This window comes from Streptomyces sp. NPDC041713 (assembly GCF_055591085.1).
In genome coordinates, this window is sequence record NZ_JBVIZY010000017.1 from 1 (window position 1) to 113,683 (window position 113,683).

The following is a 113,683-nucleotide window of genomic DNA, read 5'->3' on the forward strand; positions in this document are numbered from 1 at the left end:
GACGGCCACCGCCCAATGAGCAGGCGCCGGGGGGGGAGTTCAATTTAGGCGACGATACAATGCAGCGGCCGCAAGTTTTGTTTACATGCACCGCCGCCCCCCCCTCATACCCCGACCCCAACCCCACACCACCCCTCCCCCCCCCCCCCCCCTCCCCCCCCCCCCCCCCCCTCCCCCCTCCCCCCCCCCCCCCTCCCCCCCCCCCCCTCCCCCCCACCCCCCCCCCCCCCCCCCCCCCGGCGCCGTTTCGTTGACGGGACACCGGCCGCGTACCGCGCGCACCGCGAAGACCATCGGACCCCGGTGTTCCACCGCACTGTGACGTATGGCACGATGCTGGCCACCTCCCCACCGGCACGCCCTCACAGGAGACACTTCCTCGTGCAGCACCCCGCGGTCCCGGAACTGGCACACACCCTCACCCGCCCCATCCACTGGCTGGCCACCGCGGCCGCGCTCGCCGCCGTCGTCGCGGGCTCCGCCTTCCTGCAGCCCGACGCCGCGACCGCCGCCCAGACAGGCCCGAAGACAGACACCAGAGCCGCCGCGGGCGGAGCGGCCCCGGCCCCCGCGCCCGACGCCGCCGCCGTCGACTTCCCGCTCGACTGCGGCCCCGTGGAGCCCGTGGTGAAGAAGAAGGCCACCGGCGACCTCGACGGCGACGGCAGGCCGGAGACCGTGGCCGTCGTGCACTGCCGGGCCGGCTCCGGCACCCCGCCCGACGGGATCTATGTGATCACCGGAGCGGGCGCGGGCAAGCCGCGCGTGGTCGCCACCCTCCTCGACCCGAAGGACCGGCAGAACGTCAGCGCCTTCGCCGTGCGTGACGGCGCGGTCACCGCGACCCTGCTCGGCTACTCCTCGCCCGACGTGCCCCGCTGCTGCCCCGACGAGCAGCACAAGGCCAAGTGGCAGTGGAAGGACGGCGCGTTCGAGCGGCTGACCCCCGCCGGGGCCCGTAGCGTCTGATGCCCCGAGGGGCGCACGGTCATGCCGCGTCGGGACCGTAGACCTCGACCCTGTCCGAAACCCGACGTACGTGAATGCAGTCGCCCGGACACTCCTTGGCGGAGTCCACCACATCGGTGAGGAGCGGCAGCGGCACGGGCGTTGTGGCCCCCGGGGCCTGCAGCAGCTCGTCGTCGCCGCTCTTCACATAGGCCAGGCCGTCGATGTCCAGCTCGAACACCTCGGGCGCGTACTGCGCACAGATGCCGTCCCCGGTACAGAGGTCCTGGTCGATCCAGACCTCCAGATCGTGGCCCTCACTGCCGGTCTCGGCCTCGTGCCGCACGGTCATCTCTCCTGCCGGTCGCTGCGCCGGGAGGCCCGCTCCTGCAGCAAGTCGGGCCAGCCCTGACGGGTGTTGAACGGTTCGACGATACAACCGCCCGCTTTCCGATGTTGTTGGGTGGGTATTCCCCTGGCGTGAGGGAGAGCGCAAGGGTGAAGATCGGACACACCCCCATCGTCTTTGTGATCTAGGGGTTTCAATCGACACCCACCCAGGTAGGGTCTGGAAGCGTCCAGCTCCCCTTGGAGGAGGTGAGGACCGTGGCAGCCCACGACGACGACATCAACCGCGGCATCCGGCCGGGACGAGGGTCCGAGGACCCCGCCGGTCAGGTTGCCTATCTCGAGCAGGAAATCGCCGTCCTGCGACGCAAGCTCGCCGACTCTCCGCGTCATACGAGGATTCTCGAAGAGCGGATCGTCGAGCTGCAGACCAACCTGGCCGGCGTGTCCGCGCAGAACGAGCGGCTCGCCAACACGCTCCGTGAGGCCCGCGACCAGATCGTGGCCCTCAAGGAGGAAGTCGACCGGCTCGCGCAGCCGCCGGCCGGCTTCGGAGTCTTCCTCGTGGCGAACGAGGACGGCACGGCGGACATCTTCACCGGGGGCCGCAAGCTCCGGGTGAACGTCAGCCCGAGCGTGGAGCTCGAAGAGCTCAGGCGCGGCCAGGAAGTAATGCTCAACGAAGCGCTCAACGTGGTCGAGGCCATGGAGTACGAGAGCGTGGGGGACATCGTCACCCTCAAGGAGATCCTCGAGGACGGCGAGCGCGCCCTGGTGGTCGGGCACACCGACGAGGAACGGGTGGTGCGGCTCGCCGAGCCGCTGCTGGACGTCACCATCCGCCCCGGCGACGCCCTGCTGCTCGAACCCCGCTCCGGGTACGTCTACGAGGTCGTCCCCAAGAGCGAGGTCGAGGAGCTCGTCCTCGAAGAAGTCCCCGACATCAGCTACGAGAAGATCGGCGGTCTCGGCGGCCAGATCGAGATGATCCGGGACGCCGTCGAGCTTCCGTACCTCTACCCCGACCTCTTCAAGGAGCACGAACTGCGGCCGCCCAAGGGCGTGCTGCTGTACGGGCCCCCCGGCTGCGGCAAGACGCTGATCGCGAAGGCCGTCGCCAACTCGCTCGCCAAGAAGGTCGCCGAGGTCACCGGCCAGCCCGCGGGGAAGAGCTACTTCCTCAACATCAAGGGCCCCGAACTCCTCAACAAGTACGTGGGCGAGACCGAGCGTCACATCCGCCTGGTCTTCCAGCGTGCGAGGGAGAAGGCGAGCGAGGGCACCCCCGTCATCGTCTTCTTCGACGAGATGGAGTCCCTCTTCCGCACCCGCGGATCCGGTGTCAGCTCGGACGTGGAGAACACCATCGTCCCGCAGCTGCTCGCCGAGATCGACGGCGTGGAAGGCCTGGAGAACGTCATCGTGATCGGCGCCTCCAACCGCGAGGACATGATCGACCCGGCGATCCTGCGGCCCGGCCGGCTCGACGTGAAGATCAAGATCGAGCGTCCGGACGCCGAGGCGGCGAAGGACATCTTCGCCAAGTACCTCACCGAGCGGCTCCCGCTGCACGCGGACGATCTCGCCGAGCACAGCGCCGACCGGCACGCCACGGTGCACGGCATGATCCAGTCCGTCGTCGAGCAGATGTACGCGGAGTCCGAGGAGAACCGCTTCCTCGAGGTGACGTACGCCAACGGCGACAAGGAAGTCCTGTACTTCAAGGACTTCAATTCCGGCGCCATGATCGAGAACATCGTGGGCCGTGCCAAGAAGATGGCCATCAAGGCCTTCCTCGAGGCGAACCAGAAGGGCCTTCGGGTCGCTCACCTCCTCCAGGCTTGCATCGACGAGTTCAAGGAGAACGAGGACCTGCCGAACACCACCAACCCGGACGACTGGGCCAGGATCTCCGGAAAGAAGGGCGAGCGGATCGTGTACATCCGCACCCTTGTCACCGGAAAGCAGGGCGCGGACACCGGACGCTCCATCGACACGGTGGCCAACACCGGTCAGTACCTGTAGAACACAGGGCGGCTGCGGGTGTCCTTCAGGGGTACCCGCAGCCGTCTGTTTTTCAATGAAGGCAATGATCTCCCCACCAGCGCAAAGGCGTTCTAGGCTCTTCGGTACCGCCGAGTCGCGCAGTGCGGGGACGGGCACCGCACACGCACCGGAGAACCAGCGGTACTTGAGCGCCGTTCCCGAACGGGAGCGCCGCCGGGCAAGGAGGGCCGCATGACCGTACGGCGAGTAATGGGCATCGAGACGGAGTACGGCATCTCCGTCCCCGGCCATCCCAACGCCAATGCCATGCTCACCTCGTCCCAGATCGTCAACGCCTATGCCGCGGCGATGCACCGGGCGCGACGCGCCCGCTGGGACTTCGAGGAGGAGAACCCGCTGCGGGACGCGCGGGGTTTCGACCTCGCCCGCGAGGCCGCCGACTCCAGCCAGCTGACCGACGAGGACATTGGCCTGGCCAACGTCATCCTCACCAACGGCGCACGCCTGTACGTCGACCACGCACACCCCGAGTACAGCTCGCCGGAGATCACCAACCCGCTGGACGCCGTCCTGTGGGACAAGGCCGGCGAACGCATCATGGCCGAGGCCGCCGACCGCGCGGCCCAGCTCCCCGGCGCCCAGCCGATCCACCTGTACAAGAACAACACCGACAACAAGGGCGCCTCGTACGGCACGCACGAGAACTACCTGATGAAGCGGGAGACCCCCTTCTCGGACATCGTGCGGCACCTGACGCCGTTCTTCGTCTCCCGCCAGGTCGTCACCGGCGCGGGACGCGTCGGCATCGGCCAGGACGGCCACGAGCACGGCTTCCAGCTCAGCCAGCGCGCGGACTACTTCGAGGTCGAGGTCGGCCTGGAGACGACCCTCAAGCGGCCCATCATCAACACCAGGGACGAGCCGCACTCCGACGCCGAGAAGTACCGCAGGCTGCACGTCATCATCGGCGACGCGAACCTCTCCGAGATCTCGACCTATCTGAAGCTGGGCACCACCTCGCTCGTCCTCGCGATGATCGAGGAGGGCTTCATCGCGGTCGACCTCGCCGTGGACCAGCCGGTGCGCACCCTGCACCAGGTCTCGCACGACCCGACCCTCAAGCACCTCGTCACGCTCCGCAGCGGCCGCTCACTCACCGCGGTGCAGCTCCAGATGGAGTACTTCGAGCTGGCCCGCAAGTTCGTCGAGGAGCGGTACGGCTCGGACGCGGACGCGCAGACCAAGGACGTGCTGGCCCGCTGGGAGGACGTCCTCGGCCGTCTGGAGAGCGATCCGATGAGCCTCTCCGGAGAGCTCGACTGGGTCGCCAAGCGGGAGCTCATGGAGGGCTACCGCCGCCGTGACAGCCTCGACTGGGACGCCGCGCGGCTCCACCTGGTCGACCTCCAGTACGCGGACGTACGGGCCGAGAAGGGCCTGTACAACCGTCTGGTGGCCCGGGGCAAGATGAAGCGGCTCCTCGACGAGTCGGACGTCGAGCGGGCCATCACCAAGCCGCCCGAGGACACGCGCGCGTACTTCCGCGGCCGCTGCCTCGAGCAGTACGCGGACGACGTGGCCGCCGCGTCCTGGGACTCGGTCATCTTCGACCTCCCGGGCCGTGACTCTCTGCAACGGGTGCCCACGCTGGAGCCCCTGCGCGGCACGCGCAACCACGTCAAGGAACTCCTGGACCGTTGCCGCACGGCAGAGGATCTGGTTCGGGTGCTCTCCGGCGGCTGAAAGGTCAACGCCCGGGGAATCACAGAGGTGGGTCCCGCACGTTGCACCAACTGCGGGGCCGATGTCGGACCCGGAGCGTAGGGTCTGATCAAGAACGTCTAACCGAGCGAGCGGGGTGAGGTAGATGGCGACCAAGGACACCGGCGGCGGACAGCAGAAGGCGACGCGTCCCACCGAGGAGACCGAGGAGCAGACGCAGGACGCGCAGGCTTCGGAGGACCTCAAGGAGCGCCAGGAGAAGCTGAGCGACGACGTCGACTCGGTTCTGGACGAGATCGACGACGTCTTGGAAGAGAACGCTGAGGACTTCGTGCGTTCCTTCGTGCAAAAGGGTGGGCAGTAGGCCCTCTTCGCCTTCGAATCAAAGGTTCGCAAGGGGTGCTGAGTGTCGAGCCGCTGAGGGGCGTCCGAGCCTCCTCAGCACCCCCGCGATCCATGTGGATCACTGTCACGAGACGGGTAAAGTCCGTGGCGTACTGTGCTTCAACTGCAATTCGGCCATCGGCAAGTTGGGAGACGATCCCGACACTGTTCGTCGGGCTGCCGCCTACCTGGAGGGATCCTCGTGGAAGCCAACACTCGTGGCACAGGGCGTCTACCGGCTGCCTTCCTGACGCCCGGTTCGTCGTCCTTCATGGACTTCCTGTCCGAGCACCAGCCGGAGATCCTGCCCGGCAACCGTCAACTGCCGCCCACGCAGGGCGTGATCGAGGCGCCGCACGGCACGACCATCGTGGCCGTGACGTTCCCCGGCGGCGTGGTCCTCGCCGGTGACCGCCGGGCGACGATGGGCAATGTGATCGCCCAGCGCGACATCGAGAAGGTCTTCCCGGCCGACGAGTACTCGGCGGTGGGCATCGCCGGCACCGCGGGTCTGGCCGTGGAGATGGTGAAGCTCTTCCAGCTGGAGCTGGAGCACTTCGAGAAGGTGGAGGGCGCCACGCTCTCCCTGGAGGGCAAGGCGAACCGTCTCTCCACGATGATCCGCGGCAACCTCGGCATGGCCATGCAGGGCCTCGCGGTGGTGCCGCTCTTCGCGGGGTACGACGTGGACCGCGAGAAGGGCCGCATCTTCTCGTACGACGTCACGGGCGGCCGCTCCGAGGAGCACGGCTTCGCGGCGACCGGTTCCGGTTCGGTCTTCGCGCGCGGTGCGATGAAGAAGCTCTACCACGACGGTCTGACGGAGGAGCAGGCGACGACCCTCGTCATCCAGGCGCTCTACGACGCCGCCGACGACGACTCGGCGACCGGTGGTCCGGACATGGCGCGCCGGATCTTCCCCATCGTCACCGTCATCTCCGACGAGGGCTTCCGGCGGCTGACGGACGACGAGTCGTCCGCCATCGCGCGCGCGATCCTGGAGAAGCGGCTCGAGCAGCCGGACGGCCCGCGCGCCGCGCTGCTCTGATCGCTCCGAATTCGCCACTGACTGAAGTTTTTTGACAGAAAGGGACGGATCCGGTGTCGACGCCGTTCTATGTTTCACCCCAGCAGGCCATGGCGGACCGGGCGGAGTACGCCCGCAAGGGCATCGCCCGTGGTCGCAGTCTTGTCGTGATGCAGTATGCCGACGGCATCGTGTTCGTCGGCGAGAACCCGTCCCGTGCGCTGCACAAGTTCAGCGAGATCTACGACCGGATCGGCTTCGCGGCCGCCGGCAAGTACAACGAGTACGAGAACCTCCGCATCGGCGGCGTCCGCTACGCCGATCTGCGCGGATACACCTACGACCGGGACGACGTGACGGCCCGTGGCCTCGCCAACGTCTACGCGCAGACGCTCGGCACGATCTTCTCCAGCAACGCCGAGAAGCCGTACGAGGTCGAGCTGGTCGTCGCCGAGGTCGGCACCACGCCGGACGGCGACCAGATCTACCGCCTGCCGCACGACGGTTCGATCGTGGACGAGCACGGCTCGGTCGCGGTCGGCGGCAACGCCGAACAGATCAGCAGCTATCTGGACCAGCGCCACCAGGACGGGATGACGCTGGCCGAGGCGCTCAAGCTCGCGGTGCAGGCGCTGTCCCGCGACACCAACGGCAGCGAGCGGGAGATCCCCGCCGAGCGGCTCGAGGTGGCGGTCCTCGACCGTACGCGGCCGCAGCAGCGCAAGTTCAAGCGGATCGTGGGACGCCAGCTGTCCCGCCTCCTCGACGAGGGCGGCGCGACGGACGCGGCCTCGGACGAGGAGACCCCGCCCGCGGCGCCGACGTCCGGCGGCGACATCGAGTAGACCGGCGCGGCGGAGCGGTCCGCCACGCCAGTGAAGTGAGCGCCCCGTGTCCCGGCCCGACGGCCGGGGTACGGGGCGCCGCCGTGTGCGGGGTCAGCGTGCGGGACCGGAGTGCGCGGGGCCGGTGGAGCCGCGGACGACCAGCTGGACGGGGAGCGGCGCGGCGTCCGGGGTGCGGCCGTCCAGGACGGCGACGAGGGACTCCATGCCGCGCTCGCCGAAGCGTTCGGCGGGCAGCCGGACGGTGGTCAGCTCCGGCTCCACGGCGGTCGCCAGCGTCAGGTCGTCGAAGCCGGTGACCGAGACGTCCTCGGGGACGCGCAGGCCGAGCCGGCGCGCCGCCTTGCAGGCCCCGGCGGAGAGGAAGTCGTCGTCGCAGACGACCGCGGTGGGCCGGGGCCCCGGGCCGGACAGGGCGGCCTCCGCGACGACGCGGGCGCCCTCGACGTTCAGCGGGGCGGTGACGCGTCGTACGGCGGTGTCCGTGCCGCGCAGCGTCCGGGCGAGCGCTTCGGCGCGCACGTCGAAGGTCCAGGAGTCCACCTCCGCGGCCAGGTGCAGGAAGTCGCGGTGGCCGAGGGCGAGCAGATGCTCCGTCACCTGGCGCATGCCGTCGGCGAGGTCGAGGTTGACGGTGGCGGCGCCCAGGCTGCCGGCGGGGTCGCTGTCGAGCATCACCAGGGGCAGGTCGTCGCCGCGGATGGTGGCCAGCGCGTCGGAGGCCATGGAGGAGGCGAGCACGCCGTCCAGTGAGGCGCGGGCCGAGGCGAAGGGGTCGCGGGCGGGGCCGATGCCGTCGGGGGAGGGGTAGAGGACGACCCCGAAGCCGTGCCGGGCGGCGATGCGGGCGACTCCGGTGTAGACGTGGGCGAAGAACTCGTTGGTGAGTTCGGGGACGACGAGGAGCGCCGTCCGCGTCCTGCCCAGGCGGAGGTTGCGGGCGGCCAGATTGGGTCGGTAGCCGAGCTCCCGCGCGGCCGCGCGGACCCGTTCGGCGGTCGGCTCGGCGACCCGGCCGCGCCACTTGTCGCCGAGCACCAGGGAGACGGTGGCCTGGGAGACTCCGGCGGCGCGCGCGACGTCGCGGCTCGTGGGACGGGGCCCCAAGGATTCCTGCTGTGGCCCGGCCACGGTCACCTCCCGGTTCGGGTCCGCGGTGGAGGCACCGGGCAACTCGGTGGACCCGCGGACAGCGCTCATGGTACGTATGACGCTCGACGTTATACGTAAAACCTCGGGCGTGACGGCGCCGCGGGGGAGGGGCAGGCGGGCGTGGCCACCGGATACGCGGAGATCCTCCGAGCGAAGTACGCGATGCGACTCCTTGCCGGGACGCTGGTGGGCAGGCTCCCCAACGCCACGGCCGCGATCGCCATCGTGCTGTTCATCCGCGCGGAGGGCGGGACGTACAGCCTGGCCGGCGGGCTCGCCGCGGTGTACGGCGTCGCCAATGCCGTCGGGCAGCCGCTCCTCGGACGCCTCGTCGACCTGTACGGCCAGCCGCGCGTCCAGCTGCCCGCGGCCCTGCTGTCCGCCCTCGGGATGGCCGCCTTCGCCTTCACGGGCCCCGACCGGCTGGCCCTCGCCTATGTGGCGGTCGGCGCCGCGGGGCTCTTCACGCCACCCCTGGAGGGCGGTCTGCGGGCCCTGTGGCCCGGCGTCCTGGGCAAGGAGGAGCAGGTGCACACCGCGTACGCGATGGACGCCGTCGCCCAGGAAGTCATGTTCACCGTCGGCCCGTTGCTCGTCACGGGGTGCGTGGCCCTCTGGTCGGAGCAGGCGGCGCTGCTCGTGGTCAACGCCGTCGGGGTGCTGGGCGCCCTCTCCGTAGTGATGTCGCAGCCCTCGCGCGCGTGGCGCTCGGCTCCCCGGGAGGCGCACTGGCTCGGGGCCCTGCGCTCGCCGGGACTCCTCGCGCTCCTCGGCGCGTTCCTCTTCGTCGGCGTGGCGCTCGGCTCCATCACCGTCGCCGGGGTGTCGTACGCGGACGACCACGGCGGCGACGCGGTCTACGGCTGGCTGATGGCGGCCCTCGGCCTCGGCGCCCTCGTCGGCGGTGCGGTGTACGGGGCGCGGCAGTGGAGCGGCGTGCCGGAGCGTCGCCTGACGGTGCTCGTGGCGCTGCTCGCCGTCTGCTACCTGCCGTTGATGCTGACGCCCGGCGCGCTCGCCATGACGGGGCTCACCGCGCTCGCCGGCGTCTTCCTCGCCCCGGCGCTCGCGTGCGCCTTCATCATCGTCGACCGGCACGCCCCGCGCGGCACCGTCACGGAGGCCTTCTCCTGGCTCGTGACCACGTTCACGGTGGGCGCCTCGCTGGGGACGGCGGCGGCCGGTCCCGTCGTCGAGTGGGGCGGCACCGTGGGGGGTTTCGCGGTGCCCGGGCTCGCGGGCGTGGGCGCCTTGCTGGTTTTGCTGGCCACCGTGCGGGTACTGGTTGCGGTCGAGGATTCCGGGGTTGTTGCGGGTTCATCGGAAAATGATCGAAACGGTGCCGTCGAACCCGGTTTCAGTGCCGGGCATCAGGCGTAATGTTCAGTCATGGACCGCCGCATTTTCGGGCTGGAGAACGAGTACGGCGTCACGTGCACGTTCAGGGGACAGCGCCGCCTGTCGCCTGACGAGGTGGCGCGCTACCTCTTCCGCCGTGTCGTGTCATGGGGCCGCAGCAGCAACGTCTTTCTGCGGAACGGCGCCCGCCTCTATCTTGACGTGGGATCACATCCGGAATACGCGACACCCGAATGTGACAACGTGACCGAGCTGGTCACCCACGACAAAGCCGGCGAGCGCATTCTGGAAGGCCTGCTCGTCGACGCAGAACGCCGCCTGCACGAGGAGGGAATCGCGGGCGACGTCTATCTCTTCAAGAACAACACCGACTCGGCGGGAAACTCCTACGGTTGCCATGAGAACTATCTGGTGGCCCGTCATGGAGAGTTCTCCCGACTCGCGGACATTCTCATCCCGTTCCTCGTCACCCGTCAGCTGCTGTGCGGCGCGGGCAAGGTGCTGCAGACTCCGCGCGGCGCCGTGTACTGCGTCAGCCAGCGTGCCGAGCACATCTGGGAGGGCGTGTCCTCCGCGACGACGCGCTCCCGGCCGATCATCAACACCCGCGACGAACCGCACGCCGACGCCGAGCGCTACCGCAGGCTCCACGTCATCGTCGGCGACTCGAACATGTCCGAGACGACCATGCTCCTCAAGGTCGGCGCCACCGACCTCGTGCTGCGCATGATCGAGGCGGGCACCGTGATGCGTGACCTCACCCTGGAGAACCCCATTCGGGCCATCCGCGAGGTCAGCCACGACATCACGGGCCGCCGCAAGGTGCGCCTGGCCAGCGGCCGCGAGGCCTCGGCCCTGGAGGTGCAGCGCGAGTACTACGAGAAGGCCGTGGACTTCGTCGACCGCCGCGGCATCCGCACCGGCACCGTCGAACAGGTCCTCGAACTGTGGGGCCGCACGCTGGACGCGATCGAGACCGAGGACCTCGACCGCATCGGCACCGAGATCGACTGGGTCATGAAGTACAAGCTCATCGAGCGGTACCGCGCCAAGAACAACATGACCATGTCGCACCCCCGGGTCGCGCAGATAGACCTCGCCTACCACGACATCCACCGTCGGCGAGGGCTGTACTACCTCCTGGAGAAGAAGGGCCAAGCCGCCCGTATCTGCAACGACTTGAAGATCTTCGAGGGCAAGTCGGTGCCCCCGCAGACCACCAGGGCGCGGCTGCGCGGCGACTTCATCCGGCGGGCCCAGGAGCAGCGCCGTGACTTCACGGTCGACTGGGTCCACCTCAAGCTCAACGACCAGGCACAGCGCACCGTGTTGTGCAAGGACCCCTTCCGTTCGGTCGACGACCGGGTGGAGAAGCTCATCGCCGGCATGTGACCGAAGAGAAGCCGGTGGCGTTGTGGGAACGCAACGCGGGCGTCGCACGTTCCTCGTGCGGCGCCCTTCTCACGCCGTAGAGTTGCGCGCACGCCAACCCACAAGATCGACCGATACGAGGCCCCCACCGTGCGCCGACGCTCCCTCCTCCTTGCCGTCCCGGCCGGCCTGCTGACGCTGGCAGGCTGTGGTGACGACAAGGCCGACAAGGCCAAGTCCAAGCCCAGCGACAGCCCGACCAACTCCGCGTCGGCCCCGCCGACGGCGAAGATCGTGGACGGTCCGCTGCCCGAGATCACCAAGGGCACGAAGTTCGGCCAGAAGCCCACCGTCGCCAAGGGCAAGGGCAAGCCGTCCTCCGACCTCGCGGTCAAGACCCTCGTCGAGGGCAAGGGCAAGGAGGTCGTCAAGGGGGACTACCTGCAGGCCAATTACCTCGGCCAGATCTGGGCGACGGGCAAGGTCTTCGACAACTCCTACGACCGGGGCAACCCCACGGTCTTCCCGATCGGCGTCGGCCAGGTCATCCCCGGCTGGGACCAGGCCCTGGTCGGCAAGAAGCTCGACAGCCGCGTGGAGCTCGCCATCCCCCCGAAGATGGGGTACGGCGAGCAGGGCAACAAGCAGGCCGGCATCAAGGGCGACGACACCCTCGTCTTCGTCGTCGACCTCGTGGGCACCTTCAGCGCGAAGAGCTCGGCGAAGGGCAAGGAGGTGGCGCAGTCCAACAAGGACCTGCCCAAGGTCGGCACCAACACCGACGGCAAGGCCCCCTCCATCGACGTCCCGAAGACGAAGGCGCCCAAGGAGCTCGTCGCGTCGTACATCCTGGAGGGTGACGGCGACGAGGTGAAGGAGACCGACAGCCTCCTGTGCCAGTACGAGGGCGTGCTCTGGGCGGACGGCAAGGAGTTCGACTCCTCGTACAAGCGCAAGCAGCTCGCGTCGTTCCAGCTGGCGCAGGTCGTCAAGGGCTGGGCGCAGGGTCTGACCGGCAAGAAGGTCGGCAGCCGCGTCCTCGTCGTCATCCCGCCGGAGCTGGGGTACGGCGACAAGCCCCCGCAGGGCAGCTCCATCAAGAAGGACTCCACGCTGGTCTTCTCCGTGGACATCCTCGCGAAGATGTGACCCCCGCGGGGATGTAAGACTGTCCGAGCTGACCTTTCGTATCAAAGCAGGAGCATTTTCGTGAGCATTGACAAGCCCGAGGTCGACTTCCCCGTCGGCGAGCCGCCGGCCGACCTTCAGATCAAGGACATCTGGGAGGGTGACGGAGCCGTCGCCAAGGCGGGCGACTTCGTCAAGGTCCACTACGTGGGCGTCGCCTTCAGCACGGGCGAGGAGTTCGACGCGAGCTGGAACCGCGGCAACCCGCTGGAGTTCCAGCTCGGTGCCGGCCAGGTCATCTCCGGCTGGGACCAGGGCGTGCAGGGCATGAAGGTCGGTGGCCGGCGCGAGCTGACCATCCCCGCCCACCTCGCCTACGGCGACCGCGGCGCCGGTGGCGGCCGCATCGCGCCGGGCGAGACGCTGATCTTCGTCTGCGACCTGGTCTCCGTCTGAGGACGTACCTGACCTGATCTGTTCGTCGAGGGCTCATGCTTGTCCGGCATGGGCCCTCGGCTTTTACCCGCACACCCCGGGGCGGTACGGTCATCCGTCGGAAGCATTGTGTGTTGTAAGGCCGAGAAAGGGCGTCGATGGCCATTGCCAAGGCCGAGCGGCTGATGAATCTGGCGCTGTGTCTGCTCGGGACCCGGCGGCCGCTCAGCAAGCGTGAGCTGCGCGACTCGATCGAGGCTTACGTCGAGGCCTTCGGGCCGGGGGGAGGCGCGGCCGGAGCGCCGGGGGGCCGGGCGACGGGGTCCGACGACTCCTTCAACCGCATGTTCGAGCGCGACAAGGACGATCTGCGCGAGCTCGGCCTGGTCATCGAGACCGTGGAGAACCTCGACGGCGACGTCGGCTACCTCGCCCGCCGCGACAGCAACCGGCTGCCGCCCATCACCATCGACGCCGAGGAGGCCGCGGCCCTCGGCCTGGCCGCCAAGGTCTGGCAGCAGGCCAGGCTCGCCGGGGCCGCCAGCGGCGCCCTGCAGAAGCTGCGCGCCGCGGGACTGCCCGAGGACGCCGACCCGTACGGCGCCCACAGCGCCCTCGAGCCGCGGATCCCCGCGCACGAGGCGTCCTTCGAGCCGCTGATGCTGGCCTGCCGCGACCGCCGCCCCATCGTCTTCGAGTACCGCAAGGCCACCGCGGCCCGCCCCGAGCAGCGCCACGTCGAGCCGTGGGCCCTCGAATGCTGGCGCGGCCACTGGTACCTCGCGGGCTGGGACCGGGACCGGGGCGCCGAGCGCGTCTTCCGGCTCTCCCGGATCACCGGCAAGGTGCGCGCCCGCGCCGGGAAGTACACCGCCGAGGTGCCGGACGTCGTCACGGTCCGCGAGACCGTCGCGGGCTGGGCCGGCGAGATCGCCGACCGCACCGCCCTGATCCGGCTGCGCACGGGCGCCGGCTACCCGCTGCGGGCCAAGGCCGTCGCGATGCGGGAACGCGGCGACGGGTGGGACGAGTTGGAGATTCCGTACGGCCACGGGCTCGACGCCTGGCTGGTGGAGTTCGGGCCCGACGTGGTGGTCCTCGAGCCCGCCGAGCTGCGGGCCGACGTCATGGACCGGCTGCGCGCCGTGGCCAAGGGCTGAGGGGGAGCGGAAGAGCATGGCCTCGAACGCCATCGACCAGACGCGGCGGATGCTGTCGCTGGTGACGTATCTGCGGGAGCGCCCCGGCGCCCACGTCGAGGACGTCGCCCGCGCCTTCGGCATCACCCCCGACGAGCTGATCTCCGACCTGGACATCCTGCCGATGTGCGGCACCAGCTTCCGCGGCGGCGACCTCCTGGACATCGACACCGACGGCGACCGCATCTGGTGGCACAACCCCGACGACGTGGCGGCGCCGCTGCGGCTCGCCGCCGACGAGGCGACCGCGCTGCTCGTGGCCGCCCGCGCCGTGTCCACGCTGCCCGGCCTACGCGAGAGCGACCGGCTCGCGCTGCTGCGCGCCACCGCGAAGCTGGAGACCGCGGCCGGCGAGGCGGCGGGCGCCAGCTCCCGCCTCTCGGTGACCTTCGAGTCCGAGGGCGGCGTCTTCGCCGACGTCGACCGCGCGATCTCCGAGCGCCGAAGACTCTGGATCCGCTACTACTCGCCCGCGCGCGACGAGGTCACCGAGCGGGAGATCGACCCCATCCGCCTGGTGAGCGTCGGCCACACCTATGTGGAGGCGTGGTGCCGGCGCTCCGAGGCGCGGCGCACCTTCCGGCTCGACCGGGTCGCCGAGATCAAGATCCTGGACGAGCCGTCCGCGCCGCCCGAGGTCGAGCTGCGCGACCTCTCGGAAGGCCTCGTGCAGCCCGCGGCCGAGGATCCCGAGGTCGTCGTCGAGGTCGGCCCCGGCGGCCGCTGGGTCGCCGAGTACTACCCCCACGACAGCGCCGAGGAGCTGCCCGACGGCGGCCTTCGGATCACGCTGCGCACCCCGGATCCCGCCTCGCTGCGCCGGCTCGCGCTGCGGCTCGGCGGCGACGGGCGGATCGTCTCCCCGGTCCAGCTGGCCGACAGCGCGCGGCAGGCGGCGGCCGAGGCCCTGGAGGCGTACGAGAGGGACTTCGACCGTCAGGAGCAAGGGCGTTGACCACACCGACCACGGCCGGACTTCCCGGGGTGCCCGCGCAGACGCGGCGTACCCCGGTCCTCTTCACCGCCGCCTGCCCCGACTGCCGCGCCCGCTTCGAGCTCTCCGCGGGGGCGCTGCGGCTCGCGATCGGCGCAGGACCCCGCACCACCTTCTACTCCTTCACCTGCCCCGAGTGCGGGGCGGCGGTGCGCAAGCCCGCGGGCGAGCGCATCGTCGAACTCCTCACCGGCGGCGGGGTGCGGACGCTGCGTCTGCACTCGACCGTCTAGGCTCGGCGCATGTTCTGGGCGATGCTCGCGATCGCGGCGGGCTTCTTGGGCCTCGCCGTCCTCGGCGTACTGGCGATCAAGGTCTTCGTGGAGGCGCAGCGGCTCGCGCGTCAAGTGACCGAGACCACACGGCGGATCAACGGCGCCGCGGAGGACCTGGAGCGGGCCGCGGCCGGTGTGGCCCGTGCGGGGCGAGGGGCTCTTTAGCGTCCGCGACCTGTCAACTCCCCGAGGGGGGCGGGTACGCTGCGAAATGCGGCCCAGGATCGAGGCGGGGGCCGTACTCGGAGTATGCGCGGGGATTGCCGAGCGTTTACCCCGGGGGGTTACGATCGCTGCACGCGCGGGAGATCGGATGAATGTCCGGTCTGCCGAGCGAACCAGACTCCTGACGCCTCGGTGAAGAAGGTATACAGCTATGGGTAGGCTCGGCCCCACCGAGATCATTCTCATCCTCGTCGTGATCGTCCTGCTGTTCGGAGCCAAGAAGCTGCCGGACATGGCGCGCTCCCTCGGCAAGTCGGCCCGCATCCTCAAGAGCGAGGCCAAGGCCATGAAGTCCGACGGCAAGGACGACGCCGCCGCCCCGGCCGACCCGCCGAGCGACCCGGCCGTCCAGCAGCGCACGATCCAGGCCGCCCCCGGCGACGTGACCAGCTCGCGCCCGGTCACCGAGCCGACCGACCGTACGACGCAGCGCTGATCCAAGGCCGGCGCCGGCCGGCCTGCCGCACGAGATGAGGACGTGGGTTGCTCAAGTCTGCCCGCAAGAAGGAGAAGGACCCCGAGGGGCGGATGCCCCTCGCGGAGCACCTTCGCGAGCTCCGCAACCGGCTCGCCAAGGGGCTCCTCGCGATCACGATCGTCTCGATCGTGGCCGCGTTCTACAGCCAGCAGCTCATGGAGTTCCTGGCTGATCCCGTGCCGCGCTGCAAGCCCGGCATGGACGTGACCGGCGGGCACTGCGCGAAGGTGACGTTCAACGACCTCCTGTCGCCCTTCACCACCACGGTGAAGGTCAGCCTCATGGTCGGCATCATCGTCTCCAGCCCGGTCTGGCTGTACCAGCTGTGGGCCTTCGTCGCCCCCGGCCTGCACAAGCACGAGCGCAAGTACACGTACTGGTTCGTCGGAGCCGCGGTGCCGCTCTTCTTCGGGGGCGCCTGGCTGGCCTACACGATCCTCCCGGTCTCCATGCGCGTGCTGCTCGGCATCACGCCCAACGGGGCCGAGAACCTCCTTCCGATGGACACGATCCTCGACTTCACCGTCAGGATGGTCCTCGTCTTCGGCGCCTCGTTCGAGCTGCCCCTGCTCCTGGTCATGCTCAACATGACCGGCATGGTGACCGGCCGCAGGATGGCGACGTGGTGGCGCGGCGTGGTCATGGGCGTCTTCATCTTCGGCGCCGTCGCGACCCCGACCACCGACCCGGTCGGCATGATCGCCCTGGCGGGCCCGATCGTCGTCCTGTACTTCATGGCCGTCGGCTTCTCGCTCCTGAACGACAAGCGCCGCCGTCGCAACGACCCCGACGCCGAGCTCGACGACGACGAGGCCTCCGACCTCGACCTCACGCCCGACCCCGTCGACGGGGTCGAAGCGGTGCGGCCGCCCAGGGCGCTGCCCGAGCAGGCGGGCACCGGACGGGCCGATCATCGGGTGAACGGTTTCGACGACGTCACGTGAGCTTGTAGGGTCCTCCCGCACACATCTTCGGGGGGACCCCAGTGACCAGCGAGATCACCCTCTTCGTCAATCCCACCGCGGGCCGCGGCCGGGGCGCCCACGCGGCGCAGCCGGCCGCTTCCGCGTTGCGGGCGCGCGGCTTCTCGGTGCGGACGGTCATCGGCGAGGACGCCCCTGACGCGCTGCGGCGGGCCCGTGCGGCCGTCGAGGCTGGTACAGGGGCCCTGATCGCCGTCGGCGGCGACGGCATGGCGAGCCTCGCGCTGCAGGCCGTGGCCGGGACCCGTACCCCGCTCGGCGTGATCGCGGTGGGCACCGGCAACGACTTCGCGCGCGCCCTCGGCCTGCCGGTGCGGGAGCCGGCCGCCGCTGGGGAGATCGTGGCGGAGGCCCTCAAGGGCGCGCGCACGCGCGACGTCGACCTGGGCAGGGTCGGCGACACCTGGTTCGGGACCGTGCTCGCGTCCGGCTTCGACTCGCGGGTCAACGACCGGGGCAACCGGATGCGCTGGCCCACCGGCCGTTTCAGGTACGACCTGGCGATGGTTGCGGAGCTGGCGGCGTTCCGGCCCATCCCGTACCGCATCACGCTGGACGGCGGCGACGTCCACGAGGTCGAGGCGACGCTGGTGGCGGTGGGCAACGGCACCTCGTACGGCGGCGGGATGCGGATCTGCGCCGGGGCCGACCTGGGCGACGGGCTCTTCGACGTGACCGTGGTGGGGGACTGCAGCCGTACGACCCTGCTCAAGGTCTTCCCGCGGGTCTACAAAGGCACGCACCTCGACCATCCCAAGGTCACCGTGTACCGCGCCGCCGAGGTCGAGCTCGCCGCGCCCGGCATCACCGGGTACGCCGACGGGGAGCCGCTCGGCGCGCTGCCGCTGACCGCGCGGTGCGTGCCGGGGGCGGTGCGGGTGCTCGGACCCTGAGCCGGCGCCGCCGCGCGCACCCGTGAGCTGCCGCGTTCCGCCTCCGTTCGGATAATGATCGTCCGTTGTCAGTGGTGGCCGGTAGGCTCGAACGCACGATGACAGAGGACCTCTCACCGGCCGAGCGGTATGCGGCGGCGCGCCAGCGCGCTGCCGAGCAGGCCACCGCACTCGCGTCCTTCCGCGAGATGTACGAATTCGGCCTCGACCCCTTCCAGATCGAGGCCTGCCAGGCGCTGGAGGCGGGCAAGGGCGTGCTCGTCGCCGCCCCCACCGGCTCGGGCAAGACGATCGTCGGCGAGTTCGCCGTGCACCTCGCCCTGGAGCAGGGCAAGAAGTGCTTCTACACCACGCCCATCAAGGCGCTCTCCAACCAGAAGTACGCCGACCTCGCCAGGCGGTACGGCGCGGACAAGGTCGGCCTGCTCACCGGCGACAACAGCGTCAACAGCGAGGCTCCGGTGGTCGTCATGACCACCGAGGTGCTGCGGAACATGCTGTATTCGGGCTCCCAGTCGCTGCTGAACCTCGGCTATGTGGTCATGGACGAGGTGCACTACCTCTCCGACCGCTTCCGCGGCGCCGTCTGGGAAGAGGTGATCATCCACCTCCAGGAGTCGGTCACGCTGGTCTCCCTGTCGGCCACGGTGTCGAACGCCGAGGAGTTCGGCGACTGGCTCGACACCGTCCGCGGCGACACCGAGGTGATCGTCTCCGAGCACCGGCCCGTGCCGCTCTTCCAGCACGTGCTCGCCGGACGCCGGATGTACGACCTCTTCGAGGAGGGCGAGGGCCACAAGAAGGCGGTCAACCCCGACCTCACGCGCATGGCCCGGATGGAGGCCAGCCGCTCGTACAACCCACGGGACCGCCGCAGGGGCAAGATGATCCGGGAGGCCGACCGCGAGCGGGAGCGCCGCCAGCGGTCGCGGATCTGGACGCCGGGCCGCCCCGAGGTCATCGAGCGGCTCGACGCCGAGGGGCTGCTGCCCGCCATCACGTTCATCTTCAGCCGCGCGGGCTGCGAGTCCGCCGTGCAGCAGTGTCTGTACGCGGGACTGCGGCTGAACGACGACCAGGCGCGCATGACGGTCCGCCAGATCGTCGAGGAGCGCACCGCGTTGATCCCGAACGAGGACCTCCACGTCCTCGGCTACTACGAGTGGCTCGAAGGCCTTGAGCGCGGCATCGCGGCGCACCACGCGGGCATGCTGCCCACCTTCAAGGAGGTCGTCGAGGAGCTGTTCGTGCGCGGCCTCGTCAAGGCCGTCTTCGCCACCGAGACCCTCGCCCTCGGCATCAACATGCCCGCGCGCAGCGTGGTGTTGGAGAAGCTCGTCAAGTGGAACGGCGAGCAGCACGCCGACATCACCCCGGGCGAGTACACCCAGCTCACCGGCCGCGCCGGGCGCCGCGGCATCGACGTGGAGGGCCACGCGGTGGTGCTCTGGCAGCGCGCCATGAGCCCCGAGCACCTGGCCGGCCTCGCCGGTACGCGCACGTACCCGCTCCGCTCCAGCTTCAAGCCGTCGTACAACATGGCGGTGAACCTGGTCGACCAGTTCGGGCGGCACCGCTCGCGCGAGCTCCTGGAGACCTCCTTCGCGCAGTTCCAGGCCGACAAGTCGGTCGTCGGGATCTCCCGGCAGGTGCAGAAGAACGAGGAGGGCCTGGCCGGTTACCAGGCCTCCATGACCTGCCACCTGGGCGACTTCGAGGAGTACGCGCGGCTGCGCCGCGAGCTCAAGGACCGTGAGAACGAGCTGGCCAAGCAGGGCGCGGCCCAGCGCAGGGTCGCCGCAGCGGTCGCCCTGGAGAAGCTGAAGCCGGGCGACGTCATCCACGTCCCCACCGGGAAGTACGCGGGCCTGGCGCTCGTCCTCGACCCGGGGATCGCGGCCGGGCGGGCGGACGGGCACCGGGGCTACGACCACATGGAAGGCCCCCGTCCGCTCGTCCTCACCGCCGAGCGGCAGGTCAAGCGGCTCGCCTCGATGGACTTCCCGGTGCCCGTCGAGGCCGTGGAGCGGATGCGCATCCCGAAGTCGTTCAACGCCCGCTCGCCGCAGTCCCGCCGCGATCTGGCGTCCGCGCTGCGCACCAAGGCCGGGCACATCGTGCCCGACCGGCACCGCAAGGGGCGCGCGGAGGCGGCCGACGACCAGGAGATCGCCCGGCTGCGCGCGGAGCTGCGAGCGCACCCCTGTCACGGTTGCGACGAGCGCGAGGACCACGCGCGCTGGGCCGAGCGGTACCACCGCCTCAAGCGCGACACCTCACAGCTGGAGCGCCGGATCGAGGGGCGGACGAACACCATCGCCCGCACCTTCGACCGGATCGTCGCCCTCCTCACCGAGCTCGACTATCTGCGCGGCGACGAGGTCACCGAGCACGGCAAGCGGCTCGCCCGGCTCTACGGCGAGCTGGACCTGCTGGCCAGTGAATGCCTGCGTGCCCGCGTGTGGGAGGGGCTGAGCCCGGCCGAACTGGCCGCGTGCGTCTCGGCGTTGGTGTACGAGGCGCGGAGCAGCGACGACGCCATCGCGCCGAAGCTGCCGTCCGGGGCGGTGAAGGCGGCCCTCGGCGAGACGGTCCGGATCTGGGGCCGGCTCGACGGCCTGGAGGAAGAGTTCAAGATCAATCAGGCGGAGGGGGTCGGGCAGCGCGAACCCGACCTGGGCTTCGCCTGGGCGGCGTACATGTGGGCCTCCGACAAGGGGCTCGACGAGGTGCTGCGCGAGGTGGAGATGCCGGCCGGTGACTTCGTGCGCTGGTGCAAGCAGGTCATCGACGTCCTGGGCCAGATCTCCGCGGCGGCCCCGCGGGAGAACAGCACGGTGGCGAAGAACGCCCGCAAGGCCGTGGACCAGTTGCTCCGGGGCGTGGTGGCGTACAGCTCGGTGGGCTGACGCCCCCACACGCGGACACCGCCCCCGAGGACCGGAGAGCTTCCGGACCTCGGGGGCAGTGTCGTTGTCCGCGGAGGCGGTGTCGTTACCCCCATGGGTGGCGTCGTTCCCCCGGGGGCGGTGTCGTTCGAGGCGTTACTCCACGTGTTCGAATGATCGCCACGTGTGCAAAAGAGCAGAGTGTATGCCTCTCGGTGCGGCCTCTGCAGGGGGTTGGCGAATATGACACGGCGGTGATTTCGGCGGACTAAGCTCCCCCGGAGCGCGGCGAGTTGAACGAGTTGCGACAGATTCGCGCGCTTGTTCCCCAATGTTTCGATCGTTCGCTTTGTCGTCCCGGCAAGACCTTGCATAGGTACCTTCACCCCCCAAAGACGTCAATCCCCCCAAGACGAGTGTTCAGAGGGCATACATGGTGAGTGTTCAATCGCCTCCCGGTGGCCGAGAAGTCCCTTACGCGCGTGTGCTGTTGCTGCCCGCCCTGCTGATGGCCGCGGCCACCGGAGCCGCCGTCGCCTCGGTGACGGAATCGGCCCGCCCCGCCGTCGGCTGGTGCGGCGCCGTCGCGACCCTCATGGTCATCGCGGTCGGCGCCGAAGCCGTGCGGCGCGGCCGGACCATCCGGGGACAGCGCGCACAGTACGGACAGCGGCTGGCCTTCCTGGAGCGGCGCATCGCCTCCCACGACGACGAGACCGTACGCCTGGGCCGGGAGATCCTGCCCGAGGCGCTCTGGCGGCTGCGGCAGGGCGAACCGCCCGCCGACGTGGTCCGCAAGGTCGTGGACGCCGACGAGGCCTACCGTGAACTGCCCGACGCCCAGCGCGACTTGCTGCGCTCGGTCCTGGAGACCCTGGACCACGAGGAAGCGATGCGCGAGTCGGCGCAGCGCGCCTTCGTCAACATCGCCCGGCGCGTCCAGTCGATCGTGCACCAGCAGGCCGCGGAACTGCGCGACATGGAGGAGTTCCACGGGCGCAACCCCGAGGTCTTCGACGACCTGCTGCGCATCGACCACGGCACCGCGCTGATCGGCCGCCTCGCCGACTCCATCGCGGTGCTCGGCGGCGCCCGCCCCGGCCGCCAGTGGCCCAAGCCCGTACCGCTGTTCAGCGTGTTGCGCGGCGCGATGTCCCGGATCCTCGACTACCCGCGCGTCGAACTGCACTCGATCGCCAACGTCGCGATCCACGGCACCTCCGTCGAACCGCTCATCCACGCCTGCGCCGAACTCCTCGACAACGCCACCCGCTACTCCCCGCCGCAGACCAAGGTGCACGTCACCGCCGTCGAGGTGCAGACCGGCATCGCCGTCGAGATCGAGGACGGCGGCGTCAGCCTCAGCGAGGAGGCCCGCGCCCGCGCCGAGCGGATGCTGGAGCAGGCGCAGGCCGGCATCGACCTCAACGACCTCGGCGAGACGCCCCGCCTCGGCATGGCCGTGGTCGGCCGCCTCTCGCAGATGTACAACCTCCAGGTCTCGCTGCGGCAGTCCGCCTACGGCGGGGTCCGCGCGGTCCTCATCGTGCCCCGCGAGATGATCACCACGGGACCGGCGCCCGGCCTCGCGCACGGCATCGGCGCCTCCGCCGTACCCCGCGTGGACAACGCCGGACGGACCATCGAGGAGCCCGCCCGCAACATCCGCCGCAAGAAGCCCCGCGTCGTCACCGCGGGCCCGCCGCTGCGCTCCCCGCTCACCGCGACCATGGAGGACGACGTCCCCGAGGTCACCGAATGGACCCCGAACGGGCTGCCGCAGCGCCGCAGCCGCGTCAAGATCTCACTCAGCGAGCGGTACGCCCAGGAGGCCGAGGCCCAGCGGATCGCCGAGGCCCACGCCGCCGCGACCGCCCCGCCACCGGTCCCCGCGCCCAAGCGCGAGGAGCCCGAACCGGGCCTGTGGATCGAGGCGTTCATGAAGGGCGTCAAGGGCGAGGACCCGGGTGACCCCGATCCGGTGCCACCGCCCGGAACCGCCGCGGACGGGCCCGCGACCGAGGGATCCTTCCCTCCGCAGGGAACCGACCGCAACCACCACGGCAGCGCCGACGAGAGGGACTGGCAGTGATCCAGCAACGCGCCAATTTCGACTGGATGCTGAAGGAGCTCGCCGACGGGGTGCCACAGACCCGGCAGATCGTGGTGCTCTCGGCCGACGGCCTCCGCATCGCGCGCTACGGCGGCGACCCGGACGCCGCCGACCGCATCGCCGCGGCCTGCGCGGGACTGCAGAGCCTGGCCGCCGCCGTGGCCACCGAGATCCCGCACAGCGACGGCGGCATGAAGATGGTCATCATCGAGATCAACGGCGGCTACTTCTACCTGATGGCCGCGGGCGCCGGCGCCTACCTCGCCGTACTCGCGGACGAGACCGTCGACGCGGGCCTGATCGGCACCCGCATGCGCGACCTGGTGGTGCGCATCGGGGCCCATCTGACGAGCCCGCCCCGGCGTGACGGGCAGGTCGTATGACTCCTGTGCCGGACTCCGCCCGAGGTGCGGAGCGGGGCGACGGCCCGCCGCAGGCCGGCGCGCCTCCCCAACGGGAGCGCCGCAACCCCGAGAACCCGGAGCGGCTGTACATCCTCACGGGCGAAGGCTCCGAGCGGGCTCCGCTCGACCTCGTCACCCTGGTCGTCGCGCAGGGCGAGGCGTCGCCCACGGCCCAGCCCGAGCACTCCGCGGTGCTGCGGCTGTGCACGACGCCGCTCTCCGTCGCCGAGCTGTCGGCGTACATGGCGCTGCCGTTCAGCGTGGTGACGGTCGTGCTGACGGAGTTACTCGGATCCGAGCTCATCCAGGCGCGCGCCCCCATCGTCCGCTCCGCGCTCCCCGACCGATCCCTCCTCGAAGCGGTGATGCATGGACTTCAAAAGCTCTGACACGATCACCGGCCCCCGCAGCGAGGACGTCCTGCCGCACACGGCCACGGCCGCCGTGAAGGTCGTGATCGTGGGCGGGTTCGGGGTCGGCAAGACCACGATGGTCGGCTCGGTGAGCGAGATCCGCCCGCTGACGACCGAGGAGACCATGACCCAGGCGGGCATCGGGGTCGACGACAACTACGGCTCCGAGTCCAAGACCGCCACCACCGTGGCGATGGACTTCGGCCGGATCAGCATCTCCGACGAGCTCGTCCTCTACCTCTTCGGCACCCCCGGCCAGGAACGCTTCTGGTTCCTGTGGAACGGCCTCTTCGAGGGCGCGCTCGGCGCGGTCGTCCTGATCGACACCCGCCGCCTGGAGGTCAGCTTCGACGTGATCGGCCGCCTGGAGGAGCGCGGTGTGCCGTTCGTCGTCGCCGTCAACGACTTTCCCGACGCGCCCCACCACCCGATCGAGACCCTGCGCCGGGCCCTCGACCTGGAACCCGCGGTGCCGATCATGGCCTGCGACGCGCGCCGCCGGGAGTCCAGCCGGGACGTCCTGATGACCCTGATGCGCTATCTGCACTCCCTGACGGTGACGCGCGTCTGACCGCGCCGCGCCCGCACCGCCGCGCCCGCACCGCCATGCGCCGGGCCCGCGCGTCCCGGACCGCCGTGTCCCGGACCCCGTGCCGCCCGGCAACCAAGAAACCCGGAACCCCTCAGCGAATCCCGGAGCGACGACCGTGACGACCTCCTCTTCCTGGCCCGGAACCGACGGCCCCGCCGCCGCGCCGCCCGGCTGCCCCGCCCACGGCCTCGGCCCCGGCGGCCTGCGCCGCCTCTACGGCCCCGAGGCGGACGCCGACCTCGCGGGACTGTACGAGAAGCTGCGCGCCGAGCACGGCCCGGTCGCGCCCGTGCTGATCCACAACGACGTGCCGATCTGGGCGGTCCTCGGCCACAGCGAGAACCTCCACATGGTCCGCACTCCCTCGCAGTACACCCGCGACTCGCGCCGCTGGCGCGCGGTACAGGACGGCACCGCGGGACCCGACCACCCGCTCGCGCCCGTCTTCACCTGGCAGCCGATGTGCACGTTCGTCGAGGGCGACGAGCACCAGCGGCTGCGCGGCGCGGTCACCGGTGCCATGTCCGGCATCGACCACCGCGGCATCCGCCGCTACATCAACCGCTACACGAACCACCTGCTCAACGACTTCTGTCAGGACGGCCGCGCCGACCTGGTCAGCCAGTTCGCCGAGCACCTGCCGATGATGGTGATGTGCCACGTCCTCGGCATGCCGGAGGAGTACAACGAGCGCATGGTGCAGTCCGCCCGCGACATGATCAAGGGCACCGAGACCGCCATCGCCAGCAACGCGTACGTGATGGAAGTCCTGATGGGGCTGGTCGCGCGGCGCCGGGCCAACCCGGAGGAGGACTTCACCAGCAACCTCCTCGCCCACCCCGCGCGGCTCTCCGACGACGAGGTGGGCGCCCATCTACGGCTGGTCCTCATCGCCGCGTACGAGGCCACGGCCAACCTCATCGCCAACGTCCTGCGGATGGTCCTCACCGACCCGCGCTTCCGCGCCCAGCTCAGCGGCGGCCAGATGACGGTCCCCGAGGCGGTCGAGCAGTCCCTGTGGGACGAACCGCCGTTCAGCGCGATGGTCGGCTACTTCGCCAAGCAGGACACCCAGCTCGGCGGCCAGCAGATCCGGGCGGGCGACGGCCTGATCCTCGGCATCGCGCCGGGCAACGTCGACCCGGTGGTACGGCCCGACCTCGCCGCCAACATGCAGGGCAACCGCTCGCACCTCGCGTTCAGCGGCGGCCCGCACGAGTGTCCCGGCCAGGACATCGGCCGTGCCATCGCCGACACCGGTGTCGACGCGCTCCTGATGCGGCTTCCGGACGTCGAACTGTCCGTGGACGAGCGTGAGTTGCGCTGGACGTCGTCCATTCTGTCGCGGCATCTGGTGGAGCTGCCGGTCAAGTTCGCGCCGCGGCCGCCGCAGGATGTCATGGCGCGTCCTTCGGCTCAGTTGCCGACGCCGCGCAGGGACTGGCAGGTGTCCTCGCCGGCGCCGCGGCAGCCGGAACCGGTCGATACCGTCCCCGTCGCGCAGGCGCCGGCCGCGCCTGCGGTGGCGCCCGAGGCGGTGCGGCCCAAGGGGGCGTGGCAGCGGTTCCTCGTCTGGTGGCGCGGCTACTGATCGCCGACCGCTGACGGGCGGCCCGTCGCTAGCGCGCCCAGTCGTCGTACGCCGACCAGGCGTCCAGCGTCCGGCCGCTGACGAAGCGGTGGGCGACGCCCGTGACCGGGTCCGTGAACTCCAGGACTTTCGCCAGGAGTTGCAGGGGTCGGCGGAAGTCGTCCGCCGCGGTCGGTTCGGCCACGGTCGGGTAGACCGGGTCGCCGAGGATCGGCAGACCCAACGCGCTCATGTGGACGCGGAGTTGGTGGGTGCGGCCGGTGTGCGGGGTGAGGCGGTAGCGGCCGAGGCGGTGGTGGGTGGGGGCGGGTTTGTGCTCGACGAGTTCGATGCGGCTCTCGCTGTTGGGCTCCGCGCCCGCCACCTCGTACGCGGCGATGATCCCGCGCTCCTTCACGATGTGGCTGCGCACGGTGCGGGGGAGCGGTACGTCCGGGTCGTACGGTGCGATGGCCTCGTACTCCTTGTGCACGCGGCGGTCGCTGAACAGCGTCTGGTACGCGCCGCGTTCCTCGGGTCGTACGGTGCACAGGAGCAGGCCCGCGGTCAGCCGGTCGAGACGGTGGGCGACGCCCAGCGTCGGGATGCCGAGCTCCGTGCGGAGGCGGGCGAGGGCGGTCTGCGTGACGTGGCTGCCGCGTGGCATCGTCGCGAGGAAGTGCGGCTTGTCCACGACGACGATGTGCTCGTCGCGGTGGACGACGTCGAGGGGGAACGGGACGGGGGCCTCCGCGGGATGGTCCCGATGGAACCAGACGGAGGCGCCCGGCAGGTAGGGGGTGGCCGGGGTGACTTGTACCCCGTCCGCCCCGACGATCCGGCCGTCCCGCACCATCACGTCGACGACGCCGGCCCCGACGGGGAGCCGCTCCACCAGAAAGTCACGCACGGTAGACCACGTGCCGTCGGTGGGCAGGACAACCCGCATGGGATCGATGCCGTCGCGCTGGGGGAGCGGGGCGACCAGGGAGCGGCGCTTGCGTCTCATCAGGGGGTCAGCGTACGGGGGTGCGGGGGCCGGGGGGTGGGTGTGTGGGTGGGCGCGGCGTTGTTCATGGTTCTTCTGGGGTGAGCGGAGGTGTGCACCGGGAAAACCGCTGCCCTCGCCGGCGTCGCTGCTGGCACGATGCGCCCATGCCCTTCAAGATCTCCGACATCGTCGCGGCCGGTGCGCTCGCCCGCCGCGCGCAGCCGACGCTTCCCGTTCCCGGCGGCCTGGTCCTGCGCCCCTGGTCGTCCGCCGACGCGCCCGCCGTGTACGAGGCGTTCCAGGACCCCGTGATACAGCGCTGGCACGCGCGGGTTGCCGACTCGGAGAGTGAGGTGCGGGGCTGGATAGAGGGCTGGCGCGGGGCGTGGGAGGAGGAGCGCGACGCGTACTGGGCGGTCGCCGAGGGTGGATCGGACGTGGTGGTGGGGCGGGTCGCCCTGCGGGGCATCGTGCTGGCGGACGGGCAGGCGGAGGTGGCGTACTGGACGATGCCGGGGGCTCGGGGGCGGGGTGTGGCGCCGCGTGCGGTGGTTGCGCTCACGGAGTGGGCGTTCGGCGAAGTGGGCCTGCATCGCCTGGAGTTGACGCACTCGACGGCGAACGAGGCGTCGTGCCGGGTCGCTCTGAAGACGGGGTTCGCGGTGGAGGGGACGAAGCGGAGTGCGGTGCTGCATGAGGACGGGTGGCACGACATGCATTTGCATGCGCGGGTTGGGGGTGTGTGAGGGGCTGGGGTTCGGTGGTGGGTGCGGGGCGCCTCGGGCTGGCGTCTGCGCCTACTGCTCGTTTGTGGGTGCGGGGCCGCGGGGGTATGTGCGTACTCGCTATCCACTGTTCGCCACGCCTCACGAACAACATTGCTATTGCTGGCTCGGTGCTCCGTGCGCACATACCCCCACGTCCCCTCCCGAGCGTTTGCGCCTGCGGCCCGGCGGGTGACGCACCACCCAGAGCCCCCACCCCCACCGCACGACGCGGCGCAACCCCACCCATCCTCGCTGCCGGGGCGCGACGCGAGGCACACCCACCTGTCCCGGCTCCCACCGCATGACGCGGCGCATTCTCACTTGCCCCTGCTGCCGGGGCGCGTCGCGGGGCAAACGCACCCGCCCCGGTGCCCACGAGGCGTGGCGGGGCACGTCACCCACTCGCCCTTACTCCCGAGGCGCGTGGTGGAGCACACCCGCCCACCCGCCCCTGTTCCCGCCGCGCGTCAGGGGGTACGCGCCCGCCCACCCCTGCTCCCACGGCGTCGCGGGGGCGCCCGCCCACCCGCCCCTACTCCAACCCTGCGTCGCGGGATAAACGGGTGGGTGGGTGGGAGGTGTCCGCCGCGGAGCGGCGGGCTTTGGTTGGTGGGGTGCTGAGGGGGGCGGGGAGTTGACGCCCCGTACACCCGAGACGTCAAGGGCAGCGGGCTGCGTCTACGCAGGCGATTCCTGCTCCGCCTCCACCTCCGCGTTCCACTCCCGCTTCGACGCCTGCCAGCCGTCCTCGTTGTGGCCGAGGCGCCAGTAGCCGGAGATGGAGAGCTGTTCGCGGGGGATCTCGCGTTCCACGCGCAGGTAGCGGCGGAGTTCCTTCACGAAGCCCGCCTCGCCGTGGACGAAGGCGTGCACGGTGCCTTCGGGGAATTCCAGGGCGCGTACCGCCTCGACCAGGAGCTCGCCCACCGGGCGCTCGCCGCGGTGCAGCCAGACGATCTCCGCGTCGGTCGCGATCTTCTGCTCCTCCTGCGCGCCCTCGACCTCGATGAAGATGCGCGCCACCGCGCCCGCGGGGAGCGCCTCCGCGGCCGCCGCGATGGCCGGCAGGGCGCTCTCGTCGCCGGCCAGCAGGTGCCAGTCGGCGTCGGCCGACGGGGCGTACGCGCCGCCGGGGCCGAGGAAGCGCACCGTGGCGCCCGCCTCGACGGTCCGTGCCCAGGGGCCCGCGAGGCCCTCGTCGCCGTGGATCACGAAGTCGAGGGCCAGTTCGCGGGCCTCCGGGTCCCAGGAGCGGACCGTGTACGTCCGCGTCACCGGCCACTGCTCGCGCGGGGACTCCTCGCGGATCCGCTGGATGTCGAACGGCTCGGGATAGGTGACGCCCTCGGCGGCGAAGAGCAGCTTCACGTAGTGGTCGGTGAACTCGCCCGCGGTGAACTCCGCGAGGCCCGCGCCGCCGAGGACCACCCGCTGCATGTGCGGGGTCAGCCGCTCCGTGCGCACCACGCGCGCGGTCTGGGCCTTCGGTGCTTTTCGTGCCGGACGTTCTGCCATGGCGACGGCCTCCCCTGATCCACAACTACTTAGGTTTACCTAAGCTAACACCTCAGGGGTGCAGGACGGAGAGCAGTCGCTGCAGCGATCCGCCCAGGCCCCAGCGGGCCGCCAGCTCGTCGAGGGCCGCGGGGTCGCGCGGCTCGCGCGGCACCGCCGTGTCGACGTCCGGCAGCGGCACGTCCCCCGCCACCCGTACGACCTTCGGCGCCACCGCCACATACGCGCGCGACTCGTCGAGCCGCCTGCGCTGCGACGGCGTCAGCTTCGACCTCGGGTCGTCGACCGCGGCCATGATCCCGGCCAGGTCGCCGTAGGCGTCCAGGAGCTTGGCGGCCGTCTTCTCGCCGATGCCGGGCACGCCCGGCAGGCCGTCGCTCGGGTCGCCGCGCAGCAGGGCCAGGTCCACATAGCCGGGACCGTCCACGCCGTACTTCTCGCGCAGCCAGGCCTCGTCCGTCATCTGGAGCGTGCCGACGCCCTTGAGGGGATAGAGGACGCGGATGCCGCGCTCGTCGTCCACCAGCTGGTAGAGGTCGCGGTCGCCGGTGACGATGTCCACCGGGCCGGTGGCACGGGCCGCGTAGGTGCCGATCACGTCGTCCGCCTCGTACGCCTCGACGCCCACCCGTGCGATGCCGAGCGCGTCGAGGACGGCCTCGATGATCGGCACCTGCGGGGAGAGGGTGTCCGGGATCTCCTCGGCGTCCGGGCCCTTCGGCGTCTCCTCGGCGACGCGGTGCGCCTTGTACGAGGGGATGAGCTCGACGCGCCAGTGCGGGCGCCAGTCCGCGTCCATGCAGGCCACCAGGTCGTCCGGGCGGTGGTCCAGGACGAGGCGGGTGATGAAGTCGAGCAGTCCGCGCACCGCGTTGACCGGGGTGCCGTCCGGCGCCTTCATGGACTCCGGGACGCCGAAGTACGCCCGGAAGTAGAGGGACGCCGTGTCGAGAAGCATGAGCCGTCGTGTTCGCTGAGTCACATCGCGCATCATGCCGCACACCACCGACAGTGCGAACGCGCTGCGCACGAGGCCGTGTCCGTCGGGTCCCGGGCGGGGGTTCGTTGCGCATCGTGATCAGTGCGCGCCGAGCACGCAACGGATGTGACGTGGACCACTCCTTGGTTTGGTTCGGATAAGTGGGGGCAGGGGCGCACCCGGAGCCAACCCGGTCGAGGATTCAACATTTCGATTTGGTAAACGGGCAGATTCCGTGCCGCTCCACGGCCCGCCGGCGGGGGAGGCGGGCCGTCTTGGTTCAACCCGAGAGGTGTATGTGTCCAGGCTGCAGGCCGAGCACTTGTACAAAGTGTTCGGCAGACGACCCGATGACGCGGTGGAGAAACTCCGCCACGGAGCCGACCGAGAGGAGCTGCGCGACGAGGGCACCACCGCTGCCGTCATCGACGCCTCCTTCGAGGTCGAGCCGGGCCAGATCTTCGTCGTCATGGGTCTCTCCGGATCCGGCAAGTCCACGTTGCTGCGCATGCTCAACGGCTTGTCGGAGCCGACGGCCGGTCATGTGCTCTTCGACGGTCAGGACCTGACCGAGCTGAGCGCCAAGGAGATGCGGGCGGTGCGCTCCAAGAAGATCAGCATGGTCTTCCAGCACTTCGCGCTCTTCCCGCACCGCAGCGTCCTCGAGAACGCCGGCTACGGCCTCGAGGTGCAGGGCGTGCCGCGCGCCGAGCGCGAGAAGCGCGCCACCGAGGCGCTCGAACTCGCGGGCCTCAAGGGCTGGGAGAAGTCCTGGCCCGACGAGCTGTCCGGCGGCATGCAGCAGCGCGTGGGCCTGGCCCGCGCGCTGGCCACCGACGCCGACCTGCTCCTCATGGACGAGTCGTTCAGCGCCCTCGACCCGCTGATCCGCCGGGACATGCAGGACCAGCTCCTGGTGCTGCAGAAGCGGCTGAAGAAGACCATCGTCTTCATCACCCACGACCTGAACGAGGCCATGCGCCTGGGCGACCAGATCGCCGTCATGCGCGACGGCCGCATCGTCCAGATCGGCACCTCGCAGGACATCCTGGTGACCCCGGCCAACGACTACGTCGCCGCGTTCACGCAGGACGTCGACCGCTCCCGGGTGCTCACCGCGGGCGCGATCATGGCCGAGCCGGAGAAGGGCTTCGCGCAGGCCGACGCCGCCGCGACGGTCACCGAGGACACCCCGATCATCGAGCTGTTCACCCCCTGCTCCACGAGCGACGTGCCGGTCGCCGTGACCGACGACGCCGGCAAGCTCGTCGGTGTCGTACCGCGGGCCAGGCTGCTCGCCGTGCTCGGCGAGCCGATGCAGTCGGAGACGGCCGCGGAGCCGCAGGGCGCGCCGGCCGACTCCATACCCGTGCAGGACGACGGCGGCAAGAACGTGGGCAAGGTGAGCAGCGGTGCCTAGGATTCCCTTCGGCGACTGGGTCAACGACTCGGTCGAATGGCTCAGAACCCACATGGACTGGCTGTTCGACTTCATCAAGACGATCTTCCAGAACATGTGGGACGGCGTCTACGACGTCCTCTCCGCCCCCGAGCCGCTGCTGATGGCGGGCATCCTCGCCGTCATCGCCTTCTGGCTGCGCGGCTTGGTCGGCGGTGTCCTCGCCTTCGCGGGCTTCGCGTTCATCGTGTCCCTGGAGTTGTGGGACAACGCGATGATGACGCTGGCCCTGGTGCTCGTGTCGACCTTCGTCGCGCTGGTGATCGCGGTGCCCTTCGGCATCTGGGCGGCGCGCTCCAAGACGGTCAGCGGCATCGTGCGGCCGGTCCTGGACTTCATGCAGACGCTCCCGGCGATGATCTACCTCATCCCGGCCATCCTCTTCTTCCGGATGGGCGCCCCCGCGGGCATCGTCGCCACGATCGTCTTCGCGCTCGCCCCGGGCGTGCGCATGACCGAGCTCGGCATCCGGCAGGTCGACAAGGAGCTGGTCGAGGCGGCCGACGCGTTCGGCACCACGCCCCGCAACACCCTCTTCCGGGTCCAGCTGCCGCTCGCGCTGCCGACGATCATGGCCGGTGTCAACCAGGTCATCATGCTCGGCCTCTCCATGGCGGCGCTGACCGGCATGGTCGGCACCCCCGGCCTCGGCGCCGACGTCAACCAGGCCATCGGCCAGCTCGACGTGGGTCTCGGCGCCGAGGCGGGCGTCTCCATCGTCATCCTCGCCATCTACCTGGACCGCGTCACCAGCGGCCTGGGCAGCCAGGTCTCGCCGCTGGGCCGCCGCGCGCTCGCCAAGCTGCAGGCCGCGCAGGGCCTGAAGATCTGGAACTACCGCCCCAAGCCCGTCGTCGCCATGGTCGGCGTCGTCGTCCTCGCGCTCGTCGCGGGCGGCATGGGCATCTTCGGCGGCACCCAGTCGGAGTCCGTGGCCGACAGCAAGAACGTCGGCCAGGGCAAGCAGCTCAAGATGGGCTACATCCCCTGGGACGAGGGCGTCGCCTCCACCTTCCTGTGGAAGGAGGTCCTGGAGCAGCGCGGGTTCAAGGTCGAGACCAGCCAGCTGGACGCGGGCCCGCTCTACACCTCGCTCTCGCAGGGCGACGTCGACTTCCAGACCGACTCGTGGCTGCCGACGACGCACGCCACGTACTGGAAGAAGTACGGCAAGGACCTGGAGGACCTCGGTTCCTGGTACGGCCCGACGTCGCTGGAGCTGACCGTCCCCTCGTACATGAAGGGCATCGACTCGCTCGACGACCTCAAGGGCAAGGGCGGCAAGTTCCAGGGCAAGATCACCGGCATCGAGGCGAGCGCCGGTGAGATGCAGCTGCTCAAGAGCAAGGTGCTCAAGGCGTACGGCCTCGACAAGGAGTACAAGGTCGTCGACGGCTCGACGCCGGCGATGCTGGCCGAGCTGAAGGCCGCGTACGCCAAGAAGGAGCCGATCGTCGTCCCGCTGTGGTCGCCGCACTGGGCCTACAACGACTTCGACCTGAAGAAGCTCAAGGACCCGAAGGGCGCCTGGGGCAAGGGCGACGGCGTGCACACGCTGGCGCGCAAGGGCTTCTCCGAGGAGAACCCGCAGGTCGGCAAGTGGCTCAAGAACTTCAAGATGGACGAGAAGCAGCTCACCAGCCTTGAGGCCGAGATCAACAAGGCGGGCAAGGGCAAGCAGCAGGACGCCGTGCGCGCCTGGCTGAAGAAGAACCCGGGCGTCGTCGACAAGCTCGCCCCGCTGCCGAAGAACTCCGGCGGCGACGAGAAGAAGCGCGAGCTGAACGTCGCGTACTTCTCCTGGGACGAGAACATCGCCGTGACCAACCTCTGGAAGCGTGTCCTGGAGAAGCGCGGCTACAAGATGAAGCTGACGCCCTCCGACGTCGGCCCGGTCTACACCGGTCTGGCCCAGGGCGACCTCGACCTGGACCTGGACGCCTGGCTGCCCACCGCGCAGAAGGCGTACTGGGACAAGAACAAGGCGAACCTCAAGGACATCGGGTCCTGGTACAGCCCGACCTCGCTGGAGGTCTCCGTCCCGTCGTACGTCAAGGACGTCAAGTCCCTGGCGGACCTGAAGGGCAAGGGCGACAAGTTCAAGGGCAAGATCGTCGGCATCGAGCCGGGCACCGGTGTGATGACGGCGCTCAAGGACAAGGTGCTGCCGAAGTACGGCCTCGAGGGCGAGTACGACATCGTCTCCGGCTCCACCCCGGCGATGCTGGCCGAGCTGAAGGCCGCGTACGCCAAGAAGGAGCCGATCGCCGTCCTGCTCTGGTCGCCGCACTGGGCGTACAACGAGTACAAGCTCACCAAGCTGAAGGACCCCAAGGGCGGCTTCGGCAAGGGCGACACCATCCGCACCATCTCCAGCAAGGACTTCCCCGAGCAGTACCCGCAGCTCACCAAGTGGCTCAAGAAGTTCCACATGAGCGAGGCACAGCTGGCCGGTCTGGAGAACGAGATCAACAAGGCGGGCAAGGGCAATGAGCCCAAGGCCGTCGACGCCTGGCTGAAGAAGAACCCGGGCTTCGAGGAGAAGATGACGGCCGTGCAGTAGGCCGACACCTTTGCCGAGCACCGAGGGGTGGGCGTCGCCTTGTGGCGAAGCCCACCCCTCGGGGTGTTCCGGCGGGCCCGCCGGGTCTCTAACCTCGACGGGGCCCGCCCCTGTGGCCCCCGCCCCGTGGCCCCGCTCCTCGTGAACAGCCGAACGTGAGACCCCACCCGTGACCGCAAGGCAGCCAAGGACCGCGCTCCTCGCCGCCGCCCTCGCGCTCGCCCTGGCCGCCGCCCTGGTCGTCGCGCGGCTCGCACGGGCCGACGCCGCCCCCGCCTCCGCGGGCACCGCGCGCCTGGCCGCCCTCGCCGAGGACGTCACCGCCGCCGACGGGCACCGCTACGACGCCCGGGACCACACCGGCCGCACCATGGACGCCGCGCAGATCGAGCAGGCCCAGGACGGCACGTACCTCGCCGTCTACCACACGCTCCTGTCCGACGGCCGTTTCCACGCCGCCGCCGCCACCTCCGCCGACCTGCGCCACTGGCAGCGCCGCCACGACTTCGGGCCCGGCACCCACCAGGCCACGCTCGCCCACGACGGCCGCGGCGGCTACGTCCTCGCCTACGAGAAGGACCCCCGCAACCACATCGCGGTCCGCGCCTACCGGAGCCTGCCGGCGCTGCTCGACGGGCACGCCCACCGCTCCTTCGACGCCCCACTGACCCTCTCGCGCTGCGCCGAGGGAACCCCGAGCATCACCGCGGTGCGCGGCGCCACCATCCACCTCACCGGGCACTACCGGGCCGGCTGCGACACCGACCGCCAGCTGCGCGCCACCCTCACCGGCTTCCGCCACTGGCACGCCGAACCCGACCGGCGCCTCGACCGCGCCGTGCGGAGCCGGGGCAACGGCGGCAACATCGGCGACCGGGCGCCCGTGGAGCTCGGCGGGCGGCGCGTGGTGCTCGTCGAGGGACAGGGGCGGCCCGGCGACTTCGGCAGCTGGGGGACCTACGCGTACGACCCCGTCAGCGGCCGGGCGGACCGTCTCGCCATCCGGACGCACGGCGGCAGCCGCGCCTTCGCCAACCCCTCCGCGACGCTGCTCACCGACCCGCGGGGCCAACCGGCCCTGCTGGTCAGCCTGTTCGTGCCGGCCGAGGGTTCCGCCCCCGGTGAGGCGGGGCAACTGCTCTACTGGCGCGAGCTGTAGGGCCTCGGCCGCAGGGGTACGGGCGCGGGCTGGAGGGGCGCGAAAAACAGGCGCGCGGCGCACTTCCTTGCAAGGGTGGTGGTGCACGACGGGTGCGCGTCCGTGCAACGGGGCAAAACCGTTTGGCGAACATGCGTAGGGTGCAGGGAACCCCTCAGGGTGAGAGCGGGCCGATGCGCTGAAGGGAGCCGAGGCGATGGACGAGCACAAGGAGACCCTCCGGGTGGGCTCGGCCGTGCGGCGGCGCCGTCGCCAGCTCGAGCTCACCCTCGCCGTCGTCGCCGAGCGCAGTGGCCTCTCGGTGCCCTTCCTCAGCCAGATCGAGAACGAGCGCGCCCGCCCCAGCATGCGCTCCCTGCAGCGCGTCGCGGACGCGCTGTGCACCACCGATGTGGAGCTCCTCGCCGCCGCCGACCCGGCCCGCACCGTCGAGGTGGTGCGGGCCGACGACGACACGGACCTGGACGGCTCCACGCCCGAGGCGCGGGTGCGCGAGCTGGCCCGCGGGCACCATCAGCTGCACGCCCTGGAGTTCATCGGCGACCACGACGAGGGACGCGAATTCCAGCACCGCAACGACGAGTTGATGTACGTGGTGGAGGGCGCCGTGGAGATGGAGGCGGAGGGCAGGGCCTACCGTCTCGGCCGCGGCGACACCCTGTTCCTCACGGGCGGGGTGCGGCACCGCTGGCGGGCCACGGTGCCCGACACCCGGGTCCTGGTGGTCGCGGTCGGCGACCACATCGAAGCGGTGGACGACAAGGGGCGCTGAGGTGCCGCTCGCCCGCGGCCCCGTGCGGGTCGTCTCGCTGGTGCCCTCGCTGACCGAGGCGGTGGCCGTCACCGTGCCGGGCGCGCTGGTCGGGGCCACCGAGTGGTGCAGCCATCCGGCGGACCTGGACGTCACGCGGGTCGGCGGCACGAAGAACCCGGACGTGCCCCGCATCGTCGCCCTCGCGCCCGGTCTGGTGATCGCCAACGAGGAGGAGAACCGGGCGCCCGATCTGGCGGCGCTGCGCGCGGCGGGACTGGAGGTCCTGGTGACCGAGGTCAGGACGGTGGAGCAGGCCTTCCGTGAGCTGACCCGGGTGCTCGCGGCGTGCGGGGCGGGGCGGCCGGGGTGGCTGGCGGCGGCGGAGGCGGCGTGGCGGGAGCCGCAGGATCTGCTGGATGCGCGGGATCTGCGGGATCTGCAGGATCCGAGGGATCCGCAGGGTCTGCGGGATCTGCGCGGGCCGCACCCGGCGCCGGTCCGGCTGCGGGCCGCGGTGCCGATCTGGCGGCGGCCGTGGATGGTCCTCGGCCGGGACACCTTCGCGGGGGACGTCCTCGCGCGCCTCGGCGTGGACAACGCGTACGCGGGCCACGCCGAGCGGTATCCGCGCGTGCCCGTCGACGAGCTGCGCTCGGCGGACCTCGACCTGGTGGTGCTGCCCGACGAGCCGTACCGCTTCACGCGCGAGGACGGCCCCGAGGAGTTCGTCCCGCGCACCCCCGTCGCCCTGGTCAGCGGCCGCCACCTCACCTGGTACGGGCCGTCCCTGACGGAGGCGCCGGACGTGCTCAGCGCGGCGCTGCGAGCAGCCTTCCGCTGACGACGCCGCGCAGGGTGTGCGTCAGCGCCACCGCCACGGCGGTCACGAGCAGGGCGAAGAGGCCGGTCGCGAGCCAGTCGAAGACCGCGAGGCCGGTGTGGTGGCCCAGCCCCTCGGCGCCCGTCACACAGGTGCCCACCGGGAAGGTGAACGCCCACCAGGTCATCGCGAAGCCCATGCCGCGGCGCCGGGCGCGCACCACCAGGGCCGCGGCGAGCGCCAGCCACATCAGGGCGAAGCCCATCACGGGGACGCCGAAGAGTACGGCGAAGACGAGGAAGCCCCGGTCCAGCGGGGCGTGGACGACGCCCGGCGCGAAGTCGGCGAACTTGTTGGTGGCGGTCGTGGACTGGCCGAGCGGGCCGAGCACCAGGAACAGGGTGGGGGTGAGGGCGAGGGGCAGCGGGCCCGCGGTCACCAGGCGGGCGAAGATCACCGGCAGCATCACCAGGGTGGCGAGCAGGCTCAGGCCGAACATCGCGAAGCAGGCGTAGAGCATCGTCTGCTGGGCCTGGCCCGCGGGCAGGTGCGGGATGAGCAGCGGGCCGACGGCCGCCGACACCATGGGGGCCACGACGGGCAGCAGCCATACGGGGGAGGCCTGGTCGGCGGCGATGCGGTGCCGGACCACCATCAGATACGGGATCGCGACGGCCGCGGCGAGGCCGATGGCCGTGCCCAGGACGTACAGGACGGTGTCGAGCGCGACGGCGGCCTGCGTGCCGAGCCAGTCCCCGCCGACGATCAGGGTGCCGCCGCCGACCGCGAGCAGCGCCATCGACAGACAGCCGTAGAACGGGGCCACCGCCGGGTCGAGGAGGTGGGCGCGGGCCTGGTCGCGGTGGTGGACCCAGTGGGTGGCGCGGGCGGTGAGCAGGACGGCGAGCATCACGAGGGAGCAGGCCCACACGACGGTGCAGCCGGTGCGCAGCCCCGGGAACCCGTACGGCAGTGTCGCGCCCGCGTTGGCGACGATGGCGGTGCCCATGACGGCGGCGTACCAGTTCGGGCCGAGGTGGCGGACCGCGAGGAGGCGGGTGCCCACGGCGGGGACGGCGGGGTCCGCGGCGGCTGCAGGGTGTGCGGTGGTGACCATGGGTCCACGGTCTTACAGGGGAGGGGGCGCCACCAGAGAGTGCACTTCTATGGGGGCATAAGCTGGTTTTATGAGTTCGCCCCACGTGTCCGCTGAGCCCCCCGAGCCCCCTGCGTCCCCGGTATCTCCCGCGTCCCCTGCGCCCTACGCCTATCCGAGCGCCACGGAGGCGTCGCTCTCGCACCGCGTCCCCGACCTCGGCGCGCTGCAGCTGCTGCTTGCCGTGGCTCGGCTCGGGAGTCTGGGGCGGGCGGCGCGCGAGCTCGGCATCACCCAGCCCGCGGCGAGCAGCCGGGTCCGCGCGATGGAGCGGCAGCTCGGCGTCGCGCTCGTGGACCGCTCGCCCCGCGGCTCGCGCCTCACCGCGGCGGGCGCCCTGGTCACCGACTGGGCGGGCCGGATCGTCGAGGCGGCGGAGGCCTTCGACGCGGGGGCGCAGGCGCTGCGCGACCGGCGGGACTCGCGGCTGCGGGTCGCGGCGAGCATGACGATCGCCGAATATCTGCTGCCCGGCTGGCTGATCGCCCTGCGGACGCAGCGGCCGGACACGGCCGTGTCGCTGCTGGCCGGCAACTCCGCGGCGGTCGCGGCCCGGCTGCTCGCCGGCGAGGCGGACCTCGGCTTCGTCGAGGGGCTCACCGTGCCGGCCGGGCTCGACGAGGTGGTCGTCGCGCACGACCGGCTCGTCGTCGTGGCGGCGCCGGGGCACCCCTGGGCGCGGCGCAGGAAGCCGCTGGCCGCCGCGGAGTTGGCGGCGACGCCGCTGATCCTGCGCGAGGAGGGCTCGGGCACCCGGCAGGTCCTCGAAGCGGCACTCGGCGCGCTCGCGCGCCCTCTGATCGAGCTGTCGTCCACGACGGCGGTGAAGGCCTCGGCGGTCAGCGGGGCGGGCCCCTCGGTCCTGAGCGAACTCGCGGTGGGCGAGGAACTGGCGGCCCGGCGTCTGGTGGAGATCCCGCTGGCGGACGTACGGCTGCGCAGGGAGCTGCGGGCGGTCTGGCCGACGGGCCACCGCCCCGCGGGACCGGGACGGGACCTGCTCGCGCTGACGCGCCGGACGTGAGGCGGTCGGTCCGCCGGCTCGGCCCGCGTGCAGGGGTCGGGGCGTGACCTCACCGCGGTCACGGAAGGGTCGGCAGTGCCTCCCGGTGGTGCCCCCGGCGCTGGCCCCGCGCGTAAATGCGTGGCGGGTGACCGAGGTCGTCTCTCACCATGAGGAGCATGATCCCCACCGCGCCCCCGGCCACCGGCGTCCGCACCCCCTGGGAGCAGCTCCCCGCGCACGTACGGGAAGAGCTGGCCGCCGCCCTCGGCGCGCCCGTCGTGGGCGCCACGACGCAGCGCGGCGGCTTCTCGCCGGGTGTCGCCGCGCGGGTCCGGCTCGCCGACGGCCGGCGGGCGTTCGTCAAGGCCGTCAGCGCCGACGCCAACCCCGGCAGCCCGGACATGCACCGCGCCGAGGCCCGTCACTCCGCGGCCCTGCCGGCCTCCGTGCCCGCGCCGAGGCTCCTCGCCTCGTACGACGACGGGACCTGGGTCGCCCTGGCCTTCGAGGACGTCGAGGGGCGACAGCCCCACGTTCCTTGGCGCTCGCAGGAGTTCGGGCTCGTACTGGACGCGGTCGACGCTCTTGGACGCGCCCTGACGCCCGCGCCCCTCGGCGCCCCTTCCGTGGTCGACTCGAAGGCGGACGACTTCCGGGGGTGGGAGCAGCTGATCGCGGCGGAGGCCGGGAGGGAGACGGGCCGCAGCACCCCGGACGGCGGCCCTCGCCTCGACCCCTGGGCCCGGCGCCACCTCCACGCCCTCGCCGAACTCGCCGCCCCCTGGGCCGAGTACGCGACCGGGGACACGCTCGCCCACGGCGACCTGCGCGCCGACAACATGCTGCTCACCACCGACGGCGACCGCGTCGTCTTCGTCGACTGGCCGCACGCCACGCGCGCCGCGCCCTGGTTCGACCTGCTCCTCATGCTGCCGTGCGTATGGGCCCAGGGCGGCCCCGACCCGGAGGGCGTGTTCACCGCCCATCGGGTGGGCCGGGACGCGGACCCGAAGGGCGTGACGGCGACGCTCGCGGCCCTCGCCGGCTACTTCCTGCACCACTCCCTGCTGCCCGACCCGCCGGGGCTGCCCACCCTGCGCACCTTTCAGGCGGCGCAGGGGGCGGCTGCTCTGGGCTGGCTCAGGACGCGGCTCGGACCAGCGCTGCCATGACGCGTGTGTCCTCGCCCATCTCCGGGTGCCACTGCACCCCCAACGCCCAGGCGGGGGAGGGGAGTTCGAGGGCCTCAGGTGTGCCGTCCTCCGCGTACGCGGACACCACGAGGTCCCGGCCGACGCGGTCCACCGCCTGGTGGTGATAGGTGGGCACGTCCGTGGACGCGTCCGGCACGATCGACTCGTACAGCGTGCCGGGGACCGGCTTCACCGTGTGGGTGCCGAAGACGCCCACCTGTTCCCGGTGCCCGTCCAGGTGCTGGATCAGCGTCCCGCCGAGCGCCACGTTGAGCAGTTGCATGCCCCGGCAGATGCCGAGCAGGGGCGTGCCGGATGTCAACGCGGCCTCGATCAGGGCGAGTTCCCAGGCATCCCGCTCCCGTGCGGGCGGGCCCGTACGTTCTTCGGGCCGTGCTCCGTACCGCGCGGGCTCGACGTCCGGGCCGCCGGCGATGACCACACCGTCAAGCCGGGCGACGACGGCCGCCGCACGCCCTGGGTCGTCCGGCGGCACCATCGCCGCGAGGCCGCCCGCCGCCTGGACGAGGCGCGGGTATCCGGCGGGCAGCAGGGCCGCGGGCAGCCGCCACGCGCCCCAGCTCACCTCGGGCTCCAGATAGGTGCTGACGCCGATCAGCGGCCTGGCGCCCCTTGCGTTCTCCCTCACCGTGCTCCGTTCTTCCTCACTGTGGTGATCCGTCCGCGATGATCCGCCGGTGTGATCAGTCGCGTTCCAACTCTGCCTCGGCGGCGGCCAGCGCCGCGAACTCCTCCTCCGGTGCGCGCGCCACCAGGTGCTTGCGGCTGTACATTCCGAAGTAGGCGATGGCGACCACGTACACCGCGAGCGCGATGAGCGCCGCCATCACGTCCACCAGGAACGTCGCGACCAGCGCCGCGCAGGCGAGGACCAGCGCGACGGAGGAGGTCAGGACGCCGCCGGGCGTACGGTAGGGCCGTTCGAGGCCCGGCTCGCGGCGGCGCAGCACGATGTGCGAGAGCGACATCAGGGCGTACGAGATGGTCGCGCCGAACACCGCGACGTTCAGCATGCGCGCGCCGTCCCCGGTCGCCGCCGCCAGGCCGAAGCCGATCGCGCCCGGCACGAGCAGGCCCAGGTAGGGCGCCTTGCGGCTGCTGGTGAGGGAGAGGAAGCGCGGCAGATAGCCGGCCCGGGAGAGCGCGAAGAGCTGGCGCGAGCCCGCGTAGATGAGGGAGAAGAAGGAGGCCACCAGGCCCGCCAGGCCCGCGTAGTTGATGACGCGGCTCAGCCCCGTCGCATCGCCGTCCGGCTGCAGTGCCTCGACGAGCGGGTTGCCCGCGTCCTGCAGCGCGTTCGCGCCGCGCGCGCCCGACGAGGCGAAGAAGGTGAGCAGCGCGAGGCCCACCAGGATCGCCATCGACCAGCGGATGGCGCGCGGCAGCGTGCGCGCCGGGTCCTTGGTCTCCTCGGCGGCCAGCGGTACGCCTTCCACGCCGAGGAAGAACCACATGCCGAAGGGGAACGCCGCCCAGATGCCCAACAGGCCCATCGGCAGCCATGAGTTGGCGCCGAACGCGTCCGCCTCCACGGGGATGTCGTTGAGCTTCGACGCGTCGAGGTCCAGGAAGGCGCCGACCGCGAAGACGAGCAGCGCCGCCACCGCGACACCGGTCACCACGAAGCTGAAGCGCAGCGCCTCGCCCACGCCCCAGAGGTGGATGCCGATGAAGACGGCGAAGCAGGCCAGATAGACCGGCCAGCCCGAGGTGAGGCCGAAGAGGCCGAGCGACTCCACGTAGTCGCCGATGAAGATGGAGATGGCGGCCGGGGCGAGGATGTACTCGATGAGGATCGCCGTGCCGGTGAGGAAGCCGCCCCACGGTCCGAGCGCCCGGCGCGCGAAGCCGTAGCCGCCGCCCGCCGTGGGCAGCACGGACGAGAGCTCGGCCAGCGAGAAGACCATGCACGCGTACATCACGCCCATGAGCCCCATGGCGATCGCGAGCCCGCCGAAGCCGCCCTCCGCGAGGCCGAAGTTCCAGCCCGAGTAGTCGCCCGACACCACATAGGCGACGCCGAGACCGGTGAGCAGCAGCCAGCCCGCGCTGCCCCGGCGGAGCGTGCGGCGCTCCAGATAGTCGTCCGCCGGTTCGGCGGAACCTGGCTCGGTGGCACTCGGTTCGGTGGACTCCACGGTCATGGCACGGCTCCTATGCGGCGGCACTGAGGGCTTGCTGCGGGGCGACTCAATGGAACGGATCCATACCTTTGCCGTGCCGGGCGGAATAAATCAAGCCCCGTGCGTTACCCGCCGGTTAACAGCCCCTCACGTCAGGAAGCCCCGCAGCAGCGCCGCCGTCCCCGCGCAGTGCTCGCGCATCATCTCCCGCGCGCCGTCCGCGTCCCCGTCGAGCACCGCCTCCACCAGCGCGGTGTGCTGGCGCTGCGAGTGCTCCAGGTTGCGCACCAGGAGCGGGATGCAGTCGAGGAGGTCGTTGACGGTCGCGCGGACCGCGGCGTACTGCGCGGTGAGCGTCGGCGACCCGCACAGCTCGGCGAGCGTGAGGTGCAGCAGGGTGTCCAGGCGGCGGTACTCCGCGAGCGGCGCGTCGTGCGTGCGGTCGAGCGCCGCGCGCAGCCGGTCCGCCTGCTCGCCGGTCAGGCCGTGTGCCGCGCACAGCCCCGCCGCGCCGACCTCCAGGACCTCGCGGAAGCGCAGCGCGTCCTCGACGTCGACGTCCTTGATGCGCCGGCGCAGCTCGTCCTCGCCGGCCGCCTCGGGCCGCGCACGGACGAACGTCCCGCCGTACCGCCCGCGCCGCGACTCGACCAGGCCCTGGTCCTGCAGCACCTTCAGGACCTCGCGCAGCGTGACCCGGCTGATGCCGAGGCGGTCGGCGAGCTCACGCTCCGACGGCAGGCGCCCGCCGCCGGGCACCAGGCCGAGGCGGACGACCTGGAGGATCTGCTCCAGGGCCTCCTCGAAGCCGTTGCCCGCCCGCACCGGACGCAGGACCGGCGTCAGCCGGTCGTCCTCCTGAGCGGACGCGGCGTCACCCGTGGTGCCCTCTTCCGTGTGCGACATGCCCGTACCCCCTTCCCAAGCAAAGGTTCTCCGCAATACCTTATGGCTCCCGGCTGACCCAAGGAGGCTTTTCCCGTGGCAGACCGCACACCCCCGCTCGCCGTCGAGGAGCTCGAAACCCTCGTCGCGAGCGGCGAGATCGACACTGTCGTCCTGGCCTTCCCCGACATGCAAGGGCGGCTCCAGGGCAAGCGGTTCGCCGCCCGCTTCTTCCTCGACGAGGTCCTCGAACACGGCACGGAGGGCTGCAACTACCTGCTCGCCGTCGACCCGGAGATGAACACCGTCGACGGGTACGCGATGTCCTCCTGGGACCGCGGCTACGGCGACTTCGCCATGCACCCGGACCTGGCCACCCTGCGCCGGGTCCCATGGAACGAGGGAACCGCGATGCTCATCGCGGACCTCGCCTGGAGCGACTCCTCGCCCGTGGTCGCCGCGCCCCGCCAGATCCTCCGCCGCCAGCTGGAGCGCCTCGCCGAGCTCGGCCTCACCGCGCACGTCGGCACGGAGCTGGAGTTCATCGTCTTCAAGGACACCTACGAACAGGCCTGGGACGCCGGATACAAGGACCTCACCCCGGCGAACCAGTACAACATCGACTACTCCGTCCTCGGCACCGGCCGCATCGAGCCGCTGCTGCGCCGCATCCGCAACGACATGGCGGCCGCAGGCCTCGTCGTCGAGTCGGCCAAGGGCGAGTGCAACCCGGGCCAGCACGAGATCGTGTTCAAGTACGACGAGGCCCTCGTCACCTGCGACCAGCACGCCATCTACAAGACCGGCGCCAAGGAGATCGCGGCCCAGGAGGGCGTCTCGCTCACCTTCATGGCCAAGTTCAACGAGCGCGAGGGCAACTCCTGCCACATCCACCTCTCGCTCCAGGACGCCGACGGCACCAACGTCATGGCGGGCTCCGCCGACGACCCGGGCATGTCGCCCCTCATGCGGCACTTCCTCGCCGGCCAGCTCGCGGCGCTGCGCGACTTCTCCCTCCTGTACGCGCCCCACATCAACTCCTACAAGCGGTTCCGGCCAGGATCCTTCGCGCCGACCGCCGCCGCCTGGGGGTACGACAACCGCACCTGCGCGCTCCGGGTCGTCGGCCACGGCCGCTCGCTCCGTTTCGAGAACCGGCTGCCCGGCGGCGACGTCAACCCGCACCTCGCGGTCGCCGGCCTCGTGGCCGCGGGCCTGCACGGCATAGAGCAGAAGCTCGAACTGCCCGAGGAGTGCACGGGCAACGCCTACAGCGGCGACTACGCCCACGTCCCCACCACCCTGCGTGAGGCCGCCGAGCTCTGGGAGCACAGCCCCATCGCCCAAGCCGCCTTCGGCGACGAGGTGGTCGCGCACTACCGCAACATGGCGCGGGTCGAGCTGGACGCCTTCGACTCCGCGGTGACCGACTGGGAGCTCCGCCGCTCCTTCGAACGCATGTGAGGCACCCTTGCTAGAGGTATTGAACCCGGCGACCGAAGAGGTCATCGCGACCGTCCCCGCCGCCACCGCCCAGGACGTCGACGCCGCCGTCACCCGCGCGGCCGCCGCACAGACCAAGTGGGCCGCGGCCGCCCCCGCCGACCGCGCCCGCCTGCTGCGCCGCTTCGCCGCCCAGGTCGACGAACACCTCGAAGAACTGGCCCAGTTGGAGGTCCGCGAAGCCGGACACGTCATCGGCAACGCCCGCTGGGAGGCCGGCAACGTCCGCGACCTCCTCGACTTCGCCGCCGGGGGAGTGGAGCGTCTCAACGGCCGGCAGATCCCGGTCCCCGGCGGGCTGAACGTGACGATCCTCGAACCCCTCGGCGTCGTCGGCGTCATCGCCCCCTGGAACTTCCCGATGCCGATCGCCGCCTGGGGCACCGCCCCCGCCCTCGCGGCCGGCAACGCGGTCATCCTCAAGCCCGCGGAGACGACCCCGCTCACCGCGCTCCGCCTCGCCGAACTCGCCCTGGCCGCGGGGCTCCCCGAGGGCCTCTTCCAGGTCCTGCCCGGCGCCGGCGACGTGGCGGGCGCCGCGCTGGTCGAGCACCCCGGCGTCGCCAAGATCGTGTTCACCGGCTCCACCCGCGTCGGCAAGCAGATCATGGCCAAGTGCGCCGACCGCGTGAAGCGCCTCACCCTCGAACTCGGCGGCAAGAGCCCGAACATCGTCTTCGCCGACGCCGACGTGGAGGCCGCCGCCCTGGCCACCCCCATGTCGTACCTCGACAACTCCGGGCAGGACTGCTGCGCCCGCACCCGCGTCCTGGTGCAGCGCTCCGTCTACGACCGCTTCCTGGAGATCGTGGCGCCCGCGATCGAGTCGGTCGTCGTCGGCGACCCGTCCGACGAGAAGACCCAGATGGGCCCGCTCATCTCCAAGTCACAGCTGGAGCGTGTGCGTTCGTACGTCATGCCGGGCGCCGGAATCCACGGGACGGCGCCCGAGGGGCCGGGCTTCTGGTTCCCGCCGACCCTCCTCACCGACGCCGCCCCGACGTCGCCGGTGGCGAGCGAGGAGGTCTTCGGGCCGGTCGCCGTCGTCCTGCCCTTCGACGACGAGGCCGAGGCGATCCGCCTCGCCAACGCGACCGAGTACGGCCTGTCGGGATCCATCTGGACCCGGGACGTGGGGCGCGCCCTGCGCGTCTCCGGGGCGGTGGCCGCGGGCAACCTGTCCGTCAACTCGCACTCCAGCGTGCGCTATTGGGCCCCCTTCGGGGGCTACAAGCAGTCCGGACTCGGCCGCGAACTCGGCCCGGACGCGCTCGCCGCATTCACGGAAACCAAGAACGTCTTCATCAGCACGGAGGCCTGACCCATGCCGGACACGTCCGAGAACATCTGCCGCCGCCTCGTCGGCCGCACCGCCGTCATCACCGGCGCCGGCAGCGGCATCGGCCTCGCCGCCGCGCGCCGCCTCGCCTCCGAGGGCGCGCACGTCGTCTGCGGCGACATCGACGCCGTCGCGGGCAAGGCCGCCGCCGAGGAGGTCGGCGGCACCTTCGTGCAGGTCGACGTCACCGACGCCGAGCAGGTCGAGGCGCTCTTCAAGACGGCGTACGACACCTACGGCTCCGTCGACGTCGCCTTCAACAACGCGGGCATCTCGCCGCCCGACGACGACTCCATCCTGGACACCGGCCTGGAGGCGTGGAAGCGCGTCCAGGAGGTCAACCTCACCTCCGTGTACCTGTGCTGCAAGGCCGCGATCCCCTACATGCGGCGCCAGGGCAAGGGCTCGATCATCAACACCGCGTCGTTCGTGGCCCGGATGGGCGCGGCGACCTCGCAGATCTCCTACACCGCGTCCAAGGGCGGCGTCCTCGCCATGTCCCGCGAGCTCGGCGTGCAGTTCGCCCGCGAGGGCATCCGCGTCAACGCGCTCTGCCCGGGACCGGTCAACACCCCGCTGCTGCAGGAGCTGTTCGCCAAGGACCCCGAGCGGGCCGCGCGCCGCCTCGTGCACATCCCCGTGGGCCGGTTCGCCGAGACCGACGAGCTCGCCGCCGCGGTGGCGTTCCTCGCCAGCGACGACTCCTCGTTCGTGAACGCCACCGACTTCCTCGTCGACGGCGGCATCTCCGGCGCGTACGTCACGCCCATGTAGTTCCGGTAGTTCACCCTCCAGCCACCACCCCGTCAGCCGGGCGTCGCACGACGCCCGGCTGACCTGCGTAGACACGGGAGTGTGTACATGAACCTCAAGCGCCGCTGCACCGCCGCAGCCGCCGTGCTCGCCGTCGCCGGGGCGGGCCTCCTCGGCGTCCAGGCCACCGCCGAAGCAACGCAGCACCACCGGCCGAGGGCCGCGAAGTGCCCCACGCTCACCGTCTCCGACGGCTGGTACGGCGACAACAAGGCCAGAATCCAGCGCATGGTGGACCGTTACGGCCGCTGCGGTGACGGCCGCGGCGCCCGCCCTGTCGCCGTCTTCGACTGGGACAACACCGTCATCAGGAACGACATCGGCGACGCCACCATGTACTGGCTGCTGCGCAACGGCAAGATACGCACCCCCGAGCGCGGCGACTGGCACACCACCAGCCGCTACCTGACCGACCCGGCCGCCAGGGCCCTCACGGCGGCGTGCCCGGCGACCGGCGCCACCCTGCCCACGCACCGGAACACCGCCTGCGCCGACGAGATCCTCTCCGTCTACGGCGAGGGCGCCACGACCACGGGCAAGGCCGCCTTCGCCGGCTTCGACCACCGCCGCATGGAGCCGCAGTACGCCTGGCTCGCCCAGCTCACCCGCGGCTGGTCCACCGACCGGGTGAAGGAGTTCGCGGCCGCCGCCCGCAAGGAGAACCTCGCCGCCCCCGTCGGCGCGGAGCAGCGCGTCGGCACCGAGCGGGTCACCGGCTGGGTCCGCTACTACGACCAGCAGCGCGACTTGATCCGCACCCTGAAGAAGGCCGGCTTCGACGTCCACATCGTCTCCGCGTCGCCCGAGCCCGTCGCCGAGGTCTGGTCACGGGCCGTCGGCGTCGACGCCCGGCACACCCTCGGCATCCGCAACGTCACCGCACACGGGCGGCAGACCGCCCACCTCAAGGGCTGCGGCACCGTCAGGGACGGCGACGACACGATGATCACGTACATCGACGGCAAGCGCTGCTGGATCAACCAGGAGATCTACGGCGTGCGCGGCGCCGCCGCCGAGAAGGCACAACCCGCCGCGCGGCACCCGGTGTTCGCCGCCGGCGACTCCGACACCGACGTCACCTTCCTGCGCGACGCCACCGGCCTGCGGCTCGCCCTGAACCGCAACAAGAACGAACTGATGTGCCGCGCCTACGAGAACGGCGACGGTCGCTGGCTGGTCAACCCCATGTTCATCGAGCCCAAGGGGAAGAAGGCCGACCCCTACCCCTGCGCCAGCACCGGATACGTCCGGCGCGACGGCACCGAGGCTCCGGTGCGCCGTACGGACGGCTCCGTGATCCCCGATCAGAGGGACACGGTGTACGGGACGTCGACGCCGTCGTCAGCGCCGTAGGACTGATGTACGGTCCACTCGCATGCGTAACAGAAACATTTTGGCGCTGACCCTGGCCGCGGCCGCCACCCTGGCGGCCGTGCCCGCAGCCTTCCCCGCGGCCGCCGCCACGGCCGCGAACTCCCGTACGGCGGCGGCGCATTGCCCGCAGCTGTCGAAGAAGTTGTCCTGGTACGGCGACAACCGCGCCCATCTGCAGCAGATGATCGACGAGCGCGGCCGCTGCTCCCACCCGCGGCTCGGCCACGGCGAGAAGCGCCCGGTCGCCGCCTTCGACTGGGACAACACCGTCGTCAAGAACGACATCACCGACGCGACCATCGCCTGGGCCCTGCACCACGACAAGATCCTGCGGCCCAAGAGCTGGAAGTCCACCAGCAAGTGGATGACCGACGTCGCCGACCGCGCGCTGACCAAGGCGTGCGGCACCAAGGTGCCCGTCGGCAGGCCGCTGCCCACCTCCACCGACACCGCCTGCGCCGACGAGATCTTCGAGGTCCGCGAGGACGGGAAGACGATGAGCGGCGCCGCGGCGTTCGCCGGCACGTGGGACCACCGCCACACCGTCCCGCAGTACGCCTGGGTGCCGCAGCTCTTCGCCGGGCACACCGTCCGCGAACTGGAGTCGTACGCGGCCAAGGCCCGCAAGCAGGTGCTCGCCGCCCCGATCGGCGCCACCCAGACCGTCGGCACCCACGAGATCCCCGGGTACGCCCGCTACTACCCGCAGCAGCGCGACCTGATCCGCACCCTCAAGAAGGCCGGCTTCGACGTCTACATCGTCTCGGCGGGCTCGGAGCCGGTGACCGAGGTCTGGGCCGGCGGCAAGGACGGCGTGGGCATCGACCGCGAGCACACCGTCGCGATCCGCTCCGTCCTCGACCGCAAGGGCCGCATCACCACCTGGAACCAGGGCTGCGGCGACGTCCCCGTCAACAAGGGCGAGGCCATCCCGTACATCGACGGCAAGCGCTGCTGGATCAACCAGGAGATCTTCGGCGTCAAGGGCAAGCAGGCCTGGCACAAGCAGGACCGGGCGCACCGCATCGCGCTCGGCGGCGGCGACGCGGACACCGACGTGACGTTCGTCGGCGACGCGACCGGCGCGCACCTCGTGCTGAACCGCAACAAGAGCGAGGTCATGTGCCGCGCGTACGACGACGCGGACGGCCGCTGGCTGGTGAACCCCATGTTCATCGAGCCGCTGCAGCAGAAGCCCGACCTCTACCCCTGCTCGACGAGCGCGTACAACGAGCACGACGGCGACAAGGGTCCGGTGCGACGCCCGGACGGCTCCGTGGTTCCCGACCAGCGGGACTCGGTGTACTGATCTTCGCGGTACGTCCTAGAGTGCCGGGATGAGCATGACGACCCCTCCCGGCTGGTACCCGGACCCCGCGGCGCCCTCCGTCGAGCGCTGGTGGGACGGGACCGCCTGGACCGAGCACCGGCGGACCCCCGAGTACGCCCAAGTGCCCCAGGACCAGCAGGGTTTCGGCCCCGGGGTGCAGCAGGGCTTCGGCCCGGCCGCGGCCACCACGGCCTTGTCGGCCCCGGCCGTCTCCGGTGGGGGCCGCGGCAAGGCCGTCGCGCTCACCGCCGCGGGGATCGTCCTCGTCGGCGCGATCGTCGCGGGCGCCGTCGTCCTCACCCAGGACGACGGCGACCCGGCAGGCGGCGCACCGGCGCCCACCGCGCCCGTCAAGAGCGAGCCGACGCCCACCGCGACGGCATCGAAGACGGCGTCGCCCAGCTCCGACCCCGACCCGGACACCCTCGTCGACGACCTCAACGGCATCACGCTCCCCGTCCCCGACGGCTGGGAGAAGAACGACGACGCCCTCGGCGGCGGCGCCACCATCCAGACCCCGGACATCGTCGACTGCCCCGGCGACTCCGGGCTCTGCCGCGAGGCCACCGTCACGTCGAGCACCGTGACCGGCAGCGACGAGACGGACCCCAAGGCCCTCGCCCTGGGCGACATCAAGGACGCGGCGGACGCCGCCTACGGCCACGACAAGCTGGACAACCGGCCCTACGGCGGCATCACCGGCCACGACAAGGTCAAGGAGGGCCAAGTGGCCGTCGCGGGCCGCAGCGGCTACTTCGTGCGCTGGCGGGTGCGGACCGCCAAGGGCGCCGGGGGATACGTCCAGTCGCTCGCGTTCAAGTCGAGCGTCGGCTCCCAGTCGCCGGTCATCGTCCGCTTCGCCGTCGGCGCCGGGGACGGCGCGCCGCCGGTCACTGTCATGGACGAGGTCACCGAGGGGATCCGGTCCGTCGACGACAGCGCGACGGGCGGCGGCGTCGGCGAGGACGTCGGCCCGACATCCTGACGCGGGGAGCCGCGGGTCACAGGAAGGTGTGGCCCTCGCCCCGATACGTGGGCACGCTCGCCGTCACCGTCTCGCCCTCGACCAGCTGCAGCGTCGCGAACCGCTCGCACAGCTCCCCGGCCTTGGCGTGCCGGAACCACACCTTGTCGCCGATCGACAGGTCGTCCGCGGCCGGCCCGTGCAACGGCGTCTGCACCTCGCCCGCGCCCTCCTGCGGGTCGTAGCGCAGCCCCTCGGGCAGATACGGCACCGGCGAGCGGTCGGGGCCCGCGACCCCCGACGCCGGATAGCCGCCGCCGAGCACCGTCACGGTGCCCGCGCCGGGGCGGCGCACCACGGGCTGCGCGAACAGCGCGGCCGGACGGCCGCTGAACGACGTGTAGTTGTCGAAGAGCCGCGGCACGAACAGCCCCGACCCCGCGGCGATCTCGGTGACCGCGCGCTCGGCCGCGGTGTGCTGCACGCTGCCGGTCCCGCCGCCGTTCACGAACTCCAGGTCCGGCGCGACCTCGCGGACGGCCGCGATGGTCTGCCCGCGGCGCGCGGCCAGTTCCCTGCGGGCCGCGGTCTGCATCATCCGGATCGCCCGCGAGCGCGCCGGGTGCCCCTCCACGGCGTCGCCCACGCCCGCGACATGACCCTCGTACGCCATCACGCCCACCAGCCGGAAGCCGGGCCGCCGCACGATCGCCCGGGCCAGCGCGGCGACCTGCACGGGGGAGTGCAGCGGGGAGCGGAGCGCGCCGACGCGCACCCGGCCGCCGAGCACCCGGTACGCGGTGTCCAACTCCAGGCAGACCCGCACCTCCTCATTCCCGCCGTCCCGCGCCTCGTCGATCAGCCGCAGCTGCGCCGGGTCGTCGACCATCACGGTCACCGCGGCCGCGAGCTTCGGGTCGGCGGTGAGCCGCGCGAAACCGGCGCGGTCCGCCGAGGGGTAGGCGAGCAGCACGTCGCCGAAGCCGGACTCGGCGAGCCACAGCGACTCGGCGAGCGTGAACGACATGATCCCGGCGAACCCGTCGCGGGCCAGCACCCGTTCGAGCAGGGCGCGGCAGCGCACGGACTTGCTCGCGACACGGATCGGCTTGCCCGCGGCGCGGCGCACGAGGTCGTCCGCGTTGGCGTCGAAGGCGTCCAGATCGACGATGGCCACGGGGGCGTCGAGGTGCGCGGTGGCCCGGTCGTAACGGGCCCGGTCTGCTGCGGTCCGCGGTGCGTCGCGCGGCGTCGAGGGACGGGGGCCGGGGGACGGGTGGGCTGTCATGGCCGAAGCCTGCCAGACACGATTACCGGAGGGTAGGGGGATGATCCGGGCAGAACGCCCGGGGGCCCGGACTGGGTTCCCGTGGGCCCGGCGTCAGCCCGTAGAGTGACGCGCACGGAGTCTGACGGAGCGGCGTGCACCAAGCCTCGCCGGCCTCGCGCTCCGGCCGGCCGAGCGCGAGGAAACGGGGGAGCATGAGCACGGAGGCGGCTCGCAGCCCCATCCCCCCACGTCCTGCCGCGCCTCCCCGTCCCGCGGGCCCGCCGGACCCCGCCGCGCCCCCGGCCGCCGAAAGCACCGAGCTGCCCCCGGCCGCCGAAAGCGCCGAGCCGCCCCCGGTACCCTCCGCCCGCTTCCCCGACGTCCGGCCGCCCGTCGACCGGGACTGGGTCCTCGACGCCCCGCGCCCGGCATCCGCGGATGACGCGGCGGGCCGAACGGCCCGCATCCAGGCCCTACTGGCCCCCTTCGAACAGGCCCGAACCCAACGCGACCCATCCCCCACCCCGACCTTCCCCCGCCTCCCGGAGCCCCCGGCGCCGCCGACGGCGGCGCCCCCACGCCCAACGGTCCCGCCGCAGACCCACGCGGAGGGCGAGGCGCCGCCCGCTCCGGGCCGCCTTCCGGAGTCCCCGCCGGCGTCAACCGAACCGGCCACCGCGCCGCCGCGCCCAGCGGTCCCGCCGCAGACCTACGCGGAAGGCGAGGCGTCACCCACCCCGGCACCCCCTTCAGCCTCAGCCCGTCTCCCGGAGTCCCCGCCGACGCCTACCTCCGCGCCGCCGCACCCCGCCGTACCTCCGCCCGCCCGCGCGAAAGGCGACGCGGCGCCCGCCCCGGCCTGCCTCCCCGAGGCCCCACTGGCGTCGACCGAGTCGGCCTCCGCGCCGCCGCGTCCTCGCGCGGAACGCGAGGCGTCGACCGCCCCAATGCCCCCGCCCTCGGCCTCGGTTCGTCTCCCGCAGACCCCGTCGGCCCCGGCCGAGCCCGCGGTGCCCTACGCGTCGGCGCACCCTGCCGTACCCCCGCCTGCCTCGGCCCGTCTCCCTGACGCCCCGCCGGCGTCCGCCGAGCCGACCCCCGCCATACCCCCGCGGGCCCGCGGGGAAGACGTCTCAGCACCTCCGTCGGCCTCGGCCCGTCTGCCCGACGTCCCACCGGCGCCTGCCCCCGCGACGCCGCCCCCCGCCGTACCCCCGTCCGCCCCGGCACCCCCGGCCCCGGCCGACCCCACCGCCCCCCGCGCGTCGGCGCACCCTGCCGTACCCCCACCGGCCTCGGCCCGTCTCCCCGACGCCCCGCCGGCGACCGCCGAGTCGACCCCCGCCATACCCCCGCAGGCCCGCGCGGAAGACGTCCCAGCACCCCCACCGGCCTCGGCCCGTCTCCCCGACGCCCCGCCCGCGACCGCCGAGTCGGCCTCCGTGCCGCCGCACCCCACCGCGCCCCCCGGCGTCCCCTCCGCCTTGGAGGCGCCGCCCGCCCGGGATGGGTTGGACGACGCCGCGCCTGAGGAGACGACCGCTCGGTTGCGGCCCATCCCCGCTGACGTGGGGGCGGATTCGGCCCCCACGCCCCGCCCTCCCGCACCCCCGCGCGCACGCGCCTTCCGGCGGGCCGTCGCGGTCGTGGATCTGACGCCGGGGCCCGGGGCCGGACGGCCCTTCGTCTCCTTCGCTCGGTCCGCGCTGTACGACGACACCACCACCCGGCTGCGGCCCATCGGCGCCTGGGCGAAGCCCCGCGCGGCCGCCGCCGCGGCCTGTGTCGTCCTCGGGCTCGGCCTCATCGGCGGTGCGGTGACCGGGAGTTGGCTGACCGGCGAGTCAGCGGCCGGCGGCGCCGACCGCAGCGCGTACACCGTCACCGGCGGACTCTGGCACAGCGTCCCCGTCGACCGGCTCTTCCCGCCCGCCCTGAAGGGCGAGGGCGCGGGCCCGGGCGGCGCCGACCGCTCCTGGACCCGTGTCGCCGTCGCCCCCGACAGCGGCTGCCGGGGCGCCTTCGACCCGCTGCTGCGCAAGGCGCTCGCCCCGGTCGGCTGTCTGCGGCTGCTGCGCGCCACGTACACGGACGCCACCCGCAGCCATGTCACCACCGTGGGCCTGCTGTTCACCAAGGCGGACGCCGACGCGATGCAGACCCTGCGGAACCGTTTCACGGAGGAGGGGCTCGACCGGCGCCCCGACCTCATGCCCCGCCCGTACGCGGCGAAGGGCACGCCGGCCGAGGGGTTCGGGGACGCGCAGCGCGCCGCCTGGACCATGTCCGTGCTGCCGGACGCGCCCGTCGTCGCGTACGCCGTCTCCGGATTCGCCGACGGCCGCGCCGTCACGGACCCCGAGCCCGCCACCGAGGCCATGGGCACCAACACCACGTCGGCGCCCGCCCAGTCGGGCCTCGGCCACGAGGCGAAGGGCATCGCCGACCGGATCGAACGAGGCCTGCGCAAGACCATCGCGGCAGCGGAGAAGCAATCATGAGCACCCGTCAGGCGAGGACACCCCGCCGGGTCGGCGACCGGCCCCTGCAGACCCGCCCCGCGCAAGCCCGCCCCGCCCAGACCCGCCCCGCGCAAGCCCGCCCCGTGAGGATCCGCCACGCGCTCGTCGCCGCCGTCGCCGCCACCCTGGCCCTCGCCCCCGTCACCCCCGCCCACGCCGACGACGGCATCCGCGCCCAGCAGTGGGCCCTCGGCGCCATGCACACCGACGAGGCCTGGCGGACCACCAAGGGCGCCGGTATCACCGTCGCCGTCCTGGACACCGGCATAGACGCGGAGCACCCGGACCTCGCGGGCAGCGTCCTCAAGGGCAAGGACATGGTCGGCTTCGGGGCCGGCCGCGGCGACCGCCCCTGGGCCCGGCACGGCACCGCCATGGCCGGGATCATCGCGGGCCACGGACACGGCGAGGGCCGCTCCGACGGCGTGCTCGGCATCGCGCCCGACGCGAAGATCCTGCCGATCCGCGTGATCCTGGAGGACGGCGACCCCGCCCGCAAGAAGGCCCGCGACACCCGCGGCAACGCCCTCGCCGACGGCATCCGCTGGGCCGCCGACCACGGCGCCGACGTCATCAACCTCTCCCTCGGCGACGACTCCAAGTCCGCCCACCCCGAACCGGCCGAGGACGCCGCCGTGCAGTACGCCCTGAAGAAGGGTGTCGCCGTCGTCGCCTCCGCGGGCAACGGCGGCGAGCGCGGCGACCACATCTCCTACCCCGCCGCCTACCCCGGCGTGATCGCCGCGACGGCCGTCGACGAGAACGGCGCCCGCGCCTCCTTCTCCACCCGCCGCTGGTACGCCACCGTCGCCGCCCCCGGCGACGACATCGTCATCGCCGACCCCGACCACAAGTACTACGAGGGCTGGGGCACCAGCGCCGCCTCCGCCTTCGTGTCCGGCGCCGTCGCCCTGCTCCGCGCGGCCCACCCCGGGCTCACCCCCGCCCAGATCAAACAGCTCCTCGAGGACACCGCACGGGACGCACCCGCCGGCGGCCGGGACGACTCCCGGGGCTTCGGCATGATCGACCCGGCGGCCGCGCTCACCCGGGCGGCCAAGCTCAAGCCCGAGGAGCCGCACACGGCGGCGTACGGCACGAAGTACTTCGGCGCGGGGCCGGACGCGACCGTCGGCGACGACGGCCCGGCGGGCTGGGTGGGCCCCGTCGCCGGCGGCCTGGGCGTCGCGCTGCTCGCCGCGGCGGTCCACCTGTGGCGGACCAGGGCCGGAACGCCCCGGCGCGGCTGACCCCGGGACCCCGGCGGAGCCCCGGGCGACCGACCGGGACGGCACCGCCACTCTGTAGGGTCGATGCCGTGGCGAACATGGCGAGCATGGCGAACAAGAACATTCCCGACCCGGGCTTCTCCGACGACGACGGCACGGCCGACCCGCGACTGGCCGCGGCGCTCGCCGCCTGGTCGAAGGACCGCACGGCGCACGGCCCCGTCCTCGCGGCCCTGGCCGGCGCCCGGCTCCTCGTCCCCGTCGTCGCCGTGCTCGGCGAGGTCGAGGAGGACGAGAACGGCCTTCGCCGCGAGAAGACCAGCGACATGGCGGTCCCCACCCTCAAGGCCGGCGACCGCAAGGCGCTGCCCGCCTTCACCTCCACCGAGGCGCTCGCCCTGTGGGACCCGGCGGCCCGCCCCGTCGCCGTCCCCCTGCCCCAGGCGCTGCAGGCCGCCGTCCACGAGCAGGCCGACACCATCGTCCTCGACCTCGCGGGCCCCGTCCCCTACGAACTGGGCCGCTCCGCCCTGCTCGCCCTCGCCGAGGGCCGCGCCAGCGCCGACCCGCTCGCCGACCCCGCCGTCACCGACGCGGTGCGCGCGGCCGTCGCCGCCGAGCCCGCCGTGCTCCGCGCCCACCTCGGCCCCGGCCAGGCGGACGGCACCCTCGCCCTGGTCCTCGACCCCGCCGCGGAGCCCGCCGAGGCCGCGCAGCGCGTGGCCCGGCGGATCGCCGCCGACGAAACACTGAGGGCCCGCCTGGTGCGCGGTCTCGACCTGGCGCTCCTGCCGGCCGAGGCGACGCCACCGGGCGAGCCCCTCTACGTACGTACGGTGTGAAGCCCCGTACGTACGCGCAGCGCGTACGTACGGTGTGACGGGTCAGCCGTAGACCGGGCCCGTGTACTTCTCGCCCGGGCCCTGACCCGGCTCGTCCGCCACCAGCGACGCCTCGCGGAACGCCAGCTGCAGCGACTTCAGACCGTCCCGCAGCGGCGCCGCGTGGAACGAGCTGATCTCCGTGGCGCTCGCGTCCATCAGGCCGGCCAGCGAGTGGATCAGCTTGCGGGCCTCGTCCAGGTCCTTGTGGCCCTCGCCGCCCTCGGCGAGACCGAGGTTCACGGCCGCGGCGCTCATCAGGTGGACCGCCACCGTGGTGATCACCTCGACCGCGGGGACGTCCGCGATGTCACGGGTCAGGGTGTCGAAGTCGGGGGAGTCGGGCCCGGGGACCGCGGGGGACTCGGGGGTGGGGGTCGCGTCGCTCATGTCCCCCACGATATGCCGAGCCCCGTACGGCCCCGGCCGCGGGAGCCCCGTGCGCGCCGGTTCGCCCCACCCCCGCGGAGCTGCTAACCTTGTGTGACGACCGGCCGGATACCCGCGTGTCAGCGCGAGACCCGGCCCACAAGTGGAGGCTCCGATCTCCCACCTGGCCGCTCCTAGGGGCGGCGGGTCACCGGTCAGGCGACCGAAGTCCCCGAGGCTTCGGGCCGCCCGATGTGCGCCCCGCGATCACCGCGGAGGTGCTCCGGTAGTACGTGGAGCCCCTTCAGTGTGATCGGTCGGGGCATTTTTCGTTGCCTCGTTCGGTTGGTCCAGTCAACAGACGTAACGCGGCTGTCCGCCAGACGGTCGCGTGGTGCTACCGAGGAGGATCCATCAGCGCCGAGCCCCGCATCAACGACCGGATTCGCGTTCCCGAGGTGCGACTTGTCGGTCCCAGCGGCGAGCAGGTCGGGATTGTTCCGCTTGCCAAGGCCCTGGAGCTTGCACAGGAGTACGACCTTGACCTGGTCGAGGTGGCCGCCACCGCGCGTCCGCCGGTCTGCAAGCTCATGGACTACGGCAAGTTCAAGTACGAGTCGGCCATGAAGGCCCGTGAGGCGCGCAAGAACCAGGCGCACACGGTCATCAAGGAGATGAAGCTCCGGCCGAAGATCGACCCGCACGACTATGACACCAAGAAGGGTCATGTCGTCCGGTTCCTCAAGCAGGGCGACAAGGTCAAGATCACGATCATGTTCCGTGGTCGCGAGCAGTCCCGCCCCGAGCTGGGCTTCCGACTGCTGCAGCGTCTCGCTTCGGACGTCGAGGACCTTGGGTTCATCGAGTCGAACCCGAAGCAGGACGGCCGAAACATGATCATGGTTCTCGGTCCGCACAAGAAGAAGACCGAGGCGATGGCCGAGGCCCGTGAGGCCCAGGCGGCTCGCAAGGCGGACGCGAAGGCCAACCCGGGCCGCTCGCAGAACTCCGCCGAGGGAGAGGAGCTCGACGAAGCTCCCGCCGAGGCCCCGGCCGAGGCTCCTGCCGAGGCCTGATCCCCCGGACGCGAGTCCAGGGGATGCCAACCGATACATATGGCTCCCGGATGCCCGGTTTCCCGACCGGGCATCGGAGTGCCACTGACGAGGAGAGAACGGCGCTATGCCGAAGAACAAGTCGCACAGCGGTGCCAGCAAGCGCTTCAAGGTCACCGGCTCCGGCAAGGTGCTCCGCGAGCGCGCCGGCAAGCGCCACCTGCTCGAGCACAAGTCGTCCCGTCTGACGCGTCGCCTCACCGGCAACGCCGAGATGGCCCCGGGCGACGCCAAGAAGATCAAGAAGCTTCTCGGCAAGTGAGTCCGGGCGCGGATCGCGCCTGAACTCTGACCGGGACCCAATCGATATCGGGTCGTGTGAGTCCAACCACGGCCCCGCTACAAGGAGTTAACAAGTGGCACGCGTCAAGCGGGCAGTCAACGCCCACAAGAAGCGTCGGGCGATCCTCGAAGCGGCCAGCGGCTACCGCGGCCAGCGGTCGCGCCTGTACCGCAAGGCCAAGGAGCAGGTCACCCACTCCCTGGTCTACAACTACAACGACCGCAAGAAGCGCAAGGGCGACTTCCGTCAGCTGTGGATCCAGCGCATCAACGCCGCTGCCCGCCAGAACGGCATGACGTACAACCGCCTCATCCAGGGTCTGAAGGCCGCCAACATCGAGGTGGACCGCAAGATCCTCGCGGAGCTGGCCGTCAACGACGAGAACGCGTTCGCCGCGCTCGTCGAGGTCGCGCAGAAGGCGCTGCCGTCGGACGTCAACGCGCCCAAGGCTGCCGCCTGAGCCGTGCGTCTGTGAACGCCCTCCTCGGACCCGCAGGCCACCCGTGGCCTGCGGGTCCGAGTGCGTAGGTCGGCTGTTCCCCGCGGGCCGTGGGGGCTTGTCGCGCAGTTCCCCGCGCCCCCAAGGGGCGCTCAACCCCCGCTCCACGAAGGTGAGTCCATGCCCGCCGCTCCCGAGTCGATCTCCCCCAAGTCGCCGCGCGTCAGTGCCGCACGGCGGCTGGCCAAGCGGAACTTCCGGGGGAAGGAGCGGCTGTTCCTCGCCGAGGGGCCGCAGGCCGTACGGGAGGCCGCCGGGCACGGGCAGACGCTCGTCGAGCTGTTCGCCACCGTCGAAGCGGCCGAGCGGCACGCCGACATCGTGGCGGAGGCCCGCGCCGCCGGGGCCCGGGTGCACCTCGCCGACGAGGACGTCATCGCCGACATCTCGACCACGGTCACCCCGCAGGGCCTGGTCGGCGTCTGCCGCTTCCTCGACGTGCCCTTCGAGGAGATCCTCGCCGCCCGCCCGAAGCTCGTCGCCGTCCTCGCCCACGTACGCGACCCCGGCAACGCCGGGACCGTGCTGCGCTGCGCGGACGCCGCGGGCGCCGACGCCGTGATCTTCACCGACGCCTCGGTGGACCTCTACAACCCCAAGTCGGTGCGCGCGTCGGTCGGTTCGCACTTCCACCTGCCCGTCGCCGTCGGCGTCCCCGTCGAGCAGGCCGTCCAGGGGCTGAAGGACGCGGGCGTACGGATCCTCGCCGCCGACGGGGCGGGTGCGGACGACCTCGACACCGAACTCGACCGGGGCACCATGGGCACCCCCACCGCCTGGGTCTTCGGCAACGAGGCCTGGGGACTGCCGGAGGAGACCCGCGCGCTCGCCGACGCCGTGGTGCGCGTTCCGATCCACGGCAGAGCCGAGAGCCTCAACCTCGCGACGGCCGCAGCGGTGTGCCTCTACGCGTCCGCCCGCGCCCAGCGCGCCGGCAGTCCTCGCTGAGGGGGTCCGCTCCGTCACATCGAGCTAGTAGTGTGACGGCCTCGGGGGCGCAGGGAGGCACCCCCACCGACAGTCCGAGAGGTGGGGTACGGGGCATGAGTGTCGGCACGAGCAGAGCACCGGGAGTGCGGGACGTGGCCCGTGCTCGCGCGGACCGCGACGGCCCCGGTGACCTCGGCGACCTCGGACTCGACCCGGACGAGCTGCCCGACGGGCTCGTCGTCGCCGACGAGACGGGCCGGATCATCTGCTTCAACGCGGCGGCGGTACGGATCACCGCCGTCCCCGCGGCCGACGCCCTCGGCACCCCGCTGGAGCACGCGCTCCCGTTAGAGGACCTCGAGGGCCGCCGCTGGTGGCAGCTGACCGATCCCTACGGAGGCCTCGCCATCCGCATCGGCCAGCCCGAGCGCAACCTGCTGCTCCCCGGCGGCCGCGAGGTCCTCGTCTCCGCCCGCTACGTGCGCACCGCCCGCACCGGGCCCGTACGCCGGGTGATCGTCTCCCTGCGGGACACCGAGGCCCGCCGCCGCACCGAGCGCAGCCACGCCGAGCTGATCGCCACGGTCGCCCACGAGCTCCGCTCGCCGCTCACCTCCGTCAAGGGCTTCACCGCGACGCTGCTCGCCAAGTGGGAGCGGTTCACCGACGACCAGAAGAAACTGATGCTGGAGACCGTCGACGCCGACGCCAACCGCGTCACCCGGCTGATCGCCGAGCTCCTCGACATCTCCCGCATCGACTCCGGGCGCCTGGAGCTGCGCCGCCAGCCCGTCGACATAGGCGCCGCCGTCGGCCGCCACATCCAGGCGTACGTCGCCGCCGGGCAGGACGCGGACCGCTTCCTCGTCCGGGTCGCGCAGCCGCTGCCCGACTGCTGGGCGGACCCCGACAAGATCGACCAGGTGCTCAGCAACCTGCTGGAAAACGCGGTGCGCCACGGCGAGGGAACCGTCACCATCGAGGTGGCCGCCTCCTCCTCGCCACGCGAGCGGGGCGGCGCAGAGACCGCCGTGACCGTGAGCGACGAGGGTCCCGGCATTCCGGAGGAGTCGATGGGCCGCGTCTTCACCCGCTTCTGGCGGGGCAGCAAGCGCGGCGGGACGGGACTGGGGTTGTACATCGTGAAGGGCATCGTGGAGGTGCACGGCGGGACGATCACCGTCGGCCGCGCTCCCGGCGGCGGCGCCCGGTTCCGATTTACGTTGCCCGTGGGGGCCCCGGCGTATCTGCAGTGACCCTGCGAAGGACGCCCTGAGCAGCCCGCGGGCTCATTCGTTCACCGCACCCCCGTTAGACTCGGTGGTTGGCACTTTGTGTCCCCACACCTGGGACAGCTTGTCTCCGAGTTGTTGACGGGGACCCATCCGCCAGCCAATCGGAAGCACGGGAAGAGATGTCGGCACCGAACAAGTCGTACGACCCTGTTGAGGTCGAGGCACTGAAACCTGAAGAGATCGAGCGCATGCGGGACGAGGCGCTCGCCGCCTTCGCCGCCGCGGACACGCTCGACGCGCTCCAGGAGGCCAAGGTCGCGCACACCGGCGGCACCTCGCCGCTGGCGCTCGCCAACCGCGAGATCGGCGCGCTGCCCCCGCAGGCCAAGGCCGAGGCGGGCAAGCGCGTGGGCATGGCGCGCGGCGCCGTGAGCAAGGCCCTGGCCGCCCGCCAGACCGAGCTCGAGGCCGAGCGCGACGCCCGCGTCCTGGTCGAGGAGGCGGTGGACGTCACGCTGCCCCACGACCGCACGCCCGCCGGCGCCCGGCACCCGCTGACCACCTTCATGGAGCGCGTCGCGGACGTCTTCGTCGCCATGGGCTACGAGGTCGCCGAGGGCCCCGAGGTCGAGGCGGAGTGGTTCAACTTCGACGCCCTCAACTTCACGCCCGACCACCCGGCCCGGCAGATGCAGGACACCTTCTTCGTCCAGGGCCCGGACGGCGGGACCGGCGACGAGTCCGGTGTCGTGCTGCGCACGCACACCTCGCCCGTGCAGGCCCGCTCGCTCATCGAGCGCCGTGAGCCGCCGGTCTACGTGGTCTGCCCCGGCCGCGTGTACCGCACGGACGAGCTCGACGCCACGCACACCCCGGTCTTCCACCAGATCGAGCTGCTCGCCGTCGACGAGGGCCTGACCATGGCCGACCTCAAGGGCACCCTGGACCACATGGTCCAGTCGCTCTTCGGCCCGGACATGAAGACCCGCCTGCGGCCGAACTTCTTCCCGTTCACCGAGCCGTCCGCCGAGATGGACATGGTCTGCTACGTCTGCCGCGGCGAGTCCGTCGGCAACCCCGACCGCCCCTGCCGCACCTGCGGCAGCGAGGGCTGGATCGAGCTCGGCGGCTGCGGCATGGTCAACCCCAAGGTGCTCACCGCCTGCGGCGTCGACCCCCAGAAGTACAGCGGATTCGCCTTCGGGTTCGGCATCGAACGGATGCTGATGTTCCGCCACAACGTCGAAGACATGCGAGACATGGTCGAGGGTGACATCCGGTTCACCCGGCCGTTCGGGATGGAGATCTGATGCGGGTCCCGCTTTCCTGGCTGCGGGAGTACGTCGACCTCCCCGCCACCGAGACCGGCCGTGACGTGCAGGCCAAGCTGATCGAGGTCGGCCTGGAGGTCGAGACCGTCGAGCAGCTCGGCGCCGGCCTCAAGGGTCCGCTCGTCGTGGGCAAGGTCCTGACCATCGAGGAGCTGGAGGGCTTCAAGAAGCCCATCCGCTTCTGCACCGTCGACGTCGGCACCGCCAACGGCACCGGCGAACCGCAGGAGATCGTCTGCGGCGCCCGGAACTTCGCCGTCGGCGACAAGGTCGTCGTGGTGCTGCCCGGCGCCGTCCTGCCCGGTGACTTCGCCATCGCCGCCCGCAAGACGTACGGCAAGACCTCGCACGGCATGATCTGCTCCGGCGGTGAGCTGGGCATGGGCGACGACGGCAGCGGCGGCATCATCGTCCTGCCGCCCGAGCACGAGGCCGGCACCGACGCCATCGAGCTCCTGGAGCTCGTCGACGAGGTCCTCGACATCGCCGTCACGCCCGACCGGGGCTATGCCCTGTCGATGCGCGGCGTCGCCCGCGAGACCGCCATCGCCTACGGCCTGCCGCTGCGCGACCCGGCCCTGCTCGACGTGCCCGCGCCGAACTCCTTCGGCTACCCGGTCAAGATCGCCGACCCGATCGGCTGCGACCGCTTCACCGCGCGCACCGTCACCGGTCTGCAGCCCGGGGCCCGCTCCCCGATCTGGCTGCAGCGCCGGCTGCAGAAGGTCGGCATGCGCCCGATCTCGCTCGCCGTCGACATCACCAACTACGTGATGATGGAGCTCGGCCAGCCCCTGCACGCGTACGACCGCTCCCGCGTCCAGGGCGCGATCGGCGTGCGCCGGGCCGAGCAGGGCGAGAAGCTCACCACCCTCGACGGCGCCCAGCGTGTCCTGGACGCCGAGGACCTGGTCATCACCGACGACCGCGGCCCCATCGGCCTCGCGGGCGTCATGGGCGGCGCCAACACTGAGATCGCCGACTCCGAGACCCCCGCGTTCGACCCGACGGGGACGGTGGCCGCCGAGGTCCGCGGCACCACCGAGGTGGTGATCGAGGCCGCGCACTTCGACGCGCTCTCCATCGCCCGCACCGCGCGCCGCCACAAGCTGGCCTCCGAGGCGTCCAAGCGCTTCGAGCGCGGCGTCGACCCGCAGGCCGCGGCCGCCGCCGCGCAGCGCACCGTCGACCTGCTGGTGCTCCTCGCGGGCGGCAGCGCCGAGGCCGGCGTCACCGAGGTCATCGCCCCGACCGCGCCGCGCACGATCACCATGCCGGCCGACCACCCGGACAAGGTCGCCGGCGTCGCCTACGGCCGCGAAACCGTCGTACGCCGCCTCCAGCAGGTCGGCTGCGACGTCTACGGCCAGGACGCCCTGACCGTCACCGTGCCGTCCTGGCGCCCCGACCTCGCCGAGCCGAACGACCTCGCCGAAGAGGTCATCCGCCTGGAGGGGTACGAGAACCTCCCCTCGACGCTGCCCAAGCCCCCCGCGGGCCGCGGCCTCACCGAGCGGCAGCGGTTGCACCGCCGGGTCGGCCGCGCGCTGGCCGGCGCCGGTTTCGTCGAGGCGCTCAGCTACCCCTTCCTCGGCGAGGCCGCCTTCGACCAGCTGCAGCTGGCCGAGGACGACCCCGACCGCCGTGTCGTGAAGCTGGCCAACCCGCTCTCCGACGAGGAGCCCGCGCTCCGCACGACGCTGCTGCCCGGACTGCTCGCCGCGCTGCGCCGCAACGACGGCCGCGGCAGCCACGACCTGGCGCTCTTCGAGACCGGCCTGGTCTTCCACCCGCGGGACGAGCTGAAGGTCGCGGTGCGCCTGCCCGTCGACCGGCGTCCCACGGACGAGGAGATCGCGTCCCTGACCGACGCGCTGCCCGTCCAGCCCCGGCACGCCGCCGTCGTCCTCGCGGGCGCCCGCGAGCAGGCCGGCTGGTGGGGCAAGGGCCGCCCGGCGGACTGGGCCGACGCCGTGGAGTCGGCGCGGACCATCGCCCGGGAGGCCGGCGTCGAGCTCATCGTCGACCAGGGCCAGTACGGCCCCTGGCACCCCGGCCGGTGCGCCGAGCTGAAGGTCGTCGTCGACGGCGAGATCGTCACCGTCGGCCACGCGGGCGAGCTGCACCCGCGCGCCGTGAAGGCGTTCGGCGTGCCCGCGCGCACCTGCGCGATGGAGCTCGACCTGGACCTCCTTGAGTCGGCGCGCGACGGGGTCGTCCGGGCGCCGCGCATCTCCACCTTCCCGGTCGCCACCCAGGACGTCGCCCTGGTGGTCGACGCCACGGTGCCCGCCACCGTCCTCGAGTACTACCTGCGCGGCGGCGCGGGCGACCTCCTGGAGTCCATCCGGCTGTTCGACGTCTTCGAGGGCGAGCAGATCGGCGAGGGCAAGAAGTCCCTGGCATACGCGCTGCGCTTCCGCGCGGCCGACCGCACGCTCACGGTCGACGAGGCCTCCGCGGCCCGTGACGCGGCCGTCGCGCGCGCGGCCGAGGCGACGGGCGCGGTGCTGCGCGGAGCGTAGTCACCGCCCGTAGCCGACACCAGGCGCATCAGGGGCGTACAGAGGGGCTTGTCCGGATCACCGGGCAAGCCCCTCACTCGTTCGGGTGACAAGGGGCGTCACCCCCGTCCGATCGGACCACACGGTCGACAGAATCGGTCCGGCCGTAGGAGCCGGCCTGCGCGCTGAACTGGGGGCGACGGCATGATGCGGATCAGGGCGGGGGCGCCCCGCCGGGGCGAGCTCCGGATGCGGGAGCGCGACCGGCGCCCTCGAAGGATCACCCGCATGCTTCCGCGGGTGCTGCGCGGAGTACGGCCGGTCAGGTGCCGGCGGGGCCGACGCGCGGTGTCGCTGGGGCTGCCCACCCTGTGGGGCGCCGTCGCCGTCACGTACAAGCTGGCCTGTCCGCTCGCGCAGCAGGACGGCATGGAGGCGCGGATCGTCAGCAGCGCCGTCTTCTTCGCCGTCGGGACCGGCCTCGTCCTGCACGTCCGGCGCGCGCTGGTCCGGGAGCTGCGGCAGGCCAGGGAGGTCGCGGGCGCCGCGCAGAACGTGCTCCTGCGGCCGCTGCCGCCCTGCGTCGAAGGGCTCGCGCTCGCCGCCGGGCGGCTCTCCGCCTCGCGGGGCGCCTCCGTCGGCGGTGACCTGTACGAGGTGGCGGCCACCGACCACGGGGTCCGGATCGTCATGGGCGACGTGCGCGGGCACGGCCTGCCCGCCATCGGAACCGTCGCCGCCCTCCTCGGCAGCTTCCGCGACGCGGCCCACGACGAGCCCGAACTGCCCCTGGTGTTACGCCGGTTGGAGCGCGCCCTCGACCGGCATCTGCGGGAGCGCGCGCGCACCGAGCACCTCACGGGCGGCGGCACGGCGGCGGATGCCCCGCCCGCCGAGGATTTCGTCACCGTCCTGCTCCTGGAGATCAGCGCCGAGGGCGAGATCGCCGCGCTCAACTGCGGGCACCCCTGGCCGCATCTGCTGAGCGGGCACGCGCGGCCGCTGACGGACGCCGACCCGCTGCCGCCGCTCGGCCTGTTCCCGCTCCCGGCCGAACTGCCCGTACTGCACTGCGGGTTGCTGCTGCCCGGTGAGGCGCTCGTCCTGCACACCGACGGCATGGAGGACGAACGGAACGCCGCGGGCGCCTTCTTCCCGCTGCAGGCCGCCCTCACCGAAGCCGCCGGCGGCCGGACCGTCTCGCCGCAGGCTCTGGTCCGTGCGGTCTACGCCCGACTGACGCGCCACGCGGGCCGGTTGCCGTCCGACGACGCGGCCCTGCTCGTGGTGCGCAACGACCGGGCGAGGGTGTGCGTGCGGTCGGCCGAGTCCGGTCGGCACGCCCGCACCCTGAGCTGAGCCTCTCGTGTACGCGGAACCTCGTACCCGTATGCGGAACCTCGTGTGCGGACCAGGGACCGCGGCATGCGCCGCCCGCCCCGCCATGGAGTTGTCGGGCAGACGGCGGGACGGACGGCGCCCATGAGGGCCGCCGCACTGTAAGAGGGGGAGCCGGCGGCCCGGCCGGCCTCCTTAACTGATGAGGCATCTCAGTCAAGCGATTCCACACCCCATGCGGCAGAGCGCACACCCCCCGGATCCGGGCACTCCGTTCACACCCCGTGTGAAGGGGCCTGGACTACGCTGAACAGCACCGAGCCACCGGAGGGCATCCATGCAGCCCAACACCCTGCTCGACGCGATCCTCGACGAAGCGGGCATCTCCCACGCGGGACTCGCCGCACACGTGAACCAGGCGGGCAAGTCCAGGGGACTCGCGTTGCGGTACGAACACACGGCCGTCTCACGCTGGTTGAAGGGGCAGCGCCCGCGCGGTCAGGTGCCCGACCTGATCTGTGAGGTGCTCGCCGGCCGGCTGCAGCGGCCGGTCACCCTCGACGACATCGGCCTCGGCCTGCCCGGTGTGCCCGCCGCCCGGGTCGGCTCGACGTCCTCCACGCTCTCCGGCTTCGTGGAACGGGCGACGGCCCTGTGGCGCTCCGACGAACAACAGCGCCCGCACCTGCTCGGCGCGCCCGCCGTCACCGGCACGCCCGCCGTGATGCCCGTCTGGGAGTGGGAGAACCCGCCCGAGGACGTCGACGTCTCGCGCGGCGGCCGCCACCCGGTCAGCACGGCCGACATCGAGATGATGCGCGCCGCCCGCGCCCACTACGAGCAGATGTATCGCAAGACCGGCGGCATCGCGACCCGCACCCGCATCGTCGGCTTCCTCAACGCCGAGGCCGCGCCGCTGCTGCGCGGCAGCTACACCGACGAGATGGGCCGCCAACTGCACCGCTCCACCGGCGGGTTGGTGGCCATAGCCGGGATCTGTGCCTACGACTCCGACGCGCACGGCCTCGCCCAGCGCTACTTCCACCAGGCGCTGCGCCTCGCGAAGGCCAGCGGCGACATGGGGCTCGGCGCGTATGTGATCGCGCTGCTCGTCAACCAGTCCCTGTTCATGCGCGAGTACCGCCAGGCGGTGGCGTTCGCGGAGGCCGCGCTGCGGGCCGCGGGGCGCGACCTCACCCCGGCGCTCGCCTCCGACCTCTACGCGATGCAGGCCAAGGCGTACGCGCACCTGGGCGACGGCAGGAGCGCGCTGTCCTGCATCCGGCGTGCGGAGGTCGCGGCCGACCGGATCCTGCGCGGCCGCGAGCCGGACGAGACGGGCTATGTCCAGCCCGGCCTCGTCAACGTGCAAGTGGCGGAGGCACTGTTGAGCCTCGGTGACCTGGCCAGCGCCCACGAACACGCCGCGGCCGCCGTGGGCACTCCGGCGCACGACCGGGGCCGGGTGCACCGGCTCGCCATGCTCAGCCAGATCGAACTGCGGCAGGGCAACACCGACGAGGCGGTGGCCACGGCGGTGGAGATGGCGGAACAGGCCAGGGGAATGGAGTCGCAGCGGCTGCGCGACCGGTTGCGCGCGGTCCGCGAACATCTGGTGCGCAGCGACTGCGCGGGCACGGCCGAGGCCGCCGAACTGATCGACGGGGCGCTGCGCGTACCGCTGTGACGACCGGGCGCAGCCGTTCCGCCGGGCAGGCGTACGCACCGCTCCGCGCCGCACACACTCTGCTCTGACGTTCCCTCTGCTGCGATATTGCCATCTACTCGGCGGAAGGTGGCAGAACCGTGCAGTGGACGAAACAGAGCGAACAAACTGTGTATGGAAACCGGTGGTTCACGGTCAATCTCGCAGACGTCGAACTACCCGACGGCCAACATCTCGATCACTTCCTGATACGGCTGCGGCCCGTGGCCGTGGCCACCGTCGTCAACGAGGCCAACGAAGTGCTGCTGCTGTGGCGGCACCGCTTCATCACCGACAGCTGGGGCTGGGAGCTCGCGGCCGGTGTCGTCGAGGACGGCGAGGACATCGCGTACGCGGCGGCACGCGAGATGGAGGAGGAGACCGGCTGGCGGCCGGGACCGCTGCGGCACCTGATGAGCGTCGAACCGTCCAACGGACTCACCGACGCCCGGCACCACATCTACTGGTCCGACGAAGGGACATACATCGGCCATCCCGAAGACGACTTCGAGTCGGACCGCCGCGAGTGGGTCCCGCTCAAGCTGGTCCCCGACATGGTGGCCCGCGGAGAGGTCCCGGCCGCCAATATGGCGGCCGCTCTCCTCCTCCTGCACCATCTGCGCCTCGGCCAGGACGCGCGCTAGCTAACGGCCGATGGCCTGCCAGACCGCCACGGCGATCGACGCGACCGCCGCGAGAGCGACGATCGTGGGCAGCGGCCAGCGTGTGTGCTCCAGTGCGGCGACCCGGGCCTCCATGGTCTCCACGTTCTTGGACGTCTGCTCGTCGTGTTGGGAGAGCAACGCCAGCCGTCCGTCGACGCGGGCGAGGCCCACGTCCAGCCTACGGCGTAACTCCGCGAGTTCTTCCGGGACCACGGCACTCTCGCCGTCGGTGGTCACGAGTCCACTCCTCTCTGTAGTGGCGCGTCCCCCCTTCATCCGCACGGGCAGTCAACTCGCGTGGTGACCAGGGCGGGAGAGTGTGCGATGGGCATATGCGAGCCCCCTGCGCACACGGTGTGTGAACGCCGCGGGCCCGGCACTCGCAGAGTGCCGGGCCCGTCGTGCACGGAGCGTGTCCGTGCGGGGAGTGAATCCGTCAGGCGTACGGGGAGAAACTCGAAACCGTCAGGCGTACGTGTAGAAGCCGGAGCCGGTCTTCCGGCCGAGGCGGCCGGCGTCCACCATCCGCTGCAGCAGCGGGGGAGCGGCGTACAGCGGCTCCTTGTACTCCGTGTACATGGAGTCGGCGACCGAGGCGACCGTGTCCAGGCCGATCAGGTCGGAGAGCTTCAGCGGGCCCATCGGGTGGGCGCAGCCCATCTCCATGCCGTTGTCGATGTCCTCGCGGCTCGCGATGCCCGACTCGAACATCCGGATCGCGGAGAGCAGATACGGGATGAGCAGCGCGTTGACCACGAAGCCCGAGCGGTCCTGGGCGCGGATCGCGTGCTTGCCGAGGATCTTCTCGACCACGGCCTGGGCCCGGCTGATGGTGCCCTCGGACGTGGTCAGCGCCGGGATCAGCTCGACGAGCTGCTGCACCGGCGCCGGGTTGAAGAAGTGGATGCCGATGACCTGGTCCGGACGCGAGGTCGCGACGGCCAGCTTCACCAGCGGGATGGAGGAGGTGTTGGAGGCGAGGATCGCGTCCTGCCGGGTCACCACCTGGTCGAGCACCTGGAAGATCTCGGTCTTGACCTGCTCGTTTTCCACCACGGCCTCGATGACCAGGTCACGGTCGGCGAACTCGCCGAGGTCGGTGGTGAAGCTGAGGCGCTCGAGCGTCGCGTCGCGCTCCTCCTCGGAGATCTTGCCGCGCTCGGCCGCCTTGGAGAGCGAGTTGTACAGCCGCGTGCGGCCGATCTCCAGGGCCTCGCCGGTGGTCTCCGCGACCTTCACATCCAGTCCGGAGCGGGCGCAGACCTCTGCGATTCCGGCGCCCATCTGGCCACAGCCCACCACTCCGACGCGTGCGATATCGGTCATGGAGTCGGTCACCTCGTGCCTTTCGCTGATCAACGGGGCCGGCAGGTCCCCCGTATGGATGCGGTGCCTGCCTCGGCCGTGAACGTTACTCCGCAATGAAGGGTCCCCGGGGGGCCGGGTCGGGCATGCTGTCCGCAACCGGCCGGGCGTGCCGGAGGACAACGAGCTCAGGGGGCACGCAGATGAGGCGTATGTCACGTCGGAGTTTCTCGGTGGTGGCGGCCGCGGCGGTCGCGGGCCTCGCGACGGCGGGGGACGCGGCCGCGTCCCCCGGCAGGCACCGGAAGAAGGACCGCGAGCTGCGCGCGATGTGGCTGGCGAGCGTGGTCAACCGCGACTGGCCGTCCAAGCCGGGGCTCACGGCGGAGCAGCAGCGCGCCGAGCTGCTCGGCCACCTGGACACGGCCGTGCGGCGCAGACTCAACGCGGTGGTCTTCCAGGTGCGGCCGACCGCGGACGCGCTGTGGCCCTCGCCGTACGAGCCGTGGTCGGAGTACCTCACCGGCGTCCAGGGCCAGGACCCGGGCTGGGACCCGCTGGGCACCGCCGTGCGCGAGGCGCACCGCAGGGGCCTGGAGCTGCACGCGTGGTTCAACCCCTTCCGGGTCGCCAACCACACCGACCCGTCACGGCTCGTGGCCACGCACCCCGCGCGCGTCCACCCGGACTGGGTGCTGCCGTACGGCGGGAAGCTCTACTACAACCCGGGCCTGCCCGCGGTGCGGCGCTTCGTGCAGGACGCGATGCTCGACGCGGTGCGCCGCTATCCGATCGACGCGGTGCACTGGGACGACTACTTCTACCCGTACCCGGTCGCGGGCCAGGTCTTCGACGACGACGCCGCCTTCGAGCAGTACGGCGGCGGCTTCCCGGACCGGGCCTCCTGGCGGCGCGACAACATCGACCGGCTGGTGCGCGAGATGTCCGTCCGGGTGAAGAAGGCGAGGGCGCGCACCCAGTTCGGTGTCAGCCCCTTCGCGGTCTGGCGCAACATCGCGACCGATCCGACCGGTTCGGACACCCGGGCCGGGGTGCAGACCTACGACGACCTGTACGCGGACACGCGCGGCTGGGTCAAGAAGGGCTGGCTCGACTACATCGTCCCGCAGGTCTACTGGAACATCGGGTTCGCCGCCGCGGACTACGCCAAGCTGATCCCGTGGTGGAGCGACGTCGTGCGCGGCACGGGCGTGAAGCTGTACATCGGCGAGGCCCTCTACAAGGCGGGCGACCCGGCCCAGCCCGCGGCCTGGCAGGACCCGGCGGAGCTCTCCCGCCACCTCACGTTCGCCGAGGACTACCGCGAGGTGCGCGGGCACGTCTACTTCTCGGCGAAGGAGGTCGGCGTCGACAAGATCGGCGCGATGGCCCGGGTGGTCGCCGACCACTACCAGGACCCGGCGAAGCCGCCGCGCTGATCCCGCTCGCTCCGTGTGATCCCGCTCGCTACGGGGCCGGGTCCTGGTGCCGTACGACGGTGTCGGGGCCCGGCGACAGCAGCGTCTCGTGGCCGTCCTCGAAGCGGACGCGGTACGGCGGTCCGCCGTCCGCGCCGAGGACCTCGACGACCTGGGCGACGCGGTCGTGCTGCCCGACGATCCTGCCGTGCAGCACCAGGTCGTCGCCTACCGTTGCACGCATCTGGAGTGCCCCCTCGTCCGCTCTGCGGTCGCGATCCGTGGCGGCAAGTGTACGACGGGTGGCGGGAGTTGAGGCCCTGTCGGGCGGGTGCGGGGTCAGTCCCGGGCGCGCTGGGTGACCGCGATGCACACGAGGACGGCGGCCGCCGTGAGCGGGGCGGCGACGGTGAGGTGCTCGCCGAGCAGGAACACCGACCAGACCAGGGTCAGCAGCGGCTGGGCGAGCTGCAGCTGGCTGGCCCGCGGGACGCCGATCTCCGCCATGCCGCGGTACCAGACGACGAGCCCGAGGAACTGCGAGCCGATCGCGGCGTACAGCAGTCCGGCGACGCTGTGCCCGGTGAGGTGGAACGACTCGTGTGGCAGGGCGACGAGCGCGCCCACGGCGTTGAGCGGCAGACACAGGACGAGGGCCCAGCCGATCACCTGCCAGCCCGGCATCTCGCGGGCGAGCCGGCCGCCCTCGGTGTAGCCGGCCGCGCAGATCAGCAGCGCGCCGAAGAGGTAGAGGTCGGCGGTGGTCAGGGCGCCGCCGCTCTGCTGGACGGTGAAGGCGATCACCGCGGCGGCCCCGGCGAGCGCCGCCGCCCAGAACGTGCGCGAGGGCCGCTCCCCGGTGCGCAGCACCGAGAAGACGGCGGTGGTCAGCGGGAGCAGGCCGACGACCACGGCGGCGTGCGCGGTGGTCGAGGTCTGCAGGGCGAGCGTGGTGAGCAGCGGGAACCCGACGACCACGCCGGCGCCCACCACCGCGAGCCCCGCCCAGTGCCGGCGGTGCGGGACCGCGACGCGCAGGGCGAGCAGGCAGCCGCCGGCGACGAGCGCGGCGAGCGCGCCGCGCAGCGTCACGAAGCTCCAGGGGCCGATGCCTTCGAGGCCCCAGGCGGTGGAGGGAAAGGTGAGCGAGAACGCGGTGACACCGAGGGCGGCCAGCACGGTGCCGGCGCGGCGGGAGGCGGGGGCCTGCGGGGCGGGGTGCGACGTCGCGCCCGCGGTCGGCGCCTCGTCGGGGGCGGTGACCGCTATCCGGCTGGGGCGAGTAGCGCTATCCTGTGCTGTCATGCATGACAGTAGCAGTGTGGGTGAACTGGTGAAAAGGTTGCGGGGAGAGCTCGACCGCTACTCTCCAGGTGGAAAGCTGCCGTCGAGCCGGGCGCTGGTGGAACGGTTCCGGGTGAGCCCGGTGACCGTGTCCCGCGCCCTGGCGCAGCTCGCCGCCGAGGGCCTCGTCGTCACCCGGCCCGGCGCGGGCGTCTTCCGCGCCGAGGCACCGGCGCCCGCCGCCCCCGTCGGGGACACCTCGTGGCAGGAGGTGACGCTGAGCGCCGACGCCGCCGCGGAGCTGGTGCCGCGCTCGGTCGACGCGTCCGGGGTCCTTGCGACGCTCGCCGCCCCGCCGCCGGGCGTCATCGAGTTCAACGGCGGCTATCTCGACCCCGCGCTGCAGCCCGGGCAGGCGATGGCGGCGGCCCTGGCCCGCGCGGGGCGGCGGCCCGGCGCGTGGGGGCGGCCGCCCGTCGACGGCCTGCCCGAGCTGCGCGAGTGGTTCGCGCGGGGGATCGGCGGGGCGGTCTCGGCCGCCGAGGTGCTGATCACGGCGGGCGGCCAGAGCGCGCTGACGACGGCGCTGCGGGCCCTCGCGCCGCCCGGGGCGCCGGTCCTCGTGGAGTCCCCGACGTATCCGGGCATGCTGGCGATCGCGCGGGCGGCGGGGCTGCGGCCGGTGCCGGTGCCGGTCGACACCGACGGGGTGCGCCCGCAGCTCCTGGCGGCCGCCTTCGAGGCGACGGGCGCCCGGGTCTTCGTCTGCCAGCCGCTCTTCCAGAACCCGACCGGCGCGGTGCTCTCCGCCGAGCGGCGCCCGGAGGTCCTGCGGATCGCCCGTGCGGCGGGGGCCTTCGTGATCGAGGACGACTTCGTGCGCCGCCTCGTCCACGAGGACGCCGGGCCGTTGCCGCGCCCGCTCTCCTCCGACGACCGGGACGGCGTCGTCGTCCACGTCTGCTCGCTCACCAAGGCCACCTCGCCGAGCTTCCGCGTCAGCGCGCTCGCGGCCCGCGGCCCGGTCCTGGAACGGCTGCGCGCCATCCAGGTCGTCGACCACTTCTTCGTGCCGCGCCCCCTCCAGGAGGCGGCACTCGAACTCGTCGGCTCACCGGCCTGGCCGCGCCATCTGCGGGCGGTCTCGGGCGAGTTGAAGGAGCGCAGGGACGCCATGTCGGCGGCGCTGCGGCTGCGGCTGCCCGAGCTGACGGTGGAGCACATCCCGGCGGGCGGCTACCACCTGTGGGTACGGCTGCCCGACGGCGCCGACGAGTCCGCGTTCGCCTCGGCGGCGCTGCGGGCGGGCGTGGCCGTGGCGCCGGGCCGCCCCTACTTCGCGGCCGAACCCCCCGCCGCCCACGTCCGCCTGAGCTTCGCCGCGGTCCCCGGCGTCGGGGAGATCACCGAGGGGGTACGCAGACTGCGGGTGGCCTGCGACGAGGCGCTGCGCACCCACTGACCGTCCGCGTTCACCGGATCCCCTCGATGAGTTTCTCCAGCGCCTCGTCGGCGGTGCGGGCGAGCAGCGTGACGCTGTCCATGCCGATGTACACCTGGCCGTCCGGCGCGACTCCCAGATAGCTGTTGCGCCGGTCGGCCTCGCCGACGGGGTACAGATACGCCCCCGCTTCCTCGCTGAGCACGTCGAAGATCTCGTCGTCCCACTCGGCCGCGAGGGGGTCGAGCCGGAAGCCCATGCGCGCCATCGTCCGCCCCGGGCCCCGCTCCTCGCTCGCCAGGCCGCCGAACTCGGCGAGGAAGAGCCGCGCCGCCTCATGCATCCGGAACCCGCCGCGCTCCTCCAGGGCCCGCTCCCACTCGCCCGTCGGCACGGCCCGCCCGGGACACCACCCGGCCGCCCGCAACGCGCGCTCCGTCTCCTCGGACCAACGCCCGCAGGGTTCTTCACTCATCTAGGTCACCGCCGTGATTCCGAATTGGTCCAGCACATGCTGACATGACGAACAGGGCGCCTTGGGCACACCGTGCTTGGGGTTCCCCGCCGCGCGAACGTCCACCGCGGCGCTCACCCCACCCCTCGGGTCGTGCCCGGCGTGCATGGCGTTCGACAGGGCCTCCGCCTCGCCGCACCGGCCGTGCTGGCTGCCCGCCGGGCGCAGCTCCATCGGCACCCTGTCGTAGGCGGCCCGCACGTCCGGGTGCAGGTTGTGGTCGCCGCCGCCCTTGATGCTGGCGCCGCTGAAGGTCCCCTGGTGTCCCGGTACGGTGAGTCCCGCCGCGCTCGTCGGCCGCGTCTGCTTGCTGGCGCCGGGCCTGGCCTGTTCGAGGTCGGCCCGGTCGCGGGCGGCCTGCAGGGCGCGCTCGCAGTCCGGCGCGAGCCCCAGCGGGTCCACCCCGGTGAACGGGTTCGACGCGTACGCGCGCGGGTTGGGGCCGGGGGCGAGGTCGAGCGGGTCCAGGGATACGTACCGGCCCGTCTCCGGGTCGTAGTGACGCTGGTAGTTGTAGTGCAGCGCCGATTCGGGGTCGTAGTACTGGCCGGGAAGCCGGAGCGGGCAGTGGGCGCGGTCGTCGGACGTCTCCTCGTCCAGCGGGGCGCCCCAGACCGTGGTCCGCGCGTGCCATGCCAGAGCGCCGTCCTCGTCGTACAGCTCCGCGGGCGCACCGACCACGTCGGTGACGATCGAGTAGAACTCCTCGTCGACCCACTCCTGCTCCGCGTCACGGCCCTCCCGTGGCGCGGCGACGCGCTCCGTCTGCGTGACCGGGCTGAAGCGGTCCCTCTCCCAGTCCCACGTCGTGCACCGGAGCGGTTCGTCGCCGGACCGCTTGATCTGCTCCGCGAGCACGAAGCCGTCCCAGGCGAACCGCACCTCCTCCACCACGGTCCGGCCGTCGGCCGCGAGCCGCCGCTTCGCGATGCGGCGGCCGAACGGGTCGTACTGGTACGCCCATCTCTCCCCGTCCGGCGTGACCACCGCGACCAGGCGGTCCCGACTGTCCCATGTGTAGCGCCAGACGTCGGCCTTGCGCGAGAGACGCTTCTTGCGCCGGCGCACCACACGGCCCTGGGCGTCGAAGTCGTACCGCACACCGCCGGGCCGTCCGCCCGGGTCGCCGAGCGCGCTCCGGGACGGCGTGGACGACGCGGGCGCCGTCGCCGCCGGCCACTCGGCCGACACGACGTTCCCGGCCGCGTCGTACGCATACCGTTCCGACCAGGTGTCCGCCCGTACGCCGGTGACCCGGCCGGTGCCGTCGACGTCCACGGTCCGGTCCCCGTTGACCAGGTCGTGGATCGCCCGGACCGTGCCGTCCGGTCGGTAGCGGTACGTGCGCTCCTGCACCCGCCGCCGTGCGGGCGCCGTCGGCGCGAGGCCGGCGGTCACCGTCTGGGAGCTCAGCCTGCCGTTGGAGTCCCAGCTCTGGCTGAGCACCGTCCTCCCGGCCCGGCGTTCGGTCTCGCGTCCCGCCTCGTCGTAGCCGAAGGTGACCGCCCGGCCCGCCGTACGGAGCAGGACGGGCCGGTCGCGGCCGTCGTACTCCCAGTGGCTCTCCGCGTTCGACGGCGTCACCCGGCGGATGCGCCTGCCCAGCTCGTCGTAGGCCGAGCGCACGGTCGCGCCGTCGCACGTCTCGGCGAGGACCCGGCCGAGGGCGTCGCGTTCGTACGAGACCTCCGTGCCGTCGCCGCGTACGACACGGAGGTTGCCCACCGGGTCGTACTCGTAGCTGGTGACGCCCTCGGGAGCCCGCTGTTCCAGGATCTTGCCGAGCAGGTCACGGACGTACTCGGTGGTTTCGCCCGCACCGTTCGTCTGCCCGACGAGTTGTCCGACGGCGTCGTGGCGGTAACTCCGCGTGCGCCCCTCGAAGTCCTGCTCGTGGGTGAGCCGACCGGCCGCGTCGTAGAAGTAGCTCCAGGTGGCGCCGAGTTGGTTCGTCACCGAGGTGACCCGCAGTTCGCCGTCGTAGGCGAAGCGCAGGCAGGACCCGTCCGGGTCGGTCCGCTTCTCCAGCAGATCGAACGCGCCGTACTCGAAGCGCGTCACGCGGCCGAGGGGGTCCACGTGCTCGACGAGGTTGCCCTCGCCGTCGTGGCTCCAGCGTTCCGTGCTGCCGTCGGGCAGGGTGCGGCGGCACGGTCTGCCCTCGGGCGTCCAGGCGAAGGTGGTGCGGGAGCCGTCAGGACCCGTCTGCGCGACGAGCCTGCCGAAGGCGTCCCGTTGATACCGCGTCGTCGCGCCCTCGGCATCGGTCGTCGCGACGGGCAGGCCTGCCGCGTCGGTCTCCACCAGGGTGGCGCGGCCCGAGGCGTCGGTGATCGTGGCGATGCCGCCGGTCTCGCCGTACCCGTAGGAGATGCGGGCGCCGGTCGGGTCGGTCTCCGCCGTGAGACGGCCCGCGGAGTCGTACTCCGTGCGCCAGACGGCACCGTCCGGCTCGGTGAGCGTCGCCGGCCTGCCGTGCTCGTCGAGCTCCGCGACGCTCTGCAGGCCGTCGGGGCGCACGACATGTGTCGGAACGCCGTTCTCGTCGTAGCGGTAACGCGTCGTGCGACCGAGCGCGTCCGTGCGGGAGAGCAACCGGTCGTACCGGTCCCATTCCGAGTGCGTGGTGTGCCCGAGCGGGTCCGTCACGGACACGAGCTGACGCAGCTCGTTGTGCCGGTAGACGGTCGTGCGGCCGAGCGAGTCGGTGTAGCGGGTCTCGCGGTGCTCGGTGTCGTACGCGACGGTGCAGGAAAGGCGGCCGTCGGTGCCCTCACCCTGGACGCAGCGGTCCTGGTCGTCGTACGTGAAGCGGTACCGGCCGCCGTTGCGGTCGGTCCAGGACGTGATGCGGTCGCGGGCGTCGTACGTGAGCCTCAGGGGCGAGCCGCTGGAGTTGCGGACCTCGGTGAGGTTGCGCCGGCTGTCGTCGCTGTAGCCGTAGGACAGCAGGGTGGCGCCCTCGGGTCCCGCCGACTCGTCGGCCAGACGAAGGCGGGTGACGCGGTCTTTGTCCGTGTCGACGTGGAGGTGGCGCCCGGCGGAATCCCGTACGGCCGTCGGAGTCCCGTAGGCGTCGCGGTCGAAGTCGACGCGCCGGCCCGTGAGGTCCGATATCGCTGCCAGGGGCATCACGAAGGCGGTGTCGTCCGGGCCGGGAGCGCCCAGCGGAGCGAAGTGCCGGACCGTGCCCGTCTGCGGATCGGAGATGCGGATGGGGGCACCCGGGGAGCCGTCCCAGTCCAAGGGCCACCGCGGCCCTTCCAGGGGCATGACCGAGGCGCCGGGACGAGGCACCGGGTAGAGGAGGATCATGCCGTCCTCGGAGGCGAACGCGATGCCCTGGTCGTCCAGTTCGAGCCTCTCGTCGAGGGTCGAGGACCAGGAGGGACCGAACCACCGGCCCCATCCGTACGTCGACAGGTGGGTGCGCCGAAGGACCAGGGGCAGCAACCCCGGGAGCTCTACGTCGGTCTCCTCCATGAGCATCTCGCCCGAGACCATGTCGATGGGGTCGCCGTTCTTGCACCGTGAGGCGGCCTTCTTCCCCGCACCCGCCGCGTCATCGGCACCCTTGCGCAGCCCGCCCTTGCCCAGGCCCTTGGCCATCGCCTTGAGGCCGCCCTTGACGCCCTTGGCGAGTCTGGCGGCGGTGGTGATGCCTTTGCCGCCGGGGATGCAGTCCATGGCGGCGAAGGCCACGTCCATCAGCGTGGCTTGGCCTTTGGCGTATTTGCTCAGGGTGTCGGCCAGGACGATCGCCCCGGCGACGATGACGATGGCGGCGAGGATCGGGCCGCCGATGATCATCGCGATGACGCCGACGACGGCGACGACAACCTTGCAGACGGCGACGATGGTGTCCCAGTTGTCGGTGACCCAGTCGCCGACCTCCTCCCACCAGTGCCGGTTGCGGATGCCCGCGTCGGAGGCCTCGTCGATCTTGTTCTTCGCCGTGCCCGCGGCCTCCTCGCGCATCTTGCGCGCGTCCTCGGCCATCTTCTTCGCGGCGTCCAGCGCGCTTTTGGCGGAGTCGACGTCACCCTGGGCGGACTTCTGGGCCTTCTCCGCGGAGGTGGCGTTGCGGGTGGCGGCGCGGACCTTGTCCTCGTCCGGCTTGGGCACGTCCTTGCCGCCGGGTTTGTCCTTGTACTTGTCGGCTTCCTTGCCGGCCCGCTCCATCCAGGAATCGGCCGAGGAGAGACGGGACTTGGCGGAGGACAGGTCGGCCTGGGCCTCGCGGCCTTTGGCCAGCGCCTTGTCGGCCAGGGACTGGGCGCGTTCCAGTTCGGGCCAGTACGCGGCGAGCGCGTCGCCCGCCATCTCGTAGCTCTTCTTGAGCTTCTTCAGCTTGTCCGGGGCGTCCTCGAACTTCTCCGTGAACGCGTCGGCCGTCTTGCCGGCCCACTTGAGGATCGCGTCCTCGCCCGCCATCCCCTTGATGTCCCGCAGCACCCTGCCGACATCGTCGGCGAAATCGTGCAGGTTCTTCGCGAGTGACCGAACCCGGTGCGGATCCCCCGGCGTCGGGTCCTTCTCAAGTTCAAGGACATGCCAATCCGATGGCCGGTGGCCCCCCATGTGCTTCCCCCCGATACTCACTTCACATCCGTGTGCGGAAGCGAATGTACTAGGTCGCGCTCCTCAAGCCCCCTCACCGGCCGTCCCATCAGGTGAAAAGGGCTCGCCCACACCGTCCCGCGCTGCGAGGCTGGCCGTCATGAGCGAAAGCACCACGCCCCCTGCAGGCTTCGAGATATCCGCCGACGTCACCCGCATCGACGCCGCCCGCGTTCACCGCTGGCTCTCCACCGACACGTACTGGGCCCTCGGGCGCTCCCGTGAGAAGCAGGACGCGGCGATGGCCGGGTCGCTCAACTTCGGGATGTACGACGGGACTTCGGGGGAGCAGGTCGCGTACGCGCGGGTGGTGACCGACCGGGCCACGTTCGCCTGGCTCTGCGACGTGTACGTGTCCCCGGGCGTACGGGGCAAGGGGCTCGGCGTCGCGCTCGTCGGTGCGGTCTGCGCGCACTTGGAGCCGTTCGGGCTGCGCAGGACGCTGCTCGCCACGGGTGACGCGCACGGCGTCTACGAGAAGGTCGGCTTCACCTCCCTCGCGGCTCCGGAGCACTGGATGGTGCGCGACCATCAGGAGGGGGCGGTCGGAGGTGGGTGAGGGGTCGCGCGGCGGTACTCCGTGATCAGCAGCAGGTCCTTCGCGGGGCCGCCGACCCGCCACCGGGTGCGCCAGTGGCCCGCGTCGACCACCTCGAACTCGCCACGGTAGAGGTCGGCCACACAGGGGTGGTCCATCGCCCAGTGGCCCGTGCGCAGGTCGAGGTCGTGGAAGAAGCGCCCGTCGGCGAACTCCACGCACGCGGTGCCCGCCACCTCGCCGGGCAGGAAGCGCAGGGTGCGCTCGGCGGGGCGGGCGACACCGCGCCAGGTGAAGGTGCCCGACTCGTGGTGGAGCAGCCCGTCCTCGTCCGGCGCGGGCAGCGGCGAGAAGAGCGTCGTACCGCTGAAGCGGCCCGCGGACCCGTCCGCGAGGTCGCGGACGGTCCGCTCCACCCGCCAGGCACCGCGCAGGTGGGCCAGCACGTCCGGCACGGGATGGTGCGGCGAAGGCGAAGGGGGCGGCGGAGGGGGCGGCGAAGGCGCCGCGGGCTGCGGGCCGGGGCGTATGGCCGCCGAGGGGCCCTGCCGGTCCGCGCCGCCCTCCGGCCGGCCCCCGTGCGCGGCGGCCGCGCGCTCCTCGGGAAAGGACATGCCCGCAGGTTACGCGGTCGCCCGCGCCGCTAGCCGTCCACCACCGCCATGCTGTGCTCGTCGTACCGCGTGCCCGCCACCTGACCGGCGGGCGCGGCCGCGTCGATGGCGGCGAGCTCGTCGGCGGACAGCTCGATCGCGACGGCCGCGACGTTCTCGGTCAGGTACTTCTCGCGGCGCGTGCCCGGGATCGGCACCACGTCGTCGCCGCGGTGCTGCACCCAGGCGAGCGCCAGCTGCCCGGCCGTGACGCCCTTCTCGGCGGCGAGCGCGTCCAGGGTCTCCACGATGGACAGGTTCTGCTCCAGGTTGCCGTCGGCGAACCGGGGCTGGGTGCGGCGCACGTCGTCCTTCTGGAGCCCGTCGAGCGAGGTGAAGCGGCCGGTGAGGAAGCCGCGTCCGAGCGGCGAGAACGGCACCAGGCCGATGCCCAGCTCACGGCAGACCGGCAGGATCTCCGCCTCCAGGTCCCGGGTCCACAGCGACCACTCGCTCTGCAACGCCGCGACGGGGTGCACGGCGTGCGCCCGCCGGATCGTGTCCGCGCCGGCCTCGGAGAGCCCGATGTGGCGGACCTTGCCGGCCTCGACCAGCTCGGCCAGCGCGCCGACGGTCTCCTCGATCGGTACGGTCCGGTCCACCCGGTGCTGGTAGTAGAGGTCGATGTGGTCGACGCCCAGGCGGCGTAGCGACGCGTCGCAGGCCTCCCGTACGTAGGCCGCGTCGCCCCTGATGTGGATGGGGTCGCCGAGCTGGTTGGCGAAGCCGAACTTCGTCGCCACGACGGCCTGTTCGCGCCGGGAACCGGCGAGGGCCCGGCCTATCAGCTCTTCGTTGTGGCCGCTTCCGTAGAAGTCGGAGGTGTCGAGCAGGGTGACGCCGAGGTCGAGCGCGCGGTGGATCGTCGCGATCGACTGCGCGTCGTCCGACGTGCCGTAGCCGTGGCTCATCCCCATGCAGCCGAGACCCTGGGCGGAGACGGTCAGCGCGCCGAGGCGGCGGGTGGGAAGGCCGGTGGGAGTGCCGGTGGGAAGGCTGGTCATGGCGGTACCTCCTGAGGGGTGGTGCGCGTGCTGATGCCGGGACGGGGGTGCTGTCCCTGTGATCGAGATCGACGCTAGGAGTTGGAGAGCACTCCAACGCAAGGCGTCGATCCTCGGTCGATCCTCGGGAGAACCGGAGGGTGGGTGCGGGGGGTGACCCCAGGCCGGTTCGGCCCGGTAGCACGATGGTTCGCCGTCCCGCGCCTTCCTAGCGTGTTCCTACGGGGTGATCACCCGAGCACCACCGCACGGAGGAGGGTTCCCGATGACCGGGACCAACAGGAACGCCGGGGCCAACAGGAACGCCGGGGCCAACAGGAACGCCGGGGCCAACAGGAACGCCGGAACCGGCACGCACGCCGGAACCGGCACACATGCCGGGATCAGCGCGCACGCCGGGATCAGCAGGCGTACGGGGCTCGCGGCCACCGCGGCGGCACTGGTCACGGGCGCGGCGGCGACCGCTCCCGCCGCCACGGCCGCCCCTGACCGCACGGGGTCGTCCCGCCGGGGGCGGGCCCTCCAGCGGGACGTCGAGGCGGTCGTCGCCACCGGCGCGAGTGGGGTCCTCGCCGAGGTGGCGGGTGCGCACGGCCGGACGACGGCCCGGGCCGGCGTCGCCGACCTCGCGGCGAAGGGGCCCGTGCCGTGGGACGCGTACTACCGCATCGGCAGCGACACCAAGACGTTCACCGCGACCGTCGCCCTCCAACTCGTGGGCGAGGGGCGGCTGAAGCTCACCGACACGGTCGAGCGGTGGCTGCCCGGAGCGGTCCGCGGCCACGGCAACGACGGGCGCCGGATCACCGTCGCCAACCTGCTCGGCCAGACCAGCGGCCTCAACGACTACATCACCGGCGACAGCGGGGACTTCACGCCGGAGGGCTACCGCCGCACCCGTTTCCGCTCGCAGACGCCGCGGGAACAGCTGGCGGTGGCCCTTGAGGCGCCGCCGCAGTGGCTGCCCGACGCGCACGACCCGGCGGGGGAGCGGCGCTGGGGCTACTCCAACACCAACTACGTCGTCGCCGGCCTCGTCATCGAGGCGGTCACCGGCCATCCGTGGGCCCAGGAGGTCCACGAGCGGATCATCGAACCGCTGGGCCTGCGTGACACGTTCACGCCCGGCACGTCGTCGTACGTGCCGCGGCCGACGGCCACCGGGTACACGTACTTCCCGGAGGAGACGCGCCCCACGGAGACCACGCTCGGCTTCGGCGGCGGGGCCGACGGCTGCCTGATCTCGACGACGCGGGACCACGGGGTCTTCCTGCGGGCGCTACTGGGCGGACGACTGCTGCGTCCGGCCCAGCTGGCGGCGATGCGGCGGACGGTGCCGGTGCGGGACTGGGTTCCGGCGGAGGGTGTCCGCTACGGCCTCGGCATCGCGTGGCGCCCGGTCGCCGGCCGCAAGGACGGCATCTGGTTCCACGGCGGAACCAGCCTCGGCTGTGTGAGCGAGGGCGGGGTGACGCCTGACGGCAGGACATCGGTGACAAGCGCGGCGTTCACGCTGCGCCTGGACAGCGAGAAGACCCACGAGGCGCAGGCACGGGCGGCGCGGAGGCTGGTGGAGAGGGCGCTGGGGGCGTGACGGGGGCTCCTGCGCCGTGAACGGGGTGCCGGGTGACCTTCCCGTGCCGAGGGCGGGGTCGTCCCCAGCGCCGGGACAGGTGCGCGGCCCGCACAGCCCTGGCGGACGACAGCCTCCGCCCCCTCTCCGGGGCCTCTACCCGTGCGTCGCCTCGTCCGGCGGCGCCTTCGCCGGTGCAGGCAGCCCCTTCTTCGCCGACCCCGCAGGCGCCTCCTGCACCACCGACCCCCGCCCCGGCCCCGCGAGCCCCGGCAACCGCGTCGCCGCCAGCGCTCCTGTCGCCGCCACCGCGGCCAACGCCGTCAGTGCCGTCGGCATTGCTGCGAGGAACGGCTCGGCGGACCAGTGTGGGGTGCCGGGGTCTTCGGTCGGCGTGCGGGACGTCAAGGTCGTCAGCAGCGTCGTCGCCAGTGCGATGCCCAGGGCCGGACCCACGTTCATCGCCGTCTGCTGCAGGCCGCCCGCCACCCCCGCGTCGGACTCCGGCGCATGGCGGACGACGACGGCCGTCGCCGCCACCATCACCGTGCCGAAGCCGGCTCCCAGCAGCGCGAACGCCGCGCCCGTCGCCACCGGCCCCGACGTCCGGTCCAGCTGCGAGAGCGCCAGGACGCCTGCCGTGAGTACCGCCATCGCCCCGGTGATCGTCCGACGCGGGCCCGCCCGGCGCAGGAGCTTGGCGGACAGCGGTGCGCCCACGATCATCGTCACCGCGAGAGGCACCCCGCGCAGCGCGCCGTGCAGCGGGTCGAGTTCCAGCACCTCCTGCAAGAAGTACGTCGCGACGAACAGCGCCCCGAACATCGCCGCCGACGCCGCGACGAGGATGCCGAGCGCGGGACCGACCGCCGGCGCGCGGAGCAGCCGCGCCGGCACCAGCGGGCCCGCCGTGCGCCTTTCGTGCCGCGCGAAGGCCGCGCCCGCCGCACACGCCACCACCAGCCCCGCGACCGTGGTGGCCGTCCAGCCGCTCTCCGGCACGCCGACCAGCGTGTGCACGAGACAGGCCAGCGCCACCGCGAGCAGCCCGGCGCCGGGCAGATCGAGCCCGTGCGCCGGCCCCGCCGCACGCCCCACCGGCCCCTGCCCCGCCGCACGTCCCACCGGGACCCCTCCCCGTACCACCAGCGCCAGCACGCCGATCGCCAGCGCCGGCACCACGCCGATGAAGAACACCGAGCGCCACCCCCACTGCGTGGCGAGCGCCCCGCCCAGCACCGGGCCGGCCGCCGCCGCGAGCCCGATGGCGCTGGTCCGCAGCGCGATGCGCGTACCGAGCCGGTCGGGCGGGAACGCGGCCCGCAGCATGCCGAGCGTCGCGGGCTGCAACAGCGCCCCGAACACTCCCTGTGCCACGCGCCACGCGATCACCACCCCGATGCCCGACGCGAGGCCGACACCCGCCGAGGCCGCCGCGAAGCCGAGGGTTCCGACGGCGAAGAGGCGCCGGTGTCCGTACCGGTCGCCGAGCCGTCCCGCGAAGACCAGCAGGCTCGCCACGGCGATCAGATAACCGGTGCTCGTCCACTGCACCTGGGCGAAGGACGCACCCAGATCGCGCTGCAGGGCCGGCTGGACGACGGTCAGTACGGTGCCGTCCAGCGCGACGATCATCGCGCCGAGGACGCTGCAGGCGAGGGTGAGGTTCCGCTGGGGTCTCAAGGTTCCGTCGGCGCAACGGGGTCCACGCGAGGGCAGCCGAGGCGGCGCGCTCATCCGGACAGCCGTCCCAGATGCGCGTCGAGCGCCGCGTCGACCAGCGTCTCCACGTCCTCCGCACCCGACGCGAGCCGCAGGCTGCCCCAGCCCCACAGCTGCGCGATCCCGTGCAGGTTGGCCCACAGCGCACCCGCGGCGACCCGCGCCCCCGCCCCCGTCCCCGTCCCCGCACCGGAGGCGGCCCCCGCCCCCGCCCCCGTCCCCGCCTCGGCCACGAGGCCCACCAACACGTCGAAGAGGGGCAGGCTCGTCTCCCGCAGGCCGAGCTGATTGCTCTCCAGCAGGTCGTGGCGGAACATCAGCTCGAACATGCCGCGATGCGTCGCGGCGAACCGGAGGTACGCCAGGCTCAGCGCCTTCAGCCGCGCCCGCGCGTCCCGCCCCGCCGAAGCCCCCGCCTCGGCCTCCGCATCCGCCGACACCCGCTCGTCCGGGCCACCGTCTTCCACCGCCCTCGCCGCGTCCGCCACCACCGTCGCCAGCTCGGCGAACCCCCGCCGCGCGATGGCGGACAGCAGCGCCACATGCGTAGGGAAATATCGACGCGGCGCCCCGTGCGAGACCCCCGCCCTGCGCGCGATCTCCCGCAGGGTCAGCGCCTGCACGCCGTGCGTCGCGAGCAGCTCCACTCCTACGTCCACCAGTCGGGCCCGCAGCCCGGCGTCCTCTCCACCCGCACCACCCGCACCCCCGGCCCCGTTCCCGTATCCCTTGTCGCTCTCGTCGCCGCTCTCGTTCATAGACACTGTCTACTACACCGCGTAGACAGTGTCTACGGAGATGGGGACCCCGAGGGCCCTGTCCGTGACGGGGGAGGTAGGAGGTATCTTGATGTCGAGAAATGTTGCAGACGCGGAGCGGAGCACCCGGTGACTGACTCGACCATCATCTACACCCACACTGACGAGGCCCCGGCCCTGGCGACCCATTCGTTCTTGCCGGTGGTCCAGGCCTACGCCTCGACGGCCGGTGTCAGCGTGGAGACCCGCGACATCTCGCTCGCGGGCCGCATCATCGCGAGCTTCCCCGAGCGTCTCGAGGAGGGCCAGCGCATCAACGACGCCCTCGCCGAGCTGGGCGAACTCGCCAAGACGCCGCAGGCGAACATCATCAAGCTGCCGAACATCTCGGCGTCGATCCCGCAGCTCAAGGCCGCCGTCGCCGAGCTGCAGGCGCAGGGCTACGCGCTCCCCGACTACCCGGACGACCCGAAGACCGACGAGGAGCGCGACATCCGCGCCCGCTACGACAAGGTCAAGGGCAGCGCCGTCAACCCGGTCCTGCGCGAGGGCAACTCCGACCGCCGCGCCCCCGCGTCGGTCAAGAACTACGCCAAGGCCCACCCGCACCGCATGGGCGCCTGGTCGGCCGACTCCAAGACCAACGTCGCCACCATGGGCGAGAACGACTTCCGCTCGACCGAGAAGTCCGCGGTCATCGAGGAGGCCGGGTCGCTGCGCATCGAGCTCGTCGGCGACGACGGCTCCACCACCGTGCTGCGCGAGTCCGTACCGGTCATCGCCGGTGAGGTCGTCGACGCCTCGGTCATGCGCGTCGCCGTCCTGCGCGAGTTCCTCAAGGAGCAGGTCGCCCGAGCCAAGGCCGAGGGCGTCCTCTTCTCCGTGCACCTCAAGGCCACGATGATGAAGGTCTCCGACCCGATCGTCTTCGGCCACGTGGTCCGCGCCTTCTTCCCGAAGACCTTCGCGGCGTACGGCGACGTCCTCGCCGCCGCGGGCCTGACCCCGAACGACGGTCTCGGCGGCATCTTCAAGGGCCTCGACTCGCTCCCCGAGGGCGCGAAGATCAAGGAGTCCTTCGAGGCCGAGCTGGCCGAGGGCCCCGAGCTGGCCATGGTCGACTCCGACAAGGGCATCTCCAACCTGCACGTCCCCAGCGACGTCATCGTCGACGCCTCCATGCCGGCCATGATCCGCACCTCCGGCCACATGTGGGGCCCGGACGGCGAGGAGCACGACACCCTCGCGGTCCTGCCGGACAGCAGCTACGCCGGCGTCTACCAGGTCGTCATCGACGACTGCCGCGCCAACGGCGCCTACGACCCGTCGACGATGGGCTCCGTCCCGAACGTCGGCCTCATGGCGCAGAAGGCCGAGGAGTACGGCAGCCACGACAAGACCTTCGAGGTCCAGACCACCGGCAACGTGCGGGTCGTCGACGGCGCCGGCAACGTCGTCCTGGAGCAGACCGTCGCCGCCGGCGACATCTTCCGGATGTGCCAGACCAAGGACGCGCCGATCCAGGACTGGGTCAAGCTGGCCGTCACCCGCGCCCGCGCCACCGGCAACCCCGCCGTGTTCTGGCTGGACGAGAGCCGCGCCCACGACGCCGTGCTGATCGGCAAGGTCGAGCGCTACCTCGCCGACCACGACACCGACGGCCTGGACATCCGGGTCATGTCGCCGGTCGACGCCACCGCGTTCTCCCTGGAGCGCATCCGCCGCGGCGAGGACACCATCTCCGTCACCGGCAACGTCCTGCGCGACTACCTCACCGACCTGTTCCCGATCCTGGAGCTGGGCACCAGCGCCAAGATGCTGTCGGTCGTCCCGCTGATGAACGGCGGCGGCCTCTTCGAGACGGGCGCCGGCGGCTCCGCCCCGAAGCACGTCCAGCAGCTGGTCAAGGAGAACTACCTGCGCTGGGACAGCCTGGGTGAGTTCCTCGCCCTCGCGGTCAGCTTCGAGCACCTCGCCACGAAGACGGGCAACGCGCGCGCCCAGGTGCTCGCCGACACCCTCGACCGCGCCACCGGCACGTTCCTCAACGAGAACAAGTCGCCGAGCCGCAAGCTCGGCGGCATCGACAACCGCGGCAGCCACTTCTACCTCGCCCTGTACTGGGCGCAGGAGCTGGCCGCGCAGACCGACGACACCCAGCTCGCGCAGGCCTTCGCGGCGCTCGCCAAGACGCTGGGCGAGCAGGAGGAGACCATCGTCGGCGAGCTCGCCGCGGTGCAGGGCTCCCCGGCCGACATCGGCGGCTACTACCAGCCGGACGCCGCCAAGGCCTCGGCGGTCATGCGCCCGTCCGCGACGCTGAACCAGGCGCTCTCGATCCTGGGCTGACCGCCCCGGTGACGCAGTGAAGGGGCCTCCCGCCGACGTGGCGGGAGGCCCCTTTCGCGTGTTTCAGCGGCTCAGGAGCGACGTCGGGGCTTGCCCCGCTTGGCGGCCTTGGGGCGGGCACCGCCACCGCCGCCACCGCTGCCGCCCCGCTGTGGTTTCCCGCCCGACTTGCCCGCGGCGGGCTTCTTCTTCGGCTGCGCCGACGCCTTCGCCTTCGAGGAAGCCTTCGCCCGCTCCTTCGCCGGGGTCTGCGCGCGGCCGCGCGAGCTGTTGACCGTCCGGCCGCGGACGATCCCGATGAAGTCCTCCACCAGGTCCGTGGTCTCGGCCTCCGGCCACGCCAGGGCGACGCGCGACTCCGGGGCGCCGGTCACCGGGCGGTAGGTGAGGTCCTTGCGGTGGTGCAGACGGGCGAGCGACTGCGGTACGACGAGGACGCCCACGCCCGCGGCGACCAGCTCCACGGCGTCCTCGGTGGTGGCGGGGCGCTCGTACGCGGGCTTGCCGGGCCGCGGCTCCCACTCCAGGGTCTCGTCGAGCGGATGGAAGACGACCTCGTCGGCCAGGTCCTCGGGGGACACCTCGTCGACCGCCGCCACGACGTGGTCCTTGGGGACCACGACGACCGTCGTCTCGGTGTAGAGGGGGATCGCGCTGAGGTCCGTACGGTCGATGGGCAGCCGTACGAAACCGGCGTCGGCGCCGCCCGCGCGGAGCATGTCGGGCGCCTCGGCGGCGGGGACCGGGAGAAGGGTCAGCGGGATGTCGGGCAGCCGCTCGTTCCAGATCCGCACCCACTTGGCGGGCGTCACTCCCGGAACGTAGGCGAGCCGGAACGACGAGGGTACTTCCGAGCCTGTCACCTCGCCAGGCTACCCGCCGTGGTCAGCGGTGGCGCACATGCGTGGTCAGCGGTGGCGCACATGCTCGATACCCTTGACCCATGACGTCGCACCAGACCACCCAGACCATGAAGCCCGCGACCGCGGCGAAGAAGCTGGGTGTGTACCTCCAGGCCACACCCGCCGAGTTCCAGGAGGGCGTCGTCTCGCGCAGCGAGCTGAACGCGCTGCAGGCCGATCCGCCCGAGTGGCTCCAGGAGCTGCGGCGCAACGGCCCGCACCCCCGCCCCGTCGTCGCCGCCAAGCTCGGCGTCTCCATCGCCGGTCTCGCCCGCGGCGGAGTGACCGAGCCGCTCACCACGGAGCAGATCGAGGCCCTGCGCGAGGAGATGCCCGGCTGGCTCCGCCAGGAGCGCGCCACCCAGGCCGAAGTCCGCCAGGAGGCCGTCCGCATCAAGGAGAAGCAGGCGGAGCAGGCCGAGAAGCGCGCGGCCCGCGGCGACGACTCCCGCGCCTGACCCCGAGCCCCGCCCGTCAGCCGCGTGCGCGCAGCGTGCGGAAGAACCTGCGTATGTCGGACACCAGCAGGTCGGGCTGTTCCATCGCCGCGAAGTGACCGCCCCGGTCGTACGTCGTCCACTGCACGATGTTGTTCGTGCGCTCGGCGATGTGGCGCAGCGGGATGAAGTTGTCGCGGGGGAAGTCGGCCAGCGCCGTCGGCGTCGGGGACGGCGCCGGCGGGTTGCCGGTGTACGCGGCCTGCGCCCGCTCGTAGTAGATGCGGGCGGACGAACCCGCCGTACCGGTCAGCCAGTACAGCATCACGTTGGTGAGCATCCGGTCGCGGTCGACGGCGTTCTCCGGGCGGTCCGTGGAGTCGGTCCACTCCTTGAACTTCTCCGCGATCCACGCCAGTTGGCCCACCGGCGAGTCGGTCAGGCCGTACGCCAGGGTCTGCGGGCGGGTGGTCTGGATGTCGGCGTACCCCTGCCGGTCCCGGCTCCACGCCCGCATGCGCTCCCACGAGGCGAGCGTGCGCTCGCGCTCCGGGGCGTCGAGCGCGGCGAGTTCCCGCTCGGCCGGTTCCTCGGTCTGGGCCGAGTTCGGCAGCAGGTTGAGATGGACGCCGATGACGTGATCGGGGCGCAGCCGGCCGTGCTCGCGGGAGATGCCGCGCCCCAGTCGCCGCCCTGCACCCCGTACCGCTCGTAACCGAGCCGCCGCATGAGCTCGGCGGAGGCCAGGGCGACCCGCCGGAACTCCCAGCCGGTCTCCGCGGTCGGGCCGGAGAGGCCGAAGCCCGGAATGCTGAGCAGCACCACGTGGAACGCGTCGGCGGGGTCCCCGCCGTGCGCCCGCGGGTCGGTGAGCGGCCCGACGATGTCGGCGAACTCGACGATCGAGCCCGGCCAGCCGTGGGTCAGCAGGAGCGGCGTCGCATCCGGTTCGGGGGAGCGGACATGGGCGAAGTGCACGTTCGCGCCGTCGATCGTGGTGGTGAACTGCGGCCACGCGTTGAGCGCGGCCTCCGCGGCCCGCCAGTCGTACACGTGCCGCCAGTGGTGCACGAGCTCCTCGAGGTAGTCGCGCGGAATCCCGTAGGCCCAGCCGACGCCCGGCAGTTGATCGGGCCAGCGGGTGCGGTCGAGCCGCGCGTGGAGATCGTCCAGGTCTTCCTGGGGCACGGCGATGCGGTAGGGGCGAATGCGGGTGTCATCGGAGGTCGTCATCGCTGCGCATGCTACGTCCGGGGGTTCGGACACAATCGGCATTTTTCCGGTGGTCACGCCTCCGGTGGCCACGCCTCAAGTGGTCACGCCTCCGGTGGCCGCGCCGCGGCCCGCATCAGCTGCCGGACCTCGCGGTCGACGGCCCAGGCGTCCCCGACCGGACCCAGGTGCCCGAGCTTGTCGGGGTTGATGATCAGACGGATCGCCCGGATCCGCCCGTCCGCCACGTCCAGCGCCAGCGTGTGCAGCACCCTGCCGTCCCGGTCCCGGAAGATCGCGCCGGGCCCGCCGTTGAGCTCGTGCGCCTCGTACGTCACACCGATCCGGGTCATCACCGGGAAACTGGAGGTCAGGAGACGGGCCACCTTCTCGGTGCCGACGACGGCCCTGGACAGCTGCGGACCCTTTCCGCCGCCGTCGCCGACCATCGACACATCGGCGGCGAGCAGCTCCCGCAGACCCGCCAGGTCACCCGCGCCGAGGGCGTCGAGGAACCGCGACGCCAGCTCCTCCCGGTCCCCGCGGGCCGGCGCGAAACGCGGCCGCCCGGCCTCCATGTGCCGTCGTGCCCGTACGAGCAGCTGACGGCATGCGGCCTCCGAGCGTTCCACCGCCGCGGCGACCTCGTCGAACCCGAAGCCGAACACCTCCCGCAGCACGAACACGGCGCGCTCCAGCGGGCTCAGCCGCTCCAGCAGCACGAGCGCGGCGATCGACACCGACTCGGCCAGCTCCACCGCGCGTTCCGGGTCCTGGTACGGGTCGTCGAGGAGCGGCTCCGGGAACCACGGCCCCACGTACTCCTCCCGGCGCGCCCGCGCCGACCGCAGCACGTCGATCGAGATCCGGGTGGCCGCCGCCGACAGATAGGCCTTGGCCGAGGTGGGCCGGGTCGCCGTGGCGTCGAAGCGCAGCCACGTCTCCTGGACCGCGTCCTCGGCCTCGCCCACGCTGCCGAGGATCCGGTAGGCGATCGAGAACAGCAGCGGCCGCAGCTCCTCGAACTCCTCCACCTTGCTCATGCCGTACCCCCTGCGGCGCGGGGCCTGCCCGGCCCCGCGCCGGCTCCGTTCGTCAGTGGACCTGGCCGGGCACGTAGTCGCCGGCCGGCTGCCGGGTGATGATATTCATCCGGTTCACCATGTTCATGAACGCGACATGCACCACCAGGGCGGCGAGCTGCTCCTCGGTGTAGTGCTTCGCGGCGCGGGCCCACACTTCGTCGGAGACCCCGCCGGCCGCGTCCGCGACCCGGGTGCCCTCCTCCGCGAGCTCCAGCGCGGCCCGCTCGGCCTCGGTGAAGACGGTGGCCTCCCGCCAGACCGCCACCAGGTTCAGCCGCACCGCGGTCTCACCGTCCGCGGCGGCCTCCTTGGTGTGCATGTCGACGCATGCCGCGCAGCCGTTGATCTGGCTGACGCGCAGCGCCACCAGTTCCTGGGTCGCGTTCGGCACGGAGGTGTCCTTGAGCGCCTTGCTCCCCGAGAGGAAGTACTTCAGCGCCTTGGCGGCGTTCGGCTGGGCCATGTAGTTCAGTCGCGCGTCCATGGTGTGCTCCCCGGTCCTCGTCCTGGTCCTCGTCGTGTTGCCTGGTGCCATCCGCGTACGGGGTGACATGCCCGTACGAGGTGACATCCCCTGAGACGAGACAGCCCCGGCCCCTGTGACATGCGCGGATGTGACCTGCGTCGCTCGGCGGTGGCCTGCCCGGGGGAAAATCCTTCCGTGCCCGTGACTCACCTTCTCAGCGGCCTCGCCGCCAACCCGTCCCTGCCGCCCGCCCTGGTCGACCGGCTGATCGCGTTCGCCGTCACGGAGCCGGACGGGGGTGACGTGGCCGCGGAGCTCGCGGGGCGGGCGGACCTCGGCCGTGCGCGGGCAGCTGCGCTGGTGTTCGGTGGCGAGGAAAGCGCCGTCCGCGCGTGCGCGGTCCGGCTCGCGGAACGGGGGTGGCCCGCCGCCGACGACGTCGACCCCACGGCCCAGCCGTACGTGGCCCTCGCCCTGCTCGGCGAAGGGGCCGGCCGGCCGGAGTGGGCGCGGCTCCTCGCGTCGGACCCGGTGGCCGGGCGCCGGGAGCTGCTGGCCGCCTGCCCCGCCCTGCCGTCCGACGTGGTGGCGCGGCTCGCCGCCGACCCGGACGTCCGCGTCGTCGCGGAGCTCGCCCTGTGGGCAGCGCCGGACATCGCCGCCGAACTCGCGCGGCACCCGCACGCCGAGGTCCGCCGCGCGGTGGCCGCCAACGCGTCGACGCCCGCGACCGTACTGACGGCCCTGCTGACCGGCGACGGGCTGCCGCCCGCACGGCGGTGCCTCGTCTGCGACCAGGAGGAGACGCCGTTCGTGCACGACCGGGAGTGCCCACGCCCTGACTGCGCACTCCCGCCGGGCGCGGCCTGCGACGGCTCCCACGAGTCCACCGTCCACGAGACGCGGCGGGCGGCCCTGGCCAACCCGGCCACCCCCGCGGAGGCCGCCGCCGAGTACGCCGACCACCCCTCCCTGCTCCTCCGGTGGCCCCTCGCCACCCGGCAGGACCTGCCGCCACCGGTGTACGCGCGGCTCGCCGCGGACGAGGCGCCCGGCGTGCGGGCCGACGTCGCCGCGAATGCCGCCGTCGACGAGTCCTTGCTGCGCGTGCTGGCGGACGACCGTAGCCCCGACGTACGCCGCGAACTCGCGCACCATCCGCGGATACCGCTCGACCTGCTCGCCGCCCTGACCGCCACCACCCGGATCGGCGCGACCCTGCTGCCGCGCGTGGCCGCCGCCTCACCCGCGGAGGTCGCGGAGCTGGCCGCGTCGCCGGTGCCGGCCCCGCGGATGCTCGTCGCCCGGCGCCGCGACCTTCCGCCGGAGATCCGCTCCGCGCTGGCCCGCGATCCCGACGCGAAAGTCGTCAAGTCCGTCGCGGCGCATCCCGGCCTCGACGAGGGGCAGTTGCGCGCCATGCTGGCGCGGCACGGCGCCCAGGTGGCGGCCTCGGTCGCGGCCAACCCGGACGCCACCCCGGCCTTCCTGGAGGAGCTGGCCCGGCAGCGGCCGCCGGCGCGCCGGGCCCTGCGCGAGATCGCGGGCCATCGCCGTGCCACGGCCCCGGCGCTGCTCGCCTGCCTGGCGGACCCACGGGCGCGGCCCGTCGCCGCAGGCCACCCCGGGCTTCCGCCCTGGGTGATCGCCGAGCTGCTGCGGGACGACGACTGGCAGGTGGTCGAAGCGGCGGCGGCCAATCCATCGCTGCCGCAGGCCGTGATGGCGCGGCACGCCGCTCCGACGGATCGCACCGACGAGGAAACCGATGAGAAAGAGGCGTGGGCATGATCGACGTGATCGTGGTCGGCGGCGGGCCGACCGGCCTGATGCTGGCCGGTGAACTGCGGCTGCGCGGCGTGCGGGTGGTCGTCCTGGAGAGGTTGACCGCGCCGACCGGACAGTCCCGCGGCCAGGGACTGCACGTGCGCAGCGTCGAGATCCTGGACCAGCGCGGCCTGCTGGACCGGTTCCTCGCGGTCAGCGAGACGTTCCGCGCGGGCGGATTCTTCGGCGGCATCAGGAAGTCCTGGCCGGAGCGGCTGGACACGGCGCACCCGTACGGCCTGGCCACCCCGCAGCCGGTCACCGAGCGGCTGCTCGACGCGTACGCCCGCGAAGCCGGCGCGGAGATCCGGCGCGGCCACGACGTGGTCGGGCTGAGCCAGGACGCGCAGTCCGTGACCGTCGAGCTGGCGGACGGCACGCGGCTGCGCTCGCGCTACCTCGTCGGCTGCGACGGCGGCCGCAGCACGGTCCGCAAGCAGCTCGGCGTCGGCTTCCCCGGGGTGCCCGCGACCGCCGAGACGCTGCTGGGCGAGCTGGCGCTGACCGAGGACCCGGCGACGATCGCCGCGACCGTCGAGCGGGTCCGGGCGACCCAACTGCGGTTCGGGGCAAGCCCGTTGGGCGACGGGATGTACCGCGTCGTCCTCCCCGCCGACGGGGCGGCCGAGGACCGGGTGACGGCGCCGGACATCGAGGAGTTCAGGGCGCAGCTGCGGGCGTACGCAGGCACCGACTTCGGCGCGCACGGCCCGCGCTGGCTGTCCCGCTTCGGCGACGCCACCCGGCAGGCCGAGCGGTACCGGGCCGGCCGGGTGCTGCTGGCGGGCGACGCCGCGCACATCCACCCGCCGACCGGCGGCCAGGGGCTCAACCTCGGCGTCCAGGACGCGTTCAACCTCGGCTGGAAGCTGGCCGCCGCGGTCGAAGGACGGGCGCCCGAAGGCCTCCTGGACAGCTACCACGACGAGCGCCACCCGGTGGGCGCCGCCGTCCTGGACAACACCCGCGCCCAGATGCTGCTCCTGGGCTCCGACCCCGGCGCGACCGCGCTGCGCGGGCTGCTGTCGAAGCTGATGGACTTCGAGGAGGCGAACCGGTACGTGACCGGGATGATCACGGCGCTCGACGTCCGGTACGACTTCGGCTTCGGCGAGGGTCACGAGCTCCTCGGCACGCGGCTGCGCGACGTACGGCTGCGGCGGGGCCGGCTCTACGAGCTGCTGCGTACGGGTCGCGGCCTGCTGCTCGACCGGACGGGCCGCCTCGCGGTGACCGGCTGGGCGGACCGGGTGGACCACGTGGTCGACACCGCCGAGGAAGTGGAGCCGGACGTCCCCGCGCTGCTGCTGCGACCGGACGGCCATGTGGCCTGGGCGGGCGCAGACCAGCGGGACCTGCTCGCCCAGCTGCGGAGGTGGTTCGGCGAGGCGGGGGAGGGCTGAGACGAGCGGGCTGAGCGGCCTACCGGGGCGAGGGCCCGGCCCCGGCCGACAGGAGCGGCCGGTTCAGGCGGGCTGGTCGGGGTCGCAGCTCGCCCGGCGGCGGCCGATGTCCACCAGCGCGGCGCGCAGGGCGGCCTGGTCGCCGGGGCGCACGACGTGCACGCAGCCGTCGACCTCTTCGAGGAAGGCGGCGGCGACCGGCGGGTCCGAGGACAGGTGCCAGATGACGCCACTGGGCGGCTGCAGGTCACGGACGCCCTGGAACAAGGTGGCGAGGCCCTGCCCGGCGCCGGGCGCGGCGCTGTCGATCAGCACGATGTCGGGCAGCAGCGCACGGGCCTGGGCCAGGGCCTGGACGGGCCCGCTCGCATGGGAGATCACCCGGAAGTGCGGGCCGTCCTGCACGAAAGGACGCAGCGAAGCGGCCACGTCGTCGTCGGCCACGATGAGCACGGTCATCATGCGACCAGCTTGCCCCGGCCGCGGGGTCCGCGCCTGCGCGCCCTTGTCCGACCCGGGCCGCCCCTTGCGCACCGAGGCCGCGACAGCCGCGACGACCAGCCCGCGTTGCATAAAACTGCAGCGGAACGTATAGTCATGCCATCCAAGAGGAGGGTTCCATGAGGGTACGCGCAGCAGTGGCAGGGGCGAGTGGGTACGCGGGCGGCGAGCTGCTGCGTCTGCTGCTCGCGCACCCCGCGATCGAGATCGGCGCCCTCACCGGCCACTCCAACGCGGGCCAGCGCCTCGGCGCGCTGCAGCCGCATCTGTTCCCGCTCGCCGACCGCGTCCTGGAGCCGACCACGGCCGGGGTCCTCGCCGGGCACGACGTCGTCTTCCTCGCGCTGCCCCACGGGCAGTCCGCCGCCGTCGCCGAGCAGCTCGGGCCCGACGTCCTCGTCGTCGACATGGGCGCCGACTTCCGGCTGGCCGACGCCGCGGACTGGGAGACGTTCTACGGCAGCCCGCACGCCGGCACCTGGCCGTACGGCCTGCCCGAACTGCCGGGCGCCCGCACCGCGCTGGAGGGGTCCAAGCGCATCGCGGTGCCCGGTTGCTACCCCACCGCCGTCTCCCTCGCGCTCTTCCCGGCGTACGCGGCGGACCTCGTCGAGGCGGAGGCGGTGATCGTCGCGGCCTCCGGCACCTCCGGCGCGGGCAAGGCCGCCAAGCCCCACCTCCTCGGCTCGGAGGTCATGGGCAACATGTCCCCGTACGGCGTCGGCGGAGGCCACCGGCACACGCCCGAGATGATCCAGAACCTCAGCGCCGCCGCGGGCACACGGGTCGGCGTCTCCTTCACGCCGACCCTGGCGCCGATGCCCCGCGGCATCCTCGCCACCTGCAGCGCGAAGGCGAAGCCCGGCGTCACCGCCGAGAGCCTGCGGGACACGTACACGAAGGCGCTCGCCGACGAACCGTTCGTGCGCCTGCTCCCCGAGGGGCAGTGGCCCGCCACCGCCGCCGTGTACGGCTCGAACGCCGTGCAGATCCAGGTCGCCCTCGACGAGGCGGCCGGGCGCGTGATCGTGATCAGCGCCATCGACAACCTGACCAAGGGCACCGCGGGCGGCGCCCTGCAGAGCATGAACATCGCCCTCGGCCTCGACGAGGCCACCGGGCTCACTACGATCGGAGTCGCGCCGTGAGTGTGACGGCAGCCAAGGGATTCACCGCGGCGGGCATCGCCGCCGGAATCAAGGAGAACGGCAACCCGGACCTGGCCCTCGTGGTCAACACCGGGCCCCGCCGGGCCGCCGCGGGCGTCTTCACCTCCAACCGCGTCAAGGCCGCTCCCGTGCTCTGGTCGGAGCAGGTCCTCAAGGGCGGCGTCGTCTCCGCCGTCGTCCTCAACTCCGGTGGCGCCAACGCCTGTACGGGGCCGCGGGGCTTCCAGGACACGCACGCCACCGCCGAGAAGGTCGCCGAGGCGCTGTCCCTGAACGCCGGCGAGGTCGCCGTCGCCTCGACCGGGCTCATCGGCGTCACGCTCCCCATGGACAAGCTGCTGCCCGGCGTCGACAAGGCGGCCGGTGAACTCTCCGCGCACGGCGGCGAGAAGGCCGCCATCGCCATCAAGACCACCGACAGCGTCCACAAGACGTCCGTGGTCACCAAGGGCGACTGGACCGTGGGCGGCATGGCCAAGGGCGCGGGCATGCTCGCCCCCGGCCTCGCCACCATGCTCGTCGTCCTGACCACCGACGCCGACCTGGAGGCCGACGTCCTGGACCGCGCCCTGCGCGACGCCACCCGGCTCACCTTCGACCGCGTCGACTCCGACGGCTGCATGTCGACCAACGACACCGTGCTGCTGCTCGCCTCCGGCGCCGCCGACGTCACCCCGCAGTACGCCGAGTTCGCCGAGGCCGTCCGCGAGGTCTGCGACGACCTGGGCCGCCAGCTCATCGGCGACGCCGAGGGCGCCAGCAAGGACATCAAGGTCGAGGTCGTGAACGCCGCGAGCGAGTCCGACGCCGTCGAGGTGGGCCGCTCCATCGCCCGCAACAACCTCCTCAAGTGCGCCCTGCACGGCGAGGACCCCAACTGGGGCCGGGTGCTCTCCGCGATCGGCACCACCTCCGCCGTCTTCGACCCGAACGAGCTGAACGTCGCCATCAACGGCGTCTGGGTCTGCAAGAACGGCTCCGTCGGCGAGGACCGCGAGCTCGTCGACATGCGCTACCGGGAGATCGTCGTCACCGCCGACCTCGCCGCCGGCGGCGAGAGCGCGACGATCTGGACCAACGACCTCACCGCCGACTACGTCCACGAGAACAGCGCGTACTCCTCATGAGCACCGACACGCCCAAGGACGCGAGCGGCCAGCCCACCGCCCGCAAACACACCGCGCTGCCCAAGGCGCAGACCCTCATCGAGGCGTTGCCCTGGCTCACCCGGCACCGCGGGAAGACCGTCGTCATCAAGTTCGGCGGCAACGCCATGGTCGACGAGGAGCTCAAGGCCGCCTTCGCCCAGGACGTCGTCTTCCTGCACCACGCGGGCCTCAAGCCCGTCGTCGTGCACGGCGGCGGCCCGCAGATCAGCAAGGCCCTCGACCGGCACGGCATCGTCAGCGAGTTCAAGGCGGGCCTGCGCGTCACCACCGAGGACGCCATGGACGTGGTCCGCATGGTCCTCGCCGGACAGGTGCAGCGCGAGCTCGTCGGCCTGCTCAACCAACACGGCCCGCTCGCCGTCGGCCTCACCGGCGAGGACGCGCACACCATCACCGCCACCAAGCACCAGCCCCGCATCGAGGGCGAGTTGGTCGACATCGGCCGGGTCGGCGAGATCACCGAGATCGACACCGGCGCCATCGAGGCGCTGCTCGCCGACGGCCGCATCCCGGTCGTCTCCTCGATCGCCCGCTCCCAGGACGACCACCATGTCTACAACGTCAATGCTGATACGGCGGCTGCGGCACTTGCGGCTGCGCTGGACGCCGAGACGCTGATGGTCCTCACCGACGTCGAGGGCCTCTACGAGGACTGGCCCCACTCCGACGAGGTCATCAGCAGGCTCACCGCGCGGGAGCTGGAGAAGCTCCTGCCCGAGCTGGCCAGCGGCATGGTCCCGAAGATGGAGGGCTGTCTGCACGCCGTGCGCAACGGCGTCGAGACCGCCCGCGTCATCGACGGACGGGTCCAGCACTCGATCCTGCTGGAAATTTTCACGGACGAAGGAATCGGCACGATGGTCGTGCCCGACACGCAGCACGTCCCGGAGGGGGAGTCATGAGCAACCAGGAGCTGACCGGGCGCTGGCAGGGCGCCCTCATGGACAACTACGGCACGCCCAGACTGCCCCTCGTGCGCGGCGCGGGCACCAAGGTGTGGGACGCCGACGGCAAGGAGTACCTCGACTTCGTCGGCGGCATCGCGGTCAACGCCCTCGGCCACGGCCACCCCGCCGTCGTCGAGGCGGTGAGCCACCAGATCGGCGCCCTCGGCCACGTCTCGAACCTGTTCGTCGCCGAGCCGCCCGTCGCGCTCGCCGAGCGGCTGCTCCAGCTCTTCGGGCGCGAGGGCCGAGTGTACTTCTGCAACTCCGGCGCCGAGGCCAACGAAGGCGTGTTCAAGCTCGGACGGCTGACCGGCCGGCGCCACATGGTCGCCACCCGGGGCGGCTTCCACGGCCGCACCATGGGCGCGCTCGCCCTCACCGGCCAGCCCGGCAAGCAGGAGCCGTTCGTACCGCTGCCCGGCGACGTCACGCACGTCCCGTACGGCGACGTCGAGGCGCTGCGCGCGGCGGTCACCCCCGAGACCGCCTTCGTGATCATCGAGCCGATCCAGGGTGAGAACGGCGTCGTCGTACCGCCCGCGGGCTACCTCACGGCCGCCCGGGAGATCACCCGCGCCACCGGCACGCTCCTCGTCCTCGACGAGGTGCAGACCGGAATCGGCCGCACCGGCCACTGGTTCGAGTACCTCGCCCACGAGGGCGTGGAGCCGGACGTCGTCACGCTCGCGAAGGGCCTGGGCGGCGGACTCCCGCTCGGCGCGACGGTCGCGTTCGGCGCGGCGGCGGAGCTGTTCAAGCCCGGCCACCACGGCACGACGTTCGGCGGGAACCCCGTCGCCTGCGCCGCGGGACTCGCCGTCATCGACACCATCGACGCCGAGGGCCTGCTGCAGAACACCAAGCGGGCGAGCGAGCGGCTGCGCGGCGGAATCGAGTCACTGGGACACCCCCTGGCAGGCCATGTAAGGGGCGCGGGCCTGCTGCTGGGTATCGTGCTCACCGAGCCGCTCGCGCCAAGGGTGCAGCAGGCGGCTCAGGACGCCGGCTTCCTGGTGAACGCGCCCGCCCCCGATGTCGTACGGCTGATGCCGCCGTTGAACGTGCGCGACGACGAGGTGGACGCGTTCCTCCGGGCGCTGCCCGGCGTACTGGACAAGGCCGCTGCGGCCGACGGGGACGGACGATCCGGAGAATGAGACGACGATGAGCCAGGCGCAAGGCAACGAGCACGTCGACCACGCGGGTCCCGCCGTGCCGCAGACCCGCACCGCACGCCACCGCCGGATCGTGGACATCCTCAACCGGCAGCCGGTGCGCTCCCAGAGCCAGCTGGCGAAGCTGCTCGCCGACGACGGCCTGACCGTCACTCAGGCGACGCTCTCCCGGGACCTGGACGAGCTGAACGCGGTCAAGATCCGCAACGCCGAGGGCGACCTCATCTACGCGGTGCCGAGCGAGGGCGGTTTCCGCACCCCGCGCGCGCCGCTCGGGGAGTCGGCCAAGGAGGAGCGGATGCGGCGTCTCTCCGCGGAGCTGCTGATCTCCGCGGAGGCCTCGGCCAACCTCGTCGTCCTGCGCACCCCGCCCGGCGCCGCCCAGTTCCTGGCCTCGGCGATCGACCAGGCCGAACTGCACGACATCCTCGGCACGATCGCGGGCGACGACACGCTGATGCTGATCAGCAGGGAGCCGACGGGCGGCCAGGCCCTGGCGGACCACCTGCTCCGCCTGGCGTCGAACGACCACTAGTCTCGCCGGGCGCCGCACCCTACCGTTCACGCATGCGTGGACGACGTGCACGTTCCTTACCGCTTCTCACCCTCGTCTGTGGCGCGGCGCTGTTGACGGTCACCGCGTGCGCGAGCGAGCCCGGAACGCCGGCGGAAGCCGCCGCGCCCTCGTCGTCCGGCGGTGAGGGGGGCCGCTTCGAGGTGCGGTGCGCCGGCAAGAGCTTCACCTTCTACGAGGGGACGCCACCGCCCGATGTGGCGTCGGCGTGCCCCGAGGCCCCCGCGCCGTCCCCGACGCCGACCGTCACGATGACGCCGCGTTTCGTGGCGGGGAAGGGGTGGAGGGGGCCGAAGTGCGGGCCCAGGGACAAGCGGGGCGTGACCCGCCGGGGCACCCCGCTGACCTGTTCGCCGTCCACCGAAGACGCCGAGTGGCGCCTGCTGGTGGAACCGGAGAAGGGCGAGTCCTGCGTCGACGAGGGGGAGTGGGACGTCCGCGTCCCGCCGTACAGCCTGGTCTGCCGAGACAAGGTCTGGCGGCGCGGGGCCCTGCGCAATCCCTCCCCCTCGCGCTCGGACACCCCGAAGCGCGTGCCGATGCCTCCTGACGCGCGCTGGTGGCCCGCGCAGGTCCCCGGACAAGGCCACGGGTGACTCAGCCGGATTCCGCCGTCCGCGGCAGGACCGGTTCCGCCGCGGCCCCCTCGCCGCCCCGCGCCCGATACGACATCCATGCCGCCACCAGCGCCCCCGACACGTTGTGCCACACGGAGAACACCGCCGAAGGCAGTGCCGCGAGGGGGCTGAAGTGGGCCGTTGCCAGGGACGCCGCCAGGCCCGAGTTCTGCATGCCGACCTCGAAGGCCATCGCCCGGGACGCGGGCGGGCCGAGGCGGGCGAGCTTGCCGGCGCCGTAACCGAGCGCCAGGCCCAGGCCGTTGTGCAGGAACACCGCGAGGAACACCAGCGCCGCCGCCGACTTGATGGCCGTGGCGCTGCCCGCGACCACGATCGCCACGATGGCGGCGATGGTCAGCGCCGACAGCCACGGCAGCGCGCCGAGCACCCGGTCCACGTACCGGCCGAGCAGCAGCCGGACGAGCAGACCGGCGACGACCGGCAGCAGCACCGTCTTGAGGATGTCCGTCACCATCGAACCCGCGTCGACGGGCAGGTACTCGCCGGCGAGCAGCAGCGTCAGCGGAGGCGTGACCAGCGGGGCGAGGACGGTCGAGACGGTGGCGACGGAGACGGAGAGCGCCACGTCGCCCCGCGCCAGGTACGTGACCACGTTCGACGCCGTGCCGCTCGGCGCGCAGCCCACCAGGATGACGCCGGCCGCCAGTTGCGGGGAGAGACCGAGCGCGTGGGCGATCAGCCAGCCGAGCCCCGGCATGATCACGTAGTGCGCGACGAGGCCGAGCGCGACGGCCCACGGCCGCTTGACCACGCCCTGGAAGTCGAGCGGGGTCATGGTCAGCCCCATGCAGAACATCACCACGCCAAGCAGGTACGGGACGTTCGTGCCCCAGCCCGCGAAGGCGTCCGGCGCGGCCAGGCCGAGGCCGCCGGCCGCGAGGACGAGGACGGGGAAGACGGTGACGGCGCGGCGGGCGGCCCGGTCGGCCGGGTCCGCCCCGCCGACCGCAGTGGTGGTCGTCTGTTCGGCTTGCACGGCGCGATGGAACGCCTCGCTCCGGCGTCCGTGCAACCCCGTCTCGGTATGTGGTCCTTACACGGAACGCGGTCGTTACGCGGAGGCGGGCGGCGCGGAGGCGCTCGGCGGCAGCGGGAGGGGCAGCGCGGGCAGGCCGTCCATGCTCTGCGCGATGTACTCCTTACGGGCGAAGTACGCGCTGAGCGACGCGTCGTCCTCGCGCGCGAAGCGCCGGGCGTGCAGATCCCGGTCCTCGTCGTACGACATGTAGGGCACCGCGTATCCACAGCTGTCGCGGACGCGTTCGGCCGTCACGACAATGACGGCGCGCAGACCGTGCGGCGTCGGATCGATGCCGGGGAAGTGGCCGAGGAGCTCCTCGAAGCGCGGGTCGTCACGGAAGACGGGCTCGCCCCGGCCGTGCACCCGCACGATGTTGGGCGGCCCCTGGAAGGCGCACCACATGAGGGTGATGCGGCCGTTCTCCCGCAGGTGCGCGATGGTCTCGGCGTTGCTGCCCGCGAAGTCGAGGTAGGCGACGCGGAGTTCGTCGAGCACCACGAACGAGCCGCGCATTCCCTTGGGGGAGAGGTTGACCGTGCCGTCGCCGGCCAGCGGCGCGGTAGCGGTGAAGAACATCGGCTGCTCCTCGATGAAGGTGCGGAGCCGGCCGTCTATGCGTTCGTACGTCTTTCCCATGGGCGGTGATTATGGCGCAAGTCCTTCAGTCGTCTAATGAGTTTGCCGATGTCCCGGTCGTGAGGGGCGGCTCGATTGACGAAACATACGGAGCAATGCATACTCATGCATAGTTCGGATGAGGCAGTGAGGAGCACGTCAGTGAGCAGCAACAACGGTGATGGCCTCCGGCTCTGGGGCGGTCGGTTCGCCGACGGGCCCGCGGAGGCCCTGGCGAAGCTGTCGGCATCGGTGCACTTCGACTGGCGCCTGGCGCCGTACGACATCGCCGGCTCCCGCGCCCACGCCCGCGTGCTCCACACGGCGGGCCTGCTCACCGAGGACGAGCTGACCGGCATGCTGGCCGGGCTCGACCGGCTGCAGGCCGACGTGGCCGACGGATCGTTCGTCGGCACGGTCGCCGACGAGGACGTCCACACCGCCCTGGAGCGGGGCCTCCTGGAGCGGGTCGGCCCCGACCTCGGCGGCAAGCTGCGGGCCGGCCGGTCCCGCAACGACCAGGTGGCGACGCTCTTCCGGATGTACCTGCGCGACCACGCCCGGATCATCGGCGGCCTGCTCGCCGACCTCCAGGGCGCGCTCGTCGGCCTCGCCGAGGCGCACCCCGACGTCGCCATGCCGGGCCGCACCCACCTCCAGCACGCCCAGCCGGTGCTCTTCGCCCACCACGTCCTCGCCCACGTCCAGTCGCTCTCCCGGGACGCCGAGCGGCTGCGTCAGTGGGACGCCCGGACGGCGGTGTCGCCGTACGGCTCCGGCGCGCTCGCCGGATCGTCCCTCGGCCTCGACCCGGAGGCGGTCGCGAAGGACCTCGGCTTCGAGCACGGCTCGTCGGCCAACTCCATCGACGGCACGGCCTCCCGGGACTTCGTCGCGGAGTTCGCCTTCATCACCGCGATGATCGGCGTGAACCTCTCCCGGATCGCCGAGGAGATCATCATCTGGAACACGAAGGAGTTCTCCTTCGTCACGCTGCACGACGCCTTCTCCACCGGCTCGTCGATCATGCCGCAGAAGAAGAACCCGGACATCGCCGAGCTCGCGCGCGGCAAGTCGGGCCGCCTCATCGGCAACCTGACCGGCCTGATGGCGACGCTCAAGGCGCTCCCGCTCGCGTACAACCGCGACCTCCAGGAGGACAAGGAGCCGGTCTTCGACTCCTGCGACCAGCTGGAGATCCTGCTCCCCGCCTTCACCGGCATGATGGCGACGCTCACCGTGCACCGCGAGCGCATGGCGGAGCTGGCCCCGGCCGGCTTCTCGCTCGCCACCGACATCGCCGAGTGGCTGGTCAAGCAGGGCGTGCCGTTCCGTGTCGCGCACGAGGTCGCGGGCGAGTGCGTGAAGGTCGCCGAGGCCGAGGGCAAGGAGCTCGACGGCCTCACCGACGAGCAGTTCGCGAAGATCTCCGAGCACCTCACGCCCGAGGTGCGCACCGTCCTGAACGTCCCCGGCGCCCTCGCCTCCCGCAGCGGCCGCGGCGGCACCGCCCCCTCGGCCGTCGCCGTCCAGCTCGCCGAGGTCAAGGCGGATCTGACGGCCCAGCAGGAGTGGGCGGCCGCGCGCAGGTGAGAAAGGGGCGTCGCGGGTTACGTTGACGGGGAGATCCCCTACGACGAGGAGCCCGCGATGCCCTTCGCACGGCTGGCCGCAGCGACGACCCCGACCGCACACCTGGGGCTCGGCCTCGCCGCCGTCGGCAGGCCCGGCTACATCACGCTGGGCCGGGAGGACGACCTGCCGCCGTCCCGCAGCGTCGAGGCCCTGCGCGAGCGCTCCGTCGAACTCCTCGACGCCGCCTACGCGTCGGGGGTTCGCTACTTCGACGTGGCGCGCTCCTACGGCAGGTCCGAGGAGTTCCTCGCCGACTGGCTGCGCGCACGGCCCGACGTCGACGATGTCGTCGTCGGCAGCAAGTGGGGCTACACCTACACGGCGGACTGGCGCACCGAGGTCGAGGGCCCGCACGAGGTCAAGGACCACAGCGTCGCCGCGTACGACCGCCAGCGCGCCGAGACCGCCGCACTCCTCGGCGACCGGCTCGACCTCTACCAGGTCCACTCCGTGACGCCCGAGAGCCCGGCGCTCACCGACAAGGAACTGCACGGCCGGCTGGCCGCGCTGGCCGCCGAGGGCGTCACCGTCGGGCTCTCCGTGAGCGGCCCCGAGCAGGCGGCCGCCATCCGCGCGGCGCTCGCCGTGACCGTCGACGGCGAGCCGCTCTTCCGCACCGTCCAGGCGACGTACAACATCCTGGAGACCTCCGCGGGGCCCGCGCTCGCCGAGGCGCACGACGCGGGGCTCACCGTGCTCGTCAAGGAGGGCCTGGCCAACGGCCGCCTCGCCGATCCGTACGCGCCGCCCGCGCTGCGCGAGGTCGCCGAGGAGACCGGGCTCGGCTGCGACGCGGTGGCGCTCGCCGTGCTGCTGGCCGAACCGTGGGCGGGCGTCGTCCTGTCCGGCGCGGCCACCTCGGTCCAGCTCGTCTCCAATCTGCACGCGGCCGCGGTCGACCTGTCCGCGGGGCAGCTGGAGCGGCTGGTGGGACTCGCGCAGGACCCCGCGGCGTACTGGGAGGGGCGGGCGCGGCTCCCCTGGAACTGACCCGAGCGGCGCGGCGAGCTGGAGCTGATCCGGGCGGCGCGGCGAACCATAAAGGGTGAGACAGCTTTGTCTCAGATGGCTTAGGCTTGTCTCATGTCAGTCGATCGCGAGCAGGTTCTGCGCAGCGCCGCGGCCCTGCTCACCCGCAAGTCCACCGCGACCATGGACGAGGTCGCCCGCGCCGCGGGCATCAGCAGGGCGACCCTCCATCGCCACTTCGCGGGCCGTGACGCCCTCGTACGCGCCCTGGAGGAGCTCGGAGTCCAGGAGTGCGAGGCCGCGCTCGACCGGGCCCGGCTCGACGAGGGCGGCGCGAGCGAGGCGCTGCGGCGCCTGGTGACGGGGATCGAGCCGGCCGCCGGGCTGCTCGCGTTCCTGTACACCGAGAACCAGCTGTTCGAGGGCGACGGACAGAACCAGGGCTGGAACCGCATCGACGACCGTCTCGCGGCGCTCTTCCGGCGCGGCCAGGAGAACGGCGAGTTCCGCATCGACCTCACCCCCGCCTGGCTCACCGAGGCGTTCTACGGCCTCGTCGGCTCCGGTGCCTGGGCGGTGCAGGACGGCCGGGTGGCCGCCAACGACTTCTCGTACATGATCGCCGAGCTGCTGATCGGCGGCGCACAGCGGAGAGTGGACTCATGACCAGCACCCACCGGCAGCCCGCGGCCCCCGAGGTGGAGCGCAGCCCCGGCCGCTGGCTCGCGCTCGCCGTGCTCGCCCTCGCCGTCCTCCTGGTCGCCGTCGACGCGACCGTGCTCGGCCTCGCGACCCCCTACATCAGCGAGGACCTCAAGCCGTCCGGCACTCAGCTGCTGTGGATCGGCGACGTCTACTCCTTCGTCATCGCCGGCCTGCTCGTCTCCATGGGCAGCCTCGGCGACCGCATCGGCCGGAAGAAGCTGCTGCTGTGCGGCGCCGTCGCCTTCGGCGCGGTGTCGGTCCTCAACTCCTACGCCACGAGCCCGGAGCTGATGATCCTGGCCCGCGCGCTGCTCGGTGTCGCGGGCGCGACGCTGATGCCGTCGACGCTGGCGCTGATCCGGAACATCTTCCACGACCCGCGCGAGCGCAGCCTCGCGGTCGGCATCTGGGGCGCCATGGCGTCCGCGGGCGCGGCCGTCGGGCCCGTCGTCGGCGGCTTCCTGCTCGAACACTTCTGGTGGGGCTCGGTCTTCCTCATCAACCTGCCCGTGATGGCCGTGCTGGTCCTCGTCGGCATCAAGTTCCTGCCCGAGTCGAAGAACCCGGCGCCGGGCCCGTGGGACCTGATCAGCGTCGTGCTCTCGCTGGTCGGCATGATCGCGGTGGTGTACGCCGTCAAGGAGGCGGCCGCGCACGGGATGCGCTGGGACGTCGCGGCGTCCGCGGTGGTCGGCGTGGCCGCGCTCACCTGGTTCGTACGCCGCCAACTCACGCTCCCCGCGCCGCTCCTGGACATGCGGTTGTTCCGCAACCGCGGCTTCTCCGGGGCGGTCCTCGCCGATTTGCTGACCGTCCTCGGCCTGTCCGGCCTGGTCTTCTTCCTCTCCCAGTTCCTGCAACTCGTGCAGGGGAGGCGGCCGTTCGAGGCCGGCCTCGCCGAACTCCCCGCCGCGGTGGGTGCGGTGGCGGCGGGCCTGGTCGCGGGCGTGGTCGCGCGGCGCTTCTCGGTACGGGTGGTGGTGGCCGGCGGACTCGCGGCGGTGGGCCTTTCGCTCGCCGCGCTCACGGCGCTGAGCCAGCACACGGGGTATCCGCTGCTCGGGGCGGCGCTCCTGGTCGTCGGGATCGGCGCGGGCTTCTCGTTCACGGTGACGGCCGACGTCATTCTCTCCAGCGTGCCGAAGGAGCAGGCGGGCGCGGCGTCCGCGGTCTCCGAGACGGCGTATGAACTGGGTGCGGCGCTCGGTATCGCGCTGCTCGGCTCCATCGTCACGGGCGTCTACCGGGACTTCACGGCACCGCCGGGCACGCCGGCGGACGTGGCGGCGGCCGCGCACGAGTCGCTCGGCGGCGCGGTGGAGTCGACGGCGGGCCTGCCGGCCGGGCAGGCGGACGTCCTGCTCTCGGCGGCCCAGACGGCCTTCGTGGACGGGCTTCGACTGGCGTCGGGCGTGGGGGCGGTGGTGCTGCTCGCGACGGCGGGGGTGGCGTGGTTCCTCTTGAAGGGGCAGCGCCTGGAGGACGGCGGCAGCCCCCACTGACCGACCCCCCTCGCGGGGCCCGGCCCGCAGCCGACCTCGCCGCCGCGGTGGCCGCTCGCGCAGTTCCCCGCGCCCCTGAAAACCAGCACTTCGCCTGCGAGCGCGTCGTGGCCGCTCGCGCAGTTCCCCGCGCCCCTGACGGGGCGCACCCGGCGACGTGCGGGACGCCCCACAGGGTCGCGGGGAACTGCGCGAGCAAGCACAACCGACCCGCAGGCGAAGTGCGGCCTGATGAGGGGCGCGGGGAACTGCGCGAGCAAGCACAGCGGTCCCGCGGGTGAAGTGCGGCCTGATGAGGGGCGCGGGGAACTGCGCGAGCAAGCACAGCGGACCCGCAGGCGAAGTGCGGCCTTATCAGGTGCGCGGGGAACTGCGCGAGCAAGCACAACCGACCTGCAGGTGAAGTGCGGCCTTATCAGGGGCGCGGGGAACTGCGCGAACGCCCGCCCCGGTGCCGGAGAAAAGACCTCCGCACCGGTGCGGGCGCACCGATAAACCGCTCAAGCCCCGCAGGGCTACGCCGCCTTCGCCTTAGTCGCGTACATGTCCACATACTCCTGCCCCGACAGCAACATGACCTCCGTCATCACGGAGTCCGTCACCGCGCGCAGCACATACCGGTCCCGGTCCATCCCGTCGTACCGGGAGAACTCCATCGCCTCGCCGAAGCGGACCGTCACCTTCCCGGGACGGGGCAGGCCCTTGCCGCCCGGCTGGAGCTTGTCCGTGCCGATCATCGCGAAGGGGATGACGGGCGCGCCCGTCATCAGCGTCAGCCGCGCGATCCCCGTACGGCCCCGGTACAGCCGCCCGTCGGGCGACCGCGTGCCCTCGGGGTAGATGCCGAACACCTGGCCGTCGTCGAGAATGCGCCGCCCCGTCATCAGCGCCGCCACACCGCCGCGCCCACCGTCGCGGTCCACCGGGATCATGCCGACGCCGGTGAAGAACCACGCCATGAGGCGGCCCTTGAGGCCCTTGCCGGTGACGTACTCGTCCTTGCCGATGAAGTACACCGGGCGCTTGGTCACCAGCGGCAGGATCATCGAGTCGATGAACGTGAGGTGGTTTCCGGCCAGGATGACGGGCCCGGTCCCCGGAATGTTCTCGGCGCCTTCTACCCGTGGGCGGAACATCAGGCGCAAGAACGGTCCGAGCACTGCCTTGATGAGCGCTAGACGGGACAACAGGCCCTCCGGTGTCAACGGGTCGACGACGAGTAAATGCAGGTGAGTACGGTACTCGCGGGCCACCGCCCTTTGCACATCGGGTTCATGGACTCGATACGCAGTGTTGACCTGATTTTGCGGGGTCTTGCCCAAACCCGTCGTCTTTGTGACGACCGTATCCCCGCGGGAACGGTGTGGCCCGAACCAGTGGTACTTGTCACGCACACCCGTCGCTGTGCGTGGCGGCCCCGCGCACGGTCGGCGTCCGGCCCGCACACGGCCCCGCCACCTCCATGGTGCGCCCACTCGCCACGCCGCGTCATCCCGCCGTTCCGTCCTGGGTCTCCCACACGTCACTCCCGGCCACCTACGATCAGTCCCGCTTTGTCAGGTGCAAGGCAGCGTCAGGTGCACGGCAGCGGTACATCGGGAGGAGCGCCAATGGCGACGCAGGAGTCGGGTCAGCAGCAGCCGGGAACGAGCCCGGGGCGGCGCGCGGTACTGGGGGCGGCGGTCCTCGGCGCGGGCGCGGCCGTGGCAGGAGCGCCCGGGGTGGCGAGAGCCGACGAGCGGCACGGCGGCGGGCATGGCGGGCACGGCGGGAGTGGGGGGTACAAGAGCCTGCCCGTGCCCACCGTCGTCGCCCACCGGGGCACCAGCGGATACCGCCCCGAGCACACGCTCGGCTCGTACCAGCTCGCCCTCGACATGGGCGCACACGTCATCGAGCAGGACGTCGTGCCGACCAAGGACGGCCACCTGGTGTGCCGTCACGAGAACGACATCACCGGAACGACGGACGTCTCGGCCCACCCCGAGTTCGCGTCCCGCAAGACGACCAAGTCGGTGGACGGCGCCAAGCTGACCGGCTGGTTCACCGAGGACTTCACGCTCGCCGAGCTGAAGACGCTGCGCGCCAAGGAGCGCATCCCCGGCAACCGTCAGCACAACACCCTCTACGACGGGCGCTGGGAGATCCCCACCATGGAGGAGGTCCTGCGCTGGGCGGAGAAGGAGGGGCGCCGGCGCGGGCGGCCGGTCTGGCTGCACATCGAGACCAAGCACCCCACGTACTTCCGCAAGCTGGGCCTGGGTCTGGAGGAGCCGCTCGCCCAGCTGTTGCGGCGCTACGGGCGGCACAAGAAGAACTCGCCGAACTTCCTGCAGTCCTTCGAGCCCAGCAGCATCCAGCGCCTGGCCAAGCTGGTCTCCGGGCCCCGCGTCGTCCTCCTGTCCACCGCGAACTCCCGTCCCTGGGACTTCGTCGAGGCGGGCGACCCGCGCACCGTCGCCGACCTGATCACGCCCAAGGGCCTGCGGTGGATGGCGGGCTTCGCCCAGGGCATCGGCCCGACCCTCGACCTGATCATCCCGAAGAAGGCCGACGGCAGCCTCGGCACCCCGACCACGCTGGTCGAGGACGCGCACGAGGCGGACCTGATCCTGCACCCGTACACGATGCGCAACGAGAACACCTTCCTGCCCACGAACTTCCGCAAGGGCACCGACCCGAACGCCTACGGGGACGCCTTCGGCGCCTTCCGGGCGTACTTCGAGACGGGCATCGACGGGATCTTCTCCGACAACTGCGACACCGCGCTACTCGCCGCCGCGGACTTCGCACGGGACTGACGGCCGGTCGCCGCCGTCCCCCTGGGGCGCCGGGTGACATGCGTCAACAGCGCACCGCCCGGCCCCGGATGGGGTGAGAAGCGGCCGCTCCGGAAACCTCGTACCGGAGCGGTCGCGTCCCGCCGGGCATGACCCACGACCTCATCCCCGCCCTGCGCCCCCTCCTCGCCGCCGAGGCATCCGCGGAGGCCCTCGGCTCCGGCGCCGACCCCGGCGACCTGGAACAGGCCGTCTGGCTGCGCCTGTTGGAGCGCCTGGAAGCGGACGGGCCGCCCGCCGACCCGGCGCGGTGGCTGCGCGGCGCCGTGCGGTCCGAGGCGCGCCGCACCCGCTGCACCGGCCGGCGCGAGGTGGCGTACGCGAGCGAGCCCGCCGACGACACCGAACGCGGCCCCGAACAGCGCGCCCTGACCGCCGACCGGCACCGCACCCTGCACGCCGCGGTGCGCAGACTCCCCGCCCGCTGCGCCCGCCTCATGTCCGCGCTGCTGTCCCCGGAGGACCTCACCTACCGCGAAATCGCAGGGGAGTTGGGAATGTCACAGGGGAGTCTGGGGCCGGAACGTTCCCGATGCCTGGGATGCCTGCGCAGAATGCTGACGGCGGAGGTTGCGGCTCCTGCTCCGTGGGGAATGGAGCGGTAGACAACCGGTGGAGCAGGTGAGCGGGAGGCATGCACACATGGGCATGAGCGTGACCATCTCGGTGGCGGCGGCGGACGACCAGGACGCCGCGGAGCAGATCCTGAAACTGCAGTACCTCTGCTACCAGAGCGAGGCGCAGATCTACGGCGACTACGCGATCGAACCCCTGACCCAGTCCCTGGAGTCGCTCAGGTCCGAAATGGCGGCGGGCACCGTCCTGGTGGCCCGGCTCGGCACCGAGGTGGTGGCCTCCGTGCGCGGCACGGTCGACGCGGACGGCACGGCACGGATCGGCAAGCTCATCGTCCACCCCCGCATGCAGCGGCACGGCCTGGGCGGCCGGCTGCTCGACGCGATAGAGAACCGCCTCGGCGCGGACGGCGCCGCGAAGTCCTTCCAGCTCTCCTCCGGCCACCGCAGCGAACAGAACCTCCAGCTGTACCGCAAGCACGGTTACGCGCAGGTGGACACGGAGCGGGTGAACGACCGGCTCACGAGGGTCACGCTCGCCAAGGACGTGACGGCGGAAGCCTTCGTGACCAGCGCGTAGCGACTAAGCGGCGGCCCGTCGCGCCCTGTTCAGCCAGAAGATCGCCGTCACCGGCAGGATCACCGGGATGAAGAGGTAGCCCATCCCGAAGTCCGACCACACCGTGGCGTCGGGGAAGGCGGACGGCTCCACCAGCGTCCAGGTGCCCACCACGAGCACGCCCACCAGCTCGGCGGCGCAGCACACCAGCGCCGCCGAGCGGGCCGCGGCACCGCCGCGCACCAGCGAGTACGTGATGAAGCCGTAGACGACGCCCGCCAGCGCGGAGAGCGTGTAGGCGAGCGGTGCCTTGTCGAAGTCCGTGGAGATCTGCACCGCCGAGCGGGACACCGCGGCGACGACCATCACGCCGTACAGCCACACCAGCAGGATGCCGGGGCCGGTGATCAGTTTCTGGCGCGCGGGGGCCTCGGCCCGCTCCGCCCCGCCGTCGTTCTCGGGCTCGGTCACCGCCACCTCAGCCTCCCCAGATGTCGTAGAGCCGCACTTCGAGCACGGCGAGCACCACACCGCCCGCGGCGACCGTCACCGAGCCCCAGCGGCTCCGCTCGGCCAGCGACATGAACCCCGTGGCGGGGACGCAGGCGAAGGCGCCGATCAGATACGAGACGAAGATCGTCGTGCCCTGGTCCGCCTCCTCGCCGCGCGCGAGCTGGACGATGCCGACGATCAGCTGCACCGCGGCGAGCAGGGTCACCACGGCCATGCCGATGAAGTGCCAGTCCTTGGTCGGCTGGTCGCGGTACGCGGCGAAACCGCACCAGGCGGCGAGGGCGAGCGCGGCCACGGAGACCGCGATCGTCAGGGCATCAACCATGCCCGTGACTTTATTACGGGCCCTCCGGCCCCCGGCGCGCGGCCCTTGCGACCCCCTGCCCGCCGGGACCCACGGCCCCCGCCCCCGGGCCGCTCGCCCCGATGCGCGCCCCCGGGGAGCGACCCGTACCCTCGGTCACCATGAAGATCCAGGCTGACGCGCTCCTGTTCGACAACGACGGCACCCTCATCTCCTCCATGGAGTCGGTGTACCGCTGCTGGACGCGGTGGGCGCGGGAGTACGGGATCACCGCCGAGGCCTTCGCCGCGGTGGAGCTGCACGGCCGTCCCGCCGCCGAGATCGCCGCCGACCTGCTGCCCCCGGAGCGGGTCGCCGAGGCGGTCGCCCGCATCGAGGAGCTGGAGGTCTCCGACGTGGCCGGCGGTGTCGTGCTGCTGCCCGGCACCCGCGAGCTCCTCGACTCCCTGCCGGCCGGCCGCTGGGCCGTGGTGACCTCCGCGACCCGCGCCCTCGCCGACGCCCGCCTCGCCGAGGTCGGCATCCGCCCCGGCCTCGTCATCGCCGCCGACGACATCACGCGCGGCAAGCCCGACCCGGCGCCCTTCCTGCTCGCGGCCGAGAAGCTCGGCGTCGACCCCGCGCGCTGCGTCGTCTTCGAGGACGCCCCCGCGGGCCTCCAGGCCGGCCGCGCCGGCGGCATGACCACCGTGGCGTTGACCACAACCCACCAGGCCTCCGAGCTCTCCGCCGACGCCGTCGTCACCGACCTCTCCGCCGTGTCCGCGCAGGCCACGGCCGGTGGCGTGGAGATCACGCTCGCCGGCTGAGTTCCGGAACCCGGGCCTCCATCGCCGTCCCACCGCTGTCCGGTATACGGACAGCGGTGGTGGACGGCGGTCGCACGCATGTTTTACTTGGGCCCATGACCACGACGAGCAACCGCACCCCTGCGACCGAGGCGACCACGACGCCCGGTGCTCGTTGTATGTGTCGAATGTGCGCCTTCTGAGGGCCCCCGCACCACCTCCGAGCCTCGCGCCCCGAAGCGAAGCCGCTGTGCCGCGCTCCTGACCGACGTACTCGATGGAATCGACGAGTCGACGCAGGAAGCGAGCCGGCCCCGCGCACACGTCCTCCGGTTTCCCGCCCCACCACCGCGAGAACCGTGCCGCGTTCCGAACGAATGCCCCGTGCCCGGCGACACCCGCGCCGCGCACTCGACAGTGACGGAAACCCCTGTGATCACCACTTCCGGCCTCACCAAGGTCTACCGCTCACGCGGTCGTGAAGTAACCGCCCTCGACGGAGTCGACCTGCACGTCCGCGAGGGCGAGGTGTACGGCGTCATCGGCCAGTCCGGCGCCGGCAAGTCCTCCCTGATCCGCTGCGTCAACCTCCTGGAGCGCCCCACCTCCGGCACGGTGACCGTGGCC

Annotated in this window: 103 protein-coding genes and 2 pseudogenes (1 of these 105 cut by a window edge); 74 read left to right on the forward strand and 31 right to left on the reverse strand. The window is 72.1% G+C overall.

Annotated features, from left to right (window positions below):
• Positions 1–381 precede the first annotated feature (381 nt).
• On the forward strand, positions 382–969 hold the full coding sequence (locus ACZ6CV_RS33670) for a hypothetical protein (RefSeq protein WP_469255233.1): 588 nt from the start codon (positions 382–384) through the stop codon (positions 967–969).
• A 19-nt stretch (positions 970–988) separates the two neighbouring features.
• On the opposite strand, the gene ACZ6CV_RS33675 is transcribed toward ACZ6CV_RS33670, so the two are convergent.
• A complete protein-coding gene (locus tag ACZ6CV_RS33675; protein ID WP_355810294.1) occupies positions 989–1,300 on the reverse strand; it encodes a ferredoxin in 312 nt (103 codons plus the stop codon).
• A gap of 254 nt (positions 1,301–1,554) precedes the next feature.
• Here ACZ6CV_RS33675 and arc point away from each other — a divergent pair, with 254 nt between their 5' ends.
• The 6 genes and pseudogenes from arc (at position 1,555) to prcA (ending at position 7,281) form a co-directional block, all read left to right on the forward strand.
• Positions 1,555–3,321 carry a proteasome ATPase gene (arc, locus tag ACZ6CV_RS33680; RefSeq protein WP_362371249.1) on the forward strand — a complete coding sequence of 589 codons (1,767 nt, stop codon included), beginning with the start codon at positions 1,555–1,557 and terminating at the stop codon, positions 3,319–3,321.
• A gap of 213 nt (positions 3,322–3,534) precedes the next feature.
• On the forward strand, positions 3,535–5,046 hold the full coding sequence (gene dop / locus ACZ6CV_RS33685) for a depupylase/deamidase Dop (protein WP_355810299.1): 1,512 nt from the start codon (positions 3,535–3,537) through the stop codon (positions 5,044–5,046).
• Between the two features lie 124 nt (positions 5,047–5,170).
• Positions 5,171–5,389, forward strand: a complete 219-nt coding sequence (locus tag ACZ6CV_RS33690; protein ID WP_150165888.1) for a ubiquitin-like protein Pup — start codon at positions 5,171–5,173, stop codon at positions 5,387–5,389.
• A pseudogene (locus ACZ6CV_RS33695) lies at positions 5,388–5,660 on the forward strand (endonuclease VII domain-containing protein); the annotation flags it as partial. The gene ACZ6CV_RS33690 and the pseudogene ACZ6CV_RS33695, both read left to right, overlap by 2 nt.
• The gene (prcB, locus tag ACZ6CV_RS33700; RefSeq protein ID WP_355810306.1) at positions 5,612–6,457 is read left to right on the forward strand and encodes a proteasome subunit beta; all 846 of its coding nucleotides are present in this window, start codon (positions 5,612–5,614) and stop codon (positions 6,455–6,457) included. The pseudogene ACZ6CV_RS33695 and the gene prcB, both read left to right, overlap by 49 nt.
• Before the next feature lie 53 nt (positions 6,458–6,510).
• A complete protein-coding gene (prcA, locus tag ACZ6CV_RS33705; RefSeq protein WP_469255236.1) occupies positions 6,511–7,281 on the forward strand; it encodes a proteasome subunit alpha in 771 nt (256 codons plus the stop codon).
• Between the two features lie 93 nt (positions 7,282–7,374).
• Here prcA and ACZ6CV_RS33710 read toward each other — a convergent pair whose 3' ends face one another.
• The gene (locus ACZ6CV_RS33710; protein WP_469255238.1) at positions 7,375–8,481 is read right to left on the reverse strand and encodes a LacI family DNA-binding transcriptional regulator; all 1,107 of its coding nucleotides are present in this window, start codon (positions 8,479–8,481) and stop codon (positions 7,375–7,377) included.
• A gap of 72 nt (positions 8,482–8,553) precedes the next feature.
• Here ACZ6CV_RS33710 and ACZ6CV_RS33715 point away from each other — a divergent pair, with 72 nt between their 5' ends.
• The 17 genes from ACZ6CV_RS33715 to ACZ6CV_RS33795 all read left to right on the forward strand — a co-directional run bounded on the left by ACZ6CV_RS33715 (position 8,554) and on the right by ACZ6CV_RS33795 (position 25,774).
• Positions 8,554–9,813: an MFS transporter gene (locus ACZ6CV_RS33715; RefSeq protein WP_469255240.1), complete on the forward strand. Its 1,260-nt coding sequence runs from the start codon at positions 8,554–8,556 to the stop codon at positions 9,811–9,813.
• A gap of 9 nt (positions 9,814–9,822) precedes the next feature.
• The gene (gene pafA, locus ACZ6CV_RS33720; RefSeq protein ID WP_355810318.1) at positions 9,823–11,184 is read left to right on the forward strand and encodes a Pup--protein ligase; all 1,362 of its coding nucleotides are present in this window, start codon (positions 9,823–9,825) and stop codon (positions 11,182–11,184) included.
• Positions 11,185–11,313: 129 nt separating this feature from the next.
• Positions 11,314–12,312, forward strand: a complete 999-nt coding sequence (locus tag ACZ6CV_RS33725; RefSeq protein WP_469255242.1) for an FKBP-type peptidyl-prolyl cis-trans isomerase — start codon at positions 11,314–11,316, stop codon at positions 12,310–12,312.
• Between the two features lie 60 nt (positions 12,313–12,372).
• Positions 12,373–12,747: an FKBP-type peptidyl-prolyl cis-trans isomerase gene (locus ACZ6CV_RS33730; protein WP_055567247.1), complete on the forward strand. Its 375-nt coding sequence runs from the start codon at positions 12,373–12,375 to the stop codon at positions 12,745–12,747.
• 137 nt (positions 12,748–12,884) lie between these two features.
• The gene (locus ACZ6CV_RS33735; RefSeq protein ID WP_469255244.1) at positions 12,885–13,886 is read left to right on the forward strand and encodes a helix-turn-helix transcriptional regulator; all 1,002 of its coding nucleotides are present in this window, start codon (positions 12,885–12,887) and stop codon (positions 13,884–13,886) included.
• A gap of 16 nt (positions 13,887–13,902) precedes the next feature.
• Positions 13,903–14,880: a helix-turn-helix transcriptional regulator gene (locus ACZ6CV_RS33740; RefSeq protein ID WP_362371274.1), complete on the forward strand. Its 978-nt coding sequence runs from the start codon at positions 13,903–13,905 to the stop codon at positions 14,878–14,880.
• A complete protein-coding gene (locus ACZ6CV_RS33745; protein ID WP_355810333.1) occupies positions 14,877–15,152 on the forward strand; it encodes a CpXC domain-containing protein in 276 nt (91 codons plus the stop codon). Before ACZ6CV_RS33740 ends, ACZ6CV_RS33745 begins: the two co-directional genes overlap by 4 nt.
• A 9-nt stretch (positions 15,153–15,161) precedes the next feature.
• Positions 15,162–15,359 carry a hypothetical protein gene (locus ACZ6CV_RS33750; protein ID WP_469255246.1) on the forward strand — a complete coding sequence of 66 codons (198 nt, stop codon included), beginning with the start codon at positions 15,162–15,164 and terminating at the stop codon, positions 15,357–15,359.
• A gap of 211 nt (positions 15,360–15,570) precedes the next feature.
• Positions 15,571–15,855: a Sec-independent protein translocase subunit TatA gene (gene tatA, locus ACZ6CV_RS33755; RefSeq protein WP_469255248.1), complete on the forward strand. Its 285-nt coding sequence runs from the start codon at positions 15,571–15,573 to the stop codon at positions 15,853–15,855.
• Between the two features lie 92 nt (positions 15,856–15,947).
• On the forward strand, positions 15,948–16,841 hold the full coding sequence (gene tatC, locus ACZ6CV_RS33760; RefSeq protein WP_469255385.1) for a twin-arginine translocase subunit TatC: 894 nt from the start codon (positions 15,948–15,950) through the stop codon (positions 16,839–16,841).
• A 41-nt stretch (positions 16,842–16,882) separates the two neighbouring features.
• Complete coding sequence (locus tag ACZ6CV_RS33765; protein ID WP_469255250.1) at positions 16,883–17,773, forward strand: diacylglycerol kinase; 891 nt, start codon at positions 16,883–16,885, stop codon at positions 17,771–17,773.
• 98 nt (positions 17,774–17,871) lie between these two features.
• Positions 17,872–20,682 carry a DEAD/DEAH box helicase gene (locus ACZ6CV_RS33770; protein ID WP_362371283.1) on the forward strand — a complete coding sequence of 937 codons (2,811 nt, stop codon included), beginning with the start codon at positions 17,872–17,874 and terminating at the stop codon, positions 20,680–20,682.
• Between the two features lie 412 nt (positions 20,683–21,094).
• Positions 21,095–22,753 carry an ATP-binding protein gene (locus ACZ6CV_RS33775; protein WP_469255251.1) on the forward strand — a complete coding sequence of 553 codons (1,659 nt, stop codon included), beginning with the start codon at positions 21,095–21,097 and terminating at the stop codon, positions 22,751–22,753.
• On the forward strand, positions 22,750–23,157 hold the full coding sequence (locus tag ACZ6CV_RS33780; protein WP_469255253.1) for a roadblock/LC7 domain-containing protein: 408 nt from the start codon (positions 22,750–22,752) through the stop codon (positions 23,155–23,157). Before ACZ6CV_RS33775 ends, ACZ6CV_RS33780 begins: the two co-directional genes overlap by 4 nt.
• The gene (locus ACZ6CV_RS33785) at positions 23,154–23,567 is read left to right on the forward strand and encodes a DUF742 domain-containing protein (protein ID WP_469255254.1); all 414 of its coding nucleotides are present in this window, start codon (positions 23,154–23,156) and stop codon (positions 23,565–23,567) included. Before ACZ6CV_RS33780 ends, ACZ6CV_RS33785 begins: the two co-directional genes overlap by 4 nt.
• Positions 23,548–24,162 (forward strand): GTP-binding protein, encoded by a 615-nt coding sequence (locus ACZ6CV_RS33790; protein WP_355810352.1) that lies wholly within the window; start codon positions 23,548–23,550, stop codon positions 24,160–24,162. Before ACZ6CV_RS33785 ends, ACZ6CV_RS33790 begins: the two co-directional genes overlap by 20 nt.
• A gap of 136 nt (positions 24,163–24,298) precedes the next feature.
• On the forward strand, positions 24,299–25,774 hold the full coding sequence (locus tag ACZ6CV_RS33795) for a cytochrome P450 (RefSeq protein ID WP_469255256.1): 1,476 nt from the start codon (positions 24,299–24,301) through the stop codon (positions 25,772–25,774).
• Positions 25,775–25,802: 28 nt separating this feature from the next.
• Here the strand turns inward: ACZ6CV_RS33795 and ACZ6CV_RS33800 are convergent, their stop codons facing one another.
• Positions 25,803–26,762 carry an RluA family pseudouridine synthase gene (locus ACZ6CV_RS33800; RefSeq protein WP_469255257.1) on the reverse strand — a complete coding sequence of 320 codons (960 nt, stop codon included), beginning with the start codon at positions 26,760–26,762 and terminating at the stop codon, positions 25,803–25,805.
• Between the two features lie 146 nt (positions 26,763–26,908).
• Here ACZ6CV_RS33800 and ACZ6CV_RS33805 point away from each other — a divergent pair, with 146 nt between their 5' ends.
• Entirely contained in the window at positions 26,909–27,490 is a 582-nt protein-coding gene (locus tag ACZ6CV_RS33805; RefSeq protein WP_469255259.1) for a GNAT family N-acetyltransferase, read from the forward strand.
• Positions 27,491–28,189: 699 nt separating this feature from the next.
• Here the strand turns inward: ACZ6CV_RS33805 and ACZ6CV_RS33810 are convergent.
• On the reverse strand, positions 28,190–29,026 hold the full coding sequence (locus ACZ6CV_RS33810; RefSeq protein WP_469255261.1) for a siderophore-interacting protein: 837 nt from the start codon (positions 29,024–29,026) through the stop codon (positions 28,190–28,192).
• Positions 29,027–29,078: 52 nt separating this feature from the next.
• Positions 29,079–29,984, reverse strand: a complete 906-nt coding sequence (locus ACZ6CV_RS33815; RefSeq protein ID WP_469255263.1) for a 5'-3' exonuclease — start codon at positions 29,982–29,984, stop codon at positions 29,079–29,081.
• A gap of 319 nt (positions 29,985–30,303) precedes the next feature.
• Between ACZ6CV_RS33815 and ACZ6CV_RS33820 the strand changes: the two genes are divergently transcribed.
• The 5 genes from ACZ6CV_RS33820 (at position 30,304) to ACZ6CV_RS33840 (ending at position 36,781) form a co-directional block, all read left to right on the forward strand.
• Entirely contained in the window at positions 30,304–31,425 is a 1,122-nt protein-coding gene (locus ACZ6CV_RS33820; protein ID WP_469255265.1) for a quaternary amine ABC transporter ATP-binding protein, read from the forward strand.
• On the forward strand, positions 31,418–34,027 hold the full coding sequence (locus ACZ6CV_RS33825) for an ABC transporter permease/substrate binding protein (RefSeq protein ID WP_469255267.1): 2,610 nt from the start codon (positions 31,418–31,420) through the stop codon (positions 34,025–34,027). Before ACZ6CV_RS33820 ends, ACZ6CV_RS33825 begins: the two co-directional genes overlap by 8 nt.
• Positions 34,028–34,196: 169 nt before the next feature.
• The gene (locus ACZ6CV_RS33830; protein WP_469255269.1) at positions 34,197–35,186 is read left to right on the forward strand and encodes a hypothetical protein; all 990 of its coding nucleotides are present in this window, start codon (positions 34,197–34,199) and stop codon (positions 35,184–35,186) included.
• Between the two features lie 196 nt (positions 35,187–35,382).
• Entirely contained in the window at positions 35,383–35,958 is a 576-nt protein-coding gene (locus tag ACZ6CV_RS33835; protein WP_469255270.1) for a helix-turn-helix domain-containing protein, read from the forward strand.
• 22 nt (positions 35,959–35,980) lie between these two features.
• Positions 35,981–36,781 carry a helical backbone metal receptor gene (locus tag ACZ6CV_RS33840; RefSeq protein WP_469255386.1) on the forward strand — a complete coding sequence of 267 codons (801 nt, stop codon included), beginning with the start codon at positions 35,981–35,983 and terminating at the stop codon, positions 36,779–36,781.
• Here ACZ6CV_RS33840 and ACZ6CV_RS33845 read toward each other — a convergent pair.
• Entirely contained in the window at positions 36,750–37,877 is a 1,128-nt protein-coding gene (locus ACZ6CV_RS33845) for a TDT family transporter (protein ID WP_469255274.1), read from the reverse strand. The genes ACZ6CV_RS33840 and ACZ6CV_RS33845 overlap by 32 nt on opposite strands.
• Before the next feature lie 70 nt (positions 37,878–37,947).
• Between ACZ6CV_RS33845 and ACZ6CV_RS33850 the strand changes: the two genes are divergently transcribed.
• Together ACZ6CV_RS33850 and ACZ6CV_RS33855 are read left to right on the forward strand one after the other, a co-directional pair.
• Positions 37,948–38,940, forward strand: a complete 993-nt coding sequence (locus ACZ6CV_RS33850) for a LysR family transcriptional regulator (protein ID WP_469255278.1) — start codon at positions 37,948–37,950, stop codon at positions 38,938–38,940.
• Positions 38,941–39,098: 158 nt separating this feature from the next.
• Positions 39,099–40,094: a phosphotransferase family protein gene (locus ACZ6CV_RS33855; protein ID WP_469255280.1), complete on the forward strand. Its 996-nt coding sequence runs from the start codon at positions 39,099–39,101 to the stop codon at positions 40,092–40,094.
• Here the strand turns inward: ACZ6CV_RS33855 and ACZ6CV_RS33860 are convergent.
• The 3 genes from ACZ6CV_RS33860 to ACZ6CV_RS33870 form a co-directional block, all read right to left on the reverse strand.
• Entirely contained in the window at positions 40,063–40,764 is a 702-nt protein-coding gene (locus tag ACZ6CV_RS33860) for a gamma-glutamyl-gamma-aminobutyrate hydrolase family protein (protein ID WP_469255281.1), read from the reverse strand. The two genes, ACZ6CV_RS33855 and ACZ6CV_RS33860, sit on opposite strands and share 32 nt — an antisense overlap.
• A gap of 55 nt (positions 40,765–40,819) precedes the next feature.
• On the reverse strand, positions 40,820–42,280 hold the full coding sequence (gene eat / locus ACZ6CV_RS33865) for an ethanolamine permease (protein WP_469255283.1): 1,461 nt from the start codon (positions 42,278–42,280) through the stop codon (positions 40,820–40,822).
• Between the two features lie 126 nt (positions 42,281–42,406).
• Positions 42,407–43,165 carry a FadR/GntR family transcriptional regulator gene (locus ACZ6CV_RS33870; protein ID WP_469255286.1) on the reverse strand — a complete coding sequence of 253 codons (759 nt, stop codon included), beginning with the start codon at positions 43,163–43,165 and terminating at the stop codon, positions 42,407–42,409.
• Positions 43,166–43,240: 75 nt separating this feature from the next.
• Here ACZ6CV_RS33870 and ACZ6CV_RS33875 point away from each other — a divergent pair, with 75 nt between their 5' ends.
• From ACZ6CV_RS33875 to ACZ6CV_RS33900, 6 genes are all read left to right on the forward strand, one after another.
• Positions 43,241–44,608 carry a glutamine synthetase family protein gene (locus ACZ6CV_RS33875; protein ID WP_469255288.1) on the forward strand — a complete coding sequence of 456 codons (1,368 nt, stop codon included), beginning with the start codon at positions 43,241–43,243 and terminating at the stop codon, positions 44,606–44,608.
• A gap of 7 nt (positions 44,609–44,615) precedes the next feature.
• Positions 44,616–45,968 carry an aldehyde dehydrogenase family protein gene (locus ACZ6CV_RS33880; protein ID WP_469255290.1) on the forward strand — a complete coding sequence of 451 codons (1,353 nt, stop codon included), beginning with the start codon at positions 44,616–44,618 and terminating at the stop codon, positions 45,966–45,968.
• Positions 45,969–45,971: 3 nt separating this feature from the next.
• On the forward strand, positions 45,972–46,760 hold the full coding sequence (locus tag ACZ6CV_RS33885) for a 3-oxoacyl-ACP reductase (RefSeq protein WP_469255292.1): 789 nt from the start codon (positions 45,972–45,974) through the stop codon (positions 46,758–46,760).
• A gap of 87 nt (positions 46,761–46,847) precedes the next feature.
• Positions 46,848–48,152, forward strand: coding sequence for a haloacid dehalogenase-like hydrolase (locus tag ACZ6CV_RS33890; RefSeq protein ID WP_469255294.1), 1,305 nt, complete (start codon positions 46,848–46,850; stop codon positions 48,150–48,152).
• A gap of 22 nt (positions 48,153–48,174) precedes the next feature.
• Positions 48,175–49,482, forward strand: coding sequence for an HAD family hydrolase (locus ACZ6CV_RS33895; protein ID WP_469255296.1), 1,308 nt, complete (start codon positions 48,175–48,177; stop codon positions 49,480–49,482).
• Between the two features lie 28 nt (positions 49,483–49,510).
• Positions 49,511–50,488: a DUF2510 domain-containing protein gene (locus ACZ6CV_RS33900; RefSeq protein WP_469255298.1), complete on the forward strand. Its 978-nt coding sequence runs from the start codon at positions 49,511–49,513 to the stop codon at positions 50,486–50,488.
• A gap of 16 nt (positions 50,489–50,504) precedes the next feature.
• Here the strand turns inward: ACZ6CV_RS33900 and ACZ6CV_RS33905 are convergent, their stop codons facing one another.
• Positions 50,505–51,755 (reverse strand): amino acid deaminase/aldolase, encoded by a 1,251-nt coding sequence (locus tag ACZ6CV_RS33905; RefSeq protein ID WP_469255300.1) that lies wholly within the window; start codon positions 51,753–51,755, stop codon positions 50,505–50,507.
• A gap of 1,628 nt (positions 51,756–53,383) precedes the next feature.
• On the opposite strand from ACZ6CV_RS33905, the gene ACZ6CV_RS33910 reads away from it, so the two are divergent.
• The 3 genes from ACZ6CV_RS33910 (at position 53,384) to ACZ6CV_RS33920 (ending at position 56,330) form a co-directional block, all read left to right on the forward strand.
• Positions 53,384–54,238, forward strand: coding sequence for a hypothetical protein (locus tag ACZ6CV_RS33910; RefSeq protein ID WP_469255302.1), 855 nt, complete (start codon positions 53,384–53,386; stop codon positions 54,236–54,238).
• The gene (gene mycP, locus ACZ6CV_RS33915) at positions 54,235–55,509 is read left to right on the forward strand and encodes a type VII secretion-associated serine protease mycosin (protein ID WP_469255304.1); all 1,275 of its coding nucleotides are present in this window, start codon (positions 54,235–54,237) and stop codon (positions 55,507–55,509) included. The genes ACZ6CV_RS33910 and mycP overlap by 4 nt, the downstream gene beginning before the upstream one ends.
• 86 nt (positions 55,510–55,595) lie before the next feature.
• Entirely contained in the window at positions 55,596–56,330 is a 735-nt protein-coding gene (locus tag ACZ6CV_RS33920; RefSeq protein WP_359330272.1) for an SseB family protein, read from the forward strand.
• Positions 56,331–56,372: 42 nt separating this feature from the next.
• Here ACZ6CV_RS33920 and ACZ6CV_RS33925 read toward each other — a convergent pair whose 3' ends face one another.
• Positions 56,373–56,759, reverse strand: coding sequence for a DUF1844 domain-containing protein (locus tag ACZ6CV_RS33925; RefSeq protein ID WP_355810411.1), 387 nt, complete (start codon positions 56,757–56,759; stop codon positions 56,373–56,375).
• Positions 56,760–57,151: 392 nt separating this feature from the next.
• Here ACZ6CV_RS33925 and infC point away from each other — a divergent pair, with 392 nt between their 5' ends.
• The 10 genes from infC to ACZ6CV_RS33975 all read left to right on the forward strand — a co-directional run bounded on the left by infC (position 57,152) and on the right by ACZ6CV_RS33975 (position 68,322).
• The gene (gene infC / locus ACZ6CV_RS33930; protein ID WP_268775508.1) at positions 57,152–57,814 is read left to right on the forward strand and encodes a translation initiation factor IF-3; all 663 of its coding nucleotides are present in this window, start codon (positions 57,152–57,154) and stop codon (positions 57,812–57,814) included.
• A gap of 106 nt (positions 57,815–57,920) precedes the next feature.
• Complete coding sequence (rpmI, locus tag ACZ6CV_RS33935; RefSeq protein WP_007829094.1) at positions 57,921–58,115, forward strand: 50S ribosomal protein L35; 195 nt, start codon at positions 57,921–57,923, stop codon at positions 58,113–58,115.
• A gap of 94 nt (positions 58,116–58,209) precedes the next feature.
• A complete protein-coding gene (rplT, locus tag ACZ6CV_RS33940) occupies positions 58,210–58,596 on the forward strand; it encodes a 50S ribosomal protein L20 (protein ID WP_362371362.1) in 387 nt (128 codons plus the stop codon).
• Positions 58,597–58,755: 159 nt separating this feature from the next.
• Entirely contained in the window at positions 58,756–59,583 is an 828-nt protein-coding gene (locus ACZ6CV_RS33945; protein WP_362371365.1) for a TrmH family RNA methyltransferase, read from the forward strand.
• A gap of 95 nt (positions 59,584–59,678) precedes the next feature.
• The gene (locus tag ACZ6CV_RS33950; RefSeq protein ID WP_469255307.1) at positions 59,679–60,821 is read left to right on the forward strand and encodes a sensor histidine kinase; all 1,143 of its coding nucleotides are present in this window, start codon (positions 59,679–59,681) and stop codon (positions 60,819–60,821) included.
• A gap of 158 nt (positions 60,822–60,979) precedes the next feature.
• Positions 60,980–62,110 (forward strand): phenylalanine--tRNA ligase subunit alpha, encoded by a 1,131-nt coding sequence (gene pheS / locus ACZ6CV_RS33955; protein WP_362371371.1) that lies wholly within the window; start codon positions 60,980–60,982, stop codon positions 62,108–62,110.
• Complete coding sequence (gene pheT / locus ACZ6CV_RS33960; protein WP_469255309.1) at positions 62,110–64,656, forward strand: phenylalanine--tRNA ligase subunit beta; 2,547 nt, start codon at positions 62,110–62,112, stop codon at positions 64,654–64,656. The genes pheS and pheT overlap by 1 nt, the downstream gene beginning before the upstream one ends.
• A 267-nt stretch (positions 64,657–64,923) precedes the next feature.
• A complete protein-coding gene (locus ACZ6CV_RS33965) occupies positions 64,924–65,994 on the forward strand; it encodes a PP2C family protein-serine/threonine phosphatase (RefSeq protein ID WP_469255311.1) in 1,071 nt (356 codons plus the stop codon).
• Between the two features lie 316 nt (positions 65,995–66,310).
• On the forward strand, positions 66,311–67,660 hold the full coding sequence (locus ACZ6CV_RS33970) for a transcriptional regulator (protein WP_469255313.1): 1,350 nt from the start codon (positions 66,311–66,313) through the stop codon (positions 67,658–67,660).
• Between the two features lie 119 nt (positions 67,661–67,779).
• Positions 67,780–68,322 (forward strand): NUDIX hydrolase, encoded by a 543-nt coding sequence (locus tag ACZ6CV_RS33975; RefSeq protein WP_355810432.1) that lies wholly within the window; start codon positions 67,780–67,782, stop codon positions 68,320–68,322.
• On the opposite strand, the gene ACZ6CV_RS33980 is transcribed toward ACZ6CV_RS33975, so the two are convergent.
• Positions 68,323–68,580: a hypothetical protein gene (locus tag ACZ6CV_RS33980; protein WP_469255315.1), complete on the reverse strand. Its 258-nt coding sequence runs from the start codon at positions 68,578–68,580 to the stop codon at positions 68,323–68,325.
• Positions 68,581–68,808: 228 nt separating this feature from the next.
• Positions 68,809–69,669 carry a 3-hydroxybutyryl-CoA dehydrogenase gene (locus ACZ6CV_RS33985; protein ID WP_362371386.1) on the reverse strand — a complete coding sequence of 287 codons (861 nt, stop codon included), beginning with the start codon at positions 69,667–69,669 and terminating at the stop codon, positions 68,809–68,811.
• A gap of 182 nt (positions 69,670–69,851) precedes the next feature.
• On the opposite strand from ACZ6CV_RS33985, the gene ACZ6CV_RS33990 reads away from it, so the two are divergent.
• Positions 69,852–71,087 (forward strand): glycoside hydrolase family 10-like protein, encoded by a 1,236-nt coding sequence (locus tag ACZ6CV_RS33990; protein ID WP_469255317.1) that lies wholly within the window; start codon positions 69,852–69,854, stop codon positions 71,085–71,087.
• A 28-nt stretch (positions 71,088–71,115) separates the two neighbouring features.
• Here the strand turns inward: ACZ6CV_RS33990 and ACZ6CV_RS33995 are convergent, their stop codons facing one another.
• Positions 71,116–71,310, reverse strand: a complete 195-nt coding sequence (locus ACZ6CV_RS33995; RefSeq protein ID WP_362371392.1) for a DUF1918 domain-containing protein — start codon at positions 71,308–71,310, stop codon at positions 71,116–71,118.
• A 95-nt stretch (positions 71,311–71,405) separates the two neighbouring features.
• Positions 71,406–72,371: a DMT family transporter gene (locus ACZ6CV_RS34000; protein ID WP_469255319.1), complete on the reverse strand. Its 966-nt coding sequence runs from the start codon at positions 72,369–72,371 to the stop codon at positions 71,406–71,408.
• Between ACZ6CV_RS34000 and ACZ6CV_RS34005 the strand changes: the two genes are divergently transcribed.
• Positions 72,370–73,812, forward strand: a complete 1,443-nt coding sequence (locus ACZ6CV_RS34005) for an aminotransferase-like domain-containing protein (protein WP_469255321.1) — start codon at positions 72,370–72,372, stop codon at positions 73,810–73,812. The two genes, ACZ6CV_RS34000 and ACZ6CV_RS34005, sit on opposite strands and share 2 nt — an antisense overlap.
• Positions 73,813–73,822: 10 nt before the next feature.
• On the opposite strand, the gene ACZ6CV_RS34010 is transcribed toward ACZ6CV_RS34005, so the two are convergent.
• Together ACZ6CV_RS34010 and ACZ6CV_RS34015 are read right to left on the reverse strand one after the other, a co-directional pair.
• Positions 73,823–74,266, reverse strand: a complete 444-nt coding sequence (locus tag ACZ6CV_RS34010) for an SUKH-3 domain-containing protein (RefSeq protein WP_359329889.1) — start codon at positions 74,264–74,266, stop codon at positions 73,823–73,825.
• The gene (locus ACZ6CV_RS34015; RefSeq protein WP_469255323.1) at positions 74,267–78,886 is read right to left on the reverse strand and encodes a DUF6531 domain-containing protein; all 4,620 of its coding nucleotides are present in this window, start codon (positions 78,884–78,886) and stop codon (positions 74,267–74,269) included. It abuts the gene before it with no gap.
• 139 nt (positions 78,887–79,025) lie between these two features.
• On the opposite strand from ACZ6CV_RS34015, the gene ACZ6CV_RS34020 reads away from it, so the two are divergent.
• Positions 79,026–79,484 (forward strand): GNAT family N-acetyltransferase, encoded by a 459-nt coding sequence (locus ACZ6CV_RS34020; RefSeq protein WP_469255325.1) that lies wholly within the window; start codon positions 79,026–79,028, stop codon positions 79,482–79,484.
• Here the strand turns inward: ACZ6CV_RS34020 and ACZ6CV_RS34025 are convergent.
• Together ACZ6CV_RS34025 and ACZ6CV_RS34030 are read right to left on the reverse strand one after the other, a co-directional pair.
• On the reverse strand, positions 79,457–79,918 hold the full coding sequence (locus tag ACZ6CV_RS34025) for a DUF6314 family protein (RefSeq protein WP_469255389.1): 462 nt from the start codon (positions 79,916–79,918) through the stop codon (positions 79,457–79,459). The two genes, ACZ6CV_RS34020 and ACZ6CV_RS34025, sit on opposite strands and share 28 nt — an antisense overlap.
• 188 nt (positions 79,919–80,106) lie before the next feature.
• Complete coding sequence (locus ACZ6CV_RS34030; protein ID WP_469255327.1) at positions 80,107–81,120, reverse strand: aldo/keto reductase; 1,014 nt, start codon at positions 81,118–81,120, stop codon at positions 80,107–80,109.
• A 265-nt stretch (positions 81,121–81,385) separates the two neighbouring features.
• Between ACZ6CV_RS34030 and ACZ6CV_RS34035 the strand changes: the two genes are divergently transcribed.
• Positions 81,386–82,714, forward strand: coding sequence for a serine hydrolase domain-containing protein (locus ACZ6CV_RS34035; protein WP_469255329.1), 1,329 nt, complete (start codon positions 81,386–81,388; stop codon positions 82,712–82,714).
• A 135-nt stretch (positions 82,715–82,849) separates the two neighbouring features.
• Here the strand turns inward: ACZ6CV_RS34035 and ACZ6CV_RS34040 are convergent, their stop codons facing one another.
• Together ACZ6CV_RS34040 and ACZ6CV_RS34045 are read right to left on the reverse strand one after the other, a co-directional pair.
• The gene (locus ACZ6CV_RS34040) at positions 82,850–84,430 is read right to left on the reverse strand and encodes an MFS transporter (RefSeq protein WP_469255330.1); all 1,581 of its coding nucleotides are present in this window, start codon (positions 84,428–84,430) and stop codon (positions 82,850–82,852) included.
• On the reverse strand, positions 84,427–85,077 hold the full coding sequence (locus ACZ6CV_RS34045) for a TetR/AcrR family transcriptional regulator (RefSeq protein WP_469255391.1): 651 nt from the start codon (positions 85,075–85,077) through the stop codon (positions 84,427–84,429). Before ACZ6CV_RS34045 ends, ACZ6CV_RS34040 begins: the two co-directional genes overlap by 4 nt.
• Positions 85,078–85,302: 225 nt before the next feature.
• Here ACZ6CV_RS34045 and ACZ6CV_RS34050 point away from each other — a divergent pair, with 225 nt between their 5' ends.
• Positions 85,303–87,522, forward strand: coding sequence for an NADP-dependent isocitrate dehydrogenase (locus ACZ6CV_RS34050; RefSeq protein WP_469255332.1), 2,220 nt, complete (start codon positions 85,303–85,305; stop codon positions 87,520–87,522).
• A 71-nt stretch (positions 87,523–87,593) separates the two neighbouring features.
• Here ACZ6CV_RS34050 and ACZ6CV_RS34055 read toward each other — a convergent pair whose 3' ends face one another.
• Positions 87,594–88,385: a LysR substrate-binding domain-containing protein gene (locus ACZ6CV_RS34055; protein WP_469255333.1), complete on the reverse strand. Its 792-nt coding sequence runs from the start codon at positions 88,383–88,385 to the stop codon at positions 87,594–87,596.
• A gap of 80 nt (positions 88,386–88,465) precedes the next feature.
• Between ACZ6CV_RS34055 and ACZ6CV_RS34060 the strand changes: the two genes are divergently transcribed.
• Entirely contained in the window at positions 88,466–88,882 is a 417-nt protein-coding gene (locus ACZ6CV_RS34060) for a DUF5997 family protein (RefSeq protein WP_469255335.1), read from the forward strand.
• A 16-nt stretch (positions 88,883–88,898) separates the two neighbouring features.
• Here ACZ6CV_RS34060 and ACZ6CV_RS34065 read toward each other — a convergent pair.
• From ACZ6CV_RS34065 to ACZ6CV_RS34075, 3 genes and pseudogenes are all read right to left on the reverse strand, one after another.
• Positions 88,899–90,094 (reverse strand): annotated as a pseudogene (locus tag ACZ6CV_RS34065) (epoxide hydrolase family protein).
• Positions 90,095–90,177: 83 nt separating this feature from the next.
• Positions 90,178–91,116, reverse strand: a complete 939-nt coding sequence (locus ACZ6CV_RS34070) for an RNA polymerase sigma-70 factor (protein ID WP_469255336.1) — start codon at positions 91,114–91,116, stop codon at positions 90,178–90,180.
• Positions 91,117–91,168: 52 nt separating this feature from the next.
• Complete coding sequence (locus ACZ6CV_RS34075) at positions 91,169–91,642, reverse strand: carboxymuconolactone decarboxylase family protein (protein WP_469255338.1); 474 nt, start codon at positions 91,640–91,642, stop codon at positions 91,169–91,171.
• 183 nt (positions 91,643–91,825) lie between these two features.
• Here ACZ6CV_RS34075 and ACZ6CV_RS34080 point away from each other — a divergent pair, with 183 nt between their 5' ends.
• Together ACZ6CV_RS34080 and rox are read left to right on the forward strand one after the other, a co-directional pair.
• The gene (locus ACZ6CV_RS34080; RefSeq protein ID WP_469255393.1) at positions 91,826–93,415 is read left to right on the forward strand and encodes a hypothetical protein; all 1,590 of its coding nucleotides are present in this window, start codon (positions 91,826–91,828) and stop codon (positions 93,413–93,415) included.
• Positions 93,412–94,854 (forward strand): rifampin monooxygenase, encoded by a 1,443-nt coding sequence (rox, locus tag ACZ6CV_RS34085; RefSeq protein ID WP_469255340.1) that lies wholly within the window; start codon positions 93,412–93,414, stop codon positions 94,852–94,854. Before ACZ6CV_RS34080 ends, rox begins: the two co-directional genes overlap by 4 nt.
• Positions 94,855–94,917: 63 nt before the next feature.
• On the opposite strand, the gene ACZ6CV_RS34090 is transcribed toward rox, so the two are convergent.
• The gene (locus ACZ6CV_RS34090; protein WP_469255341.1) at positions 94,918–95,316 is read right to left on the reverse strand and encodes a response regulator; all 399 of its coding nucleotides are present in this window, start codon (positions 95,314–95,316) and stop codon (positions 94,918–94,920) included.
• Between the two features lie 158 nt (positions 95,317–95,474).
• On the opposite strand from ACZ6CV_RS34090, the gene argC reads away from it, so the two are divergent.
• From argC to ACZ6CV_RS34120, 6 genes are read left to right on the forward strand one after another with little or no spacing between them, the layout of a single operon-like run.
• On the forward strand, positions 95,475–96,503 hold the full coding sequence (gene argC, locus ACZ6CV_RS34095; RefSeq protein ID WP_469255342.1) for an N-acetyl-gamma-glutamyl-phosphate reductase: 1,029 nt from the start codon (positions 95,475–95,477) through the stop codon (positions 96,501–96,503).
• Positions 96,500–97,651 carry a bifunctional glutamate N-acetyltransferase/amino-acid acetyltransferase ArgJ gene (gene argJ / locus ACZ6CV_RS34100; RefSeq protein WP_469255343.1) on the forward strand — a complete coding sequence of 384 codons (1,152 nt, stop codon included), beginning with the start codon at positions 96,500–96,502 and terminating at the stop codon, positions 97,649–97,651. The genes argC and argJ overlap by 4 nt, the downstream gene beginning before the upstream one ends.
• Positions 97,648–98,595, forward strand: a complete 948-nt coding sequence (gene argB, locus ACZ6CV_RS34105; protein ID WP_469255344.1) for an acetylglutamate kinase — start codon at positions 97,648–97,650, stop codon at positions 98,593–98,595. The genes argJ and argB overlap by 4 nt, the downstream gene beginning before the upstream one ends.
• Positions 98,592–99,797, forward strand: coding sequence for an acetylornithine transaminase (locus ACZ6CV_RS34110; protein ID WP_469255346.1), 1,206 nt, complete (start codon positions 98,592–98,594; stop codon positions 99,795–99,797). The genes argB and ACZ6CV_RS34110 overlap by 4 nt, the downstream gene beginning before the upstream one ends.
• A 7-nt stretch (positions 99,798–99,804) precedes the next feature.
• Positions 99,805–100,350, forward strand: coding sequence for an arginine repressor (locus ACZ6CV_RS34115; RefSeq protein ID WP_355810501.1), 546 nt, complete (start codon positions 99,805–99,807; stop codon positions 100,348–100,350).
• 32 nt (positions 100,351–100,382) lie between these two features.
• Positions 100,383–100,985, forward strand: coding sequence for a hypothetical protein (locus ACZ6CV_RS34120; protein ID WP_469255347.1), 603 nt, complete (start codon positions 100,383–100,385; stop codon positions 100,983–100,985).
• Between the two features lies 1 nt (position 100,986).
• Here ACZ6CV_RS34120 and ACZ6CV_RS34125 read toward each other — a convergent pair whose 3' ends face one another.
• Both ACZ6CV_RS34125 and ACZ6CV_RS34130 read right to left on the reverse strand, forming a co-directional pair.
• A complete protein-coding gene (locus ACZ6CV_RS34125; RefSeq protein WP_469255348.1) occupies positions 100,987–102,006 on the reverse strand; it encodes a bile acid:sodium symporter family protein in 1,020 nt (339 codons plus the stop codon).
• 75 nt (positions 102,007–102,081) lie between these two features.
• Positions 102,082–102,687, reverse strand: coding sequence for a pyridoxamine 5'-phosphate oxidase family protein (locus ACZ6CV_RS34130; protein ID WP_469255349.1), 606 nt, complete (start codon positions 102,685–102,687; stop codon positions 102,082–102,084).
• Between the two features lie 141 nt (positions 102,688–102,828).
• Between ACZ6CV_RS34130 and argH the strand changes: the two genes are divergently transcribed.
• From argH to ACZ6CV_RS34150, 4 genes are all read left to right on the forward strand, one after another.
• Positions 102,829–104,259 (forward strand): argininosuccinate lyase, encoded by a 1,431-nt coding sequence (argH, locus tag ACZ6CV_RS34135; RefSeq protein WP_469255350.1) that lies wholly within the window; start codon positions 102,829–102,831, stop codon positions 104,257–104,259.
• A 57-nt stretch (positions 104,260–104,316) separates the two neighbouring features.
• Positions 104,317–105,291, forward strand: coding sequence for an aldo/keto reductase (locus ACZ6CV_RS34140; RefSeq protein ID WP_469255351.1), 975 nt, complete (start codon positions 104,317–104,319; stop codon positions 105,289–105,291).
• A gap of 93 nt (positions 105,292–105,384) precedes the next feature.
• Positions 105,385–105,936 carry a TetR/AcrR family transcriptional regulator gene (locus ACZ6CV_RS34145; protein WP_362371469.1) on the forward strand — a complete coding sequence of 184 codons (552 nt, stop codon included), beginning with the start codon at positions 105,385–105,387 and terminating at the stop codon, positions 105,934–105,936.
• A complete protein-coding gene (locus ACZ6CV_RS34150) occupies positions 105,933–107,477 on the forward strand; it encodes an MFS transporter (RefSeq protein WP_469255353.1) in 1,545 nt (514 codons plus the stop codon). The genes ACZ6CV_RS34145 and ACZ6CV_RS34150 overlap by 4 nt, the downstream gene beginning before the upstream one ends.
• Positions 107,478–107,992: 515 nt before the next feature.
• On the opposite strand, the gene ACZ6CV_RS34155 is transcribed toward ACZ6CV_RS34150, so the two are convergent.
• A complete protein-coding gene (locus ACZ6CV_RS34155; RefSeq protein ID WP_469255395.1) occupies positions 107,993–108,682 on the reverse strand; it encodes a lysophospholipid acyltransferase family protein in 690 nt (229 codons plus the stop codon).
• Between the two features lie 405 nt (positions 108,683–109,087).
• On the opposite strand from ACZ6CV_RS34155, the gene ACZ6CV_RS34160 reads away from it, so the two are divergent.
• The 3 genes from ACZ6CV_RS34160 (at position 109,088) to ACZ6CV_RS34170 (ending at position 111,472) form a co-directional block, all read left to right on the forward strand.
• Positions 109,088–110,278: a glycerophosphodiester phosphodiesterase gene (locus ACZ6CV_RS34160; RefSeq protein WP_469255355.1), complete on the forward strand. Its 1,191-nt coding sequence runs from the start codon at positions 109,088–109,090 to the stop codon at positions 110,276–110,278.
• Positions 110,279–110,406: 128 nt separating this feature from the next.
• The gene (locus ACZ6CV_RS34165; protein ID WP_362371478.1) at positions 110,407–110,922 is read left to right on the forward strand and encodes an RNA polymerase sigma factor; all 516 of its coding nucleotides are present in this window, start codon (positions 110,407–110,409) and stop codon (positions 110,920–110,922) included.
• A gap of 37 nt (positions 110,923–110,959) precedes the next feature.
• Positions 110,960–111,472, forward strand: a complete 513-nt coding sequence (locus tag ACZ6CV_RS34170; protein ID WP_469255357.1) for a GNAT family N-acetyltransferase — start codon at positions 110,960–110,962, stop codon at positions 111,470–111,472.
• 3 nt (positions 111,473–111,475) lie between these two features.
• Here the strand turns inward: ACZ6CV_RS34170 and ACZ6CV_RS34175 are convergent, their stop codons facing one another.
• Together ACZ6CV_RS34175 and ACZ6CV_RS34180 are read right to left on the reverse strand one after the other, a co-directional pair.
• Positions 111,476–111,922: a hypothetical protein gene (locus ACZ6CV_RS34175; RefSeq protein ID WP_469255396.1), complete on the reverse strand. Its 447-nt coding sequence runs from the start codon at positions 111,920–111,922 to the stop codon at positions 111,476–111,478.
• A 7-nt stretch (positions 111,923–111,929) separates the two neighbouring features.
• Positions 111,930–112,289 (reverse strand): hypothetical protein, encoded by a 360-nt coding sequence (locus ACZ6CV_RS34180; protein ID WP_355810534.1) that lies wholly within the window; start codon positions 112,287–112,289, stop codon positions 111,930–111,932.
• Between the two features lie 140 nt (positions 112,290–112,429).
• Here ACZ6CV_RS34180 and ACZ6CV_RS34185 point away from each other — a divergent pair, with 140 nt between their 5' ends.
• Positions 112,430–113,077 carry an HAD family hydrolase gene (locus tag ACZ6CV_RS34185; protein ID WP_469255359.1) on the forward strand — a complete coding sequence of 216 codons (648 nt, stop codon included), beginning with the start codon at positions 112,430–112,432 and terminating at the stop codon, positions 113,075–113,077.
• A 411-nt stretch (positions 113,078–113,488) separates the two neighbouring features.
• Positions 113,489–113,683 carry the start of a methionine ABC transporter ATP-binding protein gene (locus ACZ6CV_RS34190; RefSeq protein WP_362371487.1) on the forward strand. 864 nt of this gene lie beyond the right edge of the window, so only the first 195 of its 1,059 coding nucleotides appear in the window; its start codon is at positions 113,489–113,491; its stop codon lies off the right edge, out of view.

Bases quoted from the DNA above. Each gene is read 5' to 3' on its own strand.
- ACZ6CV_RS33675 (WP_355810294.1), bottom strand. From the start codon at position 1,300: ATGACCGTGCGGCACGAGGCCGAGACCGGCAGTGAGGGCCACGATCTG.
- dop (WP_355810299.1), top strand. From the start codon at position 3,535: ATGACCGTACGGCGAGTAATGGGCATCGAGACGGAGTACGGCATCTCC.
- ACZ6CV_RS33690 (WP_150165888.1), top strand. From the start codon at position 5,171: ATGGCGACCAAGGACACCGGCGGCGGACAGCAGAAGGCGACGCGTCCC.
- ACZ6CV_RS33710 (WP_469255238.1), bottom strand. From the start codon at position 8,481: ATGAGCGCTGTCCGCGGGTCCACCGAGTTGCCCGGTGCCTCCACCGCG.
- pafA (WP_355810318.1), top strand. From the start codon at position 9,823: ATGGACCGCCGCATTTTCGGGCTGGAGAACGAGTACGGCGTCACGTGC.
- ACZ6CV_RS33735 (WP_469255244.1), top strand. From the start codon at position 12,885: ATGGCCATTGCCAAGGCCGAGCGGCTGATGAATCTGGCGCTGTGTCTG.
- ACZ6CV_RS33740 (WP_362371274.1), top strand. From the start codon at position 13,903: ATGGCCTCGAACGCCATCGACCAGACGCGGCGGATGCTGTCGCTGGTG.
- ACZ6CV_RS33750 (WP_469255246.1), top strand. From the start codon at position 15,162: ATGTTCTGGGCGATGCTCGCGATCGCGGCGGGCTTCTTGGGCCTCGCC.
- tatA (WP_469255248.1), top strand. From the start codon at position 15,571: ATGGGTAGGCTCGGCCCCACCGAGATCATTCTCATCCTCGTCGTGATC.
- tatC (WP_469255385.1), top strand. From the start codon at position 15,948: ATGCCCCTCGCGGAGCACCTTCGCGAGCTCCGCAACCGGCTCGCCAAG.
- ACZ6CV_RS33770 (WP_362371283.1), top strand. From the start codon at position 17,872: ATGACAGAGGACCTCTCACCGGCCGAGCGGTATGCGGCGGCGCGCCAG.
- ACZ6CV_RS33775 (WP_469255251.1), top strand. From the start codon at position 21,095: ATGGTGAGTGTTCAATCGCCTCCCGGTGGCCGAGAAGTCCCTTACGCG.
- ACZ6CV_RS33785 (WP_469255254.1), top strand. From the start codon at position 23,154: ATGACTCCTGTGCCGGACTCCGCCCGAGGTGCGGAGCGGGGCGACGGC.
- ACZ6CV_RS33790 (WP_355810352.1), top strand. From the start codon at position 23,548: ATGGACTTCAAAAGCTCTGACACGATCACCGGCCCCCGCAGCGAGGAC.
- ACZ6CV_RS33800 (WP_469255257.1), bottom strand. From the start codon at position 26,762: ATGAGACGCAAGCGCCGCTCCCTGGTCGCCCCGCTCCCCCAGCGCGAC.
- ACZ6CV_RS33805 (WP_469255259.1), top strand. From the start codon at position 26,909: ATGCCCTTCAAGATCTCCGACATCGTCGCGGCCGGTGCGCTCGCCCGC.
- ACZ6CV_RS33810 (WP_469255261.1), bottom strand. From the start codon at position 29,026: ATGGCAGAACGTCCGGCACGAAAAGCACCGAAGGCCCAGACCGCGCGC.
- ACZ6CV_RS33815 (WP_469255263.1), bottom strand. From the start codon at position 29,984: ATGCTTCTCGACACGGCGTCCCTCTACTTCCGGGCGTACTTCGGCGTC.
- ACZ6CV_RS33835 (WP_469255270.1), top strand. From the start codon at position 35,383: ATGGACGAGCACAAGGAGACCCTCCGGGTGGGCTCGGCCGTGCGGCGG.
- ACZ6CV_RS33845 (WP_469255274.1), bottom strand. From the start codon at position 37,877: ATGGTCACCACCGCACACCCTGCAGCCGCCGCGGACCCCGCCGTCCCC.
- ACZ6CV_RS33850 (WP_469255278.1), top strand. From the start codon at position 37,948: ATGAGTTCGCCCCACGTGTCCGCTGAGCCCCCCGAGCCCCCTGCGTCC.
- ACZ6CV_RS33855 (WP_469255280.1), top strand. From the start codon at position 39,099: ATGATCCCCACCGCGCCCCCGGCCACCGGCGTCCGCACCCCCTGGGAG.
- eat (WP_469255283.1), bottom strand. From the start codon at position 42,280: ATGACCGTGGAGTCCACCGAACCGAGTGCCACCGAGCCAGGTTCCGCC.
- ACZ6CV_RS33870 (WP_469255286.1), bottom strand. From the start codon at position 43,165: ATGTCGCACACGGAAGAGGGCACCACGGGTGACGCCGCGTCCGCTCAG.
- ACZ6CV_RS33885 (WP_469255292.1), top strand. From the start codon at position 45,972: ATGCCGGACACGTCCGAGAACATCTGCCGCCGCCTCGTCGGCCGCACC.
- ACZ6CV_RS33890 (WP_469255294.1), top strand. From the start codon at position 46,848: ATGAACCTCAAGCGCCGCTGCACCGCCGCAGCCGCCGTGCTCGCCGTC.
- ACZ6CV_RS33895 (WP_469255296.1), top strand. From the start codon at position 48,175: ATGCGTAACAGAAACATTTTGGCGCTGACCCTGGCCGCGGCCGCCACC.
- ACZ6CV_RS33900 (WP_469255298.1), top strand. From the start codon at position 49,511: ATGAGCATGACGACCCCTCCCGGCTGGTACCCGGACCCCGCGGCGCCC.
- ACZ6CV_RS33905 (WP_469255300.1), bottom strand. From the start codon at position 51,755: ATGACAGCCCACCCGTCCCCCGGCCCCCGTCCCTCGACGCCGCGCGAC.
- mycP (WP_469255304.1), top strand. From the start codon at position 54,235: ATGAGCACCCGTCAGGCGAGGACACCCCGCCGGGTCGGCGACCGGCCC.
- ACZ6CV_RS33920 (WP_359330272.1), top strand. From the start codon at position 55,596: ATGGCGAACAAGAACATTCCCGACCCGGGCTTCTCCGACGACGACGGC.
- ACZ6CV_RS33925 (WP_355810411.1), bottom strand. From the start codon at position 56,759: ATGAGCGACGCGACCCCCACCCCCGAGTCCCCCGCGGTCCCCGGGCCC.
- rpmI (WP_007829094.1), top strand. From the start codon at position 57,921: ATGCCGAAGAACAAGTCGCACAGCGGTGCCAGCAAGCGCTTCAAGGTC.
- ACZ6CV_RS33945 (WP_362371365.1), top strand. From the start codon at position 58,756: ATGCCCGCCGCTCCCGAGTCGATCTCCCCCAAGTCGCCGCGCGTCAGT.
- ACZ6CV_RS33950 (WP_469255307.1), top strand. From the start codon at position 59,679: ATGAGTGTCGGCACGAGCAGAGCACCGGGAGTGCGGGACGTGGCCCGT.
- pheS (WP_362371371.1), top strand. From the start codon at position 60,980: ATGTCGGCACCGAACAAGTCGTACGACCCTGTTGAGGTCGAGGCACTG.
- pheT (WP_469255309.1), top strand. From the start codon at position 62,110: ATGCGGGTCCCGCTTTCCTGGCTGCGGGAGTACGTCGACCTCCCCGCC.
- ACZ6CV_RS33965 (WP_469255311.1), top strand. From the start codon at position 64,924: ATGCTTCCGCGGGTGCTGCGCGGAGTACGGCCGGTCAGGTGCCGGCGG.
- ACZ6CV_RS33970 (WP_469255313.1), top strand. From the start codon at position 66,311: ATGCAGCCCAACACCCTGCTCGACGCGATCCTCGACGAAGCGGGCATC.
- ACZ6CV_RS33985 (WP_362371386.1), bottom strand. From the start codon at position 69,669: ATGACCGATATCGCACGCGTCGGAGTGGTGGGCTGTGGCCAGATGGGC.
- ACZ6CV_RS33990 (WP_469255317.1), top strand. From the start codon at position 69,852: ATGAGGCGTATGTCACGTCGGAGTTTCTCGGTGGTGGCGGCCGCGGCG.
- ACZ6CV_RS33995 (WP_362371392.1), bottom strand. From the start codon at position 71,310: ATGCGTGCAACGGTAGGCGACGACCTGGTGCTGCACGGCAGGATCGTC.
- ACZ6CV_RS34005 (WP_469255321.1), top strand. From the start codon at position 72,370: ATGCATGACAGTAGCAGTGTGGGTGAACTGGTGAAAAGGTTGCGGGGA.
- ACZ6CV_RS34000 (WP_469255319.1), bottom strand. From the start codon at position 72,371: ATGACAGCACAGGATAGCGCTACTCGCCCCAGCCGGATAGCGGTCACC.
- ACZ6CV_RS34010 (WP_359329889.1), bottom strand. From the start codon at position 74,266: ATGAGTGAAGAACCCTGCGGGCGTTGGTCCGAGGAGACGGAGCGCGCG.
- ACZ6CV_RS34015 (WP_469255323.1), bottom strand. From the start codon at position 78,886: ATGGGGGGCCACCGGCCATCGGATTGGCATGTCCTTGAACTTGAGAAG.
- ACZ6CV_RS34020 (WP_469255325.1), top strand. From the start codon at position 79,026: ATGAGCGAAAGCACCACGCCCCCTGCAGGCTTCGAGATATCCGCCGAC.
- ACZ6CV_RS34030 (WP_469255327.1), bottom strand. From the start codon at position 81,120: ATGACCAGCCTTCCCACCGGCACTCCCACCGGCCTTCCCACCCGCCGC.
- ACZ6CV_RS34035 (WP_469255329.1), top strand. From the start codon at position 81,386: ATGACCGGGACCAACAGGAACGCCGGGGCCAACAGGAACGCCGGGGCC.
- ACZ6CV_RS34040 (WP_469255330.1), bottom strand. From the start codon at position 84,430: ATGAGCGCGCCGCCTCGGCTGCCCTCGCGTGGACCCCGTTGCGCCGAC.
- ACZ6CV_RS34060 (WP_469255335.1), top strand. From the start codon at position 88,466: ATGACGTCGCACCAGACCACCCAGACCATGAAGCCCGCGACCGCGGCG.
- ACZ6CV_RS34070 (WP_469255336.1), bottom strand. From the start codon at position 91,116: ATGAGCAAGGTGGAGGAGTTCGAGGAGCTGCGGCCGCTGCTGTTCTCG.
- ACZ6CV_RS34075 (WP_469255338.1), bottom strand. From the start codon at position 91,642: ATGGACGCGCGACTGAACTACATGGCCCAGCCGAACGCCGCCAAGGCG.
- rox (WP_469255340.1), top strand. From the start codon at position 93,412: ATGATCGACGTGATCGTGGTCGGCGGCGGGCCGACCGGCCTGATGCTG.
- ACZ6CV_RS34090 (WP_469255341.1), bottom strand. From the start codon at position 95,316: ATGATGACCGTGCTCATCGTGGCCGACGACGACGTGGCCGCTTCGCTG.
- argC (WP_469255342.1), top strand. From the start codon at position 95,475: ATGAGGGTACGCGCAGCAGTGGCAGGGGCGAGTGGGTACGCGGGCGGC.
- argB (WP_469255344.1), top strand. From the start codon at position 97,648: ATGAGCACCGACACGCCCAAGGACGCGAGCGGCCAGCCCACCGCCCGC.
- ACZ6CV_RS34110 (WP_469255346.1), top strand. From the start codon at position 98,592: ATGAGCAACCAGGAGCTGACCGGGCGCTGGCAGGGCGCCCTCATGGAC.
- ACZ6CV_RS34115 (WP_355810501.1), top strand. From the start codon at position 99,805: ATGAGCCAGGCGCAAGGCAACGAGCACGTCGACCACGCGGGTCCCGCC.
- ACZ6CV_RS34120 (WP_469255347.1), top strand. From the start codon at position 100,383: ATGCGTGGACGACGTGCACGTTCCTTACCGCTTCTCACCCTCGTCTGT.
- ACZ6CV_RS34130 (WP_469255349.1), bottom strand. From the start codon at position 102,687: ATGGGAAAGACGTACGAACGCATAGACGGCCGGCTCCGCACCTTCATC.
- ACZ6CV_RS34140 (WP_469255351.1), top strand. From the start codon at position 104,317: ATGCCCTTCGCACGGCTGGCCGCAGCGACGACCCCGACCGCACACCTG.
- ACZ6CV_RS34145 (WP_362371469.1), top strand. From the start codon at position 105,385: ATGTCAGTCGATCGCGAGCAGGTTCTGCGCAGCGCCGCGGCCCTGCTC.
- ACZ6CV_RS34150 (WP_469255353.1), top strand. From the start codon at position 105,933: ATGACCAGCACCCACCGGCAGCCCGCGGCCCCCGAGGTGGAGCGCAGC.
- ACZ6CV_RS34160 (WP_469255355.1), top strand. From the start codon at position 109,088: ATGGCGACGCAGGAGTCGGGTCAGCAGCAGCCGGGAACGAGCCCGGGG.
- ACZ6CV_RS34165 (WP_362371478.1), top strand. From the start codon at position 110,407: ATGACCCACGACCTCATCCCCGCCCTGCGCCCCCTCCTCGCCGCCGAG.
- ACZ6CV_RS34170 (WP_469255357.1), top strand. From the start codon at position 110,960: ATGGGCATGAGCGTGACCATCTCGGTGGCGGCGGCGGACGACCAGGAC.
- ACZ6CV_RS34180 (WP_355810534.1), bottom strand. From the start codon at position 112,289: ATGGTTGATGCCCTGACGATCGCGGTCTCCGTGGCCGCGCTCGCCCTC.
- ACZ6CV_RS34185 (WP_469255359.1), top strand. From the start codon at position 112,430: ATGAAGATCCAGGCTGACGCGCTCCTGTTCGACAACGACGGCACCCTC.